Source organism: Paraburkholderia caffeinitolerans (genome assembly GCF_902859945.1).
Classification (GTDB): domain Bacteria; phylum Pseudomonadota; class Gammaproteobacteria; order Burkholderiales; family Burkholderiaceae; genus Paraburkholderia; species Paraburkholderia caffeinitolerans.
In genome coordinates, this window is sequence record NZ_CADIKL010000017.1 from 57,672 (window position 1) to 149,104 (window position 91,433).

The 91,433-nt window shown below is 63.6% G+C and carries 78 protein-coding genes and 3 pseudogenes (1 of these 81 only partly in view); 41 read left to right on the forward strand and 40 right to left on the reverse strand.

The window, feature by feature from the left end; all coding sequences use genetic code 11:
- The 3 genes in view from HV773_RS18165 to HV773_RS18175 are tightly spaced (at most 5 nt apart) and all read right to left on the reverse strand, a layout consistent with a single transcriptional unit that may run on beyond the window.
- Nucleotides 1-352, reverse strand: the 5' portion of a protein-coding gene (locus tag HV773_RS18165; protein ID WP_175196195.1) for an efflux RND transporter permease subunit. The gene continues 2,753 nt to the left of window position 1, outside the view; the window shows 352 of its 3,105 coding nt (coding positions 1-352); its start codon is at nucleotides 350-352; its stop codon lies off the left edge, out of view.
- The gene (locus tag HV773_RS18170) at nucleotides 349-1,464 is read right to left on the reverse strand and encodes an efflux RND transporter periplasmic adaptor subunit (RefSeq protein ID WP_246282327.1); all 1,116 of its coding nucleotides are present in this window, start codon (nucleotides 1,462-1,464) and stop codon (nucleotides 349-351) included. Before HV773_RS18170 ends, HV773_RS18165 begins: the two co-directional genes overlap by 4 nt.
- Nucleotides 1,465-1,469: 5 nt before the next feature.
- On the reverse strand, nucleotides 1,470-2,930 hold the full coding sequence (locus HV773_RS18175; RefSeq protein WP_246282328.1) for a TolC family protein: 1,461 nt from the start codon (nucleotides 2,928-2,930) through the stop codon (nucleotides 1,470-1,472).
- A gap of 268 nt (nucleotides 2,931-3,198) precedes the next feature.
- Between HV773_RS18175 and HV773_RS18180 the strand changes: the two genes are divergently transcribed.
- A complete protein-coding gene (locus HV773_RS18180; RefSeq protein ID WP_175196198.1) occupies nucleotides 3,199-4,620 on the forward strand; it encodes an ethanolamine ammonia-lyase subunit EutB in 1,422 nt (473 codons plus the stop codon).
- Nucleotides 4,617-5,426: an ethanolamine ammonia-lyase subunit EutC gene (gene eutC, locus HV773_RS18185; RefSeq protein ID WP_175196200.1), complete on the forward strand. Its 810-nt coding sequence runs from the start codon at nucleotides 4,617-4,619 to the stop codon at nucleotides 5,424-5,426. The genes HV773_RS18180 and eutC overlap by 4 nt, the downstream gene beginning before the upstream one ends.
- A gap of 49 nt (nucleotides 5,427-5,475) precedes the next feature.
- On the opposite strand, the gene HV773_RS18190 is transcribed toward eutC, so the two are convergent.
- From HV773_RS18190 to HV773_RS18205, 4 genes are all read right to left on the reverse strand, one after another.
- Nucleotides 5,476-6,324 (reverse strand): AraC family transcriptional regulator, encoded by an 849-nt coding sequence (locus HV773_RS18190; protein WP_175196202.1) that lies wholly within the window; start codon nucleotides 6,322-6,324, stop codon nucleotides 5,476-5,478.
- A 74-nt stretch (nucleotides 6,325-6,398) separates the two neighbouring features.
- Nucleotides 6,399-7,133, reverse strand: a complete 735-nt coding sequence (locus tag HV773_RS18195) for an aldolase (RefSeq protein WP_175196204.1) — start codon at nucleotides 7,131-7,133, stop codon at nucleotides 6,399-6,401.
- A 131-nt stretch (nucleotides 7,134-7,264) separates the two neighbouring features.
- Complete coding sequence (gene gabP, locus HV773_RS18200) at nucleotides 7,265-8,752, reverse strand: GABA permease (protein ID WP_377731051.1); 1,488 nt, start codon at nucleotides 8,750-8,752, stop codon at nucleotides 7,265-7,267.
- Nucleotides 8,753-8,937: 185 nt separating this feature from the next.
- The gene (locus HV773_RS18205; RefSeq protein WP_175196208.1) at nucleotides 8,938-9,552 is read right to left on the reverse strand and encodes a TetR/AcrR family transcriptional regulator; all 615 of its coding nucleotides are present in this window, start codon (nucleotides 9,550-9,552) and stop codon (nucleotides 8,938-8,940) included.
- Between the two features lie 129 nt (nucleotides 9,553-9,681).
- On the opposite strand from HV773_RS18205, the gene HV773_RS18210 reads away from it, so the two are divergent.
- From HV773_RS18210 to ggt, 5 genes are all read left to right on the forward strand, one after another.
- A complete protein-coding gene (locus tag HV773_RS18210) occupies nucleotides 9,682-10,380 on the forward strand; it encodes a GntR family transcriptional regulator (RefSeq protein ID WP_246282329.1) in 699 nt (232 codons plus the stop codon).
- Nucleotides 10,381-10,461: 81 nt separating this feature from the next.
- Nucleotides 10,462-11,280 carry an ABC transporter substrate-binding protein gene (locus tag HV773_RS18215; RefSeq protein WP_175196210.1) on the forward strand — a complete coding sequence of 273 codons (819 nt, stop codon included), beginning with the start codon at nucleotides 10,462-10,464 and terminating at the stop codon, nucleotides 11,278-11,280.
- A gap of 15 nt (nucleotides 11,281-11,295) precedes the next feature.
- A complete protein-coding gene (locus tag HV773_RS18220) occupies nucleotides 11,296-12,063 on the forward strand; it encodes an amino acid ABC transporter permease (protein ID WP_175196212.1) in 768 nt (255 codons plus the stop codon).
- 1 nt (nucleotide 12,064) lies between these two features.
- On the forward strand, nucleotides 12,065-12,859 hold the full coding sequence (locus HV773_RS18225; protein WP_175196214.1) for an amino acid ABC transporter ATP-binding protein: 795 nt from the start codon (nucleotides 12,065-12,067) through the stop codon (nucleotides 12,857-12,859).
- 71 nt (nucleotides 12,860-12,930) lie between these two features.
- Nucleotides 12,931-14,523, forward strand: coding sequence for a gamma-glutamyltransferase (gene ggt, locus HV773_RS18230; RefSeq protein WP_175196216.1), 1,593 nt, complete (start codon nucleotides 12,931-12,933; stop codon nucleotides 14,521-14,523).
- A gap of 99 nt (nucleotides 14,524-14,622) precedes the next feature.
- On the opposite strand, the gene HV773_RS18235 is transcribed toward ggt, so the two are convergent.
- Nucleotides 14,623-14,889: a hypothetical protein gene (locus HV773_RS18235; protein WP_175196218.1), complete on the reverse strand. Its 267-nt coding sequence runs from the start codon at nucleotides 14,887-14,889 to the stop codon at nucleotides 14,623-14,625.
- Between the two features lie 194 nt (nucleotides 14,890-15,083).
- On the opposite strand from HV773_RS18235, the gene HV773_RS18240 reads away from it, so the two are divergent.
- Entirely contained in the window at nucleotides 15,084-16,421 is a 1,338-nt protein-coding gene (locus HV773_RS18240) for a tryptophan leader peptide (protein ID WP_175196220.1), read from the forward strand.
- Between the two features lie 12 nt (nucleotides 16,422-16,433).
- Here HV773_RS18240 and HV773_RS18245 read toward each other — a convergent pair whose 3' ends face one another.
- The 3 genes from HV773_RS18245 to HV773_RS18255 form a co-directional block, all read right to left on the reverse strand.
- A complete protein-coding gene (locus tag HV773_RS18245; protein WP_175196221.1) occupies nucleotides 16,434-17,195 on the reverse strand; it encodes an ABC transporter permease in 762 nt (253 codons plus the stop codon).
- Nucleotides 17,192-18,175, reverse strand: a complete 984-nt coding sequence (locus tag HV773_RS18250) for an ABC transporter ATP-binding protein (RefSeq protein WP_175196223.1) — start codon at nucleotides 18,173-18,175, stop codon at nucleotides 17,192-17,194. Before HV773_RS18250 ends, HV773_RS18245 begins: the two co-directional genes overlap by 4 nt.
- A gap of 166 nt (nucleotides 18,176-18,341) precedes the next feature.
- Nucleotides 18,342-19,094, reverse strand: a complete 753-nt coding sequence (locus HV773_RS18255; protein WP_175196225.1) for a UTRA domain-containing protein — start codon at nucleotides 19,092-19,094, stop codon at nucleotides 18,342-18,344.
- 264 nt (nucleotides 19,095-19,358) lie between these two features.
- Between HV773_RS18255 and HV773_RS18260 the strand changes: the two genes are divergently transcribed.
- The 8 genes from HV773_RS18260 (at nucleotide 19,359) to HV773_RS18295 (ending at nucleotide 27,934) form a co-directional block, all read left to right on the forward strand.
- Entirely contained in the window at nucleotides 19,359-20,411 is a 1,053-nt protein-coding gene (locus tag HV773_RS18260) for an ABC transporter substrate-binding protein (protein ID WP_246282330.1), read from the forward strand.
- A 156-nt stretch (nucleotides 20,412-20,567) separates the two neighbouring features.
- Entirely contained in the window at nucleotides 20,568-21,452 is an 885-nt protein-coding gene (locus HV773_RS18265) for an ABC transporter permease (RefSeq protein ID WP_175196227.1), read from the forward strand.
- Nucleotides 21,442-22,212, forward strand: coding sequence for an ABC transporter permease (locus HV773_RS18270; RefSeq protein ID WP_175196229.1), 771 nt, complete (start codon nucleotides 21,442-21,444; stop codon nucleotides 22,210-22,212). The genes HV773_RS18265 and HV773_RS18270 overlap by 11 nt, the downstream gene beginning before the upstream one ends.
- Nucleotides 22,213-22,222: 10 nt before the next feature.
- On the forward strand, nucleotides 22,223-23,239 hold the full coding sequence (locus tag HV773_RS18275) for an ABC transporter ATP-binding protein (protein ID WP_175196231.1): 1,017 nt from the start codon (nucleotides 22,223-22,225) through the stop codon (nucleotides 23,237-23,239).
- 22 nt (nucleotides 23,240-23,261) lie between these two features.
- The gene (locus HV773_RS18280; RefSeq protein ID WP_217481918.1) at nucleotides 23,262-23,924 is read left to right on the forward strand and encodes an HAD family hydrolase; all 663 of its coding nucleotides are present in this window, start codon (nucleotides 23,262-23,264) and stop codon (nucleotides 23,922-23,924) included.
- Nucleotides 23,921-25,408: a MocR-like pyridoxine biosynthesis transcription factor PdxR gene (pdxR, locus tag HV773_RS18285; protein ID WP_175196234.1), complete on the forward strand. Its 1,488-nt coding sequence runs from the start codon at nucleotides 23,921-23,923 to the stop codon at nucleotides 25,406-25,408. The genes HV773_RS18280 and pdxR overlap by 4 nt, the downstream gene beginning before the upstream one ends.
- Before the next feature lie 148 nt (nucleotides 25,409-25,556).
- On the forward strand, nucleotides 25,557-26,639 hold the full coding sequence (locus HV773_RS18290; protein WP_175196236.1) for a sugar phosphate isomerase/epimerase family protein: 1,083 nt from the start codon (nucleotides 25,557-25,559) through the stop codon (nucleotides 26,637-26,639).
- Nucleotides 26,640-26,665: 26 nt separating this feature from the next.
- The gene (locus HV773_RS18295) at nucleotides 26,666-27,934 is read left to right on the forward strand and encodes an MFS transporter (RefSeq protein ID WP_175196238.1); all 1,269 of its coding nucleotides are present in this window, start codon (nucleotides 26,666-26,668) and stop codon (nucleotides 27,932-27,934) included.
- A 27-nt stretch (nucleotides 27,935-27,961) separates the two neighbouring features.
- Here the strand turns inward: HV773_RS18295 and HV773_RS18300 are convergent, their stop codons facing one another.
- Nucleotides 27,962-28,966 (reverse strand): AraC family transcriptional regulator, encoded by a 1,005-nt coding sequence (locus tag HV773_RS18300; protein ID WP_246282331.1) that lies wholly within the window; start codon nucleotides 28,964-28,966, stop codon nucleotides 27,962-27,964.
- Between the two features lie 110 nt (nucleotides 28,967-29,076).
- Here HV773_RS18300 and HV773_RS18305 point away from each other — a divergent pair, with 110 nt between their 5' ends.
- The 5 genes from HV773_RS18305 to HV773_RS18325 all read left to right on the forward strand — a co-directional run bounded on the left by HV773_RS18305 (nucleotide 29,077) and on the right by HV773_RS18325 (nucleotide 33,780).
- A complete protein-coding gene (locus HV773_RS18305; RefSeq protein WP_175196240.1) occupies nucleotides 29,077-30,135 on the forward strand; it encodes a beta-keto acid cleavage family enzyme in 1,059 nt (352 codons plus the stop codon).
- Nucleotides 30,136-30,287: 152 nt separating this feature from the next.
- On the forward strand, nucleotides 30,288-31,637 hold the full coding sequence (locus HV773_RS18310; RefSeq protein WP_175196242.1) for an alpha/beta hydrolase: 1,350 nt from the start codon (nucleotides 30,288-30,290) through the stop codon (nucleotides 31,635-31,637).
- A gap of 35 nt (nucleotides 31,638-31,672) precedes the next feature.
- Nucleotides 31,673-32,086, forward strand: coding sequence for a hypothetical protein (locus tag HV773_RS18315; protein WP_175196244.1), 414 nt, complete (start codon nucleotides 31,673-31,675; stop codon nucleotides 32,084-32,086).
- Nucleotides 32,087-32,089: 3 nt separating this feature from the next.
- Nucleotides 32,090-33,181, forward strand: coding sequence for a PHA/PHB synthase family protein (locus HV773_RS18320; protein ID WP_175196246.1), 1,092 nt, complete (start codon nucleotides 32,090-32,092; stop codon nucleotides 33,179-33,181).
- Nucleotides 33,178-33,780 (forward strand): GNAT family N-acetyltransferase, encoded by a 603-nt coding sequence (locus HV773_RS18325; protein WP_175196248.1) that lies wholly within the window; start codon nucleotides 33,178-33,180, stop codon nucleotides 33,778-33,780. Before HV773_RS18320 ends, HV773_RS18325 begins: the two co-directional genes overlap by 4 nt.
- Nucleotides 33,781-33,826: 46 nt before the next feature.
- Here HV773_RS18325 and HV773_RS18330 read toward each other — a convergent pair whose 3' ends face one another.
- Together HV773_RS18330 and HV773_RS18335 are read right to left on the reverse strand one after the other, a co-directional pair.
- A complete protein-coding gene (locus tag HV773_RS18330; RefSeq protein ID WP_175196250.1) occupies nucleotides 33,827-34,585 on the reverse strand; it encodes an SDR family NAD(P)-dependent oxidoreductase in 759 nt (252 codons plus the stop codon).
- A 22-nt stretch (nucleotides 34,586-34,607) separates the two neighbouring features.
- On the reverse strand, nucleotides 34,608-36,278 hold the full coding sequence (locus HV773_RS18335; RefSeq protein WP_175196252.1) for a fatty acid--CoA ligase: 1,671 nt from the start codon (nucleotides 36,276-36,278) through the stop codon (nucleotides 34,608-34,610).
- A 234-nt stretch (nucleotides 36,279-36,512) separates the two neighbouring features.
- Between HV773_RS18335 and HV773_RS18340 the strand changes: the two genes are divergently transcribed.
- Nucleotides 36,513-37,292 carry an SDR family oxidoreductase gene (locus HV773_RS18340; RefSeq protein ID WP_175196254.1) on the forward strand — a complete coding sequence of 260 codons (780 nt, stop codon included), beginning with the start codon at nucleotides 36,513-36,515 and terminating at the stop codon, nucleotides 37,290-37,292.
- 16 nt (nucleotides 37,293-37,308) lie between these two features.
- On the opposite strand, the pseudogene HV773_RS37535 reads toward HV773_RS18340, so the two are convergent.
- The 9 genes and pseudogenes from HV773_RS37535 to HV773_RS18390 form a co-directional block, all read right to left on the reverse strand.
- Nucleotides 37,309-38,420, reverse strand: a pseudogene (locus HV773_RS37535) (CMD domain-containing protein).
- Entirely contained in the window at nucleotides 38,404-39,771 is a 1,368-nt protein-coding gene (locus HV773_RS18355) for an acyl-CoA thioester hydrolase/BAAT C-terminal domain-containing protein (RefSeq protein ID WP_175196259.1), read from the reverse strand. Before HV773_RS18355 ends, HV773_RS37535 begins: the two are co-directional and overlap by 17 nt.
- Nucleotides 39,768-41,336, reverse strand: coding sequence for an ABC transporter substrate-binding protein (locus HV773_RS18360; protein ID WP_175196261.1), 1,569 nt, complete (start codon nucleotides 41,334-41,336; stop codon nucleotides 39,768-39,770). Before HV773_RS18360 ends, HV773_RS18355 begins: the two co-directional genes overlap by 4 nt.
- A gap of 49 nt (nucleotides 41,337-41,385) precedes the next feature.
- Nucleotides 41,386-42,442, reverse strand: a pseudogene (locus HV773_RS18365) (ABC transporter ATP-binding protein).
- The gene (locus HV773_RS18370) at nucleotides 42,439-43,467 is read right to left on the reverse strand and encodes an ABC transporter ATP-binding protein (protein ID WP_175196263.1); all 1,029 of its coding nucleotides are present in this window, start codon (nucleotides 43,465-43,467) and stop codon (nucleotides 42,439-42,441) included. Before HV773_RS18370 ends, HV773_RS18365 begins: the two are co-directional and overlap by 4 nt.
- Nucleotides 43,464-44,396 (reverse strand): ABC transporter permease, encoded by a 933-nt coding sequence (locus HV773_RS18375; RefSeq protein ID WP_175196265.1) that lies wholly within the window; start codon nucleotides 44,394-44,396, stop codon nucleotides 43,464-43,466. The genes HV773_RS18370 and HV773_RS18375 overlap by 4 nt, the downstream gene beginning before the upstream one ends.
- Nucleotides 44,393-45,367: an ABC transporter permease gene (locus HV773_RS18380; protein ID WP_175196267.1), complete on the reverse strand. Its 975-nt coding sequence runs from the start codon at nucleotides 45,365-45,367 to the stop codon at nucleotides 44,393-44,395. Before HV773_RS18380 ends, HV773_RS18375 begins: the two co-directional genes overlap by 4 nt.
- Complete coding sequence (locus HV773_RS18385; protein WP_175196269.1) at nucleotides 45,364-46,857, reverse strand: flavin-containing monooxygenase; 1,494 nt, start codon at nucleotides 46,855-46,857, stop codon at nucleotides 45,364-45,366. Before HV773_RS18385 ends, HV773_RS18380 begins: the two co-directional genes overlap by 4 nt.
- Nucleotides 46,854-47,834, reverse strand: coding sequence for a LysR family transcriptional regulator (locus tag HV773_RS18390; protein WP_175196271.1), 981 nt, complete (start codon nucleotides 47,832-47,834; stop codon nucleotides 46,854-46,856). The genes HV773_RS18385 and HV773_RS18390 overlap by 4 nt, the downstream gene beginning before the upstream one ends.
- Before the next feature lie 263 nt (nucleotides 47,835-48,097).
- On the opposite strand from HV773_RS18390, the gene glaH reads away from it, so the two are divergent.
- Nucleotides 48,098-49,027, forward strand: a complete 930-nt coding sequence (gene glaH, locus HV773_RS18395; protein ID WP_246282332.1) for a glutarate dioxygenase GlaH — start codon at nucleotides 48,098-48,100, stop codon at nucleotides 49,025-49,027.
- 92 nt (nucleotides 49,028-49,119) lie between these two features.
- Complete coding sequence (locus HV773_RS18400; RefSeq protein ID WP_175196273.1) at nucleotides 49,120-50,370, forward strand: alpha-hydroxy acid oxidase; 1,251 nt, start codon at nucleotides 49,120-49,122, stop codon at nucleotides 50,368-50,370.
- 21 nt (nucleotides 50,371-50,391) lie between these two features.
- Here HV773_RS18400 and HV773_RS18405 read toward each other — a convergent pair whose 3' ends face one another.
- The gene (locus tag HV773_RS18405) at nucleotides 50,392-50,619 is read right to left on the reverse strand and encodes a LysR substrate-binding domain-containing protein (RefSeq protein WP_217481922.1); all 228 of its coding nucleotides are present in this window, start codon (nucleotides 50,617-50,619) and stop codon (nucleotides 50,392-50,394) included.
- Between HV773_RS18405 and HV773_RS37540 the strand changes: the two genes are divergently transcribed.
- The gene (locus HV773_RS37540; RefSeq protein WP_425496184.1) at nucleotides 50,600-50,941 is read left to right on the forward strand and encodes a cupin domain-containing protein; all 342 of its coding nucleotides are present in this window, start codon (nucleotides 50,600-50,602) and stop codon (nucleotides 50,939-50,941) included. The genes HV773_RS18405 and HV773_RS37540 overlap by 20 nt on opposite strands.
- A 278-nt stretch (nucleotides 50,942-51,219) precedes the next feature.
- On the opposite strand, the gene dsdA is transcribed toward HV773_RS37540, so the two are convergent.
- On the reverse strand, nucleotides 51,220-52,563 hold the full coding sequence (gene dsdA / locus HV773_RS18415) for a D-serine ammonia-lyase (RefSeq protein WP_175196276.1): 1,344 nt from the start codon (nucleotides 52,561-52,563) through the stop codon (nucleotides 51,220-51,222).
- Nucleotides 52,564-52,665: 102 nt separating this feature from the next.
- Between dsdA and HV773_RS18420 the strand changes: the two genes are divergently transcribed.
- Nucleotides 52,666-53,634 (forward strand): LysR substrate-binding domain-containing protein, encoded by a 969-nt coding sequence (locus HV773_RS18420; RefSeq protein WP_175196333.1) that lies wholly within the window; start codon nucleotides 52,666-52,668, stop codon nucleotides 53,632-53,634.
- Between the two features lie 11 nt (nucleotides 53,635-53,645).
- Here the strand turns inward: HV773_RS18420 and HV773_RS18425 are convergent, their stop codons facing one another.
- On the reverse strand, nucleotides 53,646-55,070 hold the full coding sequence (locus HV773_RS18425) for a phospholipase D-like domain-containing protein (RefSeq protein WP_246282333.1): 1,425 nt from the start codon (nucleotides 55,068-55,070) through the stop codon (nucleotides 53,646-53,648).
- Between the two features lie 315 nt (nucleotides 55,071-55,385).
- Here HV773_RS18425 and HV773_RS37545 point away from each other — a divergent pair.
- A pseudogene (locus tag HV773_RS37545) lies at nucleotides 55,386-55,469 on the forward strand (IS5/IS1182 family transposase); the annotation flags it as partial.
- Between the two features lie 23 nt (nucleotides 55,470-55,492).
- On the opposite strand, the gene HV773_RS18435 reads toward HV773_RS37545, so the two are convergent.
- Nucleotides 55,493-56,143 (reverse strand): hypothetical protein, encoded by a 651-nt coding sequence (locus tag HV773_RS18435; RefSeq protein ID WP_175196278.1) that lies wholly within the window; start codon nucleotides 56,141-56,143, stop codon nucleotides 55,493-55,495.
- 958 nt (nucleotides 56,144-57,101) lie between these two features.
- Here HV773_RS18435 and HV773_RS18440 point away from each other — a divergent pair.
- Complete coding sequence (locus HV773_RS18440) at nucleotides 57,102-58,160, forward strand: beta-keto acid cleavage family enzyme (RefSeq protein ID WP_175196280.1); 1,059 nt, start codon at nucleotides 57,102-57,104, stop codon at nucleotides 58,158-58,160.
- A gap of 21 nt (nucleotides 58,161-58,181) precedes the next feature.
- Here the strand turns inward: HV773_RS18440 and HV773_RS18445 are convergent, their stop codons facing one another.
- Together HV773_RS18445 and HV773_RS18450 are read right to left on the reverse strand one after the other, a co-directional pair.
- Nucleotides 58,182-59,270, reverse strand: coding sequence for an AraC family transcriptional regulator (locus HV773_RS18445; protein WP_175196282.1), 1,089 nt, complete (start codon nucleotides 59,268-59,270; stop codon nucleotides 58,182-58,184).
- A gap of 106 nt (nucleotides 59,271-59,376) precedes the next feature.
- Entirely contained in the window at nucleotides 59,377-60,219 is an 843-nt protein-coding gene (locus HV773_RS18450) for a TauD/TfdA dioxygenase family protein (protein ID WP_175196284.1), read from the reverse strand.
- Between the two features lie 215 nt (nucleotides 60,220-60,434).
- Here HV773_RS18450 and HV773_RS18455 point away from each other — a divergent pair, with 215 nt between their 5' ends.
- The 7 genes from HV773_RS18455 to HV773_RS18485 all read left to right on the forward strand — a co-directional run bounded on the left by HV773_RS18455 (nucleotide 60,435) and on the right by HV773_RS18485 (nucleotide 68,785).
- Nucleotides 60,435-61,346, forward strand: coding sequence for a LysR family transcriptional regulator (locus HV773_RS18455; protein WP_175196286.1), 912 nt, complete (start codon nucleotides 60,435-60,437; stop codon nucleotides 61,344-61,346).
- 263 nt (nucleotides 61,347-61,609) lie between these two features.
- Complete coding sequence (locus HV773_RS18460; protein WP_175196288.1) at nucleotides 61,610-62,791, forward strand: acetyl-CoA C-acyltransferase; 1,182 nt, start codon at nucleotides 61,610-61,612, stop codon at nucleotides 62,789-62,791.
- A 13-nt stretch (nucleotides 62,792-62,804) separates the two neighbouring features.
- Nucleotides 62,805-64,013, forward strand: coding sequence for an acyl-CoA dehydrogenase family protein (locus HV773_RS18465; protein ID WP_175196290.1), 1,209 nt, complete (start codon nucleotides 62,805-62,807; stop codon nucleotides 64,011-64,013).
- 11 nt (nucleotides 64,014-64,024) lie between these two features.
- Complete coding sequence (locus tag HV773_RS18470; RefSeq protein WP_175196293.1) at nucleotides 64,025-65,161, forward strand: acyl-CoA dehydrogenase family protein; 1,137 nt, start codon at nucleotides 64,025-64,027, stop codon at nucleotides 65,159-65,161.
- A gap of 49 nt (nucleotides 65,162-65,210) precedes the next feature.
- A complete protein-coding gene (locus tag HV773_RS18475; protein ID WP_175196294.1) occupies nucleotides 65,211-66,419 on the forward strand; it encodes a CaiB/BaiF CoA transferase family protein in 1,209 nt (402 codons plus the stop codon).
- Nucleotides 66,420-66,465: 46 nt separating this feature from the next.
- Nucleotides 66,466-67,770 carry an MFS transporter gene (locus HV773_RS18480; RefSeq protein WP_175196296.1) on the forward strand — a complete coding sequence of 435 codons (1,305 nt, stop codon included), beginning with the start codon at nucleotides 66,466-66,468 and terminating at the stop codon, nucleotides 67,768-67,770.
- 43 nt (nucleotides 67,771-67,813) lie between these two features.
- Nucleotides 67,814-68,785, forward strand: a complete 972-nt coding sequence (locus HV773_RS18485) for a quinone oxidoreductase family protein (RefSeq protein ID WP_175196298.1) — start codon at nucleotides 67,814-67,816, stop codon at nucleotides 68,783-68,785.
- Between the two features lie 32 nt (nucleotides 68,786-68,817).
- Here HV773_RS18485 and HV773_RS18490 read toward each other — a convergent pair whose 3' ends face one another.
- The 4 genes from HV773_RS18490 to HV773_RS18505 all read right to left on the reverse strand — a co-directional run bounded on the left by HV773_RS18490 (nucleotide 68,818) and on the right by HV773_RS18505 (nucleotide 74,229).
- Nucleotides 68,818-69,723 (reverse strand): LysR family transcriptional regulator, encoded by a 906-nt coding sequence (locus HV773_RS18490; protein WP_175196299.1) that lies wholly within the window; start codon nucleotides 69,721-69,723, stop codon nucleotides 68,818-68,820.
- Nucleotides 69,724-70,262: 539 nt separating this feature from the next.
- A complete protein-coding gene (locus HV773_RS18495) occupies nucleotides 70,263-71,756 on the reverse strand; it encodes a carboxylesterase/lipase family protein (protein WP_175196300.1) in 1,494 nt (497 codons plus the stop codon).
- A gap of 28 nt (nucleotides 71,757-71,784) precedes the next feature.
- Entirely contained in the window at nucleotides 71,785-72,336 is a 552-nt protein-coding gene (locus HV773_RS18500; RefSeq protein ID WP_175196301.1) for an SLOG cluster 4 domain-containing protein, read from the reverse strand.
- Between the two features lie 213 nt (nucleotides 72,337-72,549).
- Complete coding sequence (locus HV773_RS18505) at nucleotides 72,550-74,229, reverse strand: ABC-F family ATP-binding cassette domain-containing protein (protein WP_175196302.1); 1,680 nt, start codon at nucleotides 74,227-74,229, stop codon at nucleotides 72,550-72,552.
- 420 nt (nucleotides 74,230-74,649) lie between these two features.
- On the opposite strand from HV773_RS18505, the gene HV773_RS18510 reads away from it, so the two are divergent.
- A complete protein-coding gene (locus HV773_RS18510; protein ID WP_175196303.1) occupies nucleotides 74,650-74,940 on the forward strand; it encodes a helix-turn-helix domain-containing protein in 291 nt (96 codons plus the stop codon).
- A complete protein-coding gene (locus tag HV773_RS18515) occupies nucleotides 74,937-76,238 on the forward strand; it encodes a type II toxin-antitoxin system HipA family toxin (RefSeq protein ID WP_175196304.1) in 1,302 nt (433 codons plus the stop codon). Before HV773_RS18510 ends, HV773_RS18515 begins: the two co-directional genes overlap by 4 nt.
- 225 nt (nucleotides 76,239-76,463) lie before the next feature.
- Here HV773_RS18515 and HV773_RS18520 read toward each other — a convergent pair whose 3' ends face one another.
- The 7 genes from HV773_RS18520 to tssK all read right to left on the reverse strand — a co-directional run bounded on the left by HV773_RS18520 (nucleotide 76,464) and on the right by tssK (nucleotide 85,529).
- On the reverse strand, nucleotides 76,464-77,183 hold the full coding sequence (locus HV773_RS18520) for an IS6 family transposase (RefSeq protein ID WP_175196305.1): 720 nt from the start codon (nucleotides 77,181-77,183) through the stop codon (nucleotides 76,464-76,466).
- A gap of 556 nt (nucleotides 77,184-77,739) precedes the next feature.
- On the reverse strand, nucleotides 77,740-78,171 hold the full coding sequence (gene tssE / locus HV773_RS18525; RefSeq protein ID WP_175196306.1) for a type VI secretion system baseplate subunit TssE: 432 nt from the start codon (nucleotides 78,169-78,171) through the stop codon (nucleotides 77,740-77,742).
- Nucleotides 78,172-78,184: 13 nt separating this feature from the next.
- Complete coding sequence (tssH, locus tag HV773_RS18530; RefSeq protein ID WP_175196308.1) at nucleotides 78,185-80,929, reverse strand: type VI secretion system ATPase TssH; 2,745 nt, start codon at nucleotides 80,927-80,929, stop codon at nucleotides 78,185-78,187.
- Between the two features lie 183 nt (nucleotides 80,930-81,112).
- Nucleotides 81,113-81,598 (reverse strand): Hcp family type VI secretion system effector, encoded by a 486-nt coding sequence (locus HV773_RS18535; RefSeq protein ID WP_175196309.1) that lies wholly within the window; start codon nucleotides 81,596-81,598, stop codon nucleotides 81,113-81,115.
- Between the two features lie 99 nt (nucleotides 81,599-81,697).
- Nucleotides 81,698-83,425, reverse strand: a complete 1,728-nt coding sequence (locus tag HV773_RS18540) for an OmpA family protein (protein ID WP_175196310.1) — start codon at nucleotides 83,423-83,425, stop codon at nucleotides 81,698-81,700.
- A 14-nt stretch (nucleotides 83,426-83,439) separates the two neighbouring features.
- The gene (locus HV773_RS18545) at nucleotides 83,440-84,180 is read right to left on the reverse strand and encodes a DotU family type IV/VI secretion system protein (RefSeq protein WP_175196311.1); all 741 of its coding nucleotides are present in this window, start codon (nucleotides 84,178-84,180) and stop codon (nucleotides 83,440-83,442) included.
- Nucleotides 84,177-85,529 carry a type VI secretion system baseplate subunit TssK gene (gene tssK / locus HV773_RS18550; RefSeq protein WP_175196312.1) on the reverse strand — a complete coding sequence of 451 codons (1,353 nt, stop codon included), beginning with the start codon at nucleotides 85,527-85,529 and terminating at the stop codon, nucleotides 84,177-84,179. The genes HV773_RS18545 and tssK overlap by 4 nt, the downstream gene beginning before the upstream one ends.
- Before the next feature lie 543 nt (nucleotides 85,530-86,072).
- Here tssK and tssB point away from each other — a divergent pair.
- The 4 genes from tssB (at nucleotide 86,073) to HV773_RS18570 (ending at nucleotide 91,325) form a co-directional block, all read left to right on the forward strand.
- Entirely contained in the window at nucleotides 86,073-86,585 is a 513-nt protein-coding gene (tssB, locus tag HV773_RS18555; protein ID WP_175196313.1) for a type VI secretion system contractile sheath small subunit, read from the forward strand.
- Between the two features lie 83 nt (nucleotides 86,586-86,668).
- Nucleotides 86,669-88,201, forward strand: coding sequence for a type VI secretion system contractile sheath large subunit (gene tssC, locus HV773_RS18560; protein ID WP_175196314.1), 1,533 nt, complete (start codon nucleotides 86,669-86,671; stop codon nucleotides 88,199-88,201).
- Nucleotides 88,202-88,294: 93 nt separating this feature from the next.
- Nucleotides 88,295-90,646, forward strand: coding sequence for a type VI secretion system Vgr family protein (locus HV773_RS18565; RefSeq protein ID WP_175196315.1), 2,352 nt, complete (start codon nucleotides 88,295-88,297; stop codon nucleotides 90,644-90,646).
- 10 nt (nucleotides 90,647-90,656) lie between these two features.
- Nucleotides 90,657-91,325, forward strand: coding sequence for a DUF4123 domain-containing protein (locus HV773_RS18570; protein WP_175196317.1), 669 nt, complete (start codon nucleotides 90,657-90,659; stop codon nucleotides 91,323-91,325).
- Nucleotides 91,326-91,433 lie beyond the last annotated feature (108 nt).

The window sequence follows — 91,433 nt, forward strand, 5'->3', positions numbered from 1 at the left end:
TCGCGAGAATCTCGGCGATGGCGGATTGCGCCTGCAGCGTGGCCTGCGCCATGTCGGTGCCCCAGTCGAAGTTCAGCGAGATTTGCGCCGAGCCGCGGCTGGTCGTCGACTCCACGTCGCGCACGCCGGGCACGCGGCGCAGCGCTTCTTCCACGGGCAGGGTGACGAGCGTGGCCATCTGCTCGGCGGGGCGGTCGCCCGCATCGAGCGAGACCACCGCGCGCGGGAACGAGACGTTCGGAAACAGCGAGATCGGCAGGCGCACGGCGGTGAGCGCGCCTGCGATGGCGCCCAGCGCGATCACGAACAGCAGCGAGCGCCGATGGCGCTGCATCCATTGGCCAAAGGTCATCGCGCGCCGCCTTGCTCAGCCTTGGCCGAGCGCACGGCCATGCCTTCCTCGAGTTCGTAGTTGCCGCTCACGACGAGTCCGCGCGCGGCGTCGAGCGCGCCATCCACGCCGTAGCTGCCGCCGTGTTCGACCTTCACGGTCACGGCCACGCGGTGCGCCTTGTTGCCCGGCATCACCTGGTACACGTATTGCCCCTTTGCGTCCTGCAGGACGGCCGCGCGCGGCACCTCCCACCAGGTGCCGGTTTGCGTGTCGATTTCGGCGCGCACGCGCGTGCCGGGCAGGAACGCCGTGCCCGCGAGCGGCACGCTGGCGCCGACGTTGACGAGCTGGCTTTGTGCATCGACTGCCGCGCCGACCATGGCCACCTGGCCTTGCGCCTGCATCGACTGCTGCGGGGCCGAGAGCGGATGGAGCACGACGCGGTCGCCCGCGCGAATCGTCGCCGCGTCGGCGGGCTCGACGCCGAGCGACACATTCGCGGCGTGCGCGCTGGCGGCATTCGCGCCGGCCAGTTGCGCGAGCGCGGCGCCGGCCTGAATCTGATCGCCGGGCGCGGCGCTCAGTTGCGAGACCACGCCGGCCACCGGCGCGGCGAGGGTCTTGGCGCCCGCCGCGACGCCCGCCGCGCTTTGCGCCGCGAGCGCCTGCTGGGCGTCGTCGAGCGCTTTTTGCGCGCTGGCGAGCTGCGATTGCGTGGCGAGGCCGTCGCGGTAGAGCGCCTGAGTACGCGCGAGTTCGCCGCGCGCGAGCGTGGCCGCGCTTTGCGCCTGGGTGAACGCGACCACCGTGCCGGGATCGGCCTGCACGACGAACAGCGGCGCGCCGCGCGCGACCGTCTGGCCCGGCTGCACGAACACGCGCGTGACGCGCGCGATATAGGGCAGGCTCACGGTGACGGTGCTCGCGCCGGATGCGCCCACCACGCCATAGGCCACGACCTGTTGGGAAACGGGCTTGCGCGACACGGGCACCACCTGCACGGCCACGGAGGGCGCGGATTCGGCGGCATTGCCGGTGTCGGCATGAACGGGATGCGCGCACATCAGCGCTGCGCTTGCGGCGAGCAGGGCGTATGCGGTCGCACGCAGGGAAAAGTCGCGTTCTTGCATGGGCATCAACGGTTGGCGGTGGCGTGGGGGGGATTGGTGGCTACGGGCGCATCGGCGCCTGGCGTGGCATGCGCGTCGCCATAGGGATCGGGGATCGCGCTGCCGAGCAGCGCTTGCAGCGCGATGCGCTGCTCGGCGAGCGCATCACGCGCGGAGGCGGCATCGACGCGGCGCGTAAGCGCGGCGCTCCGCGCATCGACATACTGGCCGAGCACGATGTCGTGCGCCGCGTAGGCGTCGTGAGCATGCGCCGCCGCGCGGTCGAGTTCGGGCAGGGCGGCTTCGTCCTGCACGAGCTGCTGAGTGGCGATCGCGCTATCGGCGCGCAGGTGGGCGATATCGGCGTACGCGGCGTTCAGGCGGTTCTGGTATTCGTCGGCGAGATGCTGGCGCGTGGCCTGCTCGATGGCGATGTTGCCGCGGTTGCGGTTGAAGACCGGCAGCGAGAGATTGATGCCGAAGCCGCTCGTGTAGATCTCCGAAGTATCGCGCTGGCGCGTGAAGCCCACCGAGAGGCTCGGGAACTGGTTGAGGATGGCCGCGCGGTACTTCTGCTCCTGCGCTTCGTAGCCCGCTTGCAGGGCGATCAGGTCGGGGCGGCGCTGGGGCAGTGCCGCTATCGCCGCGTCTAGCGTGGCTGCGTCGAGCGGCTCGACCGTCGCGGCTCCCGTGAGCGGCAGATCCATATCGGGTGCGAGGCCGAGCAATGCGTTCAGGTCGTGGCGCGTCTGCTCGCGCGCGTGCTCCATGTCGGCGTACTGCTTGCGCGCGTCTTCCCAGGCCGTGAGCGAGGCGGTGGCGGTGTCGGCGGTCAGGTTGTGCTCGCTCGCGGCGTGCGCGGTGCGCGTGTAGCGCGTGTGCGCCAATGCCTCTTGCTGCGCGAGCAGCGGCAGCACCTCGTCCTGGAAGCACGCCTTCACATAGAGCTGCCGCGCCTGCGTCACCACCTGCCATTCTTGCCAGAGCAGGCCGAAGTCGATCTTGCGCACCGTGGCATCGGCGGATTTCTTGTTCGCGCTGCGTGTGACGATCGCCATCACATCCATGCTCAGGCCGTAACTGAATGCGCGAGAAAGCCCGGCCGCACCCGGGTAATCGCTCGATATCGCGACTTGCGGATCGGGCAGCAGCCCTGCGGAGTACGCCTGCGCTTGCGCGATGCCGAGATCGTCGCGCGCGAGCTTCAAGTCGGGATTGTTCGCGACGGCGAGCATTGCGACCTCGTCGATGTCGAAGCCGTCGGACGGATCGAAGCGATGCGCGGCAAGCTCGGGCAGCGGCATCTTCGAGGAATCGATCTGCACGCGAGCGAGGGCATCATGCGTGAGCAGCGAGTCGCCCGCGGGTAAGGGCTGCGCGTGATAGACGGTGCAGGCCGAGAGCAGCAAGGCCGCCGAAATGGCGCTGCATAGCGTTGTGCGCGGCAACGGCGAATGAGGTGGCAAGCAGGAAGGCGTGCGGGACAACGTGCGTTCCTCGATACAGGGGCGGTGGCGCAGAACTCGCGCCGCCGGATCACGGCTGAAAACACCGCGCGGCAATGCACGCTCGGCGGACTTGCGGCGCATTGTGCAGGGAAAACACTTATGTCACCCTTAAGGTCGCGATCGCGCGCGGCATCATGCTGTGTAGGCAAAATGAAAGTCGCGCGCTATGGGCTATGCTTGTTGCTGGCAACCCGCGTGCACTGCGACGCGGCCTCGAATATCAGGCAAGACAGGAGGGGTGGAATCGATGTCCTACACGGAAACGATTGGTCCGCGCACGTACCGCTTCGCGGACCTCAAAACCTTGCTCGCCAAGGCGAGCCCACTGCGCAGCGGCGACCAGCTCGCGGGCGTGGCGGCGGCAAGCGAAGAGGAGCGCGTGGCCGCGAAGATGGCGCTCGCCAGCGTGCCGCTCAAGACCTTCCTCAATGAGGCGCTGGTGCCCTATGAGGAAGACGAAGTGACGCGACTGATCGTCGATACGCACGACAAGGATGCGTTCGCGCTGGTCTCGCATCTCACCGTGGGCGATTTTCGCAACTGGCTGCTCTCGCCCGAAGCGGATACCGCAACGCTCGAACGCGTGGGGCCGGGCATCACGCCGGAGATGGCGGCGGCGGTCTCCAAGCTCATGCGCAACCAGGACCTCATCGCGGTGGCGAAGAAGCGCCCCGTGGTCACGCGCTTTCGCAATACGGTGGGGCTGCCCGGGCACATGTCGGTGCGCCTGCAACCGAATCATCCGACCGACGACGTGAAGGGCATCGCCGCCTCGATGCTCGATGGCCTCATGTACGGCTGCGGCGATGCGATGATCGGTATCAATCCGGCCACCGACAGTCTGTCCGCCATCGTGAAGCTACTCGCGATGATCGACGAATTTCGCGAGCGCTATCGCGTGCCCACGCAATCGTGCGTGCTCACGCATGTCACCAGCACGATCGCGGCGATCGAGAAGGGCGCGCCCGTCGACCTCGTGTTCCAGTCGATCGCGGGCACTGAGAAGGCCAACGCGAGTTTTGGCATCTCGCTCGCGCTGCTGGCCGAGGCGCGCGAGGCGGCTCTCGCGCTCAAGCGCGGCACGGTGGGCAATAACCTCATGTACTTCGAGACGGGGCAGGGCAGCGCGCTTTCGGCCAATGCGCATCATGGTGTCGATCAGCAGACTTGCGAAGTGCGCGCCTATGCCGTCGCGCGCCGCTTCGACCCGTTCCTCGTGAATACGGTGGTGGGCTTTATCGGCCCCGAGTATCTCTACGACGGCAAGCAGATCATTCGTGCGGGACTGGAGGACCATTTCTGCGGCAAGTTGTTAGGGGTGCCGATGGGTTGCGACATCTGCTATACGAACCACGCGCAAGCCGATCAGGACGACATGGACACGCTGATCACGCTGCTGGGCACGGCAGGCATCAATTTCATCATGGGCGTTCCCGGCGCCGACGACGTGATGCTGAACTACCAGAGCACCTCGTTTCACGACGCGCTTTATGTGCGCGACGTGCTGGGCTTGCGGCGCGCGCCCGAGTTCGAGGAGTGGCTGGAGACGATGGAGATTGCCGACGCGCACGGCGCGCTGCTGCCCGCCTCGCCGCGCGTGCCGCTGCTGGCGGGGGCGCAGGAATGGATCGACAGCGCAATGGCGAACGGGATGGGAGTGAGCCAATGAGCGATGCCGTCGAAAAGAATCCGTGGGCTGAGCTGAAGGCGTTCACGAACGCGCGCATTGCGCTGGGCCGCGCGGGCAATGGCCTGCCGACCGCGCCGCTGCTCGCGTTCAATCTTGCGCACGCGCAGGCGCGCGATGCCGTGCATCAGCCGCTCGACGTCGATGCGTTGCGAAGTGAACTCGAAGCGGCGGGCTTCGCGACGCTCGCGGCGGCAAGCGCAGCGCCCGACCGCGAGCATTACCTGCGCCGCCCCGATCTCGGGCGTCGGCTTTCGGACGAGAGCCGCGCGGTGTTGGCCGAGGCGGGCAAGGCGAACAACGCAGGCCCCGACATCGTGTTCGTGATCGGCGACGGCCTCTCCGCGTTAGCGGCCGCCAAGCAGGCCATGCCGCTCCTGCAAGCGGTGCGCGAGCGCTTGAACGCAGACGCCGCTGCGGGCCACGGCTGGCATGTCGGTCCGGTGGTGGTGGCGCGTCAGGCGCGCGTCGCGCTCGGCGACGAGATTGGCGAACTGCTGGGCGCGAAGCTCGTGGCGATGCTCATCGGCGAGCGGCCGGGCCTGAGTTCGCCCGACAGCCTGGGGGTGTATCTCACCTGGGCGCCGAAGGTGGGCTGCTACGACGCTATGCGCAACTGCATCTCGAACGTGCGGCCCGAGGGCCTGCCCTACGATGGGGCCGCGCATAAGCTCCACTATCTGCTCACGCACGCGCGGCGGCTCGGGCTCACTGGCGTGGGCCTCAAGGACGATAGCGACGCACTGCTGCCAGGGGGACAAGACGCGAGGCGGATCGGGCCCACGTAGGATCGAACAGGCAAGCCACGAATTGACAACGCGTGGCTTGCGCGCGATTTTATTCGGATACCTGATGATTGGCTGGGCGAGCCACGAACTTGCCCGGACTCGTGCCCGTGAGGCGGCGAAACATGGCGATGAACGCCGACGAAGTCGCATAACCCAGATCGAGCGCCACGGATTCCACACTGCGCCCCGCTTGCAGCAACGGCAACGCGCTCACGAGACGCAGGCGCGCGCGCCACTCGGTCAGCGACATCCCCAGTTCGCGCTGCGCGTGGCGCATCAGCGTGCGCTCGCTCATATGGAAGGCAGCGGCGAGTTCGGCGAGCGGGCGGTTGTCGGCGGGATTGCCGTGGAAGACTTGCAGTACGGCGTTCAACTCGGAGTTGTCTGCATGCGGGAGATAGCTGCCGGTGGTGGCGCAGGTGGAAAGCAGGTCCACCAGCACGCGAAGCAGGCGTGCGCGCGCAGGCGACTCGCTGCCGTCGTGTCCCGCCGGCGGCAGCGCGCGCAAATGATCGAGCATGCTGCGCACGAGCGGCGAGACCATCATCGCGCAGGTTTGCGCAGGCATCGCGCTGCACAGCTCGCGGCTGATATAGACCGAGCAGTGCACCGTCTCCGCATGATTGAAGCCGACGTGCTCGGTGCCGGGTGCGATCCACAGGCCCATGTGCGGCGGCGCGAGGAAGTATTCCTCGCCGGCCGTGACCTCGGTGATGCCGCTGAACGAATAGACGAACTCGCCCCACGGATGCCGCATGGTTGGATAGCGCGCGTGCGACGGCAAGTGCTCGGTGCGGAAATAGACCGGCACGGGCAGCGTGTCCGCGAACGGCGGCGGGCTCACGTGTTGCAGCACCTTGCGCGCGGTCGTGGCGGCCTGAGGGCGGGATTTCGGCATGGCTTGAATGGGCGCGAACAAGCGGAAATAGCGCAGAGGCGCGCTACTCTGGCGAGGTGTTCCGGCGTTTCCTGTTACGCGTTGGGCAGCGTTCTGCGCAAAGCCGCGAAGAACAGCTCCGATTGCAATCGCTCGCCCTGTACCTGGCTCGCGACCCGTTGTGCGAGGTCGGCGGCCACGGGCCGCAACGCGCGCCCAGTCGAGCGTGCGAGCACCTGCGCCGTGCATGCGCGCTCGAGATAATAGAGGTCGTCGAACGCGTAATCGATGCGCTCGCCGCACACCACCACACCATGATTGCCGAGGAAGCCGATGTCCTTGCCGGCCAGCGCGTGCGCGATGCGCTCGCCTTCCTCGGGGCCGAGCGCGAGACCGTTGTATTCGCGATCCAGCGCAATGCGGCCGTGGTAGCGCATGGCGTTTTGCGAAAGGGCCGTGTCGAGCCCGCAGTCCTCGGTCAGCGTGAGCGCCGTGGCGTAAGGCATGTGGGTGTGCAGGACGCAGGTCTTGCCGGCGATGCGATGGATCGCGGCGTGGATGAACATGGCCGTGGGCTCCACTTCGTGCCGGCCCGCGATCACGGCGCCGGCCGCGTCCACGATCACGATGTCGTCGCCCCCGACTTCACTCCACATCAAGCCGCGCGGATTCAGCAGGAAGAGTCCGTTCTCGCCGGGAAGCGCGACGCTGAAGTGATTGCAGACGCCTTCGCCGAGGCCGTAATACGCGGCTGCGCGCAGCGCAAGCGCGAGATCCGCGCGCAGCTTTTCGACGCCCGGGTCGTGAAATATGGCCGGAAACTCGTTCATCCTTCGATCTCCTGTTTCAGGCCGGGCGTTTTCAGTCTTCGTGGCGCGTCGCTTGCGTGCCCGGCTGACTCCAGTTTCCCGGCTTGTGGCGTCGATGTCTAGCCCAAGCCGGGGAGATTCGATCGGGTAACTCAGTGGACGCGCGTGGCCGCGCGTTGAGCGTGAGCCTGCTTTTGGCGTTGCTGATGGCGCTGATTCAGCCACGAAGCCACCACCACACAAATCGCCAGTGCGCCCGTTGCCGCCGCTTCGGTCCGGTGATCCTCGCCCATCAGCATCGCGACCAGCACGCCGCAGATGAACGCAATCACCACCCACGTCAGCCACGGGAAGCACCACATTCTCAACTGAAGCGGATCCTTGGCCAGGTCCAGTTTTTTGCGCATCCGCAGTTGCGAAACCGCGATGACGAGATACACGAGCAGCGCGATGGCGCCCGACGTGGCCAGCAAAAAGCTGAAGACGCGCTCGGGCACCAGGTAGTTCGCGATCACCGTGAGGAAACCGAACGCGGTGGAGGCGAGCACGGCAGCACGCGGCGTGCCCGCGCTGTCGGTCGAGCGCAGCATCGCCGGCGCGTCGTTGCGCACGGAGAGCGAAAAGAGCATGCGCGACGCCGTGTAAAGCGCGGAGTTCAGGCAGCTCGCCACGGCCAGCAGCACCACCATATCGATGATGGCCTTTGCGTGCGGCACGCCGATCAGTTCCATGGCGCGCTGATACGAGCCCTGCGAGGTCAGGCCCGGATCGGTCCACGGCACGATGGCCGTGACGACGAAGATCGAGCCGAAATAAAACAGCGAGATACGCCAGATGACCGAGCGGGTGGCGCGCACGATCTGCTGGCGCGGGTTGCGCGATTCGGCCGCGGCGATGGTGACGATTTCCGTACCCATGAACGAGAACATGGTGGTGAGCATGGCCGCGAGAACGGCGCCGATCCCGTTGGGCATGAAGCCGCCGTTTTCCACGAGCCGCGAAGCGCCCGACACGCCCGAATGCGGCAGCACGCCGAGGATGGCCGCGCCGCCGATGCAGAGAAACACGATGATGGCGACCACCTTGACCAGCGCGAACCAGAACTCGAATTCGCCGTAGTTCTTGACCGAAAGAAGATTCGTAACGGTCAGGATGAAGGTGATCCCGAGGGCGTAGACCCACGTTGCAATGGAGGGAAACCACGCGTTGAGAATGGTGGCGGCGGCAGTGGCTTCAATGGGGATGACGAGCACCCAGAACCACCAGTACAGCCAGCCGATCGTGAATCCGGCCCAATGGCCGATGGACTGGTCCGCGTAGGTTGAGAACGAGCCGCTGTCGGGCTGCGCCGTGGCCATTTCGCCCAGCATTCTCATGACGAGCACGACGAGCACGCCCGTGAAAATATAGGCAAGCAGGGCGGCCGGGCCGGCCTCCGCGATTGCGTGGCCCGAGCCCACGAACAACCCCGCGCCGATCACGCCGCCGATCGACATCATCGTGACGTGCCGCTGCTTGAGTCCATTGCTTAATTGAGCGTCGTTCGATACCTGCATGTTGTCTCCAAAGTCAATCATTTGAGTCCAATACGGCGCGGAGAGTCTCGTTTGCCGATGAAGGGACGTCAAGGGCCAATCCATGCGCGCTTGATAATGGCGTGATTCCGCATAAAAAATTTGCCGGAATCTCATTTTTCGCGGGGTTTGCGAGATGAAAATCGATGGAATTCGATCGTGCGACAAGTCATTCGGTGCATTTGTTAATAAGTTCGGAATCCGAATGATTGTGGTGTGGGCCGTGCGTGGCTCGATGCCTCAGCCGTGCCTCACGCGTAGCGCGCCAGAAACATCTCGGTGGCCGCTTGTGCGATGCGCTGTTGTTCGTCTTCGCCCAGCGGCGGCTGTCCCATCGTCACCTGCGGCCAGAACGCGAACGCTTTCACGAGCCCATGCAGCTGATGTGCGGCGAACAGCGGGTCGTCGACGCGCAGGCGGCCGTCGGCGGCTGCCGCGCGGATCCATGCGGTGACGTCCTCCTCGCGCTCGCCCATGCGCGCGACCATGTCGCGCGCGCGCTCGGGCGAGTGGATGCCCGCCCCGATCGCCACGCGCGCGAGCGCGAGGAACGAATCGTCGGCCATGAGGCGCAGCTTGCGTAGCAGGAGCGCCAGCAATTGCTCGTGCAGCGGCTCGGCGGCGCGGTACGCGAGCGGCACGCTGTCCTGGCTGGCGTCCCAGAGCCGATGCAGGATCGCCGCGAACAGCGCTTCCTTGCTTGGGAAATGGTTGTAAACCGTGCGTTTCGAGACGCTCGCCCGCGCGGCAATGCGGTCCATGCTGGTGGCGTCGTAGCCGGCCGCGAGAAATTCCTCGATGGCCGCCGCAAGAATGGCGGCGCGCTTGCGGTCGGTCAGGCGCTGGGGGGAGGCGGTGGGATCCATGGCGGGATTTTACCGTTCATCCCCCATCAGCCTGAATCCGCCAACCGGCAAAAACTCTTTTTTGAAAGACTGGATCCAAAAATCCAGCTGGAGTACGCTCACCGACATCGCACAACCGGACGCGGCGTCATGTCGCACCGCACCATGCATGCCACCAACGTTCGCAGCACTGCTGGACTGGCGCTATCCGCCGAGGAAGAGGCCTATCGCTTCATGCTGGAGGCGATCATCGAAGGCCGCTATGCGGCGGGCCAGCGCATCGTCGCGGAGACCGTTGCCGAAGCGCTTTCGATGAGCCGCATGCCGGTGCGCGCCGCGCTGCGGCGCTTGCACAGCGAGGGCCTGGTGATCCAGCGTCCCAACCGCGGCGCGATCGTTCGCGGCCTTTCCGTCGACGAGATTCAGGACATCTTCGACATGCGTATCGCGCTCGAAGGGCTTGCGATGCGCGTGGCGGCGCCGCGCTGCACCGAAGCGCACCTCGCGAAACTCGAGCGCCTGCTGGAAGACATGGACGCCTGTGTCGGCGATACGGATACGTGGGTGCAGCGCCACTGCGCGTTTCACGAATACCTGTGCGAAATCAGCGGCCGCACGCGCCTGTATCAGCAAATTCTCTCGCTCTACACACTGATCGAAGGCCCCATGCGCCTGTGGATCGAGCAGGCGACGTTCAGGCGCAAGCGCGCCCGCGACGCCCACCAGATCCTGATCGACGCGCTGCGCACGCGCGACCCCGTGAAAGCCGAGCAGGCGCTGCGCGCGCATATCGAATCCACCGTTCCGCAGATCATCGAATTTCTCGAATCGCCGGCGTCGCGGGAATGACGCGCCGGTTTGCCTAATAGTCGTTGTGCCCCACTCGTTGTGTCCCACAGGTTGTGCCCACATTCAGCCAGGAGCCTCCCGATGTCAGCAATAGAGTTCAAGCGTTTTCGTCTTGCCGCCTGCGCCGGCGTCGCGGTTCTGGCGCAGCTTGCGGGCGCCGCCACGGCGCATGCGGCCGATCTGGGCCTCGTGAAAAGCGGCACGCTGACTTACTGTTCGAGCATGGACGCGCCGCCGCTCGCGTCCTACGACGAGAATCAGCAGCCGCGCGGCTTCTCCGTCGATGTCGCGCACGACGTGGCGAAGCAGCTCGGCAATCTCAAGGTCGAGTGGAAGGTGATGTCGTTCAGCGGGCAGATTCCCGCGCTGCAGGCGCGCCAATGCGACCTCGTGATCGGCCAGTTGTTCGACAAGCCCGAGCGGCGCCAGATCATCGACATCGTCGACTACATGTATTCGAGCCAGTCGATCATGGTGCCGCGCGGCAACCCGCGCCACGTGCGCTCGCTCGACGATCTTTCGGGCATGAAGGTCGGCGTGCTCAACGGCACGACCATCAGTTCGCTGCTCGAAAAGGAGAATCAGAAGCTCACCGCAGCGGGCAAGGCGCCCATGAACATCGTTGTTTATAGTTCGGATGCCGATGCATTTCAGGCGTTCCGCCTGCAACAGGTCGACGCCTACGGCACCACCTCGGAGAGCGCCGCGCACTTCCGCCAGGCATCGGGCGACATGTTCGAGGAGGCCGTGCCGGGGTTCAACCGCATCGCCACGGGCATTGGCGCGCGCAAGGGCGAGCCGCTTTCGCCTGCGGTCGCGAAGGTCGTGGCCGACCTCGTGAAGAGCGACCGCTACGGCAAGATGCTCTCGACCTGGAAGCTCGAAAACGATCGCTATTGAGCGCGGGGTGACGCCATGAATTTCAGTTGGGAAATCTTCCGGAAATTCCTGCTGGAGCCCAGCCCTGCATACCTGCACGGGCTGTGGCTCACGTTCTCGATCAGCGCGTGCGCGGTCGTGCTTGGCGCGACGCTCGGTCTTGTCGTCGCGCTCATGAGGCTTTCGTCGAGCCTGCCGGTGCAGTCGCTTGCGCGCGGCTACATCTGGGTCATGCGCGGCACACCGCTGCTCATGCAGATCGTGTTTCTGTACACGGCGTTCGCCGCCGCGAACATCTTCCATTTTCACGATCTCGACTTCGGCATCATCACGCTGCCGGGCAATATCCAGGCGGCGGTGCTCGCGCTCGGCATGAATTCGGCCGCTTATCAGGCGGAGATCATCCGTGCGGGGCTGAGTTCGGTCGATCGCGGGCAGTACGAAGCGTCGCGCTCGCTCGGCATGACGTCGGTGCTGCTCATGCGCCGGGTCGTGCTGCCGCAGGCGCTGCGCGTGATCGTGCCGCCGCTCGGCAACGAGTTCAACGTGATGCTGAAAAACACCACGCTCGTGAGCGTGATTGGCGTGCCGGAACTGCTGCTCAGCACGCAGATGATCACCTCGGTGAACTTCCGCGTGTTCGAGCTCTATCTCGTGCTCGGCATCTACTTCCTCGCGCTCACGACGCTGTGGGGCTTCGCGCAGCGGCGGCTGGAGGCGCACTTCGGCCGCGGCGAGGCGAAGCCGGCCACGAACACGCGTCTGTTCGGCGCGCAAACGATGAAGCTGCTGCGGGGGCGCTGATATGAACGAAGCACGGGAAATCGTGATCGAGGCGTCGGACATTCATAAGTCCTTCGGCTCGACCAAGGTGCTCAACGGGATCTCGCTGAGCGTCGCAAAGGGGGAGGTGGTGGTGCTGATCGGCTCGTCGGGATCGGGCAAGACCACCTTCATCCGCTGCCTCAACTTGCTGGAGTCATACGACAGCGGGCGCGTGCGCGTGAACGGCAAGTTGCTCGGCTTTGTCGAGCGTCCGAACGGCACGCTTGTGCGCGATTCGGCGCGCACGCTCGCGCGCCAGCGCCGCGACATCGGCATGGTGTTTCAGCGCTTCAATCTGTTTCCGCACATGACCGCGCTGGAGAACGTGATCGAAGCGCCCATCCACGTGCTGAAAATGCCACGCGAGGAAGCGGTCAAGCAGGCGAAGGCGCTGATCGCGCGCGTGGGACTCGCCGATCGCGCCGACCACTATCCATCGCAGCTATCCGGCGGGCAGCAGCAGCGCATCGCCATCGCGCGAGCGCTCGCGATGCAGCCCAAGGTGCTGCTGTTCGACGAGCCGACCAGCGCGCTCGACCCGGAAACCGTGGGCGAGGTGCTGCAGGTCATGAAGGAGCTGGCGGAAGACGGCATGACGATGGTGGTGGTCACGCACGAGATGGGTTTCGCCCGCGAGGTGGCCGACCGCGTGGTCGTGCTCGACCAGGGCGAGCTGATCGAGGAAGGGCCGCCCGAGCGCATTTTTACTGCGCCTTCGCACCCGCGCACGCAGACCTTCCTGCGGCGCACCTTGCGTACCGCCGCGCCCGTGTAATCCGTATCGAAGGTGGTCTTGCCGCCTTCGATTGAATATCTTCAGGACACCAAAAAAAGGAGAGTGCGCTGATGCGTAACTTCGAAACGCCGGGTCGCTCGCTCGTGATGGCCCGCAATGGCATGGCCGCGACTTCGCACCCGAGCGCCACGCTCACCGCCATCCAGATCCTGGCCGCAGGCGGCAACGCCATGGACGCCGCGATTGCCGCGTGCGCGGTGCAATGCGTGGTTGAACCCGGTTCCACGGGTATCGGCGGCGACTGCTTCGCGCTCTATGCGCGCGGCGGCAGCGACGACGTGATCGCCTATGACGGCTCGGGCTGGGCGCCCGCCGCCGCGAGCACGGAGCGCTTGCGTGCGATGGGCGTTACCACGATTGCGCGCCATTCGCCGCACGCGGTGACAGTGCCCGGCGCCGTGGATGCGTGGACGACGCTCCATCGCGACCACGGCCGCCTGCCGCTGCGCGACGTCCTTGCGCCGGCCATCCGTTTCGCGGAAGAAGGCTACGCCGTCGCGCCACGCACCGCGCGCGACTGGGCCGCCGAAGTGGAAACGCTCGCGCGCGACTCGGTGGCGGCCAAGACCATGCTTGTCGACGGCGCGGCGCTGCGCGCGGGCGAAACCCACCGGCAGCCGCGCCTTGCGAACACGCTGCGCGCGATTGCCGAGACGGGGCGCGACGCGTTCTATCGCGGCGCGGTGGCCGCCGATCTCGTGGCCAAGTTGCAGGAGCACGGCGGCTTGCACACGCTCGACGATTTCGCCGGGTTCAGCGGCGAATACGTGACGCCTATCCGCGCGAAGTTTCGCGGCTACGACGTGATCGAATGCCCGCCGGCGGGGCAGGGCATGATCGCGCTACTGTTGCTGAGGCTGCTCGACAAGTACGACGCCGAAGGCAGCCCGCTCGACCCGGATCGCCTGCATCGCGAGATCGAAGCGGCCAAGATCGCCTACGCGGTGCGCGATGCGGTGCTGGGCGACCCGCGCGAGCAGCGTGTCGACGTCGAGCGCCTGCTCTCCGACGACTACATCGACGCACTGCGCAGCCGCATCGACCTCGAACGCGTGCTGGACCCGGCCGCCGCGCTCACCTCGGTCGAGCATCGCGATACGGTCTATATCACCGTGGTCGATCGCGACCGCAACTGCGTGAGCTTCATTAATTCGTTGTTCTATCCATTTGGCAGCGGCTTGATGGGCAAGGAATCGGGCGTGATGTTGCACAATCGTGGCATGGGCTTTTCGGTCGAGCCGGGGCATCCGAACGCAATCGCCGCGCACAAACGCCCGCTGCACACCATCATCCCCGGCATGGTGGCGCGCGATGGCCGCGTGCAGATGAGCTTCGGCGTGATGGGCGGCCACTATCAGGCGATGGGGCACGCGCATTTTCTGTCGAAGGTGCTGCATTACGGATTGGACATGCAGTCGGCGATGGATTTGCCGCGCGTGTTCCCGCGCCCGGGCACGGCCACGGTGGAAATCGAATCGACGCTGCCCGAAGCCACGCGCGCCGTGCTCGCGGATCGCGGCTTCGCGCTCGTGCCCAGCGCCGGACCGATTGGCGGTTCGCAGGCGATCCGCATCGACTGGGAGCGAGGCGTGCTGACGGGCGCATCCGATCATCGAAAGGATGGATGCGCGCTCGGATACTGAGGGCGTGACTGCACAGTGACTACGCACCCATGCCGGGTGCCAAAGCGGGGTGGCCGTCACTGGCGTGAGGGCCGCCCGCTTGCACCGCACACGGAAAAATCAGTGCCCGTGTGCTTCCCGGAATCCGGTGTCGTGTTCGATATGCTGATCGGAAGTGTCGACGTGGAAGGTCGCCGAGACCACAAAGAGAACGCCGGCGAACGTCCACACCCAGGTGCCCAGCGCGAAGCTAAGCAAATAGGCGTGATGAGGCGGGTACGCCTGGAGCGCCCAGGCAAGACACGCAACTGGCAATATCAGCAAACACAACGCCGACCGGTTCAGAAAAGCGGCGACCCTTGCATTCTTGCGCGTCTCAGCTTGCATGCCTGCCTCCGTAGGGAATGGCACTGGGAGATAGCGTCGCACGGCGGTCATTTCACGCAAACTTGGGAATATCCCTGGCACGGCGCGGGAACGAAGTAACGAAGAGCAACATTCGTTTACGCCTCCGGCGGATTGTGGAAGTATCGCGCGCACCGCGTAGCACGAATACGCTTGCTCTTCTTGCGAGGTACGGGATGGACTGGAGGTTTTGGAAGGCTGAGAAGCGCCACGAAGAGGCCGAGACGCACAATTGGCCCACCGAGACGCATGAATCGATACGGCAGCTGCTGGGCATGTACCTGGGCGCTGGAACCCCGCCGTTCGCGAACTGGTCCGCGCCCGGCATCGTATTCGCCCCCAACGTCGAAGCGACGGCCCGCAATTCCGTGAAGGGCTATCAACTCGCCCTCTGGTTCTGGCTGTTCGCCGGCAAGCACGGCGCCATTGCGGCGCGCATGGCGCGCGAAACCTTCTGTCTGCTCGCCGATGCGGCGCAGCCGGCGTCGGGCGACGCCATCGACGCGCTGCTCGACCTCGAAAGCCGCCTCGCGCGCTCCGTCGAGTCTATCTCCGCCGAGCAACGCACCTTCAGCCAGGAAGGCCAGGCCGTGGAACTGCCGATGGAGTTCTTTCTGGCCACGGGCGCGCTCAGGTTCATGCCCGAGTCCCCGTATGCGGGGGATGCGGGCGCGCCGCTGCAAGGCAATGACTACAAGCTGGCGGACTGCTTCCGCCACGCCACCGAGGAAGCCTTGGTGCTGTTCCGGCCGATGATCCAGGCCGTCGAGTTCGACTCGAAACTGCTGCCGAACTGGAAATGGAGCGCCCGCCCGGGCGCTGCCGAACGGCATCTGCAGCGGCGCCACGGCAATCCGCTGTTCCCGCTGCACCGGCAGATGGTGACGGCCCACGACGTGCATGAAGCGCGCATTGCCGACAACCAGGCGCTGCTGGATATTCGCAACGAACTTAATGAAGTGCGCCACGCATTCTTCGAAAAGCCGTCGCTGCCCTTGAACTGGCAGTCGTACCTCGAAAACTTCCGGGAACAGGTGGACCGGCTCGATGAGCGCCGCCTGGTGGCGGGCGGGCAGAATGCGCCGCTCGGCGACGCGGTCGGGGCGCTGCGCGCCGACATTCTGGCGACGTGGCGCGCCGAGATTCAGAAGAACCGCAACAGCCTCGCCGCACTCGACCAGGACGAGGCGCGCAAGGCCGAACGGCGCGCGCTGCTGTACGGCTGCGACTGGACCGGCCAGCTATTGAGCCACGGCTCGCTGATACCCGCGGAAGAAGTGGTGCCCGCGCTGCTGAGCGAATCGCCGGCCGAGTTGGAGAAGGCGGTGGCCGGTTTGCAGGCGGAGCCGCGTTTGCATGAGACGCTCGCGCATTGCAGGGCCGCCGCGCATCGGCTCGTGGGGGAACTGCGCGCGGCGGGTCATGGCTTCCCCGACCTGACCGAAAAGCTGTACATCCTGGACGGCAAGCGCGAGGTCCCGCAGGAAGACTCGCCGGGACCGCTGCCGGCCTGACGAGTTTGCTGCTCAGCTTTTCAGGCGATAACCGGTCTTGAAGATCCACGCGGTGATCCCGAGGAACACGGCGAGAAACGCGGCCGTCATGCCGAGGCTCACGCTGACGTCGACGTCAGCGAGCCCGTAGAAGCTCCAGCGAAAACCGCTGATGAGATAGACGATCGGGTTGAACAGCGTGACCACCTTCCACGCCGGCGGCAGCATGTCGACCGAGTAGAAGCTGCCGCCGAGGAAGGTCAGCGGCGTGATGATCAGCAGCGGCACGATTTGCAGCTTCTCGAAGTTGTCGGCCCAGATGCCGATGATGAAGCCGAGCAGGCTGAAAGTTATCGCCGTGAGCAGCAGGAACAGCACCATCCAGAACGGATGCTGGATCTGGATCGGCACGAACAGCGCCGCGGTGGCGAGGATGATGACGCCCAGCAGCACCGATTTGGTTGCGGCCGCACCGACATAGCTGATCACGATTTCCAGATACGACACCGGCGCGGACAGCAGTTCGTAGATCGTGCCTGTGAAGCGCGGGAAGTAGATGCCAAACGACGCGTTCGAAATGCTTTGCGACAGCAGGGACAGCATGATCAGGCCCGGCACGATGAACGCGCCATAGCTGACGCCGTTCACTTCCTTGATGCGCGAACCGATTGCGGAACCAAACACGATGAAGTAAAGCGAAGTCGAGATCACCGGCGCGACGATGCTTTGCATCAGCGTGCGCCGGGTGCGCGCCATTTCGAATCGGTAGATGGCGCGAATGGCGTGGATATTCATCGGGTGCTCACCTGGGCTTTGTTGTTATCCGCAACGGCGGGATTTGTCGAGGCCGCGGGGTCTTTGTGAACGAGACTCACGAAGATCTCCTCCAGCGAACTCTGGCTCGTTTGCAGGTCCGTGAAGCCAATGCCGGCCTCGCTCAGGTTCTTGAGCAGCGTGATGATGTCGTTGCGTTCGTGCTCGGCGTCGTAGGTGTAGGTGAGCGCGGCGCCGCCATCGGCCAGCTCCAGCCCCCAGCTTGCAAGCTCCGCCGGAATGGCGCTCAACGGCGCTTCGAGCTGCAACGTCAGCTGCTTGCGGCCGAGCTTGCGCATCAGCGCGTCCTTCTGTTCGACCAGCATGATTTCGCCGCCGTTGATGACGCCGATCCGGTCGGCCATTTCTTCGGCTTCGTCGATGTAATGGGTCGTCAGGATGATCGTCACGCCGCTGGCCTTGAGCCCGCGCACGAGTTCCCACATGTCGCGGCGCAGCTCGACGTCCACGCCCGCGGTGGGCTCGTCCAGAAACAGCACTTGCGGCTCGTGCGCGAGCGCCTTCGCGATCAGCACGCGGCGTTTCATGCCGCCCGACAACGTGATGATCTTGTTGTTGCGCTTGTCCCACAGCGACAGGTCGCGCAGCACGCGCTCGATATGCGCGGGATTGGCCGGCTTGCCGAACAGGCCGCGGCTGAACGAGACGGTGGCCCAGACCGTTTCGAACGAGTCGGTCGTGAGCTCCTGGGGCACGAGGCCGATCAGCGAGCGCGCAGCGCGGTAATCCGTGACGATATCGTGACCGGCGACGCGCACGCTCCCTTCACTCGCATTCACGATGCCGCAGACGATGCTGATGAGCGTCGTCTTGCCCGCACCGTTCGGCCCCAGCAGCGCGAAAATCTCGCCGCGCTGGATGTTCAGGTTGATGTGCTTGAGCGCGCGGAATCCCGACGCATAGGTTTTCGAGAGATTCTCGACGGAGAGGATCGTTTGCATGGGCGTGACATTACCAGAAAGCCTGCGCGCTCGCCGGGGCCGGAAAGGCATGGCGCGTCGAGCACTCAGAGCCTTGGCAAGGCCAGTTCAACGCTCACGCATGCAGGGTGTTGATTCCACTCGGGCGGATGTGCAATTTGAACACGTACCGCGCATCGGGCGCCGGTCACTCCTGCGCTCGCGCCTTGATGCGTTCGAGCTCCTGGCTGTCGACGATGATGCGAACCGCGTCGTGCCGCCAGTGCTCGATTTCGAACTCGACTATCTCATCGTTCTGATCGTAGACGATGCTCGAAATCATCAGAATCTGGCTGCCTTCCGTCAGCATCAACGCCTGGGCGACCTCGCCCCACGCGGCAGTCGGATTGATCTCGAACCGCGAGCGGCCATAGCGGATGCCGTAGCTCTGCTGGTACAGCGTCGTCAGCGACTGGCTCAAGTCGTGTTCGAAGATCCGTGGAAACTTCTCTGGCTTGAGATAGTGCTTTGCCAGCATCACGACGCGGCCGTCCAGTTTGCGCAGCCGATGGATTTCGTGGACGCGCGACAGGGTTGGCAGCTCGAGGTTCTGGCAGATCGAGGGCGTCGCCACGATCGTGCGCGACAGCAGCACCCGCGTTTCGAGGTGGCGCTTCTGATCGGTGACGATTTGATGGAACGGCGAGCGGTAGAGCGGGTTGTAAATCAGCCTCGGTGGCGCAACGAACCAGCCTCGCCGGTCCTCGCAATAGATCCGTCCTTCCGCTTCCATGGCCACCAGCGCTTCCTTCACCGTCGTGCGCGTGGTGTCGAACAGTTCCGAAAGCTCTCGCTCGGACGGCAGTTTCGCGCCCGGCAACAGCAGCTTGCTGTCGATCTGCATCTCGATGGACTGCCTGACTTGGGCCGCGAGAGTGGTGCTGCGCTCAGATTCTGCCACTTGGACTACTCCAAATTTTGATGCAACGATCCGCATTTTATCTGAGGAAATCGTCTTGCGAGACGATCATCTCGATGGGCAGATTGCGCTGGGAGCACTGCCGCCGGACGCTGCATAAAATAATGAAAATTCAATGACATAACGTGGATTTTCGGATTCCGGTCGGGCTGCGCCGGTGAGATGCGAAAAGCCATTGACACTGATATTACCACCGGATATGTTCTGCGCATGTCGACAACTGGACTGGACCAGATGGGAGGCGTCATGAAAGCGAAACGACTTGTGGGTGTCATTGGGGTCATGGTTTGCGCCGGCGCGGCGCAGGCCACGGTGGGGGATTTGAATGCGCTCACGCAGGCAGCGAAGAAGGAGGGGGCGGTCTATAGCGTCGGCATGCCCGACGACTGGGCGAATTGGAAGGACACTTGGGCTCAACTGACGCATAACTATGGACTGGACCACCACGACACGGATCTGAGTTCGGCCGAGGAAATTGCCAAGTTCGACGCGGAGAAAAGCAATGCGACAGCCGATATAGGCGACGTGGGCCAGAGCTTCTGTCCACTTGCGGTGAAGCGGGGGGTGACGCAGCCCTACAAGCCGGGCACCTGGAACGACATTCCGGACTGGGCGAAGAGCCAGGACGGGAACTGTATCGTCGACTACACAGGCACGATCGCGTTCATCACCAACACCCGGCTCGTGAAGAATCCGCCGAAGACCTGGGCTGATCTGCTGTCCGGCAAGTACAAGGTGACGCTCGGGGCCGTTGGCGTCGCGGCACGTGCGAACAGCGCGGTTCTGGCAGCCGCGCTCGCGCAGGGCGGGAGCGAGAAGAACCTGATGCCGGGCCTCAAGCTGTTCGCCGAACTGGCGAAGCAGGGGCGGTTGTCGCTCGTGGACCCGAGTCTCGCCAATCTGGAAAAGGGCGAAATCGAAGTCGGCATTCTTTGGGACTTCACGGCGCTTAGCTATCGCGACCGGATCGATCCTTCGCGCTTCGCGGTCAACATTCCCTCGGACGGCTCGGTGACCACCGGCTATACGCTCATCATCAACAAGTATGCGAAGCATCCGAATGCCGCGAAGCTGGTCCGCGAATACGTGCTGAGCGACGCGGGGCAATTGAATCTCGCGCGCGGCTATGCGCGCCCGATTCGCACGTCCGTGAAGTTCCCGCCCGACGTGCAGGCGAAACTGCTGCCCGCGAGCGAGTACAAGTCCGTGAAGCCGATTCAGGATTTTGCCGCGTGGGATGAGTCGGTCAAAAAACTGCCGCGCCAGTGGCAGGACGTGGTGATGGTGAACATGCAGTAACGCAAGCGCGCCGCCGGCCGAAACAGCGCACGAGTCGAACGAAGTCGCGCACGCGCTGGCCGGCGACTCAGTGGCCGGCGTCCGAAAGATGCGTTCGGGCGCCGGTACGGTCGAACGCTTGCCTCTCCAACTTCGTGAACCGGAGTTTCCTTTGTGATGAAAACCTCCTCACTCGTCGTCGCCGGCGAGCCTGCCGAACGCGCACGCATTCGATGGCGGCATGGGATAGCCGCGATCTGGCTGATTCCATTTGCCGTCGTGTTCACGCTGTTCTGTCTCGCGCCAATGGTCTGGGTGATCGCCAACAGTGTGCAAACCACGCAAGGCTTCACGCTCGCGAACTACGCGGAAATTCTGTCGTCGCCTTTCTATCGGCAGGCGTTCGAGAACAGCCTGCGCATCTCGCTGTGGTCGAGCGCGCTTGCCCTCGTGATCGCAATTTTCGGCGCCGCCTCGTTGAGGCGCGTGCCGGGAAGACTGCGGCGGCTGGTCGTGTCGGTCGCGAACATGACTAGCAACCTGACCGGCGTGCCGCTGGCGTTCGCGTTCATCATCCTCGTCGGCACCAACGGATCGCTGACGCTGCTCTTCGAGGCGTGGGGGCTGGCAAAGCACTTCGATCTCTATTCGATCAACGGGCTGATTCTGATCTACACGTACTTCCAGATTCCGCTTGGCATCTTGCTGCTGTACCCGGCATTCGACGCACTCGACGACGACTGGCAGGCCGCGGCGTCCCTGCTCGGCGCGAAGCTCTGGCAATACTGGCGCGATGTCGGTCTGCCGGTGCTGGCGCCCGCGATCTTCGGCACGTTCATCCTGTTGTTCGCGAATGCGATCGGTGCGTATGCAAGCGCCTATGCGCTGACCCAAGGGAACTTCAATCTGATCACCGTGCGTATCGCGGGCCTCGTGTCGGGGGATTTGTTCCTCGATCCGAACATGGCGGCCGCGCTTTCGGTGCTGCTGATGCTGCTCTTGCTGGTCGTGACCGTCGCCAACCAGTGGCTGCTGAACCGGAGGGCTCGTCATGCGCGCTGACATTTACCATCGCGCCGTCGTCGGCGTGCTCGTGACGATCCTGGCCGCGCCGATACTCGCCACACTGCTGTATTCGCTGTCCAGGCATTGGGGCGCTACGATCCTGCCGGACGACCTCTCGCTGAGTTGGTACTGGCAACTCTTGCATGACAAGGCGTTCATGGCTGCATTCGGCCGTTCGATGGCCGTGTGCCTGGGCGCGCTCGCGCTCAGCGCGTTGATCATCGTACCCACGGCCTTCGTGGTCTTTTACCGGTTTCCGCGTCTGGACAAGGTAATGAGCGCACTGATCCTGATTCCGTTCGCGGTGCCGCCGGTCGTGACGTCGGTGGGGCTGCTCAATATCTACGCGGACGGGCCGTTTGCGATTAACGGCACGCCGTGGATCTTGCTCGGCTGCTATTTCACGATCGCCTTGCCGTTCATGTACCGCGCGATGGCGAACAGCATGGCAAGCATGAACATCCGCGACCTGATGGATGCGGCGCATCTGCTTGGCGCGAGCACCTCGCTTGCCTTCGTGAAGATCATTCTGCCGAACTTGAGCAAGGCACTGATGGCCTCGTTGTTCTTGTCATTTGCGTTTTTGCTTGGCGACTTCGTCTTTGCCAATCTGCTCGCGGGTTCTCATTACGAAACGCTGCAAGTCTATTTGTACAACGTACGCCAGACGAGTGGCCACTTCACCAGCGCCATTGTCATGAGCTACTTTTTTACCGCGTTGATTCTGACCTGGCTTACCGCGCGATTCAGCAAATAGGACGACCACCATGAACTACGTCGAAGCGAACGGCTTGACCAAGCAATACGGCACGACGCCGGTCTTTCGCGATATCAGCTTCTCGTTGCGCAAAGGCGAATTCGTCACGCTGCTTGGGCCGAGTGGCTGCGGGAAGTCGACACTGCTGCGCAGTCTCGCGGGACTGACCGATGTCGACGCGGGCTCTATCCGCGTCGACGGCGAGGACATCACGCGCGTGGCACCGCAAAAACGCGGGATCGGCATGGTGTTTCAAAGCTACGCGCTGTTTCCGAACATGACGGTTGCGCAAAACATCGAGTTCGGCCTCAAGCTCAAGAAGATGGCGGCGGACGAGCGCACGCGCAAGGTCGTGGATGCCATTCGTCTCGTCGCGCTGGGCGGCAAGGAGCATCAGTATCCGCACGAACTCTCCGGCGGGCAGCGCCAGCGTGTCGCGCTCGCGCGTGCGCTCATTGTCGAGCCGCGCATATTGCTGCTCGACGAACCGCTGTCCGCGCTCGACGCACGCATTCGCCGCTCGCTGCGCGAGCAGATTCGTGACATCCAGTCGCGTCTTGGCGTCACGACGATCTTCGTGACTCACGATCAGGAGGAAGCGTTGACGCTTTCCGATCGCATCTTCGTGATGGATCAGGGGCGCATCGTGCAGGAAGGAGAGGCGGAGACCATCTACGCGCGGCCGGCTTCGGAATTCGTGGCCCGTTTCATCGGCAATTACAACATGCTCTCGCCGGGCGACGCGCATGCGCTATTCGATATGACGATCAATGGGCATCTGGCGATTCGGCCAGAGGCTATTCAGGTTGCGCCGCTCACGGAGGTCGTGAGCGCGAAGCCGCTTGCGCCGCTTACGGGAACGGTCCGGCATCGCCAGTTGCTCGGCAACGTGATTCGCTATCAGGTGGAATCGTCCGGCGTTATGCTTCGTGTCGACAGGCTCAATCAGCGCGAGGATCAGCTCTTCGCGCCCGGCACGCTCGTTGCGCTGGCGGTCGACCCGCAGCAGATGCGAGAGGTGCACTGAGATGGCACTCGGCATTTTCGATATGGACGACACGCTCGTCGACGGCGACAGCGCGAACCTGTGGCTGCACTATCTCGTGGAGCGAGGCCGCGCTCCGAGCGAGATGCTGCCGCGCGAAGAGGCCCTGTTGCAGGCCTATCGCGAAGGCCGTGTCGACATGCGCGAATACGTGCGTTTCGCGCTGGAGCCGATACGCGGGCTGATGCAAGAAGTGGTTGCGGCCTGGATGGCGGAATTTGTCGAAGGCGTCGTTTTGCCCCGTATTTTTCCAGAAGCATTGCGTCAGCTCGAATGGCATCGCGCCCGGCGGGACCGGCTGCTCATTGTGTCGGCTACGGGCGAGCACCTCGTCAGCGCGATTGCGAATCGTCTCGGCGTGCAAGACTCGATCGGGATTCGAGTGGAAACACGAAACGGGCGTTATACCGGCGATACCTATGGCGAACTCAGCTATCGCGAAGGCAAAGTATCCCGTGTGCGCACCTGGCTGAACGCCGAGGGCGAAAGTCTCGACGGGAGTTACGGCTATAGCGATTCATTCAACGATGTGTCGATGCTTGCGGCAGTCGATCATGGCCACGCGGTGAATCCGGACGCGACGTTACACGCAATCGCCGTGGAGCGCGGCTGGCGTGTGCTGCACTGGCTGCCGGCCAGCAGGCAACGGGATGGGATTGAACAGTGAAAGTGCCGGGTGGTGTATTACTGGCCGACATTGCGCTGGACCGGACAAGCGACGTTCCACTGCATCGGCAGCTCTATCTGCAGATTCGCAGGCAAGTTCTGAGTGGTCGGCTGACCAGCGGTACGCGTTTGCCCTCCACGCGCACATTGATTCGCGAACTCGGCGTTTCGCGTATCACGATCGTCAACGCGTTCGATCAATTGGTTGCGGAAGGATTTTTAAGCTCGCGTATTGGCGCCGGCACCTATGTTGCCGACGAGTGGAGCGCGCAGCAACGGCCGCAACCTGCGCCTGAACGGCCACATCTGTCCGCGCGGGGCGCTGCAACCATCTCCGCGCGAGGCGACCTGTTCAGCCGGGCGCCGCAGTCGTGGTCGCCGGACGAGTCGGAATCGTTCATCTCCAGTCAGGGCGCGTTCGAAGAATTTCCCGTGCGCGTCTGGAAGCGTCTTCTGTCGCGCCACGGCTCGCGGCGCGACATCGATTTGCTCGGCTACGGCGATCCGCTCGGTTACCGGCCGTTGCGCGAAGCGATTGCCAATTACCTGAATGATGTTCGCGGGCTGGACTGCGAGGTCGATCAAATCGCCATTTCGTCGGGCGCTCAGCAGGCGTTCAACGTGCTCGCCATGTTGCTGCTCGATCCGGACGACGCGGTATGGGTCGAGGACCCCGGCCATATTGCGGCCCGCCTCGCGTTTCAGGCGCAAGGCTGCCGGCTCTACGGCGTCGCGCTCGATGAACAGGGTGCCGACGTGTCGTTTGGCATCGCCCGCCATCCCCGCGCGCGTCTGGCGTTTGTCACGCCGTCGAGGCAGCATCCGCTCGGCATGACCATGAGTTTGGGGCGGCGCATGGAGTGGATCGACTGGGCGCGCGATTCGCAGAGCTGGATCATCGAGGATGATTGCGACAGCGAGCTGCGTTACCGCGGGCCGCTCCTGCCGGCCCTGTTCGGCCTCGACCGGAACGAGCATGTTATTTATGTCGGGACGCTCAGCAAGGTGATGTTTCCATCGCTGCGGCTCGGCTATGTGGTGTTGCCGAAAGATCTCGTCGCCCCGTTCGCCGCGGTGTGCACGGTGATCGGGCGCAGCCCCTCCACGCTCATGCAGGCGGTTGCGGCCGATTTCATCCGCGAAGGCCATCTGCAGGCGCATATCCGGCACACGCGCGGGTTGTATCAACGGCGGCAACATACGCTGTTGACCGAGCTTGGGAGCCAACTCGGACACTGCCTGAGCGCCGGGCCGGTCGATGCCGGCATGCATGTGCTTGGCTGGCTGAGCGAGGAAGTCGACGATCTGCACGTCGCCCGGTCACTCGCGCAACGCGGCGTCTACACGTATGCGCTTGGCGAATACTGCCTGGAGCAGAGGCAGCGCCCCGCATTGCTCATTGGCTTTGCGGGCACGGCCGAGGCCAATATGCGACGGGCGGTGGCGCGCATGGCCGACGCGTTGAAGCAACTGGGCCTGGCGTGACGGTCGTGCCCCACAGTGATGGGCGGCGGCTCAAAATGGACATGTCGGAGCGCTATTTAATGGCTCTAACGATCGGTCCGCTACGATGATTTAATGGCGGCATTCTGGATGTGCTCCTCTCGTGCATCCGTCCTCAACAGGAGTTCGAATGCCCCTCATCCAGTCCCGATTCGCGACGCTGATCGGCCAGAATCTCGATGCCGAGGAATCCGCGCGTATTCCCGAGCTCACCCCGGCGCTGGCGCGCAAGCTGATCGAGCGTATCGACAGCGTGCGCCTGTTCGCGCACGCGTACACCATGCTGGGCAATTTCACCTACGGGCGCTTTCATCCTTGCGATCTGCTGGATCACGCGTATCGACACGAACTGGACGGCATCTGCATTCATTTGCTCGACGGCGAGGAGCGCAGCCTCGGGCAAATGTCCGATTCGCAACTGCGCGAGGTGGCGGCTCACGCGAGCCGGCTCGGCCTGGACGTGCATCTCGAGATCAGTAGCACCCGGCGTCCGGACGTAGACGAAGTCGTGCGCATCGCGCGGATCATGGCGGTCGAACACATTCGCGTGTATTCGCGTTACGAGGGCTTGCTGTCCGACGTGATGAAGCGCGTGGAAGCCGACCTGCGCTACCTCGCGGAACTCGCCGATCGCCATAGTCTGCATTTCTATTTTGAGCAGCACGAGGAACTGAAGAGCGCAGAGATCGCTGATCTGTTGCGCACGGTCGGGCACTCGCGCCTGCATGCACTGTTCGATTTCGGCAACATGATCAACGCATGCGAATCGCCGATGGACGCATTGCGCGAGCTGGCGCCATACATCGGCCAGGTTCACATGAAGGGTGTGCGGATTCTGAAGGAAGCCGACGGCTTCGGCCATCGCGGCGTGTTGCAGGGCAGCGCGGACGACGATCTTCCCGGCGCGCGGATGCTGTGCGAACTGCTGATGCTCGGCGAGTCGAAGCCGCAAATCATTGCCTTCGCACTCGAACAGGAAAACCACTATTACGCACCGATGTTTCGCCAGATGAGCGAAGCAGACGATCCATTCATACCGTACCGGGAAATGAGTGAAACGGGCATTCCCGGCGGCCTCAGCCGGGAGGCGCTGCTCGAGCAGGAGCCTCGCTGGGCCTTCAATCAGATCCGGTACACGCGAGCGCTACTGCTGCGTTTGCGCGAGCTCGCCGAATTGCGCTTGCAGACGGCCGGGACGACATCCGGCTGCTGATATAGAACGATCACATGGAGAAGACAATGAAGTCGATTGACAGGATGAAATGGCTTAAGTTCGTAGTGCTTGTGATGGGGGGCGGGACAGTCTACAAGCTGGCGAACCTCAAGGATGCGTTTTATGTGCCGATGCAGCAGTACCTGGGATTGAGCAACGCGCAGATCGGCGTGCTGTTGAGCGTCAACTCGTTGTTTGCGACCGCGCTGTTCGTGGTTGGGGGCTATCTGTCCGATCGATTTCAGGCGCGCCGGACCATTTCGTTGGGGATGGTCGGCGCGGGCCTTATCGGCATTTATCTGAGCACGTTCCCGGGCTACAACCAGTTGCTCGTCCTGTTCGCGGCGCTGGCGGTCTGCTCCGACTGCCTGTTTTGGCCCGCGCTGCTCAAGGCGATTCGCAATCTTGGCAACAGCGATGAGCAAGGACGCATGTTCGGCTTCCTGGAAGGCGGCCGCGGGGTGATCGATACGCTGGTGGCATTTTCGGCGCTCGGACTGTTCGTCGTGATGGGCTCGGGCCCGGGCGGGTTCAAGGCGGCGATCTTGATGTATTCGGTGATCGACATCCTGGTTGGCGTGCTGACGTTCTTCCTGCTCAGCGGCGCCGACAAGCACGCGCCGGCCGAGCGTAATGCTTCGCAAATCTCGGGGCTGGCAGCGTTGAAAATGGCGATACGTCTGCCGAAACTGTGGCTCGTCAGCCTGAACGTCTTTATGGTGTACGTGGTGTATTGCGGATTGACCTATTTCATTCCGTATCTCAAGTACGTGTACGGTTTGCCGGTCGGCCTCGTCGGCGCCTACGGCATTATCAATCAGTACGGCTTGAAGATCTTGGGCGGCCCGCTGGGCGGCTATCTCTCCGACAAGAAATTCGGCAGCGCGATCAGCTACATCCGCGCGGCATTTTTTGCGCTGATCCCGATGATGGCGGTGATCTTGTGTCTGCCCGGAAATCCCGATTACATGATCGCCGGGATGATTGCCACACTGGGTTTTTCACTGATCGTCTTCACGATGCGCGGCGTGTTCTGGGCGCCGATGGAGGAGGCCGGGATTCCCAATGAAATCAGCGGTGCCGCCTTTGGTGTTGCCTGCCTCGTCGGTTATGCGCCTGGGATGTTCGCATTCATGATCTATGGCGCGCTTCTGGATGCGTTTCCGGGGGTGACGGGCTACCACTACGTGTTTGGGTTGATGACTGCGATGGCGCTGATCGGAATTTGCGTGGCCAATGTGCTGGCGCGCGTCACGCGCACGGGCCGGGCCGCGCGCCCCGCTACGGCGGCGTAGCGAAAGTGGCGCAGGCGCCTTCGCAATCTACTGCGCCTCCCTCCAGTTCGAAACCGTCATGCCAAAGTGCTTTCTGAACCAGAAAGCAAAGGCGCTCGAACTGGAAAAACCGAGTAGATCCGCGAGTTCCGAGAGCGAGCGGTCGCTATCGCGGATCTGTCTCGAGGCGAGTTCGCAGCGAATCACCTGAAGCAGCGCCGAAAAGCTCGTCTCCTCGGCGGACAGGCGCCGCTGCAAAGTCCGCCGGTCCACGCCCAGGTGCCTCGCCACCTGGTCGGCCGTGCATCGGCCATTGGGCAACATCGCAACGATGACCTGACGAATGGTATGCGTGGTGCTTTCGTTGGCGCCCGATAACGCCTGATCCAGAAAGCGGCGGGCATAGAGCGCCATCTGCGAGTCGCCGCCAGCCCGATAGGCGGCCAGATCCTTGGCGTGGCATACGATGCCATTGACACTCGAATTGAATTCGACCGCCGATCTGAAGAAGGTCTTGTGACAGGTCGCGCCGTCCGGCGGGCGGTGCTCGAAGCAGACGCTGCGCGGCCGCCAGTTCGGCCCGAGCAGTTCCTCCATGCTCCGATAAAGCACGCCAACGGCCATCTCAATCGATTGCCGCACCGAATTCTTGTCGCTCATCAGAATGTTCTCGCGAATCAAGACGGCATCGCCATAATCTTCAATGCGGGTCAGCAGCGACGCATTAATCAGGCGTATGTAACGGCACAGGCTCTCGAGCGCATCTCGCCCCGTGGGCGCTTCGCTCATGACGGCGCTGATCGGCCCCAGATTGGACAGCCGGCGGCGCATCGCCAGCTGCAAGCCGAAATCTTCCACATTCGCTGCTGCGGCACTGTTTTCCAGCAGTTCGCGGACCGCGTCGGTGCTGATGGGCGTATCGGGATCCACGAGATCGCGTGCATTCAAGCCGACCCTGCGCAGCATGCGCGCGGGATCCAGCCCCACGTGGCGAGCGAGGTCCGCATAGCCCGTGAGGCTGGCACTGCGGATCGTGAGCATGTATCGCTGCATGGCGGTGTCCCAATTTCGACATCGAATGTCCCAAATGATACATCGAGGTCGATCTGGCGGCGATATCCTTCTACTCACTATCATTTACCTGCTCATCCAGGAGACACGCCATGAACTTTCTCGACGGACACCTCTTCCCCGAAAACCAGCAACCGCTGATCATTACGGCCGCGCCCTATGCGCCGTCGTGGCTGCCCTCGGACTTCCCCGAGGAAATCGCGGTCACGATGGAGGATCAGATCCAGAAGGCGGTGGACTGCTACAACGCGGGCGCGACGGTGCTGCACCTGCACGTGCGCGAGCTGGACGGCAAGGGCAGCAAGCGCCTGTCGAAGTTCAACGAGCTGATTGCCGGGGTGCGCGCGCGCGTGCCGGAGATGATCATCCAGGTGGGCGGCTCGATCAGTTTCGCGCCGGAATCCGAGGGCGCGGCCGCCAAGTGGCTTTCGGACGACACGCGCCACATGCTGGCCGAGCTGGACCCCAAGCCCGACCAGGTGACGGTGACGATCAACACCTCGCAGATGAATGTCCTCGAGCAATTCGATGCGCGTGACATCCAGGGTACGTCGATGGAAGACCCGGCGGTGTTCAACGCCTACAAGGAGATGACGGTGCCGGCGCAGCCGGGCTGGGCCGAGGAGCATATCCGCCGCCTGACGGCCGCCGGCATTCAGAGCGCGTTCCAGTGCTACAACATCAACAGCTTCGAGTCGGTGGAGCGCCTGATGCGCCGCGGCATCTATAAGGGCCCGCTGGTGATGAACTGGGTCGCCATCGGCGGCGGCATGGACGTGCCCAACGTCTACAGCCTGGCCAACTTCATGCGTGCGGTACCCGATGGCGCGGTGGTGACGGTGGAAAGCTCGGTGCTCAACGTGCTGCCGGTGAACATGATGGGTATCGCCATGGGCCTGCACGTGCGCACGGGCACTGAGGACAATCTGTGGAACCAGTCGCGCACGGCCAAGATCGGCACGGCGGCGCAGATCGAGCAACTGGTGCGCATCTCGCGCGAGTTCGGCCGTCCGATCGCCACCGCCAAAGAAGCGCGCGAGATCAGCAAGATCGGCGTGTTCTACGACACGGTGGAGGAATCCCTGGAAGCCAACGGCTTCGCGCCGAACCGCGCCGGCCGACAGCAAGGCCATCTGCGCAAGATCGCCTGATCGGTGGAACCGGGCATGCCGCGCTCGCGTGCGGCGTGCCAACGATCTCTCCATGAAATAAGCAATTCTAATTAAATAGCATTGGAGTCGATCTAAAGGCGCCCGCCTGCACGGCGGGCGGGGACGAGTCACCACGCGTGCGAGGATAGCCAGTGAATGCTACGACACACATGGAAGGCGCGTCCGGTCCCTCGGGTACGCCGCAGCGGTGCGATCACGGCGTTCCGAAGCGCCTGCGCGCCAGCAGCCTCGATCCCGAAGCCGAGGCGCTTCTGCATCTGCTCAACTTCATGAAGCGCAAGCCGGTCAACCGCCTGAATCTTCGCCAGCACCGGCTGGCGTGGCGATTGTCGGCGCTTGCGCTTGGCCGTGCCGATGCAGTGGCCCGCGTCGAAACGCTGTCGATTCCCGGCCCCTGCGCGCCGATCCGCTTGAAGCTGTATCGGCCCTCGGAGCGTCCCGCCGCCGAAAGCGCGCCTGCCTTCCTGTGGTTTCATGGCGGCGGTTTTCTGATGGGCGGATTCTCGACTGCCGACGCGATTTGCCGCCATATTGCGGCGGCAAGCGGCGTGATGGTCGTGGCGGCGCGCTACCGCCTGGCGCCGGAGCACGACCTGTATGCCGGTCGTGCCGATTGCATGGCGGCGCTGGAGTGGATTGTGCGCGAGGGCCGCTCGCTGGGCATCGATACCACGCGTCTGGCGGTGGGCGGCGACTCGGCGGGCGGCAATCTGGCCGCTGCCGTGGCGCAGCGCCATGTCGAGCAAGGCGGCACCGCGTTGCGGCTTCAGGTGCTGGCTTATCCGGCTACGAATCTGCTCGACGACTTCGCCTCCAAAGCGGAAAACGCCAGCGGCTATGTCCTGACCTCGGAGAGCATCGACTCAATCCGCCGGCTGATCACGCAAGGCGACACAGATCTCGCCAACCCCTGGATCTCGCCGGCATTCGCAAGCGGGTTGCGCGATCTGCCGCCGGCGCTCGTCGTGACGGCGGGCTTCGACCCGATTCGCGACGATGGTCTCGCTTACGCGGGGCGTCTGCGCGAGGCGGGCGTGCCGGTCGAATTGCTGCACTACGCGGGACAGTTCCACGGCTTCCTGAACTTCAACGGTGTGCTGCGTGCCGCGCGCGATGCGCTCGACCGTATTGGCGCGGCGCTTCGGCTTGGCCTGGGCTCGCCTGCCGGCGATAAGGCGGCGCGGGTCGATTGCACCATCGAGTTGTCGGCGCAATGCCGTGATGATTTCGCATGGGGCGGATTTCCCGCGGGCCGCAATCTGCTGATTGCGTGGCTGATGCTGGGCGAGCGGCTGGAGGGTTGGCGCTGGACAATGCTGCGCCGCGCGTTGGCCGATATCGGCTGGCCCATGGCCCTGAACGCTTTCCCGCTGTTCAACCCGGTGTCCGTGTGCAGGGCGTCGCTCGGGCAGTACTTCGCGCCGCTGGCGGCAAGCGAAACCTGGGATGGCCATGCGCCAGGTCATTCCTGCTCCGATTAAGGCGCGATTTGTTCTATCGAACGATATCAAACGATATGGCATCCTCATTATTCCCCGATCCGTTTCAGATCTGGCGTGAAGCCTTGTCGAAACTCGAGAACAACGCCAACGCGTTCGCGGCCGACTCCCTGAAATCGCAGGAAGTGCTTCAATCGTTGCACCAGTTTTCTTCGGTTTCGCTCGGCATGCAGCAGTGGTTCGAGAAGAGCGTCGAAGAATATTTGCGGCGCGCTAATCTGCCGAGCCGCAAGTCAGTCGATGAACTGGCGGTATCGTTGCGGCGCATCGAGGAGAAGCTCGACCGCTTGTTGCCGCAGGAGGCATCGGCCGCGCCTGCGCCCACCCCCCGGCCCGCGCGAACCCGCCGTCCGCCCGCCGCTGCGGCTGCTTCCGAACCCGCCGCCGAGGTCAAGCCAACGCGCCGCGGCACGCGTGCCGGGCAGGGCTGAACGATGGCCTCGCAGTCCACTGGAAAGCAGAGCGCGAATCTCGGGCTGACCGAGCGCCTGCAACTCGAAGTCGAGCGCGCCGTGCAGCGCGGCCTCAAGAGCATGGAGATGCTCGGCGCCAGCACGCCTTCGGTCGGACGCACGCCCAAGACCGTGCTGCATCGGCGCGGCACATTGGAACTCGTCCACTATCGTCCGGTCGTCGACGAAGTCTATCGCGTGCCGCTGCTGGTCGTGATGGCGCCGACCAACAAGGGCTACATTCTCGACCTCGCGCCGGGGCAGAGCCTGGTCGGCTTCCTGCTCGAACGCGGCTACGACGTGTACCTGATCGACTGGAACGCGCCAACCGACGACGAGCGCGACTTGAAGATCGACGATTACGTGCTCGATTTCATTCCCGATTGCATCCGCCGTGTGCAACAAGATTCCGGCGAGCACGACGTGACGCTGCTTGGCTACTGCGCGGGCGGCATGCTTTCGGCGATCTACCAGTCGCTGCACGTGGATGGGCCGGTAAAGAACCTGGTCTGCATGACGACGCCGGTCGACTTTTCGAAGATGGAGCTGTTCCGGTCGCTGGCGGACGAGCAGAGTTTCGACGTCGACCGCTTCGTCGATGGCGTCGGCGTCGTGCCGGCGGATTTCGTTCTCGCAGGCTTCGACGTGCTGCGTCCGGCCAGCCGTATCGCCGGGCAGGTCAGGCTGTGGGACAACCTCTGGAACGACCAGTTCGTCAAGGGCTACCGCATGATGGAGCGTTGGGGCAACGAGACGCTGCCGCTTCCCGGCGGCTACTTTCGCCAGACGACCCGGGAGCTGTTGCAGAAAAACGCGCTATACGAGAGCACCTTGCGCATCGGCGGCCGACTCGTCGATCTCGGCAAGATCACCGTGCCGCTGTTGCACATCGTGGCGCAATACGACCACATCGTGCCGCCGGAGTGCGCGCGCCCGCTGGTGGAGCGCGTCGGGTCGCTCGACAAGGAAGAAGTCGTGTTGCCGGGCGGCCATGTGAGCATTGCCGCCGGCGCGAACGCCGTCAAGCGCATGTGGCCGAAACTCGATTCCTGGCTGGAGGGCCGTTCGATATGACCGAAACATCACGCCGCTATCCGCGCAGCATCGAATGCGCCGGCAAGTCGTTCGACATCGCGCGAATGACGAGCCGCGACCGCGATGCGGTGCTCGCGTTCGCGAAGACGCTGCCAGCGCACGATCTGCTGTTCGTGCCACGCGACATCAGCCAGCCGCAGGTCATCGATGCGTGGATGCGCACGCTCGACGGCGACGAGGTGACCAGCCTGATCGCACGCGACAGCGAAGGAACCGTGGTTGGCTGCACGGCGATCGTTACCGACAATCTGAGCTGGTCGAAGCATGTTGGCCAGTTGCGGGTTCTGGTGGCGCCCGCGTCGCGCGGCACGGGACTCGGGCGCGTGCTTATTCAGGAGTGCTTTGCGCAAGCGCTCGAACGCGGACTGAAGAAGCTCGTCGCGCAGATGACGACGGATCAGGCGGCGGCGATCGCGGTGTTCGAGGAACTGAGCTTTCGGGCGGAGGCGCTGCTGCATCGCCAGGTGGCCGACCGGGACGGCTGGCTGCACGATCTGGTGGTGCTCAGCCACGATGTCGATGCGGTGGCGATGCGCCGCGATTTGTATGGATTGAGCGACGTGCTGGACGGCGCGTAGCCGCGTGAAGCCGCGCCTTGCGCGGCTTCACGCGGACGGGCTTGGCTCACAGGGCGGACACCCCGCCGTCCACGGCAACCGCCTGGCCCGTCATATACGAATTCTCTTTGGCGCACAGCATCAGCATCGCCGCGACCATCTCGTCGGGCCGTCCCAGCCGCTTCATCGGCGCACCCAGCGCGAGCGCGTCCTGCTTCGTGCCGATGTCGCCTTCGGTCACCATCGGGGTTGCGCTATAGAACGGGCAAACCGCGTTGACCCGGATGTTCTTGCGCGCATATTCCGCCGCCGCGGTTCGCGTGAGGCCCACCACCGCGTGTTTTGCGGCCGCATACGCGGCGAGCTTCGGCGCGCCGGAGAGGCCGGCCAGCGAGGCCACGTTCAGGATCACGCCGCCGTCCTGCTCGAGCATCTGAAGAATCTGATGCTTCATGCCGAAGAACACGCCCTTGACGTTGACCGCGAAAGTTTTGTCGAGGTCGGCTTCCGTGGTTTCGGCCAGCGATTTCATCGGCAGCAGAATGCCGGCGTTGTTGATGCCGACATCGAGCCGCCCGAAGTTCTGGACGGCCGCCGCCACCACGGCTTCGACCTCGGCTTCGGAGGTCACGTCGCAACGCTGGGCGACGACTTGCGCTCCGCTGTCGCGCAGCGTTTGCGCAAGCCGTTCGAGCCCTTGCACGTCGCGGTCCGCGAGAACGAGTCTCGCGCCCATTTGCGCCAGCTCCGTCGCGAGCAGCGCGCCGAAACCGCCGGCGGCCCCCGTGATCATGACGGTCTGGTCCCGATAGCTTTCCAGTTTCATGCTGTCCTCTGTGGGGTCGGGGTTAGCCAATCAAGTGGCGGATGGCCTTCTTGTCGATCTTGCCCACGCTGGTCTTCGGTATTTCGGCCACGAACGCAATGCGGTTCGCTTCCGGCACTGCGTAGCGGCTGATGCGGTTCGCCTCGGCGTGCCGGAGCAGATGCTGGCGCACCTCGTCGGCGCCGAGCGCGCTGCCCTCGACGAGCACCACCAGCGCCATGGGCCGCTCGCCCCACTTGTCGTCCTTCACGCCAACGACCGCGCATTCCTGCACGTCCGGCAGTTCGCCGATCAATCCTTCGATCTCGATCGACGAGACCCATTCGCCGCCAGTCTTGATCACGTCCTTGATGCGGTCGACGATCTGGATATAGCCATCGGGCGTCATGACCGCGACGTCTTGGGTATGCAGGTAGCCGCCGCGCCATAGCGCCTCGGACGCCTCGGGCTGGTTGTGATAGCCGAGCGTGAGGAACGGCGCGCGCAGCACGACTTCGCCCGGTGTCACGCCGTCGCGCGGCACGTCGCGCATGTCGTCGTCGACTACGCGCAGGTCCACCATGGGCAACGGGCGTCCCGTCATGGCGCGTTTGCGAATGTTTTCGTCCTGATCGGCAGGCGTGCCGCCCGGTGGGAACTGCGAAAGCGCCACTGTCGGGCCCGTCTCGGACATCCCATAGCCTGCGAATACGTCGATGCCTTGTTCGACGGCCGCGCGGCACAGTCCGGGAGGCAGCGCCGAACCGCCGATGACGATCTTCCAGCCATCGAGCTTCTGGCCTTCACGGCGCGCGGCATCGAGCAGCATCTGCAGGATGGTGGGCACGCAATGCGAGAACGTGACCTTTTCGCTCTTCTGCAGCGCCAGCAAACGTTCGGGAACATAGCGGCCAGGCAGCACGATGCGCAGTCCGAGCAGCACGGCGATATAGGGCACGCCCCACGCGAGCACGTGGAACATCGGCGTGATCGGCATATACACGTCTTCGCGATGCAGCCGCTGGCCATCGCGCGGCGAACAAAAACTCGTGGCGATCGTCAGCGCGTGCAGCACGATCTGGCGATGGCTGTAGCAGACGCCCTTCGGGTCGCCGGTGGTGCCGGTCGTGTAGAACAGCGCGGCGCGCGTGTTCTCGTCGAATTCGGGAAAGACGAAATCCGCGGATGCTGGTGCGAGGAGCGCTTCATATTCGCCCACGAAGGGCAGGGTGGTCGACGGCAGCGGATTGCCGTCGGCGAGCACCACGACCTGGCGCACGAACTTCAGCTCCGCCTGGATCTGTTCCAGGACCGGCAGAAAATCCACGTGCGCGAGCACGACTTCGGCACGCGAGTCGTTCAATGCATACGCAATCTGCTGCGGGGACGTACGGACGTTCACGGTAAACAGCGTGGCGCCCATCATCGGGATGGCGAAGTAGCTTTCGAGGTAGCGATGACTGTCCCAATCCAGCACGGCAACGGTGGCGCCGTGCCCGACGCCGAGCGCCTCGAGCGCGGAGGCGAGCTTGCCGATGCGCGCGCGCAGGTCGGCGAACGTGTAGCGCAGCTCGCCGCGGTAGCAGATCTCCTGGCCGGCGCTCACGCTCTGCGAGTTCAGCAGCAATTGCTTGATGAGCAAGGGATAGGCGTAGGCCGACGGAGTCGCGATGATCAGGTTGTCAAAAGCGTCGGATGGGTGGGGCGCTGACACGGAGGCTACCTCGTTGGGCTATCGGCGCGGCGGCGTGCCGCGTCATCGTACCCAGCTTACTGAACACCGCACGCCGCTTCCCCCTTCATCCGGGAGGGGAGGGTTATCCAGCATATGAGTCGGGCGGCACCCCCTCCCCCGCGAGTAGGATCGGCGCCGGCCATTCGCACTACCATGCAATCGATACGCGGGTTTTCGCCGCCGTGGCATCCGCACCTTCTACAAGGAGCTCTTATGAGCCTCACCGCACTTCAAGACCTTAGTGGGCGTGTTGCGCTCGTCACCGGCGGCTCGCGCGGCCTGGGCCTTCAGATGGCCGAGGTGCTGGGTGAACTGGGCGCCAGGGTGGCGATCACTGCCCGCAAGCAGCACGAACTCGAAGCCGCCACCGCGCACCTCAAGGCACTTGGCGTGGAGGCCACGCCGTTCGTGTGCGACATGGGCGATCTGGCAGCGATCCCGGGAATGGTCGAGCAGGTGACGAGCGCGCTCGGGCCCATCGACATTCTGGTCAACAACGCGGGCACGTCGTGGGGCGCACCGACGATCGAGCACTCGCTCGAAGGCTGGCAGAAGGTCATCACGCTCAACCTGACGGCCGTCTTTGCGGTGACGCAGGAGGTGGGCCGCCGCTGCATGGTGCCCCGGCGCAGCGGCAAGGTCATCAACATCGCCTCGATCCAGGGCCTGACCGGCACCTATCCCGAGGGCATGCCAACGCTCGCCTACAACGCCAGCAAGGGCGCGGTGGTCAATATGACCCGCACCCTGGCCGTGGAGTGGGCGCCGTTCGGCATCAACGTCAATGCGATTGCGCCAGGCTATTTCCCGACCAAAATGACGGCGCCGATCGACGCTGCGATCGGCGGCGACAAGACCGCGGCCATGGCGCCGATGAACCGGGTGGGCGGCCCGGAAGACCTGAAGGGCGTCACCGCGCTGTTTGCTTCGGATGCCTGTGCATTCATCACCGGGCAGACACTCGCGGTCGACGGCGGCCTGACCGCGATGTAGTGCCTGCCCATGCCGCTTACTGGGCGTCGGGGAATACCGGTTCGCCGAGGTTGAGCATCAGCCGGTTCGCCCATGCGAAGATCGACACCGAGTGAATCAGGTCGAGAATCTCCGCGTCGTCGAGACCGGCTTCGCGCAGCGCGCGAAGCTGCGCGGCGTCCACCGCGTCGGGCTGCTCGGTCAGGGCGATCGAGAACTGCGCAATCGCGCGCTCGCGTTCGGTCGTGCCGGCGCTGCGCGGCTCGTCGAACACCTGGCGGATCACGTCGTTGCGCTTCGCAAGCTGCTCGAAGCGCTGCGCGTGCACCGACGCGCAGTACACACACCCGTTGATGCGCGAGACGACCGTGGTCGACAGCTCGCGCTCCGCGCGCGGCAGCCCGCCGGGCGCGTACATGATCGCGTTGAAGGCGGCCGAGCGCTGCCGCAGAATCTCGGGCTGATGCACGAGAAACAGGTAGTAGTCCGAGACTTTCGCCTTCGGGTGGCTTTCTTCGAGCACCGCGACCTGCTCCGGCGTCGCGTGGTCGAGCTCGACCACGTCGAGCCAGGCGTCCCAGTCGAGCGTTTCGTTGGTGAAACCGTGCGAGCGGATCAGGTCGGTCATGTCGGCGTCTCCAGTTGTTTTAGTGCCTGCAGCCCCGCGACGACGCGCGTCTGGTACGAGAGAAACGCAATCAGTTGCGCGAGCGTGACAACGGCGGGCGTCGTCAGCCCGGCGGCGGGCAGCGTTGCCAGCGCGGCTTTGTCGCCAGCCACCGGGTTCTCGATCAGCGTGCGCGTGAACGTGAGGATCGCGCGCAGCCGCGCATCCGCGAGATCTTCGGGTGCGCCGGTTTCGACCGCCGCGCGTGCGGCCGCGTCCACGCCATGCTGTTCGAGCGCATCGCGGTAGTGCGCAAAGAGCGCGGCCGAAGGCGTCAGCCGGCTCGCGTAGCACGCAACGAGCAGCCGTTCCGCGAGCGTCAGCCCTTCGAGCGCGGGGTCGAAGAGTGCGTCGTAGCTCTGCTGGGTCGCCACCGCAACCTTGTCGCGCCGATGCCGCAGCGCTTGCGTGGCCGAGCCGGGCGCGAGCCCGACAAGACGATCGACGAGATCGGTCGTTGCGCCATCAACGGTGTGTGTCATGAGTGTCCTCGGAAGGTGAATCGGAAGAGGGCGCGCCAGCCGCTTGCGCTGCGCGCGCCGCTACAGCGCGCGCAAGAAATGCCTGCACGGCAGCCCATGAACGTTCGTCGGCGTGCGCGTTCGCGGCGGGCTCGCCGCCGCCGGTGCTAACCCGGCCCGACACGGGATGCGCGTAGACGACCTGCGTGGTCGGCACATAAGGGAACACGATCGCATGCCCAGCGCGCTCGAAATCGAAATGCTCGACCGGATGCGGATGCCCGTGCGCCGCGAGCCGCTCGGCGACCATGCGCGAATAGCGGCTCGACGGCCACGAACCGTCGTCTTCGGCGGAGAGCAGCAGCACCGGCCCGCGAATGCACTCGACGCGGATGCGCGCGCGCTCGACCGCTTCCGGATCGTCGAGCGCGGTGAGCATGGCGTGCGCGTGCCGGTGCGGCGCGGGGCCTTCGTCGTAGGGCGCCCAGCTCGCGGTGCGGTTGTTCTCCCAGATGTGCGGCAGTGGCTCGCCGTTCAGCAGCCAGGTGGGGCCTTCGCGGCCGGTCGCCGGATCGGCCGCGTTCTGGGCGCTGTGCACGAGCGCGCTCGGCACGTAGCCGATGACCGCCGACACCCGCTCCGGGAAGGTCGCGCCGAGCAGCAGCACGAGCTCGCCGCCGCGCGACTGCCCGGACAGCGCGATGAAATCGTGCGCGGGACGCACCGTGTCGCGCAGCCAGCGCAGGCCGCGCTCGAAGTATTCGAGCGGCGTGTTGGAGATGTAGTCCGGCAGGCCCGGCGCCTTGAAGTAGCCGAGCGCGAAGGCCGCGTAGCCGCGCGAGGCGTAGAGCGCCGCGCGCGGCTCGTTGATGCCGCCGCCCGAGCCGTTCAGCACCATCACGGCCGGATGCGGCCCCTCGCCAGGCGGCAGATAGAGCGTGCCGACGAGACCCTGCTCGCGGATCTCGCGGCGCGTCACGCCCTCGGCCGCGAGCCGCTGCGTGAATTGTGCGGACACCGAAGCGTCGCCGACGCTTGCGGTCAGCGTCGTCACGAGTGGCGCACTGAGCGGCGTCGGGAACACGTCGCGGCTCGCGCCGTCGACGGGCGTCTGCGACCACACGAGGCCGAGCGCCGAAACGCCCGCGTAGCTGCCCGACACGGGCGCGTCGCGCGACAAGTCGACGATGCCGTCCGCGTCGGCGACAAACGCCGCATCGGCGCTCCAGGGCGCGCCGTGGGCGCGCTCGGTGCGGCTCGCGATCGTCACGCGCGCGCCGGCCGGCGCGCCGTGCAGCACGATGCGACGCGGCACGTCGATCAACGCGTCCGCGGGCAGGACGGTCAGAGAGAGCGTTTGCGCGCCGCTCATTTGCCGGCCTGCGTGACCTGCATCGCGACGGTGCGGTCGCTCGTGTACGGCGACACTTTCAGACCCTTGCGCGCGGCCCACACGTTCTGATAGTGAAAGAGCGGAATCACGCCCACGTCGTTCGACACGATCTCGACCGAGTGGCGCAGGATCGCCTCGCGCTTGCCTTCGTCGAACTCGGCGGTGGCCGCATCGAGCGCCTGATCGACGGCCGGATTGCTGTAATGCCCCCAGTTCGACGCGCCAAGACCCTTCTTCGCGTCGACGGTGGCGAGCACGTTCACGAGCGCGTAGCTGGCTTCGCCGGTGCCGTTACCCCAAGCGAGCATCGACATCGCATACTCGTTCTTGCCCGCGCGGCTCGCGTAGATCGACCAGGGCACCACTTCCACCTGCGTCTTCACGCCAATGCGCGTCCAGAACTGCGCGACTGCCTGAGCGGTTTCCGGCCCTTGCGGATAGCGGTCGTTCGGCACGTGCATCACGATCTTGAAGCCGTTCGGATAGCCCGCATCGGCGAGCAGCTTCTTGGCCTGCGCCGCGTCGAACGGAATGTCCTTCACAGCGGGGTCGTAGCCGAAGGTGTTCTTCGGCATCCATTGGTTCGCGACGCTCGCGGTGCCCTGCATGATGCGCGTGACGATGGCGTCGCGGTTGATCGCGAGCGACAGCGCGCGGCGCACGCGCACGTCGAGCAGCGGGTTCTTCGGCAGCGGCTTGCCGTCGTTGTCGGTGATGTATTGATTCGGGCCTTCATGGAAGCTCGGCTGCAGCAGCATCACGCGCAGGCCCGGATACGGATAGACCGTCACGTTCGGCGCCTGCTTGAGGCGCGGAATGTCCGATGCTGAGACCTTGTCGATTACGTCGACGTCGCCTGCGAGCAGCGCGGCCGTGCGAGCGGCGCCGTTGTTCACGTAGCGGTAGTCGACCTTCTCCCAGAGCGGCTTGCCGTCCCAGTACTGGTCGTTGCGGACCATCTCGACGCGGTCGCCCGGCGTGTACGAGACGAACTTGTACGGCCCGGTGCCGATCATCGCGCGGCCCGAGTTGTAGTCGTCGGTTTGCGACTTCTCGCCAACGTGCTTGCTGACGATGTGCACTGAAGCCAGGTTCAGCGGCAGATCGGGGTTCGGCGCCTTGGTCTTGATGACGAGCGTGAGCGGATCGGGCGCGCTAACCGATTCGATGGTGCGCAGATAGCCGGCGAACGTCGCGACGCTGCCTGGCACGTTGCGCGCGCGCTGGTAGGAGAAGATCACGTCGGCGGCGGTGAACGGCGTGCCGTCCTGCCATTTCACGTTCGGGCGCAGCTTGAACTCCCAGGTCGTCGAGTCGAGCGCCTTCCAGCTCACCGCGAGGCCCGGTTGCAGCTTGTTCCACTTGTTCTCGACCAGCAGATCCCAGAAGTGCAGGTCGTCCGAGCGGTCGCCGGCGTGGTTGTTGAGTTGCGGGTCAAGCGAAGACAGCGGGTCGGCGAACGCGATGCGCAGCGTCTGCGCATCGGCGGCAAAGCTGGCCGACAGCAGCACGGCGGCGACGGAAGACAGCAGGAGACGTTTCATGTCGGAAGATCCTGTGATTGGAATGTGCCGGGTTGTCTAAAGAGGGAGTTCATGCCGCGTCGTTCAGGTGGCACGCGCTCAGGTGACGGATCGCGATACCGCGCAGCGTGGGCGCTTCGGTCTTGCAGCGCGGCATCGCGTGCGAGCAACGCGGGTGGAAATGGCAGCCGCTGGGCGGCGCAAGCGGGCTCGGCAGCTCGCCGCTCAAGGCGGCGAAGGTCTTGTGCCGCACGTCGATGCGCGGAATCTCGGCAAGCAGTGCCCGCGTGTACGGATGATTCGGATGCCGGAATATTTCGTCGGCTGGCGCACTCTCGACGACGCGCCCGAGATACATGATGACGACGCGATCGGACAGATGCTCGACCACGCCGAGATCGTGGCTGATGAAGACGTAAGTGAGATTGAGCTGCTCGCGCAGGTCCATGAAGAGGTTCAGGATCTGCGCCTGGATCGACACGTCGAGCGCGGCCACGGCTTCGTCGCAGACCAGCAGGTCGGGCTGCACAGCGAGTGCGCGGGCGATGCCGCTGCCCGCCGCTGAACTGGTGCGGATAGCGGTCGCGCAGCGCGGGATCGAGCCCGGCGCGCTCGAGTTGCGCGCTCACGTAGTCGTCGAAGCCCGCGCGGTCGGTGAGGCCGTGCACGCGCGCGCCTTCGCCGACAATGCGGTCGATGCGCAGGCGCGGGTTGAGGCTCGCATAGGGGTCCTGAAAGATCATCTGTGTCTTCAGGCGCGCGGCACGCCGCTCGGCGGCGGACAGCGTGCCGGAAAGGCGGCCGTCGAGCCGGACCTCGCCGGACGAGGGCGCGAGCAGGCCCGCGAGCAGACGGCCGAGGGTCGATTTCCCGCAGCCCGATTCGCCCACGAGCCCGACCACTTCGCCGCGCCGCACCCCGAAATCGACTTCGTCGATCGCGTGCACGACGGCGGGCGGATGGGCCAGCCCCGCGCGTTCGAGCAGGCGCGTGGCGGGGTTCGTGCGGCGTTCGCCGAAGCGCTTGCTGACGCGGTTCAGCGCGACGAGCGGCACTGATGTGTCCGCAGCGTTTGAGGCATGGTCGACGGGCCAGGCTGGAACCACAGGCGCGTGAGGCGTGCTCATGCGGCCTCCCTGGCGAGTTGCGCGGCGCCCGGATGGAAGCAGCGGGCCAGGTGGCCGGGCTGCGTTTCGGTCAATTCGGGTCGCACATTGCAGGCCGCGCTCGCATGCGCGCAGCGCGGCGCGAACGCGCAGCCGGCCGGCATCGCGAGCAGATTCGGTGTCATCCCGGGAATCTGGCGCAGTCGCTCGCCGCGCTGGTTCAGGCTCGGCAGGCTCGCGATCAAGCCGACCGTATACGGGTGCTGCGGATCGTCGAGCACTGCGTCGACCGAGCCGTGTTCGACGATCCGGCCCGCGTACATCACCGCGAGTTCATCGGCGAGTCCGGCGACGACCGACAGGTCGTGCGTAATCCAGATCAGCGAGGTGCGTTGCTCGCGCACGAGCTTCTGCACCTCGCAGAGGATCTGCGCCTGAATCGTGACGTCGAGCGCCGTGGTCGGTTCGTCGGCGATGATGAGGTCGGGTTGGTGCAGCATCGCGATCGCAATTGCCACGCGCTGCCGCATCCCGCCGGACAATTGATGCGGATACGCGCGCAGCCGCTCGTCCGGGCTCGGAATGCCCATCGCGGCCAGCGCGTCGCGCGCGAGTTCGCGCGCCTGCGCCCCGGACACGCGGCGATGCGCGCGCACGGCCTCGGTCATCTGCGCTTCGATACGCAGCACCGGGTTCAGCGTCATCATCGGGTCCTGGAAGATCATCGCGATGCGATTGCCCTGCAGGTGCCGCCGCTCGCGCGCCGGCAGCCGCACGATATCGCGGCCCTGGAACAGGATCTCGCCGCCCGCGATGCGGCCCGGCGCGTCGACGAGGCCCATGATCGAGTAGCCGGTGACCGACTTGCCCGAGCCCGATTCTCCAACGAGGCCCATGATGCGGCCCGGCGCGAGCGTGAACGACACATCGTCGACGGCTGTGAGCACGCCGGCGCGCGTGTCGAATTGCGTACGCAGATTGCGGACCTCGAGTGCCGGCGTTGCGGATTGCGGCAAGGACTGTGACGAGGACTGCGGCACGTTCATTTCTGGCTCCGCGGGTTGAACAGGTCGCGCAGGCGGTCGCCAACGAGATTGATCGCGACGATGGTCACGAGCAGCGCAAGGCCGGGATACAGGCTGATCCAGTACTGGCCGGAGAGCATGGTCTGATAGCCGTTCGCAATCAGCAGGCCCAGCGACGGCTCGGTCACCGGCACGCCGAGCCCGAGGAACGACAGCGTCGCTTCCAGCGTGATCGCGCGCGCGACTTGCAGCGATCCCACCACGATGAGCGGCGGCAGGCAGTTCGGCAGGATGTGGCCGATCACGATGCGCCAGCCCGGAATCGCCTGGCAGCGCGCGGCCTCCACATATTCGCGGCGCGCCTCCACGAGTGCCTGGCCGCGCGCCGTGCGCGCGAAATAGGCCCACTCGAGCACGATCAGCGTGAGCACGACGTTGCCGATGCCCTTGCCGATGTAAGCGAGGATCATCATCGCGACGAAGATCGACGGGAACGACAGCAGCAGATCGACCATGCGCATCAGCAGCGCGTCGACCTTGCCGCCCGCATACGCGGCGATGAGCCCGAGCAGCGTGCCGATGATGCCGGCCGCGAGCGCCGAGCCCACGCCCACGCCAAGACTGATGCGCAGCCCGTAGACGATGGCCGAGAGCAGGTCGCGGCCCTGGCCGTCGGTGCCGAGCCAGTACGTGAAGGTCGCGGCGCCGTTCGCGGAGCCCGGTGGCAGCCGCGCGTCCAGCACGTCGAGCTGCATCAGGTCGTAGGGGTTCTGTGGCGTGATCCACGGCGCCACGAGCGCGGCGGCGATCAGCACCACGAGCAGCACGAAGCCGATGAGCGCGCTTTTTGAGCGCGCGAAGTCGCGCATGGCCTGACGCCACGGCGATTCGCGACGTGCCGGCGCGGCGAGCGCAACGGGCGCGGAAGATTGTGGAGCGGGCGCGTTCATGCGGCGGCCTCCAGACGGACACGCGGATCGAGCCAGCGGTACAGCAGATCCACAATCAGGTTCAGCGTCACGAACAGGCACACAACGACAATCAGATACGCGACGATCACAGGCCGGTCGAGCGCGTTGATGCTGTCGAGAATCAGCTTGCCGGCGCCCGGCCAGGAAAACACGCTTTCAGTAACGACTGAGAACGCGATGGTCGAGCCGAACTCGATGCCGAGCACCGTGGTGAGCGGAATCAGCGTGTTGCGCAGCACGTGAACGAGCACGAGGCGCAGCGGCGCGAGCCCCTTGGCGCGCGCGAAGCGCACGAAATCCTGCGGCAGCACTTCGACCACGCCCGCGCGCGTGAGGCGCAGCACGAGCGAGATATTGAACAGCGCGAGGTTGAACGCGGGCAGGATCAGATGGCGCAGGCCGTCGAGCGTCAGGAACGACCACGCGACGCCAAACACCGGCACCGTCGCGCCGCGACCGCTGGCCGGCAGCCAGCCCAGATGAACCGAGAAGGTCATGATGAGCATCAGCCCGACCCAGAAAGTCGGCAGCGAGAAGCCGACAATGCTGCCTGCCGTCAGGAGCCGCGCGAGCGGATGCTGCGGGCGCAGCCCGGCAAAGAGCCCGAGCGGGATGCCGATCACGATCGCAAGCAGTAACGCCGCGCACGCCAGTTCGAGCGTGGCGGGCAGGCGTTCGAGAATCAGCCGGATCGCGGGGACGTTGTACACGAAGCTGTTGCCGAGGTCGCCGTGCAGCGCGCCGTTCACGAAGGCGAGGTACTGGCGCCACAGCGGCTGGTCGAGGCCGAGCCGCGCGATGATGCGCGCGCGGTCGATCTGGTCGACGTCTTCGCCGATCAGGATGTCGACCGGGTTGCCGATCGCGTGCAGGCCCACGAACACGATCACGGTCATCAGCCACAGCACGACGATCGCCTGCAGGATGCGGCGCAGAATCCATGCGCTCATCGCTGCGGCTCCGGCTCGGGGTGGACGGCAGAGGTCGTGGGCGGGCCAGCCGGCGTCCATTCGTCGCCGAATACCTCGGGTTCTTCGAACGCTTCGAGATTCGCGTAGTGATGGCCGATGTCTTCGCGATAGAGCACGGCTGCGAGCGCGAGCGACAGACGCTTGGCGCCATCGCTCACGGCCGGGATGTCGCCGGAGAGCGCGCCGTGCGAGAGCGTTGCCGGCGCGCAGAAGCAGTGGATGCGAGCGAGGCCGGGGCACGTGCCCGGTGTTTTTTCGAGGAATTCGAACGCCGGGCCCAGGTCGGGCGAGTCGGTGAGCTCGCGGTCTTCGTCGCCGGCGGGCGGCGTGTAGCGGTCGCTCCAGGTGCGGATGTGGCGCGCGAACGATGCGAATTCGGGGCGGCTGGCCGGGTCGATGTTGAAGCCGGTCGCGAACACGAGGAAATCCAGCTCGAACAGGCCTTGAGGAGTCCGTACGTGCAGCGCGTTGCCCGCCACGGTCACGTCGAGTATCGGCGAGCCGAGGTTGAAGCGCGCGTTCTCATGGCGCGACACGCGCAGCGTGCTGCCGCGCGGCGGCGGCACCTGCTGCACATTGATGTAATGACGGATGCGCCACTTCCACGCGTCGGGCAGCGCGGCATGGCCGTGCGTGAGCCCCGGGTTGCCCGCGCCCTTGCCCTTGTTCACGCGTGGAATGTCCGCGCGGCGGATCAGCAGGTCGACCGACGCGGCGCCCGCTTCGAGCGCGGTCGCGGCGCTGTCCATGGCCGACGCGCCCGCGCCGATTACGCCCACGCGCTTGCCGCGCAGTGTGCCGTAATCCATCTCGTCCGACGAGTGCGCCCAGAAGCGCTTCGGCAGCGCCTTCGCGAAAGCGGGCACGCTCGGGCCGCCGAGGCCGTCGCGTCCGGTCGCGAGCACCACGTGGCGCGCGTACACCACGCTGTCGCGGCCCGCGTGCGAGACCGACAGCGCGACCACGCCGTCGCCATCGCCATCGTCAAGCGGCACGATCGACGTGATGCGGTGATCGTTGCGCACGTCGAGGCCGAGCACCTCGCGATACCAGCGCAGGTAGTCCATCCATTGCAGGCGCGGGATCTTGTCGAGCGCAGCCCACGCCTCGCCGCCGAACTGCGCCTCGAACCACGCGCGAAACGTGAGCGCGGGCAGGCCGAGCGCGGGGCCCGTCAGTTGCTTGGGCGAGCGCAGCGTTTCCATGCGCGCGGTGGTCGCCCACGGGCCTTCGAAGCCTTGCGGCGATTGATCGAAGATCACCGCGTCCACGCCGAGATGCGCGAGCGACGCGGCGGCGGCCAGCCCCGCCATGCCGCCGCCGATGATCGCGACGCTGACGACGGGCCGGCCCTCGTGCGTGCGCGGCGGCACCCACGATCTGGCGGGCAATTCGAGCCAGGCGAGGTCTTCGCGCAGGCGCGCTTCGAGCGCCGCGAGGCCTGGGTGACGAGCGGTCGGCGAGTTCATGGTGACGGGGTTTCCTTCGGATCGGGCAGGTCGCCGTAGAGCGACTGCAGGACTTGGGCATGCTCGCTGGGCGCATGCTGGACGAAATCGGGGAGCAGCGTGCGCGCGGCGCTGGCGAGCGCGTCGACGAATGCCGTCGCGACGTTCGACAGCACTTTTGCGTCGCGCGTGACGACCCCGAAGAAGAACGGAATACCGGTGTCGATCGGGCGCACGGCGACGTCGGGCAGCGGCAGACCGTAAGCGGTCACGGGTTCGAGCACCGAGAGGCCGAGCCCGGCGCGCACCGCGGCCAGCGCATTGAGCGACGAGTTGGTTTCGATCAACGCGGCCGGCGCGATGCCCGCGCTGGCGAACGCGTGATCGAGCCGGCGGCGCAGCCGGTACGGATTCTGCATCGTGACGATGCGCCGGTCCGCGCACGCGGCGAGCGGCACGCGCGCATGCGCGGCGAGCGGATCGTCATGGCGCAGCACGGCAACGCACGCGGATTCGCCGATCCAGTGGACGGCCAACCCGCGATGCTCGAGCGGCAGGCTGGTCACGCCGATCTCGGCTGCGCCCGTCAGCACCTCGTGAACGACCTGTTCGGGCGACATGCTGCGCAGCTGGATCTTCGGCGTGTCGTGGGCGGGGCCGGGCAGCGCGAGCGCGGCGGGCAGGAGACCGGCCGCGAGCGCCGAGGTGGCCGCGATATGCAGCGGCCGCGCGTCGCCGCGCGCGATTTCGCTCGCACGGTCGCGGACCTGCTTCATGCCGGCGAGCATCCGCTCGACGTCCTCGTACAGCAGGAAGCCCTGTTCGGTGGGCGAGACGCGCGGGCCGTTGCGGGCAAACAGCGCATAGCCGATCTCGGCCTCCAGCTCCTGGATCAGCCGCGTGATCGCGGGCTGCGACCGCCCGAGCAGGCGGCCGGCCGCAGTAATGCTGCCGGTGGTCATCACGGCAGCGAAGGCTTCGAGCTGGCGAAGTTCCATGAGTCAGTGGGTGCGGACAGGCGCCATTGCATGCGATTTAAGCATTCTTAACCTTCAAGCATGCAAAGCACAAATACTAAATCTGCATGTTGATATATCGCAACGTGCAAACGAATGAGGGATTCTGATTCGTGAGCACCGGGTTTACGCGAAGAAGCGACTCCTATGTAATCGGAATATACGAATAAACATTCGTGTTTAGACGCTGGTTGATATCAAAAAAGAGCGCTCAAATGGAGTCATTCGTCTCAACGGAGGATTCCATGGAACTCATGCTTGCCGACTCGCTGGCCACCTCGCACCCGTCGACGTTTCGTCTGTCGACGCATCCGCACCATCACCGTATCGTTCACGTGAGCGCCGAGCGCGACGCGCTCGAACAATTCCTGGAAGACGTCCGCGAGATCGATGTCCAGAATCTCGAGTACGTGCCGTTCATGCGCTACCACCTGGCCGACCTGCTGATCAAGCGACTCGGCAACGCGTTCGCGCGCACCCTGGTCGACCTCGTCAAGGACCGCAACCACGGCGGTTTCACCATCGGTCTTCAAGGGTTGTCTCAAGATAGTTCGGACTACGTTAAATTCGGCACGGCGATTGGCCACATCCTCGGGCCGAGCAACCACGACTCCATGTCGGGCACCTACTACGCGCGCTTCGTGGTCAGACATACCGACGATAGCGACTCCTACCTGCGTCAGGCCTATCGTCTATTCACGATGCACACCGACGGCACCTTCGTCACCGAGGCCACCGACTGGCTGCTGATGATGAAGTTCGCCGAGCAGAACGCGGTCGGCGGCGAGTCGCGCTTCCTGCACCTCGACGATTGGGACGAGCGCGAGCGCTTCGTGAACCACAAGTTCGCGACCCGGCCGTTCCTGTACAAGGCGCCAGGCTCGAAGAACGTGAGCGAGCGGGTCGAGCGCCCGGTGTTCTTCCAGAGTGAATTCGGTTTGTCGCTGTCGTTCATCGATCAATTCGTGCAGCCCGCCAACCGGGAAGAGGCCGCTTATCTGCATGACCTTTCGGCATCGATGGAAGCTTCGCGTGGCACGAAGGAAGTCGCTCTCCCAGCGGGGGACCTGGTTGTCCTGAACAACTACTTCTATCTCCACGGCCGTGCGCCGTTTGAAAAGAACGAGGCACTGCATCGCGAACTGATGCGCCAGCGGGGCACGTTCGCGCAGTGATGCAGCACTCGCCCGGTCCGGCACCGCCTGTGCAGGCGGATCGGGCGTCGAGCCTTTTGAAGCGTTTTAAGAAGCAGATTGTGGAGAGACAGATGGAAGATCACCTCGGTGCCGCGGACGTTCAGCCGCTCCCGCTTGTCGCGCAGAAAAGCGCGCAGAAAAGCCAGGCCGCGTATGGCGTCAAGCAGGACGTTCCGGCGCGGCTTCGCAAGATCCTTTCATTGGCCGATTTCGAGGCGGCGGCGCGGGGCTTCCTGCCACGCCCGCTGTACGGCTACATTTCCGGCGCCGCCGAGGACGAACTGTCGCTCGCCGCGAACCGCAGCGCATTCGAGCGCCTGAAATTCCGGCCGAAGGTGCTGGTGGACGTCGCGCGCCGATCGCAAGCCACCACGATCTTCGGCCACACCTACGCGTCGCCGTTCGGGATTGCCCCGGTTGGCATCAGCGCGATCTCGGCGTATCGCGGCGACATCGCACTGGCCCAGGCGGCGCAGGGCGAACAGATTCCCGCGATCATGAGCGGCACCTCGCTGATCCCGATGGAGACCGTCCGAGCCGCTGCGCCGGGCACGTGGTTTCAGGCCTATCTTCCCGGCGACGCCGCGCGCCGCGATGCGCTGATCGAGCGGGTCCAAGCGGCGGGCTTCGCGACGCTCGTCGTCACGGTCGACATCCCCGTGTGGGCGAATCGCGAGAACAATGTGCGCACTGGCTTCTCGCTGCCGCTGCGCCCGTCGCTGCGTCTCGCGATGGACGGCCTCGCGCGGCCCCGCTGGCTCTGCGGTACCTTCCTGCGCACCTTGGTCCAGCACGGGATGCCTCACTTCGAAAACTCGTTCGCGACGCGCGGCGCACCGATGTTGTCCGCGTCGGCGATTCGCGACACCACGGGCCGCGATCACCTCTCTTGGGAGGACATCGCGCGGATTCGCGAGCGCTGGAGCGGCAACCTGGTGATCAAGGGCATCCTGCACGTCGACGATGCGCGGCGCGCGGCGTCCATCGGCGCGGACGGCATCATCGTCTCGAACCACGGCGGACGCCAACTCGATGGCGCGGTCGAACCCTTGCAGGTGTTGCCGGAGATTTGCGCTGCCGTTGGCGACGATCTGGTCGTGATGATGGACAGCGGTGTCCGGCGCGGCGCGGATGTGCTGAAGGCGCTCGCGCTCGGCGCGCGTTTCGTGTTCGTCGGGCGTCCGTTCATGTATGCGGCGGCGGTGGGCGGCGAGGCGGGCGTGCGGCACGCGATCGGGCTTTTGCGCGACGAGGTGGACAGGAATATGGCGATGCTTGGGGCGCGCTCGGTCGAGGAGGTTACGAGGGACGTGCTTGCGTGAGGGGGCGCGCGGGCAGGCCCTTCACTGGCCGCGCAACGTCTCCAACATGGCAACCAGCGCGCGCACCCTCGGTGGTTGCAGTCGTGCCGAGGGCATCACTATGCTGATGGGCATGGCGGGCGGCCGGCATCTAGGGAGAAGTTCGACCAGGGCACCACTCCGCAGCTCTCCCACCACCATGTTGTCCGGCACCTGCGTGATCCCCAGACCCGCTACCACTGCCGCCACCATGCCTTCGCCATCGTTCACCTGCACCTGCGCGGGCGGCGCCAAGTCGCTGGCGCCCGGTGCCGGAACGCCACCGCACCAGCACGACTGCGACGAGGTGGTGATTTGTCTGGGCGGCGAGGGTGAGCTCCGTACCGACGGGAGGCAGCAACGCTTAGGATCGCAAAGCATCCTCATCTTGCCGCGAGGCCGCGTGCACCAGTTCCTCAACGTCGGCTCGCAGCCCCCTGGAAACACTGGGAATTTTCGGCCAGTCACCTGTGCCCACAAGACAGCCCGATGGCCAGCCTCTGCCGTTGCCATGGCGCAGTTGAGGCGCGTGAGAATCGCGTGCACCCATTAGCGGGCCCAGTGTCGAGTAAGCGAACCATTTCATCGCCTGCTTGAGCATCCGATTTCGCGATTCCACTGGCCGAATGCACCCGTTTCTTTGATTCACGGCTGCGACGCATCAGCGTCACCCGGCTTGCGCGAATCGGTCTACATACAGTGGCTTTCCGATTCGTGCAAATACGATTGCGTAGGATACCGATGAAACGCCTGATAAACCGTGCAATGTACCACCCGATCAAGAAGTGGCCGGTGAGCATCCACGAGTGACCGATCCTCATACGGAAACGGTCACCATGCCGAATTCGAAAGCGAGTCTGAAGCGGGACCGGCGAGTGCTTTTGCATGTAGCTGGAAACGGCGATGTTCCTCTGGCGGAACCAGCGACCCGCCCGTCGCCCAAATTACGTGCGTTGACCGCTGCATGTCCGCATTGAGACTGCGCAGGTAGTCGCGGCCGCAAGGCGATTGGGCCAGCCAGCCAGGGCCGCCGACGGCAGCCGCTGCCGATGGCTCCAGTTCCACTCCGGTTGCGCGTTGAACCGCCAGCAGGCATGCGTAGAGTTCTTCATCGCTTACGGTGAATACACCCGACAGTTGGGACGCCATCAAAGGACTGACCAGTTGCGACGCCTGTCCCACGGCAAGGCCATCGGCCTCTGTCCGGTTGTCGAGACCCATGTCATAGACGGACACCGGCTCGTCGGAACCGGCCGCAAGCTGGACAAGCATGCACGGCGAAGCCACAGGCTCCGCAAAGAAACAATGGACGTGTTCGCCGAAAAGCGCCTTAAGTCCATAGGTAATCCCGCCCGGTGCACCACCGACACCGCAGGGGATATAGACGAATAGCGGATGCGCTGCATCCACGATGCGGCCCGACTCCGCAAGTTGCGCCGCCAGATGGCGAGCGCTCGCGGCATATCCGAGGAACAGCAACAATGAACGCTCGTCGTCCACGAAATGGCAGCGCGGCCGATCTAGCGCCTGCAATCGTCCGGCGGCGACTGCTTGCGCGTAGTCACCGTCGTGCTCGACCACGCGTACACCGCGTCTTCTCAACCGCTCCTTCTTCCAGGACTTCGCGTCCGTCGACATATGAACGATCGACTCGAATCCCAGAGCGGCGGCCATTACGCCGATGCTCAAGCCGAGATTGCCGGTACTGCCGACGATGATGGCGTGCTTCGCGAACAGCTCGCGTGCCGCGGTCGACGCGAGGACCCGCCGATCGCCCTGGGCGTCGAGTAGCCCATGTTCGATCGCAATCGATTCCGCGAGCGCGAGCACTTCGTGAAAGCCGCCGCGCGCCTTGATGGACCCCGCGATCGGCAATGCGTCATCGCGCTTGATGAACCAGGCTCCCCGCGCGTCCGACGAAAGCGATAACGCTTGGTGCAAGCCATCGGCCGGCATCAGGTCCGACTCCACTTTTCCCGCGCTCGCGGCGAGTTCGGGGAAAAGTTTGGCCATTAGCGGCTCGCATCGCGCCAGCCTCGCCTCGGCGAGCGCAATGTCGTCGAGCGATGGCGCGTCGTGGGGCAATGGGCTGCCGACATCCGGGTTCAGCCACAGTAGCGGGCGGAGTGATTGTAGTTTTGCTAATAGGGAGGAAGATTGAAGCAGAATGCTCATCGATCGGTCCTTGGCTCGTTAAGCTATATCGTGCCGACGATGCTACGATTTCATGAATTCGCGACAAAGCGTTAATTTCTAATGAAGGCATTAGCCTTACTTATACCTATGCGACTAGACGGTTCAATCCTTGGCGCCCTTCATTGTTTTGAAACCGCGGGCCGGCTCCTGAGCTTCACGAAGACCGCCCAGGCGTTCAACCTGACGCAAAGTGCCGTCAGCCAGCAGATTCGCCATCTGGAGGAGCGCCTGGGTTATGCGCTTTTCGTGCGCCAGGCACGCGGGCTCAAGATGACCGAAAAGGGCGAGGCTCTCCTCGACACGATGTCGAGCGCTTTCGCCGACATCAATCGGACGCTTCAGGAACTCGGCATGTCGAATGCGCCGTTACAGGTGAGTTGCCTCCCCTCATTCGCGCTGCAATGGTTGATGCCGAGATTGAGCGAGTTTCACAGGCAACAGCCGAAAGTCTCGGTCCGCCTCAAGGCCGAGTTCCAGATTCTGGACCGGCAGGCCATGGACGCCGACGATATAGACGTGGCAGTGCGTTACGACCCGGTTCAATACAGTCGGCTGCACGCCGACGTCATCATGGACGAGTACCTCTTTCCGGTCGCCACACCCGAGTATCTGGCTAAGCATCCGGCCTGCGCCAATGGGGAATCGCTCGAAGATGTCGTGTTGCTGCATGACGCCTCGCCGTGGGTCGATGCGCCCGAGTTCGTGGAGTGGCGCACCTGGCTAGAGGAGTTTCGCCCGGCGTGGACCCAGTATCTGGACGGCCCCCAGTTTAATTTCTCCAGCCTCGCTATCACTGCCGCATTAAACCATCAGGGCGTGGCGATGGGGCGCGCGGCCCTGGTTCATGACGAGATCAGGAGTGGGCGGCTTGTCAATGTGTTCGGAAAGCACGCGCGGGCGCCGGCGCGCTATATGCTGCTTTCCCGCCAACCCGACGATCCACGCACGGCGGCTTTTTCGAACTGGCTCAAGGGCGAGTGCGCGCGCTTCGATGATGCGCGGATGCAATTGCTGATGGGCGGGGGAGGCGACTGGGTCAGCTCAAGCTGATCTCGCCGCGCTCAGAGGAAGTTCCTGATTAGCATCGTCACCCACCACCAGGCACCGCCGCAGCCGGCGGCCCGGCAGCGCGCATCGGGATCCGCCAGAAGGCGGCCACTGGCGTCGCTCACCGAACTTGAGTTGCGCAGGAAGTACGCCACGCTGTCTTGCAAGGGATCGAGCCCGTCCTCAGGGATATCTATCCACAGGCCGTTTTCGGTATTCAAGCGGGCCGACAGCGAATCGAAATTGAAACTGCCGAGATAATATCGATGGCCGTCGATGAGGACCAGCTTGGCGTGCATCATGCGGTTCTCTCGGTCGGAATATTCGCGCACCTCGATCCCGGCATTCACCAAGCCGGGCAGATCGTCGGCATAGGCGCGCCCGACTGCGGGGAATTCCTGCGTGATGCTCGCCAGCGAGGCGCTCACCAGGATCACGTGGACACCTTCGCGCCGCTTGCGCTCAAGCGCCTCGCGCAGTTCCGGCACCAGGATCAGGTAGGGGTTGATGATCAGGATTTCGTGCTGCGCCGTATCGAACGCTTGTAGCATGTCCTGCAACGTGCCTGGCAAGCGCTTGTCGGGCCAGTCGTGGACATAGCGCAGGCGATCGCAGGCGATCGGCATCCAGGCGGGATCAAAATCCGCCCCGGCAGCGGGCGGAGCGGCGGGATCATCAGGCGTATCGGAGGCAGTGGGTGTATCGGTTGCGGCCAGGTCCGTCTTCCGGGCTGCAGCATCGAGCGGAGCCAGCAGCCATTCGCGCCAATAACGGATGCGCGCCGGGTCCAGCGTCGCGTAACCCTCAGAGACGCGATAAGGACTTGCGACTTTGAGGAATTTTTCCGGCTCGGGGCGAACCACTTCCGGGCTATTCCAGAACAGGGCGAAATGCTGGTACATGGCGTGCAGGGAGGAAGCATCCTGGCCGGCGTCGCCCGACACCATCAGATCGCGCTCGCTGAGCCAGCTGCGGAAGCTCGCATCCCAGATCGAGGTACTGCCGATCACGGCCGTGTCGCCAACCAGGAACAGTTTGTCGTGCATGCGATGCGAAATCTCGACGAGATCGGATCGTGGATGGAAGATTCGGAGTTCCATGCCGGGAGCCACCTCGTGCAGGGCGACGATCAACTCGTCCTCGAACGGGTAGTGCGGCTCGGGGCCGATGCCGTCGACCAGCAGCTTGACCGGCACGCCTCGGCGCGCAGCCTCGACCAGATGACGCAACAGCAGGCCGCCGGTCTGATCGATTTCGAAGATGTAGGCGAGGATGCGGATCTGTTCGGTAGGCGTGGCACGGTCGACCAGCGCAATCCGCGACTGCATCAACTGACCGTCTTCAAGACTGGCGACCAGGTCGACACATTGCGCGTGGCCTTGCTGAGAAGCGGCCAACACGCATGCCAGAATGAGCGCCAGGCTTCTTGTGGTGGTCATGATGTGGCGAACGGGTTCGATGTATCTCCGGCCCTGCGTTCTTGAAGGTCTGGAAGGCTTTGTCGCGTTAGCGCGGTCAAGTAGCTCGCGGTTACTTCGAGAAGGCGAACAGAACGGCGAGCCCGAGATAGTTACCGTGGACACGAGCGGCCCGAATCTGGCTGCACATTGAGCACGCAGCGGACAGGACATCAGCGCAGTTGGGAGAATGGCTTTCCAGAATGTCCGATTGTCGCCGATCTATGAGCACTGTTCCAACGACCGCTCATGGCGGCGGATTCAACCGGTCGATGCAACACCTGGAACTTGCGTGAGCAGCGGACCGGCCCCAACCCAACGGACCGCGGCAAGCTCGCGACGAAACGGCACATCGTCGTAGATGCCAGAGGTATTCCCCTGGCCGCGGACTTTATTCGTCGCCATCAATAAGCGCCGTTGATAACCCCGGCATTTAACCAGGAGTGATTTCTTGAGAAATATTTCTGCATTTCTGCCGGACTGGTATATTTGTAATTGAGATTTATCCCGCTTGTTACGGGAAGTCCAAGCATTTGCGCTGCCATTGAATATGCAAGGACAACAAAATTTGAGCAGAAGAATGATCGGTTCGTTCCGTTCGGGCTTGTGAAATCATTCATCATGTCTTCCGCCAACGTGCCCGAAACAGGGTTTTTGGTTACGTTGCCGCTTTTGTAGGCCGAAATGGTGGCGCCTCCTTGGCTATAGCTCCCAAAGCCATTGTCGGTTTGCGCTTTTTCCACCAGATTTGCGGCCAGATCGGCTGCAAGGTGTCGCAAGGCCTGATTGCCTCCAAGATGCCAAACGTGCCACGAATAATGGGAATTAGGATTGGGTTCAAGAAATCTCAAACCCGAGCCGACGCTCTCGGCGATCGCCTTGCTGTGACCCGCCACCGAGCCTACATAAATGGCTGCGTGGACTATGTTTGAAAAACCACCAGAACTCGCCCCCGTTTTCTGACCGATCTGAATTATTTTATGGGTAACATTGCCGGTGGAGACTTTTAAAAGCACATCTCCGGTATGGACGGCTACATTTCCAAATCGTTGCATTTCCCATTTCTCCTTGGTTGAAAGCTTCCATTTGTTCGGCCAACAGCGCGTGCATAGAATCGAAGACGAGCCGACTCGCGCAAGCCGCCGGCGAGGGAAACCGCTCCGGCATGGCGCCGCGGCGCGGCGCGCTGCGTCGGCAGGAAGGGCCATCGGGCGCTTACCAGCGGGCGCATCGGATGCCGCCCACAGGGAACGCGATCGGGGCGGGGCACAAAGCAAGATGCCTCCGGACGCGTGGCAGGCCTGCGCAGGCTCGTACACCGATAAGACGAGCGGCGCGCCGAATAATTGAAACCTGAGCTCATGCATGCCGAACTGCTCCGTATCGAACGGGGCACTCCAACTCTTGAGAGGACGCTGGGAATTTATATTCGACAGGGGCGGAGAGCACCCGTCGGGTTCACAGGGGTTGGCTGGAAGCTTGTTTGCCTGACGGCGAGGGGGCGACGAGCTCTCCGCGTCAATTCGGTCGGTGCCTTGTGCGATGGTGGCTTGCACAGACGCTAGAGGGAGCGGGTCGGACTCGGAAGTTCGGCAATGAGCGCTGGTTGTGCGCGGCAGCATCGACCGCGAACTTCCGTAGTCGTTAGGGTTTATTCGACGCCTGCCGACATGCGCGGAGGCATGCACATTCCTGCGGCCGATGGCAGGCGTCGAATAACCCTTAACGAACTCGGTCCGTGCGGTCGTCATGGGCCACCAGTTTGCGACCGTTCGGAATTTTGCACTTTCGTTGGCACAGACGGCCAGTTTTTATTAACTTTGGCATGCTCGCGCCATCCCCACTGTCCCAACAAAGCAAACGATTGTCCCCGATAAGCAAGCGGGAAAGATAACTCCGCCGGATACTCCTGAGCATGGATCGAAGCCGGACGCGCCGCTCAACACCGCGCTCCAGTCTCGCCGACTACCGCTCCTGCTCAAGCCAGCAGCAGCCATTCCCTGGAGACGCATCATGAATTTTCTCGACGGCCACCTGTTTCCCGAGAACCAGCAGCCCCTGATCATCACGGCCGCGCCTTATGCGCCGGGCTGGTTGCCCAGCGACTTTCCGGAGGACATCCCGGTCACGATGGAGGAACAAATCCAGAAGGCGGTGGACTGCTACAACGCGGGCGCGACGGTGCTGCACCTGCACGTGCGCGAGTTGGACGGCAAGGGCAGCAAGCGTCTGTCGAAGTTCAACGAACTGATCGCCGGGGTGCGCAAGGCGGTGCCGGAGATGATCATTCAGGTGGGCGGCTCGATCTCGTTCGCTCCCGAAAACGAAGGGCAGGCGGCCAAATGGCTCTCCGACGATACCCGGCACATGCTGGCCGAGCTCGAGCCCACGCCGGACCAGGTCACGGTGACGGTCAACACTTCGCAGATGAACGTCACCGATCAGGCCGAAGACGCCGACTTCCGCGGCACTTCGCGCGAGAACCCGACGCTCTTCAACGCGTACAAGGAAATGACGGTGCCCGCGCAGCCGGGCTGGGTGGAGGAGCATGTGCGCCGCCTGACCGCCAAGGGCATCCAGAGCGCGTTCCAGTGCTACAACCTCAACAGCTTCGAGTCGGTGGAGCGGCTGATGCGCCGCGGCTTCTACAAGGGCCCGCTGGTGATGAACTGGGTGGCCATCGCGGGCGGCATGGATACGCCGAACGTCTACAGCCTGGCCAACTTCATCCGCTCGGTGCCCGATGGCGCGGTGGTCACGGTGGAAAGCAACGTGCGCAACGTGCTGCCGGTCAACATGATGGGCATTGCGATGGGCCTGCACGTGCGCTGCGGCACGGAGGACTGCTTGTGGAATCAGTCGCGCACCGAAAAGCAGAGCACCGTGAAGCAGATCGAGCAGCTCGTGCGTATCTCGCGGGAGTTCGGCCGGCCGATCGCCACCGCGAAAGAGGCGCGCGAGATCAGCAAGATTGGCGTGTTCTACGACACGGTGGAGGAATCGCTGCACGCGAATGGCTTCGCGCCTAACCGCAACGGCGGCAACCAGGGCTTTCTGCGCAAGACCGCCTGATCGCCGGAGCGTTGGAGCGAGTCAATCGGCCGGTGCGTTCTGGCTGGCCGATTGTTGGTCCGCTTGTTGGTCCGATTGTTTATCCGCTTGTTTATTTGCCTGTTCATCCGCTTGCTTGCGCCACTGCGAGACGCTGCAGCCGAAGGCGCTCCGGAACCAGTGGCTGAAACTGCTGTGTGCGGAAAAGCCCAGCAGCACCGCGACCTCGCCGACCGGCAGGTCGCTCTCCAGCAAGTGGCGCACCGCCAGTTCCTCGCGCATCTGATTGAGCATCGCCGAGAACGTCAGCCCTTCGTCGCTGAGGTGGCGGTGCAGCGTGCGGCGGTCCACGCGCAGATGCCGCGCCACCAGTTGCGCCGTGCATCGTCCGCCGGGAAGCAGCGCCAGGATCACTTCCCGGCAGGCTTCGCGCATGCCTTCGCCACGGCGGCGCAGCGCCGATTCCAGATAGTCCCTCGCGAAATACGCGGCCCCCGGGTCCTCGCGCGTGCGCGGCATCGACAGGTTGGCCGCCGCGCAGACCAGACCGTTGAACGGCTGATTGAACAGGGGGTTGCGGCCGAAGAAGACCCGATAGGGCGTCATGTCGGCTGGCGGGCGGTGCGTGAAGCAAATCTGCTGCGGGCGCCACTGGGGGCCGATCAGTTCGCGCAGAATGCGCAGTTTCACGGCCACCGCGAGTTCCATCGCCTGGCGCGTGGAGAGCCCTGGCCTCGGCAGCAGCGCTTCCCGGATCACGACGGACTGGCCGGCTTCTTCGATGCTTGTGACCAGCGCGGCGCTCAGCAGCTTTTCATAACGGCACAAGGTGTCGAGCGCCTGGCGTGGGGTGGGCTCGTCTTTGAGCACCAGCCAGATCGGCCCGAGGTTGGAGAGCGTGCGCCGCGCCGCGAGCCGCAACGCGAAATCCTCCACGCCGGTTTCGCGTGCGGCGACCTCGAGCAGTTCGCGCACGGCGTGGCTGGGGATGAGCGCCTCGGGGTTATCGAGCACGCGCGCCGAGATGCCCGCCGCGCGCAGGAACGCATAGGGATCACGCCCGAGCGACTCCACCAGTTCGATATAGCCGTTCAGGCTGGCGCTGCGTATCAGCTTGTCGACGTATTGCATCGCAGGGTCTGTTTACCTATGTCGTGACGCCGGTTCCGAAGGACCAAGGGCGGTGCGCATCGCGCACCGCCCTTGCAGTATCTCCGTCGCGCCACGCGAGAGGCGATCAGAACGGCCGATCACCCGAGATGGTCGCGCGCTCCATGCGGCGCGGCGCGGGCCAGTAGTCGCTCACCGCGTAATGCTGCGTTGCGATGTTGTCCCAGATCGCGACGCTGCCCGGTTCCCATTTGAAGCGCACCTGGTATTCGGGAATTGCCGCCTGGCTGATCAGGTAGTTCAACAACAGGCTCGCGCCCGGCGTCTTGTCTTGCCCGAAGCGCACGTTCTCGGGCGTATGGTAGTTGATGAAGTGCGTCGAGAACGGGCCCACGTAAAGGATCTTTTCGCCCGTTTCCGGGTGCGTGCGCACCACCGGGTGATCGACCAGCGGGTATTTGCGAACCAGTTCTTCGCGTTCCTCGGTGGTCATGACCGCGCCGAACGAATGCTCGATCCCGTGCTTGGCGCGCAAGCCTTCGATTTTGGCCTTGATGTCGTCGGGCAGATTCTTGTACGCCTCCACCATGTTCACCCAGATGGTGTCGCCGCCCACTTCCGGGCACGAAATGCAGCGCAGCACCGCGCCCTTGGGCGGATTGGCTCGCCACGATGCATCGCTGTGGTAGGTATTTTCGAAGTGGTCGCGCTTCTCGCTCTTGTAGATCTCGATCAGGCCGGGGTAGCCCGGCACCGTGTTCGCAACCGGATGGTCTTCCAGGTCGCCGAAGCGGCTCGCGAACGCGACATGGTCGGCGCGCGTAATGTCCTGGTCGCGGAAAAACAGCACTCGATGCTTCAACAGCAACGCCTTGATTTCGGCGAACAGGGCATCGTCTTTTGCCACGTCGGCGATACTCACGTCCCGGAGTTCGGCGCCAATCGAACAGGTGAGGGGTTTGATTTGCATGGTGATGTCTCCGTAGACTCTGGAAATTGATATTGGGCACGCATCTGCTTGCGATTGTGGGCGCGATGGCAACGACGCGCTTGACCGAACGCGCCACAATTTGACAAACGCGCACCCTGCGTACACACCACGCGCGCGCCCGCCATGCTGGCGGGCCAGGCGCGTAAGATGTCGCGCTGGAATCCGCATGACAAAGCAAAGCCTGAAATCTAGCCATGGACCTGAACCTGATCGGCCTGTTCGTCGAGATCGTGGAAGCGCGCAGCCTGAGCGCGGCGGCGCGCAAGCTCGGCATGACGCGTGCAAATGTGAGTCAGCGGCTGAAATTGCTGGAGCGCGAAACCGGCGCCCAACTGCTGCGGCGTTCGACGCGTAGCTTTGAACTGACGCAGGCGGGCAGCACGTTGTACGACTGCGGCCGGCGCATCGTGGAAGAGCTGGGCACGGCCCGCGCGTCGATCGACAGCCTCGGCACGACGCTGCGCGGGCGGGTGCGCATCAGCGTGCCAACCGGCTTCGGCAGGCTGTTCGCCGGCGCGAAGCTGCTCGAATTCGCGCGGGCGAACCCGGGCATCTCGCTCACCGTCACGTTCAATAACTGGATCGAGGACCTGATTGCCGGTGAAGTGGACGTCGCGCTCAGGATTACCTCCACGCCACCGCTCGATTGCGTCGCGCGCAAGATCTGCTCGTTCGACTGGAGTCTGTGCGCGTCGGCCGATTATCTGCGCGAGCATGGTCCGATCGAGCGCCCGGCCGATCTCGAGCAGCACGCGCTCATCTCCGCGCCCTCTAGCGGCCAGCGCGTGCCGATCGAGCTTCTGCACCGGGAAGATGCCGCGGACACCCACACGATCACGGTCCCGCCCGCGCTGGAATCGTCGGACTATCCGTTTCTCGCCGAGGCGGTGCGCGAGGGCATGGGGATTGGCGTGCTGCCGGACTATGTGATTCATTTGCAGGCGAACCGCGATTTGCTGCCGGTTCTGCAGCCCTATCGCGTCGTGGGCCGGCAAAGCACGCTGTATATCGTCACCTTGCCCAACCGCTATCCGTCGCCCGCCACGCAAGCGCTGATCGACTTCCTGCACGCCAAAATTCTCGAACTCGCCCAAAGCTGGACGTGAGCTGACATGCGCGTCCGGCGTCGGGCCGTTGCCCTTCGCTGGGGTTCACATCGTCTCGCTGTCAATTCTCTGTTAACAGTCCGTCAATCCGTACTGTGATTGTCAAGTCATAACCATCGCTCGACAATGTGCTGAAAGAACGATCAGTACATGGAGACGAGACAATGGCCCGCCTATCCGGAAGCGCCCCTGCGAAATTGCGGCGGCCGACCGCTCCCTCCGCCTGATTCACTCACCCCGATTTTTACTGAGGATTCCTGCTCATGCGCGAAGCCGTCATTGTCTCCACTGCACGCACACCGCTGACCAAGGCGCACCGCGGCGAATTCAACATCACGCCCGGCCCCGCGCTCGCTTCGTTCGCGGTGCGCGCCGCCGTGGAGCGCTCCGGCATCGATCCCGAATCGATCGAGGACGCCGTCCTCGGATGCGGCTATCCCGAGGGCATCACCGGCCGCAATGTCGCGCGCCAGGCCGTGGTCCGGGCTGGCTTGCCGCTGTCGATTGCCGGCACGACCGTCAACCGTTTTTGCGCATCGGGTCTGCAGGCGATTGCAATTGCGGCGGGCCGCATCGTCGTCGACGGTGCGCCGGCCATGATCGCGGGCGGCGTGGAAAGCATCTCGGGCATCCGTCGCGACCAGCATCGCGCGAGCGACCTGGATCCTTGGCTCGTCGAGCACAAGCCGGCGCTCTACATGGAAATGATCGATACCGCCGATATCGTTGCGCAGCGCTACGGGATTAGCCGCGAGGCGCAGGACCGCTTTTCGGTGGCGAGCCAGCACAAGACCGAAGCCGCACAAAACGCGGGTCGCTTTGGCGAAGAGATCGTGCCGGTCACCACGACGATGGCCGTCGCGAACAAGGAAACCGGCGAGGTGAGCCAGCGCGAGGTCACGATCGATGTCGACACCTGCAATCGCCGTGGCACCACCTACGATGCGCTCGCGAAGCTGGCGGCCGTCAAAGGGCCGGAAAAATTCGTCACGGCGGGCAACGCATCGCAGCTTTCGGACGGTGCTTCGGCGTGCGTCATGATGGAAGCGAAGGAAGCCGAGCGCCGCAACATCGCGCCGCTCGGCGCATTCCGTGGCCTCGCGATGGCGGGCTGCGAGCCCGACGAGATGGGTATCGGGCCTGTATTCGCCGTGCCGAAGCTGCTCGCGCGTCACGGTCTCACGATGGACGACATCGGCCTGTGGGAACTCAACGAGGCTTTCGCCTCGCAGGCTATCTACTGCCAGCAGCGCTTGGGCATTCCGGACGAGCGCTTGAACGTGAACGGCGGCGCGATTGCCGTCGGTCATCCGTTCGGCATGACGGGTGCGCGCCTCGCGGGTCACGTGCTGCTCGAAGGCCGTCGCCGGGGCGTGAAGTACGCGGTTGTCACGATGTGCATCTCCGGCGGCATGGGTGCCGCCGCCCTGTTCGAAATCTACTGAAAGAAGCCCCGTCATGGACTTGAACTTTACCCCTGAAGAGGAAGCCTTTCGCGCGCAGGTGCTGCGCTTCCTGAGCGAGAAACTGCCGCAACGCCTCTCGAACAAGGTGCGCGACGGCAAGCGCCTGACCAAGGCCGACCTCGAAGCATGGCACGCCATCCTCAATGCCGAGGGCTGGCTCGCCAACCACTGGCCGAAAGAGCATGGCGGCCCAGGCTGGAGCGCCGTGCAGAAGTTCATCTTCGAGAACGAGTGCGCGCTCGCCGGTGCGCCGCGCGTCGTGCCGTTCGGTGTGAACATGCTGGGGCCGGTGCTGATCAAGTACGGCAGCGATGAGCAGCAGCGCTACTGGCTGCCGCGCATTCTCGACGGCTCGGACTGGTGGTGCCAGGGCTACTCGGAGCCGGGCTCGGGATCCGATCTCGCCTCGCTGCGCACGACCGCCGTGCGCGGCGCTGATGCCGACGGCGAGCATTACATCGTCAACGGCCAGAAGACCTGGACCACGCTAGGCCAGCACGCGAACATGATCTTCTGTCTCGTGCGCACGGCGAGCGGCGTTCGCAAGCAGGAGGGCATCAGCTTCCTGCTCGTCGACATGAACTCGCCCGGCGTGGAAGTGCGCCCGATCATCACGCTCGAAGGCGAGCACGAGGTCAACGAGGTGTTCTTCACCGACGTGCGCGTGCCCGCGCAAAACCTCGTTGGCGAGGAAAACAAGGGCTGGACCTACGCGAAGTATTTGCTGACCTACGAGCGCACGAATATCGCGGGCGTCGGCTATTCCGTAGCTGCGCTGGAGCGCTTGAAGGCAGTCGCGAAGAAGGTGACTGGCAACGGCCGTCCGCTTGCCGAGGATCCCATGTTCGCCGCGCGCATCGCCCGCGTCGAGATCGATCTCGAGAACATGAAGACCACCAACCTGCGCGTGATTGCGGCGGTGGCGGGCGGCGGCGTGCCGGGCGCGGAGAGCTCGATGCTCAAGATTCGCGGCACGGAGATCCGCCAAGAAATTCTCTCGCTCACGCGCCGCGCGATGGGACCGTACGCACTGCCGTTTATCGAGGAAGCGCTGCACGACGGCTACGACGCGCCGCCGCTCGGCCCGGAGGGCGCTGCGAGCGCCGCCGCGTCGTACTTCAACAATCGCAAGCTGTCGATCTTCGGCGGCTCCAATGAAATCCAGAAGAACATCATCTCGAAGATGATCCTCGGGCTGTAAAGGGTGACGCCATGAATTTCCAGCACACCGAAGACCGCCGCATGCTGGCGGACACGCTGAACCGTTTCGTCAGCGAACAATATGGCTTCGAAATGCGCGACAAGATCGCGGGTTCGGCGGAGGGTTTCAGCCAGGACATGTGGGCGCGATTTGCCGAACTCGGCATCGTCGGCGCGCTGTTCGACGAGGCGCACGGCGGCTTCGACGGCGACGGCTTCGCAATCGCCGTGGTGTTCGAGCAGCTTGGCCGCGGGCTCGTGGTCGAGCCGTTTCTCGATGCGCTGATGGTCGGGCAGATCGTTGCGCGCGCAGGCAATGAGGCGCAACAGGCGTTGCTCGCCGAGGTCATGAGCGGCGCGAAGATTGTGGCGCTGGCGCATGGCGAGCCGCACAGCCGCTACGAAGCGTCCCGGGTCACGGCGCGCGCGGTGCGCGACGCGGAAGGCTGGCGCCTGAACGGCGCCAAGGCTGTCGTGCAGCAAGGCGAACATGCGCAGGTGCTGCTGGTGTCCGCGCGCACGGCCGGCGCCGACGATGCCGAGGATGGCATTTCACTCTTTCTCGTGCCGCGCGACGCACCCGGCGTTCACGTGCGCGGCTACGGCAAGATCGACGGCGGACGCGCAGCCGAAGTCTCGCTCGACGACGTGCGGCTCGACGCGGCGGCGCTGGTCGGCCACGAAGGCGACGGGTATGCGGCGCTCGAGTACGGGATCGCCTGCGGCGTGCTCGCGCTGTGCGGGGAGGCGCTCGGCGCGATGGAGGTGGCGAAGGACCACACGCTCGAGTACCTGCGCACGCGCAAGCAGTTCGGCGTGCCGATCGGCAGCTTCCAGGCGCTTCAGCACCGCATGGCGGACCTGCTGCTCGAAATCGAGCAGGCGCGTTCGGCGCTCATCAACGCGGCGGCCGCGCTGCAGGGTGAACGGATGGCGCGCGAGCGCGCCATCTCGGCGGCGAAGTACAGCATGGGCCGCATCGGCGCGCGGGTGGCCGAGGAGTGCATCCAGTTACACGGTGGCATCGGCATGACGTGGGAGCTGCCGCTCGCGCACTATGCCAAGCGTCTCGTGATGATCGACCATCAACTCGGCGACGAAGACCATCATCTCGCCCGCTATATCGCGCTCGGCCGCGCGCTCGCCTGAGCGTACGGCACGCCATTGCTGCTCTGAACTCTGACTCTCCGGAATTGTCATGTCGAATCTGAATTCCTCGCTGCCGCTTGCGGGCGTGCGCGTTCTCGATCTCTCCCGCGTGCTGGCGGGCCCCTGGTGCGCGACGGTGCTCGGCGATCTCGGTGCGGAGGTCATCAAGATCGAACACCCGCAGCGCGGCGACGACACGCGCGACTGGGGGCTGCGGGTCGGCTCGACCCAGACCTCCTATTTCAACAGCGCTAACCGCAACAAGCGCTCGGTAACGGTCGACTTGCAGACCGCCGAGGGCCAGCAGATCGTGCGCGATCTCGCGAAGCAAAGCGACGTCGTGATCCAGAACTTCAAGTTCGGCGGCGTGGAAAAGATGGGGCTCGGCTACGAGCAACTGAAACAGGTTCGCGAGGACCTGATCTACTGCTCGATCTCCGGCTACGACCGCACGGGACCGGAAGCCACGCGGCCCGGCTACGACCTCGTGGTGCAGGGCGAGGCCGGGCTGATGGCGCTGAACGGCGAGGCCAGCCAGCCGCCACTGAAGTTTGGCGTGGCCGCCGTCGATCTCTTCACGGGCATGTATTCGGCCCAGGCCATTCTCGCGGCGCTGTTCGAGCGCCAGCGCACCCGCAAGGGGCGCCACATCGAGATGGCGCTGTTCGATTGCGGCCTGATGATCACGTCGTACTACGGCCTCGAAGCGCTGATGAAGGGCGAAGACCCGCTGCGCTTTGGCAACGCCCATCCGTCTATCGTGCCGTATGGCGTATTCAACGCGGAAGACGGGCCGCTCGTCATCACGGTCGGCAACAACGGGCAGTACGAGCGCTTCTGCCGCGAGGTGATCGAGCGCCCCGATCTCGTCGACGACGAGCGCTTCAGGACCAACATCGGCCGGGCGGAAAACCGCGCGACGCTGCTGCCGGAAATCGACCGCGAGCTGGGCCGGCGCAAGCGCCAGGATTTGCTGGAACGCCTGAGAGGGGCCGGCATTCCATGTGGCGAAGTGCTTGGCGTTCATGAGGCGCTCACCTCGAAGCGGGCGACCGACGCCGGGCTCGTGTCGACCCACGATCACCCGGAATGCGGCAGCGCGAGCGTGCTGGCGCCGCCGTACCGCCTCGACGGCGTGCGCCCTCCCGTGCGTCGCGCCCCGCCGCAGCTCGGCGAAGGCACGGCGGACGTGCTGAATACGCTGCTCGGACTGTCCGATGAGCGGATCGCGCAACTGAAGGCCGCCGGTGTCGTTTGACGAAGCGGCCAAAAGACGAAGAAACGAAGAGACGAAGGAGACGCGAATGAGGATGCACGACATGGAAGCCGGGCAGGCGGTAGCCGCGGCCCAGCGAGAGAAGCTGCGAGTGTATCCGTGGGTCGTATTTGCGCTGACCCTGGGCCTGGTGATGTCCGACTACATGTCGCGGCAGGTGCTCACGGCCGTGTTCCCGCTGATCAAGGCGGCGTGGCATTTGTCGGACACGCAGCTCGGTTCGCTCAACAGCGTGGTGGCGCTGCTGGTCGGCACGCTCACGCTGCCTCTTTCGCTGCTGGCCGCGCGCTGGGGGCACGTCAAAAGCATCTTCATCATGGCGGCCTTGTGGAGTCTCGCCACGCTGGGCTGCGCCGTCTCCACCAACTATGGCGAAATGCTCGCCGCGCGCGCACTGGTCGGCATCGGCGAGGCCGCCTACGGCGCGGTGGCGCCCGCGCTCCTGCTGAGCGTCTTTCCCGTCTCCATGCGCGCCGTTCTCTTCGCGGCCTTTACGGCAGGCGCGTCGTTTGGCTCGGTGCTCGGCCTGGCGTTCGGCGGCGCGATCGCGGCCCATCTGGGATGGCCGTGGTCGTTTGCGACGATGGGGATCTTCGGCATGGTGCTGGTGATCGTGTTTCGCGTCGTTGTGACCGAAGCGCGGGTGTCGCGTTACCAGTCGGACACAGCAGGGGGCGCGACGGCTGCGCCTGGCGCGCGGGCGACCTTGCGCAGCCTGATCAACGGTCTCGCTACCTCCAGGTCGCTGGTTTGCGCGTATCTCGGCAGCGGATTGCAACTGTTCTGCACGGCGTCGCTGTGGGCCTGGATGCCGAGCTATCTGAACCGTTACTACGGGATGGCGCCCGGCCGGGCGGCGATCATGGCGGCGGCATTCGTGATGCTGTCGGGAATCGGCATGATCACGTGCGGCCTGATTGCCGACCGCATCAGCAAAACGCGGCCGGCGAGGAAATGGGATGCGGCGTTCCTCTATTGCCTGACGGTGTTCGTGCTGCTGGCGATAGCATTCCGTCTCGCGCCGGGCGCGCTGCAACTCGGGCTGATTGGCGTGGCGATGTTCATCACGTCGGGGACCAATGGCCCCGGCGGCGCCATGGTGGCGAATCTCACGCCGCGCGCCATCCATGCATCGGCGTTCGCGCTGCTGGCGATTACCTATAACCTGCTTGGCACTGCACCGGGGCCGTACTTCACCGGCTTCCTCGCGGACCGCATCGGCTTGCATGGCGCGTTGCAGTACATGCCGTTCGTCAGCGCTATTTCGGCTAGCGTGTTCTTCATTGGCAAGCGCAGCTATGCGCGCGATCTCGCGCGTATCGAGGCGCAGTGATGGTTGCGCAGTGCATTTGAACTCTCATCGAGGAATCCTCAAGATGGCAAAGGCTATTCGTTTTCATGAAGTGGGCGGGCCGGAAGTGCTTCGGCTGGAAATGGTCGACGTGGGCGAGCCCGGCCCTGGCCAGGCCCGCGTGCGGCACACGTACGTGGCGGTGAACTTCATCGACATCTACTTTCGCACCGGCCAATATCCGCTCGCGTTGCCCAATGGACTCGGCTCCGATGCCGTGGGCGTGGTCGAAGCCGTCGGCGAGGGCGTAACCGACATCAAGGCCGGCGACCGGGTCGGCTACCTGCTGGGGCCGCAGGGCGCTTATTCGGACGTGCGCGTGATGCCGGCCGACGTGCTGATCCCGCTGCCCGACGGCGTGAGCGACAAGACCGCATCCACGCTGATCATGAAGGGCATGACCGCGCAGTACCTGTTTCGCCAGGTCTATCCGCTCAATGGCGGCGAGACCATCCTGTACCACGCGGCCGCGGGCGGCGTGGGGCTGATCGCCTGCCAGTGGGCGCGCGCCCTCGGTGTCACGATGATCGGCACGGTCAGCACCGACGAGAAGGCCGAAGTTGCGAAGGCGAATGGCTGCACGCACACCATCGTGACCTCGCGCGAGAACATTGCCGAGCGCGTGGGCGAGCTCACCGGCGGCAAGGGCGTGCCGGTGGTGTTCGATTCGGTGGGCAAGGACACGCTGGAAGCGTCGCTCGACAGCCTGCAGGTTCGCGGTGCGCTGGTGAGCAACGGCACGAGCTCGGGTCCCGTGCAAATCGACACGCGCGTGCTGGCGCGCAAGGGATCGATCTGGGTGACGCGTCCCGCAATGGTGCACTACGCGACGCCGCGCGCTCACATGCTGGAGATGGCCCGCGAACTGTTCGATCTCGTGCTGGCGGGCAAGATCAAGAGCGAGCCCGGCCAGACCTTCGCGCTAGACGAGGCCGCCGACGCGCATCGCGCGCTCGAATCGCGCAAGACCATCGGTTCGACGGTGCTGGTGCCCTGAAGCGGCACGCGCTCAACTCACGCGGCGCGCGCTCAAGTCGGAGCCTCGCCTGAGCGCGCGAGCGATGCGCCGACGAACGCGCGCACGGCGGGGGAGAGCTCGCGCCGCCTGCTGGCCAGCGCGAGGTGGACGGGATACTCGAAATCCGCGATGGGCTGGTAGCAAAGGCCGGGCTGCGTGAAATGGGACATCGATTCGGGCACCACGGCGACGCCATAGCCGGCGGACGCCAGACTGAGCCCGGAGATGAAGTCGCGCACGCGATAGTCGAGAAAGGCCGAGAAACCGCCCGCGGCGCCCAACGCGGACAACACCTCGCCGAAGCCTTCGTCCTCGTCGAATTGAGGCGAAATGAAGCTCTGGTCCTTCAGGTCGCGCGCCATCAGCTTGCGGCGAGTCGCGAGCGGATGCGTGTCGGCCATCGCAACCATGAGGCGCTCGGTATGGACGATGGTCGCCACGATACCGGGCGGATACTGACGCCTCGGCCGCGCGATGCCGATATCGATTTCGCCGCCGTCCAGCGCGTCGAACTGGCGCGGCGTTTCCATGGGGACGACGTCGATGCGCACATTCGGATGCGATAGACGAAAGTCGCGCAACATCCCAGAAAGCGCACCGCTAGACACGCCCGACGCCACGTAGCCGATCCGGACAATGCCCGCCAGGCCCCGGGCCGCCAGTCGTCCGATCTGGTCCGCGCGTTCGATATGCCGTAATGCCGCGACAGCTTCGGCATGGAAGAGCCGCCCGGCATCGGTGAGCGTGACCGGCTGGCGCTTGTTACGGTTCAGCAGACGCACGCCGAGGTCTTGCTCGAGGCGCTGAATCTGGGTGCTCAGGGCCGATTGCGCGATATCGAGGCGATCCGCCGCGCGCGCGAAATGCAATTCCTCGACCACGGCGGTGAAGTATCTGAGCTGGCGAGCGTCGATCATTTAATCGGGAGCGGTGCTTAAAGGTTCTTGATTAATATCCCGATGCTATCAAAAACTGTGACCGATCGATACAACACGCAGTGGATGTGTGGACGTTGGCTTACCCGATTTGTCCTTTTGCGGTTGCGCCAGAACGATAGAGATGGTCCGGTTCAATAGAACATTGAGTCAGGTGAGCCCCAATTCGTCGGCGTCGTCAGCCCGCGTCGAAATAGCTGAAAACGTCCAGCTTCGATTTGTTCCAGTACGATGGCCAGGTTACACGGACGACAAGCGGTTTGGTCGGAAATTCACCATTCCCTCCCATGTCGTCAAACGTTTGGCCGACAAGGCTTCGCTCACGGCGCAACGGTTGGCCAGATGCAAGCGGCGGGCGCAATGTGGATGCGAATTCACCTGATAACCAGGCGCGCATTATGTCGATATGTAACGTACCGAACAGATCGCCAGGCAAAATGGGCAAATGTAGGAGCTATGAAAGTCGGCGCAGGTGAATCGTCAGGTAGTCCGACGATTGTCCTGCGCGGCTTTGTCGTGGCTTATTCAGGATTGCGAACGCCGGAAGGTGCGCGCATCGAATTGAGCAGTTCGATTAGTTTCGATACCGCGAAAGGCCGCGTTTCGATCGCGTTGCCGATAAACGTCATCTGCGGATTGTCCGATTGAAACGCTGGCCACGGTTGATCTGCCGCCGAGGCGGGAATGCCCGTGGTCGCAAATGCGACCCACGCCGCTTGCATGTGGGCAGCGAGTTGCGCATCGCGTTCGTCGTAGTAGCCGCCGGCAGTCAGATTGTTGAAGACGTAGCGGATCTCGCCCGAGTGCTTCGCCAATTCCTGCGACGCGGCGGCGCCGGGCGCGACCCGGCCGAAGTGATAGTAGAAAAGTCGCCTGCCCGATTGGCTCAGACGGCGCGCGGTTTCATATGCAGGTTCGGCAAATATCGCCGCTGTGAAAAGCCGATCGATCGATTCGTAGACCGTCGCGGGCGTGCTGGCGAGCGCTGCCGCCACGTCGTCCCGGCGTATGCCGGCCAGCAACGCGGTAATGCCGGCGAGCATCGGCGGCGGATAGATGCCGCCCGGTTTCAGGAAATAGCGCGCCTCGTTCTCGTTGCAGCCCATCAGCACGGGAATGTCCTCGCGCCGAAGCGGGTCTGCACCGGGCAGCACGACGTCGCCGTCGGCAAATGGCCCCCACACCAGGTGCGCGGGCGTATGAATACGGCCGGGCGGGGGAGGAATCCCGCAGAGGTCGTGCGACGCCTGCCCAATCACTGCAGACGGAAGTTGCCGCAGCGCTTCGGGATTCGAGGTCCCCACGCGTTCGAACAACCGTTCGGCGGCTTGCCTTGCGTCGGCCCATGACAGCTCCGGGGCAAACGCTGCGCGTTCGCCACCGCCGCTCTCCATGATGGCCTTCTGAAACAGTCCATCTGCGCGAGGCGACGAAAGCAGCATTCTCACCGCAACCGCGCCGGCCGATTCGCCAAAGATGGTCACGTTCGAAGGATCGCCGCCAAACTGTGCGATGTTCTCGCGCACCCACTGCAGCGCGGCGATCCAGTCGAGCACGGCAAAGTTGGCGCCCAGAGACGGATGGCTCAGGAACCCGAAGGCTCCCAGCCGATAGTTGATGGTCACCAGAACGACGCCTTGCTCCGCGAACCGGGTGCCGTCATAGGCGTCTTCCGAACCCGCGCCCCCCAGATTTCCGCCGCCGTGAATCCAGACCATGACGGGCCTTCGGTCGCTCGCGTCGAGTGAACGGGTCCAAACGTTCAGGTACAGGCAGTCTTCGCTTCGTTGGGTCACGCGCAGATCAAAAACAGCGCCATGAACTTGCATCGCACACGGCCCGAACTGCGTCGCAGCGCGAGTTCCTGACCACACGAGCGGGGGCGCTGGCACGCGCCAGCGCCGGTCGCCGACAGGAGGCGCCGCATAGGGAATACCGAGGAACTTGTGGACGGAATTTTCGGTGATGCCTTCGAGGCGCCCTTCGGCAACTGCGACATGCGGATTCTCGACCATCGTGAAATCTCCAGAAACGTCATGCATCTCAGGATTTGAGCGTCGATGCCAGGTCGACTTGCCTGGTCGTTGCGAGCACGAATTCATATACGTCGGCAAGTTCGGTAACGATCCGCGTTCCCGGCGGCACGTCACCAAAAAAACCGGCTGGGCCGATGCAAATCAGCGGCTTCGCAAAGCGCCTGGCCAGCCGGATTTCGTCGAGGGTTCCCTGGCTCCCGGGAAGCGCTACCACCACGTCGCTGGTGAGCACGTTCACGTAGTTGCGGTTCAATGCGTCGTCTGGCGCCTCGGCCTGCTTTCGCGGAAGTGGAGTGAGGATCGGCAAGTCGATATAAGGATTGGGATAGCCGGCGATCGCGGCAAAACCAGAGACAGGATGCGGCTCGCTGGGCACGATGCCAATGGACCGTCCCGTGCGTCCTTCTGTTGTCGAAAACGCTCGCGCCGTCGAGAGCATCACGCCAAGGCCTGCGCCCGTCAGCAAATCGAACCCGTGTTCGGCGATCCATTTGCCAAGCGGCGTCGACAGCGCCTCCCATTCGACTTTGCCAGAACCCATCACTCCAACGATTGCCACCGGGTCTTCTCCTTAATTTCAACGCGGCACCGATTACTGGGCGGAGCCGACCTCTGAGTGTCCGGGCAACGATGATATCGCGCAGGCCTTGAGAATCGGCGCGGCGCTGCTAGCCTTGCGGTGGAGCGCGCTTGTTCGCACGATTGCTGAAGTCCTTGGCGAACGTCCGCGCTTCGCCCCCCAGGCAACACCCGCCGCCCGCCTGGGGGTATCTCAGGCGATGACCTTCTGCTCTGCGGCAGCCTGCTCGCGCATGCGACGGGCTTCGTCGCGAAGGAACTCCTGGTAATCGTCCAGATCGCCGTCGAAGGGCTCGACGCCGCCTTTGGTGACCAGCCAGAACTCGTCGCATACGGCGCGCAGCAGGGCCCGGTCGTGACTGACCAGCATCACCGTGCCTTCGAATTCGTTGAGCGCCATGGCCAGCGCCTCGCGTGTAGCCAGGTCGAGGTGGTTGGTAGGCTCGTCGAGCAGCAGCAGGTTGGGGCGCTGCCACACGATCATGCACAACACGAGCCGCGCCTTTTCGCCGCCGCTCATCGTGCTAACCGCCTGATGAACCATGTCGCCACTGAAGTTGAAACTGCCAAGGAAGGTGCGAAGCGATTGTTCGGTGCCACTCTGGCCAGGCGCGCGCATGTGCGCTGGCGTGTCCTTGGCAAGGCGGATCATGTGTTCCATCGGCGTGTCGGCCGGACGCAGCACGTCGAGTTCCTGCTGGGCGAAGTAGCCGATGTTCAGGCCCTTGCCTTCGCTGATTTCGCCAGCAATCGGAGCCAGTGCGTGCGCCACCGTCTTCACCAGCGTGGACTTGCCCTGGCCGTTGGCACCTAGAATGCCGATGCGCTGCCCGGCCAGCACGGAACGGTTGATGCCCCGCACGATGACCGTGGGCGGCGTGCCCGGCAGTGCGTCGGTCGGCGCGGGGTAGCCGAAGCTCGCGTCCAGCATCGACAACAGCGGGTTCGGGACGTTGAGGGGCTCCCTGAACTCGAAGTTGAACTCGGCATCCGCAAGCACCGGTGCGATCTTCTCCATGCGTTCGAGCGCCTTGACCCGGCTCTGCGCCTGTTTTGCCTTCGAAGCCTTGGCCTTGAAACGGTCGATGAACTTCTGCAGGTGGGCGATCTTGTCCGCCTGCCTGGCCATCGCAGCCTGCTGCAACACGAGCTGCTCAGCGCGCATGTCTTCGAACTTGCTGTAGTTGCCGCCATAACGTACGAGCTTGGCGTTGTCGACGTGCACCGTCACCTGCGTCACCGCGTCGAGGAATTCGCGATCGTGGCTGATCACTACCAGGGTTCCTTGATAGCGCTTGAGCCAGGCTTCCAGCCAGACCAGCGCGTCGAGGTCGAGGTGGTTGGTCGGCTCGTCGAGCAGCAACAGGTCGGACGGGCACATCAGCGCGCGCGCCAATTGCAGTCGCATGCGCCAGCCGCCGGAGAAACTGTTGACCGGCTGTTCAAGCTGCGCGGCCGTAAAGCCAAGTCCCAGAATCAGCGCTTGGGCACGTGCGGGGGCATCGTGTGCACCAGCGTCGTGCAGGGCCATGTAGGCGTGCGCCATGCGCATGCCGTCGTCGCTGGCCTCGGCGGCGGCTACTTCGGCCTGCGCGGCGAGCAGCACGGTGTCACCCTCGACTACGAAGTCGGTCGCGCCTTGCTCGGTCTCCGGCATCTCCTGCGCAACCTGCCCCATCTTCCATGCAGGGGGAATCGAGAATTCGCCGCTATCTTCGTGCAGCTTGCCGTTGAGTAGGCCGAAGAAGGACGATTTTCCGGCACCATTGCGGCCGACAAGGCCAATCTTTTCGCCGGGGGTGAAGGTGACGGACGCGCGGTCGAGCACGACATTAACGCCGCGGCGCAGTGTGACATTACGGACGGAAATCATAAGGAGCTACTTCAGAGAGGATTGGCATGATAACCGACCGGAAGCACTGGGCTGCCTCTTTTCTGAGCCGATTGCGCTTTGCGGCGCCCACCGGCCACGAAGCATGGCCGGCAAGCGCCCCACGCCCGAGCGATGCAATTACCTTGGGCGCCACTCTCATGTCGCCGGTCGACATTCTGACTTCAAGCCTGACGATGTGCGCCGTCTGTCGCCGAGAGGAACCGCAGCAGCGCGTCGGCGGCTGAGCACGCAGGGGACCGCGTGCAAGCCCAAGGGCGGCGCCGGATACTGACTCGAATGCAACTCGCCCGTATCGAATATCATACAAAATTGCCGTAAAGTATGATATGTAATACAAAGATTGAGGATCGCCGCTGATCGACGTATAATTTTTCATAACTCAAATGCCTCAGGTATGAAATGTCATTCGTCGATCAAGTCAAGGCGCTGCTTTCGCACCGCGGTATGTCCGTCACCGAATTGGGGGACCTGACGGGCATCGCTCGCCCCAATGTGTCCGCGACCTTGGCAGGCAGGCACGATGCCCGGGGCAACACGCTGGACGCGCTCGCAGCAGGACTGGACGCGCAATGGGTGCTCGTGCCAAAGGAGCACCTCGCAGCGGTGCGCCAGGTCCTGGCTGGGAAGGGTACCGGGCCTGACCTCCAGGCGCCGAGTGCGGCGGAGATGTTTCTGAAGGGGCGCCAATGACCGACGCAATCCATCCGCGCTACCTGGAGGTGCGGCTTTACGGTGAGGTCTGTGGCTACCTCTGCGAACTTGCCGGAAACTGCCGCTTCGTGCCGTCCGAATCGTTCAAGGCTGCCAATGGCGCGCCGACGCTTACCTTGTCGATGGCGATCCCAGGCACTCCCGCGATCGCGGCCGACATCTTTTCAAACGCATTCCACCCCGCGCTCTACAACACGGGCGGCAAGCTTCCGCCATTCTTTGCGGGGCTCCTCCCAGAAAGCGATCTGCGCAAGCGGCTAGAAGCGACTCGCCACAATCCGGAAGATCGTGATGACTTTGGCGTACTGGCTGCCGCCGGTGAAGACCTGCCCGGCGCGGTTGTCGTTCAGCCGCCCGCCGACGCGCACAGCATTCCAGAGTATGCGCGAACGTTCGGTGCCACCGGCGGCGCCGACAATCTCGAAATGAGCGTAACAGAGGGGGCCACAGAGGGCGCCGCCTCCATTTCCGGCGTGCAGAACAAGCTCGCGCTTTCGACCGTGAACAAAGGCAAGCGGTACACGATGCCGGGACACGGCAAGCTTTCCGATGTCATCGCAAAGCTTCCTGCCAAAAACGACGACTCGCAGATCTTCAACGAGTACGTCGCCATGCAACTTGCCAAAGCGGCCGGTGTCAACGTCGCGTCGTGCGAGCCAATGAATCTCTCAGCCATCGCAATCGACGGACTTCAGGCCATCGCAGGCACAGCGACGTCGTTTCTCGCGGTCGAGCGCTACGATCGACAGGGCAACGAGCGCATCCACGCAGAGGATGCTTGCCAGATGCTGGGGCGCATGCCGGCTGCTAAATATGGGAAAGAGGAGCAGTTCCGTCTGCTGCTGAGTTTGCTCAACGCCCTGAGTCCGCGCGGCGTGAGGGATGTCCGTGAATTCTTTGTGCGGCAAGCGGTCAACACGCTCATCGGCAACAGCGATGCGCACCTCAAGAATTTTTCCGTCCTCTACCCGGACAAGGTTCACCCGGAGCTGACCCCCGCATATGACATTGTTTGCGTCGCCGCGTTGCCGGGGTTCTCCACATACGGGACGAACGTCGCCATCGATCGCATGCAGCGCGCTCAAACGCTCGATACCTACACGGAACTGGCTAAAGCCGCAGGCATTGCTCAGCGTATCGCGACCGCCGCGGTGAAAGCAGCGGTATCCGCCGCTCAGGACACGTGGCCGAAGATGCTCGACGAGCTTCCGACGCCGCAAGGCATGAAGGAGGTCATCCTTGATCGCCTTAAAACGTTGCCGTTGGCGTCACGCTGATGGTCTTTTCGATTGAGAATTAAAAAACGATGAGTCCGTTCCAACAGCAGGATTCCCTTAAAGGGGACGCTGCCTCATTCCGGCGCGCCCGGCAGCATGCGACGGCATCAGTCGCTATCTGATCTCCATCGATCCGGGGCGCTACTGGTTGTACTGCTTTGCGCGCGCCGAGGTTGTGGTGCAAATTCGGTGGTCGGGCAAGGAATCGCCAAAATGTTTGTGACCTCAACGAGCTGAAAGAACCGCCATCCAGATCGAGGGCGAAGTGGTATCTTTGAGGTGCACGCTGGTGAGATCGAACTGGCCTTTGCGAATTCGATGCATCAGTTCAATTCCGGAGAGAGTAACGGTGGCGTTCCGGAGCCGCTTGAATCCGAGCATCACGTTCACCCTCGATTTGATGTGACGATGATCCTGCTCGATCAGGTTATTCAGGTACTTCGAGGATCGCAGTTTCGTCCGTGCGGGTAGTGACTTGTCGGCCTTCATCTCGCGGACCGCCCGATGAGATGCCGCGTAACCGTCCAGGGTGATCGTTTCAGGAGCGCGCCCCTGAAACCTGATCGCTTTCACGAAGAACGCCTTTGCTGTTGCCACATCGTGCCTGGCGCTGAGGCGAAAATCGATCGTCTTTCCCGCTCGGTCAACGGCACGGTATAGATAGGCCCATTTGCCGCGAATCTTCACGTAGGTCTCGTCGACTCGCCACGACGCGCCGGCTACCGTGGCCAACCGATTCCAGCGCTTTACGAACTCCGGCGTGTAGCGCTTCACCCAACGCAGGATCGTGGTGTGGGCGAGGGACAGGCCGCGCTCAGCCATCATCTCGACAAGATCGCGCAGACTGAGCTTGTAGCGCAGATACCAACGCACGCAAAGCACGATGACTTCGCGGTCGAAATGACGCCCGTTGAACAACCATTCGAGATCTTTCAGCTTGCTCATTGGCTCGCGGTCGTCCAAAAATTCAAGGGTAACAGACCGACGCATCGGATTTGCACCACAACCTTTTTCGCTTCCTGTTCATGATTCCTCGGGCCGATCTCCTCAGGGCCCCGTCTGCGCCAGCAATCCACGCCGGCTCGCGTCTGTCAGCTCAATGGTGAACCGTTCGGGTAGGGGCTCGATCGTTCGCGGCGAATGCGCCGATCGGGTCATCCTTCACGGACTGATGTGGGCGTGGTGCGACGTGCTTGACTGCCAGTTGAGGCGCCGGTTTGGCGGGCTGGCAGTGCGCAGCGTGGCTCGCGTATGTGTAAGCCGTCTTGGTGTGAGGCGCTCGGGACTCTTCCTGTTTTAACTGCTGGGGGCTCAGCCATTGCTCGCTATACGACGCGCTTGCCTCCACTGCGGTACCCGCCAGGGCGATGAGTACCACGCTTCCCCAAAGTCGATTTTTTTTCATACTATCCGGTGTTGCTAATACGTTACGGCTCGTCCTTCGCGTGCGAACTATCGAAATGTGCGATGCGGCCGCGTCCTGTTCGGCAACGACGATTCGTTAGCGGGTTTGTTCGGCGTTCACCAGTCGCCTGACGTGCATGCGGCCCGGCGGTTCAAAATGCGTTCCGAAGCGGACCAGTCCGGCTCTACGGAGGTGACAGATCATGATGAAGCTCACCAGGAGTCCCGGATCCGGCTTCTCGTCAATCTCGATTTCGACCGCGCGCAGGCGCGGCTCGAACTTGAGCAGGGTGCTCTCCATCTGGTTACGCAGATCGTGAACCGATGCGGGCAGATTCCGGTATATCTCGGTGAGGTCGGGCAGCCCATAGTCCGGCACGTGCTTGAGCGCGCCTGCACGCGTGTTGAGGATGCGCCGGATGTTGGCCTGAACGCTCAGGATTTCCAGTGTATTGTCGTCGTAGTTGCCGAGCGGCTGACCGTCAATCTGGCCGAGCAGCATGTCGTAGAGGGAGGGGCCTGCTGGCATGTCGATCCGCCGTTCAGTCAACCGACAACTCGGGAACCAGCACTTCTGCACCCGTGTCACCGCGGTCGATAAAGTCGATCGTGAGATTGTCGTCAGGCGAGCTGGATAAGGTGATCCTTGCGGGCGCCGCGCCGCTTGCCATGCGTGTGAGCAGTTCACGCGAGATCGTGGGCAGGATGCGCTGGTTGAGGAACGCGTCCACATTGCGTGCGCCAGATTCGCGCGCGAGGCACAGCCCGGCCATCGCACTGATGAGTGAGTCTTCGCAGACCAGCTCAACATCGTGCTGCCGGCGCAGGCGTTCGGCGACCTTTCCAAGCTTCAGGCGCACGATGTCAGCGAGGGCAGCCACGTCGAGCGGCCGGTACACCAGCGTCTGAAGGCGGGCGAGGAGGGCGGGCTGGAAATGCGCCACAAGCTGCGGATGGATCGCCTCGAGAAGTGCTGCCTGCGCGATCGCCGGGTTGTCCGTCGTGGCGTCGTCGATCTGGGCACTGCCGAGATTGGACGTCATCAGGATCACGCAGTTGCGGAAGTCGATCTCGCGACCTTCGCCATCGCGCATCGCGCCGCGGTCGAACACCTGATAGAAGATGTCGAGCACGTCGCGATGGGCCTTTTCGATCTCATCGAGCAGGATGACGCTGTACGGGCGCTGACGTACCGCTTCGGTCAGGATACCGCCGCGACCGTAGCCAACGTAGCCTGGCGGAGAACCCTTGAGCTGTGAAACCGTGTGCGATTCCTGATACTCCGACATGTTGATCGTGGTGAGTGCTGCCTCGCCTCCGAAGAGCTGGTCGGCCAGCGCCAGCGCGGTCTCTGTTTTCCCGACGCCTGAAGGGCCCGCGAGCAGGAATACGCCGAGCGGCGCGTGCTCGTTCTTCAGCCCTGCTTTCGCGGTGCGCAGGCTTTCCGCGAGCGCGGCGAGCGCGTCGTCCTGCGCGACCACGCGTTTCGCGAGCTGTGCTTCGAGGGCGAGCAGGCCCTGCAGTTCGTCTTCGAGGAGGTTGCCCACCGGCACGCCAGTCCATTCGGCCACCACGCGCGCGATCGCTGGGGCGTCCACATCCGCGAAGATCAGGGGCGTCTTGCCCTGTGCGTGCGCGAGCGTTTCACGTGTCCGCGCCAGTGTGGTGTCTTCGTCGACCGTGTTGCTCCTGGTTGGGGCATTACGTTGCTCAAGCAGGGCGTGCACGAGGCCAAGTTCCTGGCGATATCGTTGCTGCAGCGTTTCCATTTTCGCCTGCGCATCGGTGAGCGCGGTTTCGAGCTCGGCACGACGCTCCTGCACGCCTTCGATGCCGGCACGGGCATCGTCTTCAACCGTCGTGAGTTCCAGTTCAATCGCTGCGACCGCGGCGCGTGCGCGCTGCAGTTCGGCTGGAGGGGATTCGAGTCCCATGCGCACGCGCGCGGCTGCCGTGTCGATCAGGTCGACGGCCTTGTCGGGCAACTGGCGCGCGGGGATGTAGCGGCGCGAGAGCTTCACCGCCGCGACCAGTGCCTCGTCCCGGATGTGAACATTGTGATATTTCGCGTAGTGGTCCTTCAGCCCGCGCAGCATCAGGCACGCAGCCTCGTCATCGGGCTCGTCAACCTTGATCATCTGGAAACGGCGCTCGAGCGCCGCATCCCGCTCGAAGTATTCCTTGTATTCCGACCACGTGGTGGCCGCAATCGTGCGCAGTTCGCCGCGCGCGAGTGCGGGTTTGAGCAGGTTGGCCGCATCGGCGCCGCCGGCGGCGTTGCCCGCGCCAATCAGGGTGTGCGCCTCGTCGATAAAGAGCAGGACCGGCTCAGGTGATGCTTGGACTTCATCGATCACATTCTTGAGGCGCTGTTCGAACTCGCCCTTCACGCCGGCACCCGCCTGCAGGAGGCCCAGGTCGAGCGTGAGGATGCGCACGTCGCGGATGACGTTCGGCACCGTGCCTTCGGCCACGCGCAGTGCGAGGCCTTCGACGAGCGCGGTCTTGCCGACACCCGGCTCGCCCACGAGAATCGGGTTGTTCTTGCGCCGGCGTGCAAGCACGTCGACCATCTGCTGGATTTCGCGATCGCGTCCGAACACGGGGTCGATCTTGCCTTCACGTGCCTTGGCCGTGATGTCGATCGCGAAACGGGCGAGCGCTTCGCCTTCCACATTCCGCTTGACTGCCTGAGTCGTTTTCCCTTCCGGCGTGCGTTCAGCGGCAGCGGTTCCCGTCGCGGCGGCCATTCGCTCTGGCTGGGCTTCCGGTTCTGCCTGCTGGTTTTCGCACGTTCGCTGCCCGAGGCGCGGCAGGAGACGTTCGATCTGCGCCGTGCTGACCGACAGCAGTTGCCAGGCGTTGGTCGCACGCAGGACGTGCGGCGCCTCAACGATGGCCTGCAGGACGTTGCCCGACCGGATGACCGGTGTCTCAGAAACGTCGCGGGTCGACGCATGAAACCACGCATCCTGGAGAACGACGGCGAGTTGCGGCGAGAGGCTGGGGCGCCCGCGCAGGTTACGGGGCGTGTGCTCGATCGCCTTGAGCAGCGCATCCCATACGGCATCGATGTTCAGGTCGTAGTGGTTCATGATGGCCGGGATATCGCCGTCCCCGGCCTCGATCAGCTTGAGCAGCCAGTGCTCGACCGTAATCTCGTCCGAGAGTCGTCCCTGGCACAGGCTTGCGGCGGCCTCAAGCGCGTTCGCGCAGTGTGGATTGAGCCGCTGCAGAAGCTGGCTGGCGTCGCGAGAAGAGAGAGGGCGGTCGTTGGGCACGGTCATGGTCGGGCTGTTCGCACGTCTGGAAACAGAAATGAGGGGGCAGATGCGCTGGGAACGACCTCCCCTCGAAAGAAAAGAGGCCAGCCCGCCTCAGTGACCTGAACGGACTGGCAAAGGAAGGCCGGGGATTCCGAGAGATAAACCACACCGGGGGAGGTGGGCCGGCCTTCAGACCACGGGTAATCAGGAACGCTCGTTCCAGGTGTCCTTGTGGATGATGTTGCCGTCCTTGTACGACCAGGTGACCGTCTCGTAACGCAGTTCGACTTCCTCGAGGTGGTTGTGCTTCTCGTAGGCGGGGTCCTTGATGTCGAGCATCTTCGGACGCACAGCCACGATCTTCACGTTGTCGAGCTTCGTGTTGAAATATTCCTTTTCCTTGCCGGCGTCGTCGATCTTGTACCACTTGATCTCTGCCGACTTCAGCGTCTGGCCGCTCGTCACTGCCTTGTAGAGATACGGCGTCGAGGCGTCCGTCTCCTTGACCAGCGTGATCGACTTGTGCACACGGGTGCCCGTGAGCTTGCCCGTGTTGCCATCGGTCGGAATATGCACACCGTGGTCGAACGCGGTGATTTCAACGCTGCCTTCGCGGCCCTGAACCGTCACCGAGCCCTTGATGTCGGCGCCGCCGTCGTCCTTGAGCCACATGTATGCCGGAATTGCCATTGCTTTACTCCCTTTTACTTACTGCGACAATCGCCCGGAGCCAGCGCCCGAGCCTTGAATTCCCGAAGCGCGTGCTCCGGGGGCTAAAACTTCGTTTCATCAACCATGCGGAGCATCGGGCACCAGCGTGATCTCCACACGCCGGTTTTTCGCGCGACCCGCTTCGGTGTCGTTCTCCGTAAGGGGACGTGTGTCGCCGTAACCCTGGATGGCGAACTGTGTGGCCGGAATGCCAGAGGCCTCGATCAGCCAGTCGCGCACAGCCTCTGCACGCGCCGTCGAAAGCTTCAGGTTGCTGTCCGGATTGCCCACGTTGTCGGTGTAGCCGGCGACCAGAATGCGTTTGTCCGGATGTGCCTTGATCATCTCGAGTGCGTCGACCATCACGCGTGTCGAGCCATCCCTCAGTTGTGCGCGGCCACTGTCGAACAGCGACATGCTGCTGAGGGTGACCACGGCCGGAGGCGGGGGAGGGGCCACATACGAAGCGATCGCATTGTTGAGTGCCGGGATGGCTCCTGCACCGCGGTACATTCCGAACGACAGACGCAGTGGAATACCAACCAGTCCGTAACGCTCAAGTTCATCCCGGTCAGCGACCAACGCTTGCAGCGCATCACGTCGCGCCGCGTCATGCGTGGCCGGGATCATCGAATAGCGGCCGAGATCTGCGCCAACACGCGTGAGCAGTGTCTGGTTGTTCCTGCCGGAATAGAAACACGCGAACGCGGCCGCGCAGGCAAGCAACGCAATGGCGTGGGCAACGGCAGTCAGACGGGGCGACATCCAGCGCCGCTGCGGCATGGCCGCGATGAGTGGCTGCGGCAGCGGCCAGGGCGTGGGTGATGCCTGGGCCGCAGCGCGCAGAACGTGCGTCTGCATTTCCGCATCGCGCGCCCACGGATTGCCGGGGCCGCTTCCGGGCCCGCAGTCGATCCAGCCGGCACCAAACAGTGCCCACGGTGTGGCGGGCTGCTGCCGGTCCGTAAGCGCATGGATCACCACCCGCTGCGTCCAGCCAGCAACCGATGCCAAGGCGGCCGCGCGCGCCGCTGCAACGCGGGCCACGCGGCTGTCCGCCGCTTGCTGTACCTCGCTCTCTGCCGCGCGGATCATGGGCTCGAAACGCTGCGCATCGACCATGCGTCTGACCGACGAGACGCCATACCACCGCGGCGTTGCGAGGTCCGTGGGCGCAGTCGTCAGCCGCTGGTAGACCGCGACATAGCCTGGGAGTGCACCTGAGCCGAGTATCCGCGCGGCATCCGCGACAGCCTGGCGTACGACACGCAGCGACTGCGTCAGCATGTCGGCATCCGCGTACCTGGCTGGTGCCACCGACAGCAGGACCCCGTCCGGGGCACGGCCATCGCGCCACTGCCTGACGGCGACAGCAAGCTGCGGCAAGTCCTGCGGCCGGTCAACCCGCAGCCAGATTGCGCCGTCGCCAACATGCACAAAGCGTTCACCGTCGTGACGGTTGAAGAGTGCGGACAGATCGTCGCCCGTGACCAGCACGAGTGGCATGCGTGTGCGTAGCCTGACCGGAATATCCGCGGTGGCTTCGCCAAGCGCGGCTAGCACGTGGGCGCCCTGGATGCGCGCACGCCAGAGCATCCGGGTGCGCATGTAGATGAGCAGCACGGCTGCTAGCGCAATCACACCCGTGAGCATCCACGCCATACCCCGTCCAGGCTGTGCCACGAGCCAGATCACCGCGAGAGCCAACGCACACGCCAGCACAACCATCAGGCGAAACGGATAGCCGAGAACATGGTCCGATGACCGGCCGGAAGCCGTCGACTGCGTTGGTGCTGCGTTCAGCATGGGCAGATCGGATTTCACGGACGGCTGACCCTGGCGGGCGCGACGTGCATAATCTGCGCGAGCTGCGCATCGAGCGCCACGTTCCACACTCCCCACACTGCCACGGCAGCAATACAGGCGAGACCTGCAATAGCCCACGGCGAAAGCCGGTAGAACCAGTCGGACAGTCGCCGGCCCGCGTGGTCTGCGATAAATGGCTGGTCAACGGCAGGGCGAAGCTTCCGCAGACGGGCATTGAGCGCAGCAACCAGCTCGGCGCGCTTGGCATCGCCATCACGGGCGTAGCGGCCCATGAACCCCATGCCGAGGATGGCCGAATAGCACTCGAGAAGGTCGACATCAGGCGACGCTTCGCGCAGACGCGCCTCAATGCAGTCGATGACGCGCTCGCCTGCATCGTGCAGCTTGAATTGCTCGACCTGTAGAGGCTTTAGCCCCCATCCGGAACGGGCTTCTTCGCCCAGTTCCCGCAGCGCGGTTTCATCAAGCAGTCCACACTGGGCAAGCATCGCCTCGCGCCGCACGTCTTCGGGGTACCCCCGGCGCGTGAGCGAGTCAGAGAAATTTCCCATGAGCTGCCGGCACCGGTTGCGAAACGCCGTAGCGTCCGCCACCGTTCCATCCGGCGCGAGTGAAGTGACCTGCAACGCCGTATCCCGCAGCAGATCGCATATTCCACCACTGCTGACGTGGTCGGCGGCCGGCGCGAATCCCATCAGGGCAGGCTCATTGCGGCCGGAAGTGAGGATCGTCATGAGCGCAGCACCGCATAGAGTTCGAGGGTCGCGTCCGGTACGGAAGTCGGGAGGTAGACCTGACAGGCCCGCGCGGCGAGCATCGTCGCGTGTACGGTACTTGACGAGTCAAGTGCGAAGTACTGGTTGTCCAGTCGCACCGGAATGGCAGCGGGCACCCGTTGTACGGCCTTGAGCGGAATACCCAGCAACGCCGAATTGATGATGTGCTCGACATCGTCAGGTGAGCCGATCTTGCACAGCCGCGGAAACTGTTCGACGAGTTCAAACGCCGGCATAGGCGCATTGATCGAGAGGTACCAGTCCGCAGTCCCGTCGACCAGGCGCTCGTCAAGGAACTGGCCCGTCCAGGTCGTCGGGCTTTTGCGCGTGAGACCGATCGACACCACCCGCGACGGAATGATCGCATCCAGCAGTTCGCGGATCATCGATTCGAGCTTCCCGAACACCTCGTCAGCCCGTGCGTGGTCATACACCGGGATATCCGTCAGATGTGTGCCGGTGGAAAACGTCATGAGCGCACTGGCGAGCTGGGCGAGCGTGATATACAGCTGCTCAGGCGGGCGGGCCGGGTGCGAAGCGTAAAGTCGCAGATGCGGCCACGCAGCGTGGACGCACTGAAGCAGCCAGTAAAGCTGAACGTCCCCGACGCCATACTCGACGACCGCTTCGAGCCGCTCGCTGCGACGCGAACCGAGTGCCAGGCTCTTTGCCGTCAGGATATCGGAAAGACGGTTGATCCGTTCGATATGGAGAGGATGGCTGCCTAGCGTGAGGCAGGGCGGCACGAAGCGGTGATCGACCTGGAACTGGCCGTTGGTCGCGCGTGTAAGGCGTGCGATGGCGCATACCGTGTCATCAGCATGCGGCTCGAAATCAAAGAGCAGCCGGATCGCGTGGCGCTCCGCCGCGATTTCAACTTCATTCGTTCCGTTCAGGTCCGTAACCTTCGTAAATTCGCGATATGAACGGCGCGGACGTGCGAGCGAGGTCTCATCAAAGCGGCAGTTGTTACCGTTGGCGTCCAGCAGTGCAAGTGCGGCGTACACGACAACGCTCTGACGGTCAGCCGGGATGCCCTGGGTCAGATCGCGGGCTCCAGGGAGCGCATCCGCTACCGTCGTGTCGAACGGTGTGCCGTCGGGAAATCGCCCCTTGAGGTGGGTAAATTTCAGCCGACCCGTTGCGAGGGCTTCCTCGTCGACCTCGACGCGGAGTGTTCCCCATGGATCGGCAAAAGCCGCGGCAACGAACTGCTGCAGGGCAAATTCCGTCCACCGGTCCTGCTGCTGGAAGTGCTGCTGCGAGAGGATGAGGCCGTCGTGCCACAGTGGTTTGTCGATTCGCATGTATTGGTCGCCTGCGCATTTTTAACTGCTTTCAGTCGGCGAATTCTAAACGCGATATTGGATATCTGTATACCCCGTGCATATCTATATCCATCGGAAAATTCGTTAAATTAAATTAACATTTATTCGGTATCTATCCGCGTTGTATCAGCACTTATACTAAATTAGTAAACCTAAAGTATTTTTGAAGATTATCAAGAATACATCTTGAAACAAGAGGGATTTTATCCTGTCGGGAGCTTTAGTGAGAGCGTTGAGTCATGTTCAGAAATGTTCAAATACCGGTTGATTACTTTCTGCTATCTCATTAAAACAAGTCATGGACTCACTCATCAACGAATTCTCTTTGACGATCCGGCGATAATCCGTTCTAATACGCCACAGTAAGCCAAGCCGCATGAATGGAGACCACAAAATGGGATGTAGTCAGCATGGTTATGTAGTTGCAGTCGCAACTGATGATCGCAGGAGCATGACGCTAGCTTCCCTATCGCTGCGGGCGAATTCAGCGGGGATCGCCAACGTCACTTCATTAGGAGTCCTATGGACAGCTTCCAGCGAGAAATCCCAAAAAGTCGCGTATCAATTACGCTTGACCTTCATACGGGAGGGGCACAGAAGAAGGTAGAGTTGCCGCTCAAGTTGCTTGTTGCCGGCGATTTTAGCGCGGGCCGCGAGCAGGCGTCACTGGCCGAGCGCAAGAAAGTCAATATCGACAAGAACAACTTTGACGCTGTGCTGGCCGACTATGCGCCGGACCTCAAGCTCGCAGCGGAAAACACGCTCGCTGGCGACGGCACCGAACTGCCGGTGAACCTGTCGTTCCGTTCGATGAAGGATTTCGAGCCGGAGCAGGTGGCACGCCAGATTCCGGAACTTCAGGCACAGCTCGCAATGCGTAACCTGCTGCGTGACCTGAAATCGAACCTGCTCGATAACGGTGCCTTTCGTCGTGAGTTCGAGAAGATTCTGAAGGATAAACGGCTCTCTGAAAAGCTGCGCGGCGAACTGGCGCAGATCGCCGCAGCCGCGACGCAACCGGAAGGGCATGCGTGACCATGCCTGGGCGCCGACGGCCCAAACAGGCCTTCACCGCCTTTCGCAATCAGGTTGCGCTAAACGCGCAGACAGGACGAACAATGAACCAGAATGAATCCAGCCAGGGCACAACAGAAACGGTTGTGCTTGAACACGACAGCGTATATGCCTCGCTGTGCGACAAGATTAACCTGAAGCCCGTCGCCCAGGCGCGACCGCTCGAGGCGTTTCGCGACAGCGACATGCTCTCCGAGGCATCGGCCGACGAGCGCATCGCACGCGGCATGGGCGCATTCCTTGACCTCGTGGCGAAATCGAGCCAGCCGGTCGACCGCCTCGACAAGTCGCTGCTTGATTTCCACATCGGCCAGCTCGATCGCCAGATCAGCAAGCAGCTCGACGCAGTCATGCATACGCCTGAATTCCAGGCGCTCGAAGGACGCTGGCGTGGGCTCAAGATGCTTGTTTCGCGCACCGACTTCCGCCGCAACGCGCGCATTGAAGTGCTCGACATCTCGAAGGATGCGCTGCAACGCGATTTTGAGGACACGCCGGAACTGATCCAGAGTGGCCTCTATCGCCTCACGTACATCGAGGAATACGATACGCCGGGTGGCCAACCGATTAGTGCCATGATCAGCGACTTCGAATTCTCGAATTCGCCGATGGACATCGCCTTGCTGCGCAATATCTCGAAGGTGGCGGCCGCCGCGCATATGCCGTTTATCGGCTCAGTGGGTGCCGCATTCTTCGGCAAGCAGTCGATGGAAGAAGTAGCAGCCATCCAGGATATCGGCAACTACTTCGACCGCGCCGAGTACATCAAGTGGAAGAGTTTCCGCGACACGGACGACGCCCGTTACGTGGGTCTGACGATGCCGCGCGTGCTGGGCCGTCTGCCGTACGGCAAGGACACCGTTCCGGTGCGTGCCTTTAACTATGAAGAAGCGGTGAAGGGCCCCGACCACAACCGGTACCTGTGGGTCAACGCGTCGTTCGCGTTTGCGGCCAACATGACGCGCAGCTTCGTGAAAAATGGCTGGTGTGTTCAGATCCGCGGCCCGCAGGCGGGCGGCAAGATCGAGGACCTGCCTCTTCACCTGTACGACCTCGGAACTGGTGTCCAACCGAAGATCCCGACTGAAGTACTGATCCCGGAAACGCGTGAATTCGAGTTCGCGAACTTGGGCTTTATTCCGCTCTCGTTCTACAAGAACCACGATTTCGCCTGCTTCTTCTCGGCCAACTCGACGCAGAAGCCGGCGCTATACGAGACCAAGGAGGCCACGGCCAACAGCCGCATCAACGCGCGTCTGCCGTACATCTTCCTGCTCTCGCGCATCGCGCACTACCTGAAGCTGATCCAGCGCGAAAACATCGGCACGACCAAGGACCGCCGACTGCTCGAGCTCGAACTCAACAACTGGATCAAGGGTCTCGTCACCGAGATGAAGGACCCGGGCGACGACCTGCAGGCCTCGCATCCGTTGCGTGATGCCAAGGTGACGGTGGAGGACATTGAGGACAACCCCGGCTTCTTCCGCATCAAGCTTTTCATCATCCCGCACTTCCAGGTCGAGGGCATGGATATCGGGCTGTCGCTCGTGTCGCAGATGCCGAAGGCCAAGAGCTGACCGGGCTGATCTGACGATTCCCGCATGTACCCGCCGGGGCACCTTTCGGTGCCCCGGCTATGCCGTTGTGTCCGCGTGTTGAGGAGGTTTCCGATGTCCATGGTCATGCCGTTGCAGGCTTATGAATTGAAGCTGGCGCCACATCCGGCGCCGTTCTCGATCCTGAAATTCGCTGGTATCGACAGGATCAGCCAGCTGTACTGGTACGAGATTGAATTCACAAGCCCCGTGGCTGGAATCCCGATGGACCAGGTGATCGGGCGCCCCGCCCGGTTTACCATCGATCCGATCGATCCGAACATGGGCAATCTGCTCAGAATGTATGGCGAGAACGCGGAGAAGTTCAGCAAGAAGCCACCTGCGTACACCATTCACGGCATCATCACGAAGTTCGACGAGTGCGGTACTTCCGCCGATGAAACACGCTACCGCGTGATCCTCGAACCGAATCTGGCGGATCTCAATCGAGGGGTGATGAGCCGACTGTTCCAGAAACAGTCAGTAGAAGAGATCATCACCGATACATTGCGACATTACGGCTACCGGGCCGGCGTCGACTTCGTCTTCAAGTTGCGCGGCAAATACAAGCGCCACGAGTACGTTACGCAATATCACGAAACCACGTTCGCCTTTATCCAGCGTATCTGTGCGGAAGAAGGCATCTGGTTCCGCTGGGAGCAGAAGAAGGACTACGCCGTCATGGTATTCGGCGACGATCTGGATGCGTATGCGCGCAAGCAGCGCGTCGTACCGTATCGCCGTGATTCCGGGCTCGAGAGTGTCGGCGCTGACTCGATCAAGTCGCTGCGGCGGCGGACCAAACGTGTACCTGAGTCAGTGAAGCTGAACGACTACAACCACCGGCAAGCCGATGTGTCGCTGCTCGTCGAGGAGAATACAGCAAAGGGCGACAAGAGCACTGATGCGGTCGACTACCACTGGGGTGAGCACTACGAAACGCCGGAAGAAGGGCGCAACATTGCACGCCTGCGGCACGAAGCGCATCTGGCTGGCCAGATCACCTTCGTCGGTACCGGTAATCCGTTCTGGCTGGAAGCCGGCGAGGTTATGCAGGTCGATCCGGTACAGGTCGATGCGAAGCACGGGGTCTTCATCACGTCGGTCCGCTCGCATGGTGCGCGCAGCAAGTCATACCGGGTGACGTTCGAGGGGATTCCGTCCGACCGGGTCTGGCGGACCCCTATGGATACGATCCCGCGACCCGCTATTGCCGGCATCCTGCCGGCACGCATTACATCGCCCGGAAATTACAAATATTCCTACCTGACAGAAGAGGGTTGGTATGTAATCAAGCTGCCCTTCGATCTGGATGAATGGAGCCCGGGTGGGACGAGCCGGCCGGTGCGGTTCGCCAAGCCATATAGCGGTGACAACTATGGCCATCATTTCCCGCTGATTGATTCCGCGGAAGTTGCGCTCGTATTTACTGCATCAGATCCGAATCGGCCTGTCATCATAGGTGCCATGCATGACAGCCTGCATCCGGACCTTGTCAACAACCTCAACAATACGCGAAATCTCATCCGCACGGCGGCGCAAAATGAGTTGCGGATGGAGGACAAGGAAGGTGTCGAGCACATTCACCTCACGACGCCTTTCCAGACCAGCGAGCTCAACCTTGGGCATATGGTCGATGCTGATCGCAAGGAACGGGGGCAGGGTGCAGAGTTGCGGACAGACGAGCACCTGTCGGTTCGGGGTGCGAAGGGTGTGCTCATTTCAGCTAAAGCACAACCCGGCGCGGCCGGCAAACAGCTCGATGTCACTGATGCGAAGGCGCAGCTCGACGAGGCTCTTTCGCTGATGCAGGATCTCACCGATAGCGCGCAAGCCGCACGCGCCTATGTGGCCCAAATCGAGCAGCAACGCCAATTCCTTGAACAACGGCTTGATGGTCTACAGAAGTCCGTAATCCTAGCGTCCGCTCCTGATGGGATAGCACTGACAAGCGGCCAGCACCTTCAGCTTGCAGCGCAGAGCAACGTAATGGTAAATGCCGGCGGCTCCGTCGATATCGGCGTGCTGAAGAAGCTGACGGTGGCAGCCGGCGAAGCGATATCACTCTTTGCGCAGAAGCTCGGAATTAAACTGTTCGCTGCCAAGGGTAAAGTCGAAATCCAAGCGCAGACAGACGAGATGGCGCTTGCCGCACTGAAGGATCTTACGATTACCAGCGTAGACGGAAAACTTGTTCTCGCGGCTAAAACCGAGGTGTGGATTGGTGCAGGTGGATCGTACATCAAGATCACGCCAAACGGGATCGAAAATGGTACGCCGGGAGACATCACGGAAAAATGCGCATCGTGGGACAAGCCGGGACCGGCTAGCGACAGCCCCCCGATGCTCGAGTTGCCCCAAGGAGTTTGCAAAGAGTGCAGGGCTAACGCCGCGCAGAGTCGAAATGCCCTGACACCACGTGCCTAGGAATCTCGAAATGACAAATTTACCTTTTCAGGTGCAACGGTTTGCCGAATTGATTCACTGGTACGGGGGGCTGCGCGCCCAACGCGACGTTCCCCCCCGGCTATACGCCCTCGTCGACGGCGCACTTTGCGAGGATATGCTGCATCTCGTGGAGGCTCGGGGGGCTGATTGGGGTTGCCTTTACTCGGAGGCAATGCTTGAGGCCGCCTCTCCAGCTGTTGGACCGTATCTGATTGAGTTGACGCCCGAGGATGCCTCGCACGCGGCGCTTATGAGAGCATTGCTGCGCCATAGTGAACACGCCGATCTTGTACTCTGGGTTGCGTCGACAGTGCCGCTCGCAAGGCTTTGTGCATACTTTCACCAGTACGCAGAAGTCGAGTTGCCCGATCGCCGAGAGGCGCTGCTACGTTACTACGATCCAATGATTCTCGAAACACTGTTAGCAGCATTTACCGCTGAACAGCGCGATCACTTTCTGGCGCCGTTCCACGAGTTGCGGTACTGGCATGACGACTGGAAGACCATCAATGGGGGAGCCTATGCTGAGCTCCCCACCCCTATTTCAGAGCGAATTGTCCTTACTTCCGATCAACAGGAGCGTTTGGCCATGGCAACGTTGGCCGAATCGATCTATTTTGAACTTCGGAAGGATCTGCTACCGCCATTGTCCGATTGACCTGCTCCCCGCGATTAGTACGCTGACGGTGTAGAGTCCGTTCCGACAAGGAGCGGTCATGAAGAAGCGATTCACCGAAGAACAGATTATTGGCGTGCTGAAGGAAGG

Coding starts and splice junctions, on each gene's coding strand:
- HV773_RS18205 (WP_175196208.1), bottom strand. CDS start 9,552: ATGGATCCCACCGCCTCCCCCCAGCGCCTGACCGACCGCAAGCGCGCC.
- HV773_RS18215 (WP_175196210.1), top strand. CDS start 10,462: ATGTCAGCAATAGAGTTCAAGCGTTTTCGTCTTGCCGCCTGCGCCGGC.
- HV773_RS18535 (WP_175196309.1), bottom strand. CDS start 81,598: ATGGCAATTCCGGCATACATGTGGCTCAAGGACGACGGCGGCGCCGAC.
- HV773_RS18220 (WP_175196212.1), top strand. CDS start 11,296: ATGAATTTCAGTTGGGAAATCTTCCGGAAATTCCTGCTGGAGCCCAGC.
- HV773_RS18290 (WP_175196236.1), top strand. CDS start 25,557: ATGCCCCTCATCCAGTCCCGATTCGCGACGCTGATCGGCCAGAATCTC.
- tssB (WP_175196313.1), top strand. CDS start 86,073: ATGGACAGCTTCCAGCGAGAAATCCCAAAAAGTCGCGTATCAATTACG.
- HV773_RS18515 (WP_175196304.1), top strand. CDS start 74,937: ATGACCGACGCAATCCATCCGCGCTACCTGGAGGTGCGGCTTTACGGT.
- HV773_RS18470 (WP_175196293.1), top strand. CDS start 64,025: ATGAATTTCCAGCACACCGAAGACCGCCGCATGCTGGCGGACACGCTG.
- HV773_RS18460 (WP_175196288.1), top strand. CDS start 61,610: ATGCGCGAAGCCGTCATTGTCTCCACTGCACGCACACCGCTGACCAAG.
- HV773_RS18315 (WP_175196244.1), top strand. CDS start 31,673: ATGGCATCCTCATTATTCCCCGATCCGTTTCAGATCTGGCGTGAAGCC.
- HV773_RS18260 (WP_246282330.1), top strand. CDS start 19,359: ATGAAAGCGAAACGACTTGTGGGTGTCATTGGGGTCATGGTTTGCGCC.
- HV773_RS18400 (WP_175196273.1), top strand. CDS start 49,120: ATGGAAGATCACCTCGGTGCCGCGGACGTTCAGCCGCTCCCGCTTGTC.
- HV773_RS18490 (WP_175196299.1), bottom strand. CDS start 69,723: ATGATCGACGCTCGCCAGCTCAGATACTTCACCGCCGTGGTCGAGGAA.
- HV773_RS18210 (WP_246282329.1), top strand. CDS start 9,682: ATGTCGCACCGCACCATGCATGCCACCAACGTTCGCAGCACTGCTGGA.
- HV773_RS18455 (WP_175196286.1), top strand. CDS start 60,435: ATGGACCTGAACCTGATCGGCCTGTTCGTCGAGATCGTGGAAGCGCGC.
- HV773_RS18440 (WP_175196280.1), top strand. CDS start 57,102: ATGAATTTTCTCGACGGCCACCTGTTTCCCGAGAACCAGCAGCCCCTG.
- HV773_RS18435 (WP_175196278.1), bottom strand. CDS start 56,143: ATGCAACGATTTGGAAATGTAGCCGTCCATACCGGAGATGTGCTTTTA.
- HV773_RS18565 (WP_175196315.1), top strand. CDS start 88,295: ATGTCCATGGTCATGCCGTTGCAGGCTTATGAATTGAAGCTGGCGCCA.
- HV773_RS18480 (WP_175196296.1), top strand. CDS start 66,466: ATGAGGATGCACGACATGGAAGCCGGGCAGGCGGTAGCCGCGGCCCAG.
- HV773_RS37540 (WP_425496184.1), top strand. CDS start 50,600: ATGCCTTCGCCATCGTTCACCTGCACCTGCGCGGGCGGCGCCAAGTCG.
- HV773_RS18340 (WP_175196254.1), top strand. CDS start 36,513: ATGAGCCTCACCGCACTTCAAGACCTTAGTGGGCGTGTTGCGCTCGTC.
- HV773_RS18445 (WP_175196282.1), bottom strand. CDS start 59,270: ATGCAATACGTCGACAAGCTGATACGCAGCGCCAGCCTGAACGGCTAT.
- HV773_RS18505 (WP_175196302.1), bottom strand. CDS start 74,229: ATGATTTCCGTCCGTAATGTCACACTGCGCCGCGGCGTTAATGTCGTG.
- HV773_RS18570 (WP_175196317.1), top strand. CDS start 90,657: ATGACAAATTTACCTTTTCAGGTGCAACGGTTTGCCGAATTGATTCAC.
- HV773_RS18355 (WP_175196259.1), bottom strand. CDS start 39,771: ATGAGCGGCGCGCAAACGCTCTCTCTGACCGTCCTGCCCGCGGACGCG.
- tssC (WP_175196314.1), top strand. CDS start 86,669: ATGAACCAGAATGAATCCAGCCAGGGCACAACAGAAACGGTTGTGCTT.
- HV773_RS18330 (WP_175196250.1), bottom strand. CDS start 34,585: ATGAAACTGGAAAGCTATCGGGACCAGACCGTCATGATCACGGGGGCC.
- HV773_RS18385 (WP_175196269.1), bottom strand. CDS start 46,857: ATGAACTCGCCGACCGCTCGTCACCCAGGCCTCGCGGCGCTCGAAGCG.
- HV773_RS18380 (WP_175196267.1), bottom strand. CDS start 45,367: ATGAGCGCATGGATTCTGCGCCGCATCCTGCAGGCGATCGTCGTGCTG.
- HV773_RS18320 (WP_175196246.1), top strand. CDS start 32,090: ATGGCCTCGCAGTCCACTGGAAAGCAGAGCGCGAATCTCGGGCTGACC.
- HV773_RS18300 (WP_246282331.1), bottom strand. CDS start 28,966: ATGCAGCGATACATGCTCACGATCCGCAGTGCCAGCCTCACGGGCTAT.
- ggt (WP_175196216.1), top strand. CDS start 12,931: ATGCGTAACTTCGAAACGCCGGGTCGCTCGCTCGTGATGGCCCGCAAT.
- HV773_RS18495 (WP_175196300.1), bottom strand. CDS start 71,756: ATGGTCGAGAATCCGCATGTCGCAGTTGCCGAAGGGCGCCTCGAAGGC.
- HV773_RS18265 (WP_175196227.1), top strand. CDS start 20,568: ATGAAAACCTCCTCACTCGTCGTCGCCGGCGAGCCTGCCGAACGCGCA.
- HV773_RS18195 (WP_175196204.1), bottom strand. CDS start 7,133: ATGAACGAGTTTCCGGCCATATTTCACGACCCGGGCGTCGAAAAGCTG.
- HV773_RS18295 (WP_175196238.1), top strand. CDS start 26,666: ATGAAGTCGATTGACAGGATGAAATGGCTTAAGTTCGTAGTGCTTGTG.
- HV773_RS18270 (WP_175196229.1), top strand. CDS start 21,442: ATGCGCGCTGACATTTACCATCGCGCCGTCGTCGGCGTGCTCGTGACG.
- HV773_RS18245 (WP_175196221.1), bottom strand. CDS start 17,195: ATGAATATCCACGCCATTCGCGCCATCTACCGATTCGAAATGGCGCGC.
- HV773_RS18280 (WP_217481918.1), top strand. CDS start 23,262: ATGGACGACACGCTCGTCGACGGCGACAGCGCGAACCTGTGGCTGCAC.
- HV773_RS18545 (WP_175196311.1), bottom strand. CDS start 84,180: ATGACGATCCTCACTTCCGGCCGCAATGAGCCTGCCCTGATGGGATTC.
- HV773_RS18180 (WP_175196198.1), top strand. CDS start 3,199: ATGTCCTACACGGAAACGATTGGTCCGCGCACGTACCGCTTCGCGGAC.
- HV773_RS18190 (WP_175196202.1), bottom strand. CDS start 6,324: ATGCCGAAATCCCGCCCTCAGGCCGCCACGACCGCGCGCAAGGTGCTG.
- eutC (WP_175196200.1), top strand. CDS start 4,617: ATGAGCGATGCCGTCGAAAAGAATCCGTGGGCTGAGCTGAAGGCGTTC.
- HV773_RS18250 (WP_175196223.1), bottom strand. CDS start 18,175: ATGCAAACGATCCTCTCCGTCGAGAATCTCTCGAAAACCTATGCGTCG.
- HV773_RS18225 (WP_175196214.1), top strand. CDS start 12,065: ATGAACGAAGCACGGGAAATCGTGATCGAGGCGTCGGACATTCATAAG.
- HV773_RS18360 (WP_175196261.1), bottom strand. CDS start 41,336: ATGAAACGTCTCCTGCTGTCTTCCGTCGCCGCCGTGCTGCTGTCGGCC.
- tssH (WP_175196308.1), bottom strand. CDS start 80,929: ATGACCGTGCCCAACGACCGCCCTCTCTCTTCTCGCGACGCCAGCCAG.
- HV773_RS18465 (WP_175196290.1), top strand. CDS start 62,805: ATGGACTTGAACTTTACCCCTGAAGAGGAAGCCTTTCGCGCGCAGGTG.
- HV773_RS18425 (WP_246282333.1), bottom strand. CDS start 55,070: ATGACCACCACAAGAAGCCTGGCGCTCATTCTGGCATGCGTGTTGGCC.
- HV773_RS18275 (WP_175196231.1), top strand. CDS start 22,223: ATGAACTACGTCGAAGCGAACGGCTTGACCAAGCAATACGGCACGACG.
- dsdA (WP_175196276.1), bottom strand. CDS start 52,563: ATGAGCATTCTGCTTCAATCTTCCTCCCTATTAGCAAAACTACAATCA.
- HV773_RS18485 (WP_175196298.1), top strand. CDS start 67,814: ATGGCAAAGGCTATTCGTTTTCATGAAGTGGGCGGGCCGGAAGTGCTT.
- HV773_RS18375 (WP_175196265.1), bottom strand. CDS start 44,396: ATGAACGCGCCCGCTCCACAATCTTCCGCGCCCGTTGCGCTCGCCGCG.
- HV773_RS18235 (WP_175196218.1), bottom strand. CDS start 14,889: ATGCAAGCTGAGACGCGCAAGAATGCAAGGGTCGCCGCTTTTCTGAAC.
- HV773_RS18170 (WP_246282327.1), bottom strand. CDS start 1,464: ATGCAAGAACGCGACTTTTCCCTGCGTGCGACCGCATACGCCCTGCTC.
- HV773_RS18240 (WP_175196220.1), top strand. CDS start 15,084: ATGGACTGGAGGTTTTGGAAGGCTGAGAAGCGCCACGAAGAGGCCGAG.
- HV773_RS18305 (WP_175196240.1), top strand. CDS start 29,077: ATGAACTTTCTCGACGGACACCTCTTCCCCGAAAACCAGCAACCGCTG.
- HV773_RS18540 (WP_175196310.1), bottom strand. CDS start 83,425: ATGCTGAACGCAGCACCAACGCAGTCGACGGCTTCCGGCCGGTCATCG.
- tssK (WP_175196312.1), bottom strand. CDS start 85,529: ATGCGAATCGACAAACCACTGTGGCACGACGGCCTCATCCTCTCGCAG.
- HV773_RS18390 (WP_175196271.1), bottom strand. CDS start 47,834: ATGGAACTTCGCCAGCTCGAAGCCTTCGCTGCCGTGATGACCACCGGC.
- HV773_RS18325 (WP_175196248.1), top strand. CDS start 33,178: ATGACCGAAACATCACGCCGCTATCCGCGCAGCATCGAATGCGCCGGC.
- glaH (WP_246282332.1), top strand. CDS start 48,098: ATGGAACTCATGCTTGCCGACTCGCTGGCCACCTCGCACCCGTCGACG.
- HV773_RS18370 (WP_175196263.1), bottom strand. CDS start 43,467: ATGAACGTGCCGCAGTCCTCGTCACAGTCCTTGCCGCAATCCGCAACG.
- tssE (WP_175196306.1), bottom strand. CDS start 78,171: ATGCCAGCAGGCCCCTCCCTCTACGACATGCTGCTCGGCCAGATTGAC.
- HV773_RS18475 (WP_175196294.1), top strand. CDS start 65,211: ATGTCGAATCTGAATTCCTCGCTGCCGCTTGCGGGCGTGCGCGTTCTC.
- gabP (WP_377731051.1), bottom strand. CDS start 8,752: ATGGATTGGCCCTTGACGTCCCTTCATCGGCAAACGAGACTCTCCGCG.
- HV773_RS18520 (WP_175196305.1), bottom strand. CDS start 77,183: ATGAGCAAGCTGAAAGATCTCGAATGGTTGTTCAACGGGCGTCATTTC.
- HV773_RS18510 (WP_175196303.1), top strand. CDS start 74,650: ATGTCATTCGTCGATCAAGTCAAGGCGCTGCTTTCGCACCGCGGTATG.
- HV773_RS18450 (WP_175196284.1), bottom strand. CDS start 60,219: ATGCAAATCAAACCCCTCACCTGTTCGATTGGCGCCGAACTCCGGGAC.